This is a genomic window from Commensalibacter oyaizuii, from assembly GCF_029953265.1.
In the GTDB taxonomy this organism is placed as follows: Bacteria; Pseudomonadota; Alphaproteobacteria; order Acetobacterales; family Acetobacteraceae; genus Commensalibacter; species Commensalibacter oyaizuii.
Genome location: NZ_JASBAO010000001.1, coordinates 1,670,686 through 1,786,028, shown reverse-complemented (window position 1 = coordinate 1,786,028; position 115,343 = coordinate 1,670,686). Strand labels below are relative to the sequence as shown.

The 115,343-nt window shown below is 36.1% G+C and carries 109 protein-coding genes and 3 pseudogenes (2 of these 112 only partly in view); 46 read left to right on the top strand and 66 right to left on the bottom strand.

From position 1 onward, the window contains the following. The 5 genes from QJV27_RS08045 to QJV27_RS08025 form a co-directional block, all read right to left on the bottom strand. On the bottom strand, positions 1-1,075 hold the 5' portion of the coding sequence (locus QJV27_RS08045; protein ID WP_281448416.1) for a DEAD/DEAH box helicase. It extends 860 nt beyond the left edge of the window; 1,075 of the gene's 1,935 nt are visible here — the first part of the coding sequence; it begins with the start codon at positions 1,073-1,075; the stop codon falls past the left edge of the window. Then, the gene (locus QJV27_RS08040; protein ID WP_346771201.1) at positions 1,072-3,144 is read right to left on the bottom strand and encodes a DNA methyltransferase; all 2,073 of its coding nucleotides are present in this window, start codon (positions 3,142-3,144) and stop codon (positions 1,072-1,074) included. Before QJV27_RS08040 ends, QJV27_RS08045 begins: the two co-directional genes overlap by 4 nt. A 40-nt stretch (positions 3,145-3,184) precedes the next feature. Next, the gene (locus QJV27_RS08035) at positions 3,185-3,583 is read right to left on the bottom strand and encodes a type IIL restriction-modification enzyme MmeI (protein WP_346771200.1); all 399 of its coding nucleotides are present in this window, start codon (positions 3,581-3,583) and stop codon (positions 3,185-3,187) included. A 203-nt stretch (positions 3,584-3,786) separates the two neighbouring features. After that, entirely contained in the window at positions 3,787-4,182 is a 396-nt protein-coding gene (vapC, locus tag QJV27_RS08030; protein WP_281448413.1) for a type II toxin-antitoxin system tRNA(fMet)-specific endonuclease VapC, read from the bottom strand. Continuing rightward, the gene (locus QJV27_RS08025) at positions 4,179-4,409 is read right to left on the bottom strand and encodes an antitoxin (protein ID WP_281448412.1); all 231 of its coding nucleotides are present in this window, start codon (positions 4,407-4,409) and stop codon (positions 4,179-4,181) included. Before QJV27_RS08025 ends, vapC begins: the two co-directional genes overlap by 4 nt. A gap of 716 nt (positions 4,410-5,125) precedes the next feature. Between QJV27_RS08025 and QJV27_RS08020 the strand changes: the two genes are divergently transcribed. The 3 genes and pseudogenes from QJV27_RS08020 (at position 5,126) to QJV27_RS11165 (ending at position 6,688) form a co-directional block, all read left to right on the top strand. Then, entirely contained in the window at positions 5,126-5,536 is a 411-nt protein-coding gene (locus tag QJV27_RS08020; protein WP_281448411.1) for a hypothetical protein, read from the top strand. Between the two features lie 687 nt (positions 5,537-6,223). Further along, positions 6,224-6,424: pseudogene (locus QJV27_RS11170) on the top strand (RepB family plasmid replication initiator protein); the annotation flags it as partial. Next, the gene (locus QJV27_RS11165) at positions 6,416-6,688 is read left to right on the top strand and encodes a hypothetical protein (protein ID WP_456305223.1); all 273 of its coding nucleotides are present in this window, start codon (positions 6,416-6,418) and stop codon (positions 6,686-6,688) included. The pseudogene QJV27_RS11170 and the gene QJV27_RS11165, both read left to right, overlap by 9 nt. A gap of 107 nt (positions 6,689-6,795) precedes the next feature. Here QJV27_RS11165 and QJV27_RS08010 read toward each other — a convergent pair whose 3' ends face one another. The 3 genes and pseudogenes from QJV27_RS08010 to QJV27_RS08000 form a co-directional block, all read right to left on the bottom strand. Then, complete coding sequence (locus QJV27_RS08010; RefSeq protein WP_281448409.1) at positions 6,796-9,864, bottom strand: hypothetical protein; 3,069 nt, start codon at positions 9,862-9,864, stop codon at positions 6,796-6,798. Positions 9,865-10,409: 545 nt separating this feature from the next. Next, positions 10,410-11,123: pseudogene (locus QJV27_RS08005) on the bottom strand (IS6 family transposase). 131 nt (positions 11,124-11,254) lie between these two features. Beyond that, a complete protein-coding gene (locus QJV27_RS08000) occupies positions 11,255-13,375 on the bottom strand; it encodes a TonB-dependent receptor plug domain-containing protein (protein ID WP_281448408.1) in 2,121 nt (706 codons plus the stop codon). A gap of 151 nt (positions 13,376-13,526) precedes the next feature. On the opposite strand from QJV27_RS08000, the gene QJV27_RS07995 reads away from it, so the two are divergent. From QJV27_RS07995 to QJV27_RS07985, 3 genes are all read left to right on the top strand, one after another. Next, positions 13,527-14,051, top strand: coding sequence for a hypothetical protein (locus QJV27_RS07995; RefSeq protein ID WP_281448407.1), 525 nt, complete (start codon positions 13,527-13,529; stop codon positions 14,049-14,051). Positions 14,052-14,090: 39 nt separating this feature from the next. Continuing rightward, complete coding sequence (locus tag QJV27_RS07990) at positions 14,091-15,035, top strand: cytochrome-c peroxidase (RefSeq protein WP_281448406.1); 945 nt, start codon at positions 14,091-14,093, stop codon at positions 15,033-15,035. Positions 15,036-15,138: 103 nt separating this feature from the next. Beyond that, positions 15,139-15,312, top strand: coding sequence for a hypothetical protein (locus tag QJV27_RS07985; RefSeq protein WP_281448405.1), 174 nt, complete (start codon positions 15,139-15,141; stop codon positions 15,310-15,312). Positions 15,313-15,423: 111 nt separating this feature from the next. Here QJV27_RS07985 and QJV27_RS07980 read toward each other — a convergent pair whose 3' ends face one another. Together QJV27_RS07980 and moaC are read right to left on the bottom strand one after the other, a co-directional pair. Further along, positions 15,424-15,912 carry a hypothetical protein gene (locus QJV27_RS07980; protein ID WP_281448404.1) on the bottom strand — a complete coding sequence of 163 codons (489 nt, stop codon included), beginning with the start codon at positions 15,910-15,912 and terminating at the stop codon, positions 15,424-15,426. Positions 15,913-16,511: 599 nt separating this feature from the next. After that, the gene (gene moaC / locus QJV27_RS07975; protein ID WP_281448403.1) at positions 16,512-16,985 is read right to left on the bottom strand and encodes a cyclic pyranopterin monophosphate synthase MoaC; all 474 of its coding nucleotides are present in this window, start codon (positions 16,983-16,985) and stop codon (positions 16,512-16,514) included. 58 nt (positions 16,986-17,043) lie between these two features. Between moaC and QJV27_RS07970 the strand changes: the two genes are divergently transcribed. Genes QJV27_RS07970 through mog form a run of 5 tightly spaced genes read left to right on the top strand, consistent with a single transcriptional unit; the run spans position 17,044 to position 20,151 of the window. Then, a complete protein-coding gene (locus QJV27_RS07970) occupies positions 17,044-17,292 on the top strand; it encodes a MoaD/ThiS family protein (protein WP_281448402.1) in 249 nt (82 codons plus the stop codon). Position 17,293: 1 nt separating this feature from the next. Further along, entirely contained in the window at positions 17,294-17,755 is a 462-nt protein-coding gene (locus QJV27_RS07965) for a molybdenum cofactor biosynthesis protein MoaE (RefSeq protein WP_281448401.1), read from the top strand. After that, positions 17,752-18,345: a molybdenum cofactor guanylyltransferase MobA gene (mobA, locus tag QJV27_RS07960; protein ID WP_281448400.1), complete on the top strand. Its 594-nt coding sequence runs from the start codon at positions 17,752-17,754 to the stop codon at positions 18,343-18,345. Before QJV27_RS07965 ends, mobA begins: the two co-directional genes overlap by 4 nt. 9 nt (positions 18,346-18,354) lie before the next feature. Beyond that, entirely contained in the window at positions 18,355-19,566 is a 1,212-nt protein-coding gene (locus QJV27_RS07955; RefSeq protein WP_281448399.1) for a molybdopterin molybdotransferase MoeA, read from the top strand. Positions 19,567-19,584: 18 nt separating this feature from the next. After that, positions 19,585-20,151: a molybdopterin adenylyltransferase gene (gene mog / locus QJV27_RS07950; protein WP_281448398.1), complete on the top strand. Its 567-nt coding sequence runs from the start codon at positions 19,585-19,587 to the stop codon at positions 20,149-20,151. 1 nt (position 20,152) lies between these two features. On the opposite strand, the gene moaA is transcribed toward mog, so the two are convergent. From moaA to QJV27_RS07905, 9 genes are all read right to left on the bottom strand, one after another. After that, complete coding sequence (gene moaA, locus QJV27_RS07945) at positions 20,153-21,127, bottom strand: GTP 3',8-cyclase MoaA (protein ID WP_281448397.1); 975 nt, start codon at positions 21,125-21,127, stop codon at positions 20,153-20,155. A 105-nt stretch (positions 21,128-21,232) separates the two neighbouring features. Beyond that, the gene (locus QJV27_RS07940) at positions 21,233-21,904 is read right to left on the bottom strand and encodes an ATP-binding cassette domain-containing protein (RefSeq protein ID WP_281448396.1); all 672 of its coding nucleotides are present in this window, start codon (positions 21,902-21,904) and stop codon (positions 21,233-21,235) included. Between the two features lie 9 nt (positions 21,905-21,913). Further along, positions 21,914-22,585: a molybdate ABC transporter permease subunit gene (gene modB, locus QJV27_RS07935; RefSeq protein ID WP_281448395.1), complete on the bottom strand. Its 672-nt coding sequence runs from the start codon at positions 22,583-22,585 to the stop codon at positions 21,914-21,916. 15 nt (positions 22,586-22,600) lie between these two features. Next, on the bottom strand, positions 22,601-23,383 hold the full coding sequence (gene modA / locus QJV27_RS07930) for a molybdate ABC transporter substrate-binding protein (protein WP_281448394.1): 783 nt from the start codon (positions 23,381-23,383) through the stop codon (positions 22,601-22,603). A gap of 16 nt (positions 23,384-23,399) precedes the next feature. Continuing rightward, the gene (narI, locus tag QJV27_RS07925) at positions 23,400-24,086 is read right to left on the bottom strand and encodes a respiratory nitrate reductase subunit gamma (protein WP_281448393.1); all 687 of its coding nucleotides are present in this window, start codon (positions 24,084-24,086) and stop codon (positions 23,400-23,402) included. After that, positions 24,070-24,726, bottom strand: a complete 657-nt coding sequence (narJ, locus tag QJV27_RS07920; RefSeq protein ID WP_281448392.1) for a nitrate reductase molybdenum cofactor assembly chaperone — start codon at positions 24,724-24,726, stop codon at positions 24,070-24,072. The genes narI and narJ overlap by 17 nt, the downstream gene beginning before the upstream one ends. After that, positions 24,726-26,282 carry a nitrate reductase subunit beta gene (narH, locus tag QJV27_RS07915; protein WP_281448391.1) on the bottom strand — a complete coding sequence of 519 codons (1,557 nt, stop codon included), beginning with the start codon at positions 26,280-26,282 and terminating at the stop codon, positions 24,726-24,728. The genes narJ and narH overlap by 1 nt, the downstream gene beginning before the upstream one ends. A gap of 15 nt (positions 26,283-26,297) precedes the next feature. Next, on the bottom strand, positions 26,298-29,996 hold the full coding sequence (locus tag QJV27_RS07910; RefSeq protein WP_281448390.1) for a nitrate reductase subunit alpha: 3,699 nt from the start codon (positions 29,994-29,996) through the stop codon (positions 26,298-26,300). A gap of 29 nt (positions 29,997-30,025) precedes the next feature. Then, positions 30,026-31,396 carry a NarK family nitrate/nitrite MFS transporter gene (locus QJV27_RS07905; protein ID WP_281448389.1) on the bottom strand — a complete coding sequence of 457 codons (1,371 nt, stop codon included), beginning with the start codon at positions 31,394-31,396 and terminating at the stop codon, positions 30,026-30,028. A 425-nt stretch (positions 31,397-31,821) separates the two neighbouring features. Between QJV27_RS07905 and QJV27_RS07900 the strand changes: the two genes are divergently transcribed. Together QJV27_RS07900 and QJV27_RS07895 are read left to right on the top strand one after the other, a co-directional pair. Beyond that, the gene (locus tag QJV27_RS07900) at positions 31,822-33,720 is read left to right on the top strand and encodes a histidine kinase (RefSeq protein ID WP_281448388.1); all 1,899 of its coding nucleotides are present in this window, start codon (positions 31,822-31,824) and stop codon (positions 33,718-33,720) included. Positions 33,721-33,734: 14 nt separating this feature from the next. Further along, positions 33,735-34,397 (top strand): response regulator, encoded by a 663-nt coding sequence (locus tag QJV27_RS07895; RefSeq protein ID WP_281448387.1) that lies wholly within the window; start codon positions 33,735-33,737, stop codon positions 34,395-34,397. Between the two features lie 1,580 nt (positions 34,398-35,977). On the opposite strand, the gene QJV27_RS07890 is transcribed toward QJV27_RS07895, so the two are convergent. The 7 genes from QJV27_RS07890 to QJV27_RS07860 all read right to left on the bottom strand — a co-directional run bounded on the left by QJV27_RS07890 (position 35,978) and on the right by QJV27_RS07860 (position 38,604). After that, positions 35,978-36,958, bottom strand: a complete 981-nt coding sequence (locus QJV27_RS07890) for a hypothetical protein (RefSeq protein ID WP_281448386.1) — start codon at positions 36,956-36,958, stop codon at positions 35,978-35,980. Continuing rightward, positions 36,942-37,139 (bottom strand): hypothetical protein, encoded by a 198-nt coding sequence (locus QJV27_RS07885; protein ID WP_281448385.1) that lies wholly within the window; start codon positions 37,137-37,139, stop codon positions 36,942-36,944. The genes QJV27_RS07890 and QJV27_RS07885 overlap by 17 nt, the downstream gene beginning before the upstream one ends. Positions 37,140-37,234: 95 nt before the next feature. Further along, positions 37,235-37,381: a hypothetical protein gene (locus QJV27_RS07880; RefSeq protein WP_281448384.1), complete on the bottom strand. Its 147-nt coding sequence runs from the start codon at positions 37,379-37,381 to the stop codon at positions 37,235-37,237. Positions 37,382-37,442: 61 nt separating this feature from the next. Then, positions 37,443-37,592, bottom strand: coding sequence for a hypothetical protein (locus QJV27_RS07875; RefSeq protein WP_281448383.1), 150 nt, complete (start codon positions 37,590-37,592; stop codon positions 37,443-37,445). Next, entirely contained in the window at positions 37,592-37,924 is a 333-nt protein-coding gene (locus QJV27_RS07870; RefSeq protein ID WP_281448382.1) for a hypothetical protein, read from the bottom strand. The genes QJV27_RS07875 and QJV27_RS07870 overlap by 1 nt, the downstream gene beginning before the upstream one ends. Further along, positions 37,857-38,093: a hypothetical protein gene (locus QJV27_RS07865; RefSeq protein ID WP_281448381.1), complete on the bottom strand. Its 237-nt coding sequence runs from the start codon at positions 38,091-38,093 to the stop codon at positions 37,857-37,859. Before QJV27_RS07865 ends, QJV27_RS07870 begins: the two co-directional genes overlap by 68 nt. An 82-nt stretch (positions 38,094-38,175) precedes the next feature. Further along, positions 38,176-38,604 (bottom strand): hemagglutinin repeat-containing protein, encoded by a 429-nt coding sequence (locus QJV27_RS07860; RefSeq protein WP_281448380.1) that lies wholly within the window; start codon positions 38,602-38,604, stop codon positions 38,176-38,178. A 1,636-nt stretch (positions 38,605-40,240) separates the two neighbouring features. On the opposite strand from QJV27_RS07860, the gene QJV27_RS07855 reads away from it, so the two are divergent. Next, positions 40,241-40,417: a hypothetical protein gene (locus tag QJV27_RS07855; protein WP_281448379.1), complete on the top strand. Its 177-nt coding sequence runs from the start codon at positions 40,241-40,243 to the stop codon at positions 40,415-40,417. Positions 40,418-40,571: 154 nt separating this feature from the next. Here QJV27_RS07855 and QJV27_RS07850 read toward each other — a convergent pair whose 3' ends face one another. The 4 genes from QJV27_RS07850 to QJV27_RS07835 form a co-directional block, all read right to left on the bottom strand. After that, positions 40,572-41,060 carry a tetratricopeptide repeat protein gene (locus QJV27_RS07850; RefSeq protein ID WP_281448378.1) on the bottom strand — a complete coding sequence of 163 codons (489 nt, stop codon included), beginning with the start codon at positions 41,058-41,060 and terminating at the stop codon, positions 40,572-40,574. Between the two features lie 286 nt (positions 41,061-41,346). Then, positions 41,347-41,481 (bottom strand): hypothetical protein, encoded by a 135-nt coding sequence (locus QJV27_RS07845; RefSeq protein ID WP_281448377.1) that lies wholly within the window; start codon positions 41,479-41,481, stop codon positions 41,347-41,349. Between the two features lie 100 nt (positions 41,482-41,581). Further along, complete coding sequence (locus QJV27_RS07840) at positions 41,582-41,827, bottom strand: hypothetical protein (protein ID WP_281448376.1); 246 nt, start codon at positions 41,825-41,827, stop codon at positions 41,582-41,584. 3 nt (positions 41,828-41,830) lie between these two features. Beyond that, positions 41,831-42,328: a phage neck terminator protein gene (locus QJV27_RS07835; protein ID WP_281448375.1), complete on the bottom strand. Its 498-nt coding sequence runs from the start codon at positions 42,326-42,328 to the stop codon at positions 41,831-41,833. Positions 42,329-43,735: 1,407 nt separating this feature from the next. On the opposite strand from QJV27_RS07835, the gene metZ reads away from it, so the two are divergent. Genes metZ through folE form a run of 3 tightly spaced genes read left to right on the top strand, consistent with a single transcriptional unit; the run spans position 43,736 to position 46,041 of the window. Further along, positions 43,736-44,932, top strand: coding sequence for an O-succinylhomoserine sulfhydrylase (gene metZ / locus QJV27_RS07830; RefSeq protein ID WP_281448374.1), 1,197 nt, complete (start codon positions 43,736-43,738; stop codon positions 44,930-44,932). Positions 44,933-44,943: 11 nt separating this feature from the next. Then, a complete protein-coding gene (locus tag QJV27_RS07825) occupies positions 44,944-45,423 on the top strand; it encodes an ApaG domain-containing protein (RefSeq protein WP_281448373.1) in 480 nt (159 codons plus the stop codon). A gap of 15 nt (positions 45,424-45,438) precedes the next feature. Further along, positions 45,439-46,041 (top strand): GTP cyclohydrolase I FolE, encoded by a 603-nt coding sequence (gene folE, locus QJV27_RS07820; protein WP_281448372.1) that lies wholly within the window; start codon positions 45,439-45,441, stop codon positions 46,039-46,041. Here the strand turns inward: folE and QJV27_RS07815 are convergent. From QJV27_RS07815 to fabI, 5 genes are all read right to left on the bottom strand, one after another. After that, a complete protein-coding gene (locus QJV27_RS07815; RefSeq protein WP_281448371.1) occupies positions 46,036-46,383 on the bottom strand; it encodes a hypothetical protein in 348 nt (115 codons plus the stop codon). The two genes, folE and QJV27_RS07815, sit on opposite strands and share 6 nt — an antisense overlap. Before the next feature lie 30 nt (positions 46,384-46,413). After that, a complete protein-coding gene (locus QJV27_RS07810; protein ID WP_281448370.1) occupies positions 46,414-47,328 on the bottom strand; it encodes a DnaJ C-terminal domain-containing protein in 915 nt (304 codons plus the stop codon). Further along, entirely contained in the window at positions 47,325-47,510 is a 186-nt protein-coding gene (locus QJV27_RS07805; RefSeq protein ID WP_281448369.1) for a hypothetical protein, read from the bottom strand. Before QJV27_RS07805 ends, QJV27_RS07810 begins: the two co-directional genes overlap by 4 nt. Positions 47,511-47,694: 184 nt before the next feature. Then, complete coding sequence (aroC, locus tag QJV27_RS07800) at positions 47,695-48,792, bottom strand: chorismate synthase (RefSeq protein ID WP_281448368.1); 1,098 nt, start codon at positions 48,790-48,792, stop codon at positions 47,695-47,697. 30 nt (positions 48,793-48,822) lie between these two features. Then, the gene (gene fabI, locus QJV27_RS07795; RefSeq protein WP_281448367.1) at positions 48,823-49,665 is read right to left on the bottom strand and encodes an enoyl-ACP reductase FabI; all 843 of its coding nucleotides are present in this window, start codon (positions 49,663-49,665) and stop codon (positions 48,823-48,825) included. 330 nt (positions 49,666-49,995) lie between these two features. Between fabI and QJV27_RS07790 the strand changes: the two genes are divergently transcribed. The 7 genes from QJV27_RS07790 (at position 49,996) to lpxK (ending at position 56,666) form a co-directional block, all read left to right on the top strand. Next, positions 49,996-50,871, top strand: a complete 876-nt coding sequence (locus QJV27_RS07790; protein ID WP_281448366.1) for a universal stress protein — start codon at positions 49,996-49,998, stop codon at positions 50,869-50,871. Between the two features lie 173 nt (positions 50,872-51,044). Further along, the gene (locus QJV27_RS07785; protein ID WP_281448365.1) at positions 51,045-51,380 is read left to right on the top strand and encodes a DUF2849 domain-containing protein; all 336 of its coding nucleotides are present in this window, start codon (positions 51,045-51,047) and stop codon (positions 51,378-51,380) included. Further along, complete coding sequence (locus QJV27_RS07780; protein ID WP_281448364.1) at positions 51,373-53,076, top strand: nitrite/sulfite reductase; 1,704 nt, start codon at positions 51,373-51,375, stop codon at positions 53,074-53,076. Before QJV27_RS07785 ends, QJV27_RS07780 begins: the two co-directional genes overlap by 8 nt. Continuing rightward, on the top strand, positions 53,063-53,548 hold the full coding sequence (locus QJV27_RS07775; RefSeq protein ID WP_281448363.1) for a DUF934 domain-containing protein: 486 nt from the start codon (positions 53,063-53,065) through the stop codon (positions 53,546-53,548). Before QJV27_RS07780 ends, QJV27_RS07775 begins: the two co-directional genes overlap by 14 nt. Positions 53,549-53,692: 144 nt before the next feature. Continuing rightward, the gene (locus tag QJV27_RS07770) at positions 53,693-54,373 is read left to right on the top strand and encodes a lysophospholipid acyltransferase family protein (RefSeq protein WP_281448362.1); all 681 of its coding nucleotides are present in this window, start codon (positions 53,693-53,695) and stop codon (positions 54,371-54,373) included. Next, on the top strand, positions 54,373-55,665 hold the full coding sequence (locus QJV27_RS07765; RefSeq protein ID WP_281448361.1) for a 3-deoxy-D-manno-octulosonic acid transferase: 1,293 nt from the start codon (positions 54,373-54,375) through the stop codon (positions 55,663-55,665). Before QJV27_RS07770 ends, QJV27_RS07765 begins: the two co-directional genes overlap by 1 nt. Beyond that, a complete protein-coding gene (lpxK, locus tag QJV27_RS07760) occupies positions 55,662-56,666 on the top strand; it encodes a tetraacyldisaccharide 4'-kinase (protein ID WP_281448360.1) in 1,005 nt (334 codons plus the stop codon). The genes QJV27_RS07765 and lpxK overlap by 4 nt, the downstream gene beginning before the upstream one ends. Here lpxK and QJV27_RS07755 read toward each other — a convergent pair. Then, positions 56,566-57,615 (bottom strand): MBL fold metallo-hydrolase, encoded by a 1,050-nt coding sequence (locus tag QJV27_RS07755; RefSeq protein ID WP_281448359.1) that lies wholly within the window; start codon positions 57,613-57,615, stop codon positions 56,566-56,568. The genes lpxK and QJV27_RS07755 overlap by 101 nt on opposite strands. Positions 57,616-57,697: 82 nt before the next feature. On the opposite strand from QJV27_RS07755, the gene QJV27_RS07750 reads away from it, so the two are divergent. Beyond that, positions 57,698-58,633 carry a lysophospholipid acyltransferase family protein gene (locus tag QJV27_RS07750; protein WP_281448358.1) on the top strand — a complete coding sequence of 312 codons (936 nt, stop codon included), beginning with the start codon at positions 57,698-57,700 and terminating at the stop codon, positions 58,631-58,633. A gap of 85 nt (positions 58,634-58,718) precedes the next feature. Here the strand turns inward: QJV27_RS07750 and QJV27_RS07745 are convergent, their stop codons facing one another. After that, entirely contained in the window at positions 58,719-60,062 is a 1,344-nt protein-coding gene (locus tag QJV27_RS07745; RefSeq protein ID WP_281448357.1) for a penicillin-binding protein activator, read from the bottom strand. Between the two features lie 54 nt (positions 60,063-60,116). On the opposite strand from QJV27_RS07745, the gene rsmI reads away from it, so the two are divergent. Both rsmI and QJV27_RS07735 read left to right on the top strand, forming a co-directional pair. After that, entirely contained in the window at positions 60,117-61,043 is a 927-nt protein-coding gene (rsmI, locus tag QJV27_RS07740; protein WP_281448356.1) for a 16S rRNA (cytidine(1402)-2'-O)-methyltransferase, read from the top strand. Between the two features lie 39 nt (positions 61,044-61,082). Next, positions 61,083-61,652: a lipocalin family protein gene (locus QJV27_RS07735; protein WP_281448355.1), complete on the top strand. Its 570-nt coding sequence runs from the start codon at positions 61,083-61,085 to the stop codon at positions 61,650-61,652. A 79-nt stretch (positions 61,653-61,731) separates the two neighbouring features. Here the strand turns inward: QJV27_RS07735 and QJV27_RS07730 are convergent, their stop codons facing one another. The 5 genes from QJV27_RS07730 to QJV27_RS07710 form a co-directional block, all read right to left on the bottom strand. After that, entirely contained in the window at positions 61,732-62,394 is a 663-nt protein-coding gene (locus QJV27_RS07730) for a LolA family protein (RefSeq protein ID WP_281448354.1), read from the bottom strand. 50 nt (positions 62,395-62,444) lie between these two features. Further along, on the bottom strand, positions 62,445-63,608 hold the full coding sequence (locus QJV27_RS07725) for an iron-containing alcohol dehydrogenase (RefSeq protein ID WP_281448353.1): 1,164 nt from the start codon (positions 63,606-63,608) through the stop codon (positions 62,445-62,447). Between the two features lie 122 nt (positions 63,609-63,730). Beyond that, positions 63,731-65,419, bottom strand: a complete 1,689-nt coding sequence (locus QJV27_RS07720) for an ATP-dependent nuclease (protein ID WP_281448352.1) — start codon at positions 65,417-65,419, stop codon at positions 63,731-63,733. Positions 65,420-65,508: 89 nt separating this feature from the next. Continuing rightward, entirely contained in the window at positions 65,509-66,894 is a 1,386-nt protein-coding gene (locus QJV27_RS07715) for a glutamate--cysteine ligase (protein WP_281448351.1), read from the bottom strand. Between the two features lie 54 nt (positions 66,895-66,948). Beyond that, entirely contained in the window at positions 66,949-67,683 is a 735-nt protein-coding gene (locus QJV27_RS07710) for a 16S rRNA (uracil(1498)-N(3))-methyltransferase (protein WP_281448350.1), read from the bottom strand. A gap of 134 nt (positions 67,684-67,817) precedes the next feature. On the opposite strand from QJV27_RS07710, the gene ubiA reads away from it, so the two are divergent. Then, positions 67,818-68,735 (top strand): 4-hydroxybenzoate octaprenyltransferase, encoded by a 918-nt coding sequence (gene ubiA / locus QJV27_RS07705; RefSeq protein ID WP_281448349.1) that lies wholly within the window; start codon positions 67,818-67,820, stop codon positions 68,733-68,735. After that, entirely contained in the window at positions 68,732-69,385 is a 654-nt protein-coding gene (locus QJV27_RS07700) for a class I SAM-dependent methyltransferase (protein ID WP_281448348.1), read from the top strand. The genes ubiA and QJV27_RS07700 overlap by 4 nt, the downstream gene beginning before the upstream one ends. Here QJV27_RS07700 and QJV27_RS07695 read toward each other — a convergent pair. The 4 genes and pseudogenes from QJV27_RS07695 to QJV27_RS07680 form a co-directional block, all read right to left on the bottom strand. After that, complete coding sequence (locus QJV27_RS07695) at positions 69,374-69,907, bottom strand: 6-pyruvoyl trahydropterin synthase family protein (RefSeq protein ID WP_281448347.1); 534 nt, start codon at positions 69,905-69,907, stop codon at positions 69,374-69,376. The genes QJV27_RS07700 and QJV27_RS07695 overlap by 12 nt on opposite strands. Next, positions 69,908-70,633, bottom strand: a complete 726-nt coding sequence (queC, locus tag QJV27_RS07690) for a 7-cyano-7-deazaguanine synthase QueC (RefSeq protein WP_281448346.1) — start codon at positions 70,631-70,633, stop codon at positions 69,908-69,910. Further along, positions 70,634-71,269: a 7-carboxy-7-deazaguanine synthase gene (queE, locus tag QJV27_RS07685; protein WP_281448345.1), complete on the bottom strand. Its 636-nt coding sequence runs from the start codon at positions 71,267-71,269 to the stop codon at positions 70,634-70,636. Positions 71,270-71,371: 102 nt separating this feature from the next. Further along, a pseudogene (locus QJV27_RS07680) lies at positions 71,372-71,959 on the bottom strand (YebB family permuted papain-like enzyme). A gap of 363 nt (positions 71,960-72,322) precedes the next feature. Between QJV27_RS07680 and QJV27_RS07675 the strand changes: the two are divergent. Genes QJV27_RS07675 through QJV27_RS07665 form a run of 3 tightly spaced genes read left to right on the top strand, consistent with a single transcriptional unit; the run spans position 72,323 to position 74,518 of the window. Next, positions 72,323-73,606 (top strand): SDR family oxidoreductase, encoded by a 1,284-nt coding sequence (locus tag QJV27_RS07675; RefSeq protein ID WP_281448344.1) that lies wholly within the window; start codon positions 72,323-72,325, stop codon positions 73,604-73,606. Continuing rightward, positions 73,606-74,040, top strand: a complete 435-nt coding sequence (locus QJV27_RS07670; protein WP_281448343.1) for a DUF2269 family protein — start codon at positions 73,606-73,608, stop codon at positions 74,038-74,040. Before QJV27_RS07675 ends, QJV27_RS07670 begins: the two co-directional genes overlap by 1 nt. A 4-nt stretch (positions 74,041-74,044) precedes the next feature. Beyond that, complete coding sequence (locus QJV27_RS07665; RefSeq protein WP_281448342.1) at positions 74,045-74,518, top strand: DUF2269 domain-containing protein; 474 nt, start codon at positions 74,045-74,047, stop codon at positions 74,516-74,518. A 50-nt stretch (positions 74,519-74,568) separates the two neighbouring features. Here the strand turns inward: QJV27_RS07665 and QJV27_RS07660 are convergent, their stop codons facing one another. The 8 genes from QJV27_RS07660 to yiaK all read right to left on the bottom strand — a co-directional run bounded on the left by QJV27_RS07660 (position 74,569) and on the right by yiaK (position 82,385). Then, entirely contained in the window at positions 74,569-75,615 is a 1,047-nt protein-coding gene (locus QJV27_RS07660; protein WP_281448341.1) for an SMP-30/gluconolactonase/LRE family protein, read from the bottom strand. A 48-nt stretch (positions 75,616-75,663) separates the two neighbouring features. Beyond that, the gene (araD, locus tag QJV27_RS07655; RefSeq protein WP_281448340.1) at positions 75,664-76,362 is read right to left on the bottom strand and encodes an L-ribulose-5-phosphate 4-epimerase; all 699 of its coding nucleotides are present in this window, start codon (positions 76,360-76,362) and stop codon (positions 75,664-75,666) included. Next, a complete protein-coding gene (locus QJV27_RS07650) occupies positions 76,356-77,216 on the bottom strand; it encodes an L-ribulose-5-phosphate 3-epimerase (RefSeq protein ID WP_281448339.1) in 861 nt (286 codons plus the stop codon). Before QJV27_RS07650 ends, araD begins: the two co-directional genes overlap by 7 nt. Beyond that, positions 77,216-77,884 carry a 3-keto-L-gulonate-6-phosphate decarboxylase UlaD gene (gene ulaD, locus QJV27_RS07645; RefSeq protein ID WP_281448338.1) on the bottom strand — a complete coding sequence of 223 codons (669 nt, stop codon included), beginning with the start codon at positions 77,882-77,884 and terminating at the stop codon, positions 77,216-77,218. The genes QJV27_RS07650 and ulaD overlap by 1 nt, the downstream gene beginning before the upstream one ends. Beyond that, positions 77,881-79,377, bottom strand: a complete 1,497-nt coding sequence (locus QJV27_RS07640) for an FGGY-family carbohydrate kinase (protein ID WP_281448337.1) — start codon at positions 79,375-79,377, stop codon at positions 77,881-77,883. Before QJV27_RS07640 ends, ulaD begins: the two co-directional genes overlap by 4 nt. 40 nt (positions 79,378-79,417) lie before the next feature. After that, entirely contained in the window at positions 79,418-80,728 is a 1,311-nt protein-coding gene (locus QJV27_RS07635; RefSeq protein ID WP_281448336.1) for an MFS transporter, read from the bottom strand. A 175-nt stretch (positions 80,729-80,903) separates the two neighbouring features. Beyond that, positions 80,904-81,371 carry a YhcH/YjgK/YiaL family protein gene (locus QJV27_RS07630; RefSeq protein WP_281448335.1) on the bottom strand — a complete coding sequence of 156 codons (468 nt, stop codon included), beginning with the start codon at positions 81,369-81,371 and terminating at the stop codon, positions 80,904-80,906. A 15-nt stretch (positions 81,372-81,386) separates the two neighbouring features. Next, entirely contained in the window at positions 81,387-82,385 is a 999-nt protein-coding gene (yiaK, locus tag QJV27_RS07625; protein ID WP_281448334.1) for a 3-dehydro-L-gulonate 2-dehydrogenase, read from the bottom strand. Between the two features lie 166 nt (positions 82,386-82,551). Here yiaK and QJV27_RS07620 point away from each other — a divergent pair, with 166 nt between their 5' ends. Beyond that, on the top strand, positions 82,552-83,370 hold the full coding sequence (locus QJV27_RS07620; RefSeq protein ID WP_281448333.1) for an IclR family transcriptional regulator: 819 nt from the start codon (positions 82,552-82,554) through the stop codon (positions 83,368-83,370). A gap of 194 nt (positions 83,371-83,564) precedes the next feature. Further along, positions 83,565-84,878: a gluconate transporter gene (gntT, locus tag QJV27_RS07615; protein ID WP_281448332.1), complete on the top strand. Its 1,314-nt coding sequence runs from the start codon at positions 83,565-83,567 to the stop codon at positions 84,876-84,878. Between the two features lie 171 nt (positions 84,879-85,049). On the opposite strand, the gene QJV27_RS07610 is transcribed toward gntT, so the two are convergent. Further along, a complete protein-coding gene (locus QJV27_RS07610; RefSeq protein ID WP_281448331.1) occupies positions 85,050-86,591 on the bottom strand; it encodes a TerC family protein in 1,542 nt (513 codons plus the stop codon). A gap of 783 nt (positions 86,592-87,374) precedes the next feature. Between QJV27_RS07610 and proP the strand changes: the two genes are divergently transcribed. From proP to QJV27_RS07585, 5 genes are all read left to right on the top strand, one after another. Then, on the top strand, positions 87,375-88,877 hold the full coding sequence (gene proP, locus QJV27_RS07605) for a glycine betaine/L-proline transporter ProP (protein ID WP_281448330.1): 1,503 nt from the start codon (positions 87,375-87,377) through the stop codon (positions 88,875-88,877). A 1,002-nt stretch (positions 88,878-89,879) separates the two neighbouring features. After that, positions 89,880-92,162, top strand: coding sequence for a formate C-acetyltransferase (gene pflB, locus QJV27_RS07600; RefSeq protein WP_281448329.1), 2,283 nt, complete (start codon positions 89,880-89,882; stop codon positions 92,160-92,162). A 75-nt stretch (positions 92,163-92,237) separates the two neighbouring features. Next, a complete protein-coding gene (gene pflA, locus QJV27_RS07595) occupies positions 92,238-92,987 on the top strand; it encodes a pyruvate formate lyase 1-activating protein (protein WP_281448328.1) in 750 nt (249 codons plus the stop codon). A gap of 122 nt (positions 92,988-93,109) precedes the next feature. Beyond that, complete coding sequence (locus QJV27_RS07590) at positions 93,110-94,534, top strand: sulfatase family protein (protein WP_281448327.1); 1,425 nt, start codon at positions 93,110-93,112, stop codon at positions 94,532-94,534. A 128-nt stretch (positions 94,535-94,662) separates the two neighbouring features. Continuing rightward, the gene (locus tag QJV27_RS07585) at positions 94,663-95,304 is read left to right on the top strand and encodes an SGNH/GDSL hydrolase family protein (RefSeq protein ID WP_281448326.1); all 642 of its coding nucleotides are present in this window, start codon (positions 94,663-94,665) and stop codon (positions 95,302-95,304) included. A gap of 39 nt (positions 95,305-95,343) precedes the next feature. On the opposite strand, the gene QJV27_RS07580 is transcribed toward QJV27_RS07585, so the two are convergent. Then, positions 95,344-95,922, bottom strand: coding sequence for a TetR/AcrR family transcriptional regulator (locus QJV27_RS07580; RefSeq protein WP_281448325.1), 579 nt, complete (start codon positions 95,920-95,922; stop codon positions 95,344-95,346). 162 nt (positions 95,923-96,084) lie between these two features. Here QJV27_RS07580 and QJV27_RS07575 point away from each other — a divergent pair, with 162 nt between their 5' ends. Together QJV27_RS07575 and QJV27_RS07570 are read left to right on the top strand one after the other, a co-directional pair. Continuing rightward, entirely contained in the window at positions 96,085-96,306 is a 222-nt protein-coding gene (locus QJV27_RS07575; RefSeq protein WP_281448324.1) for a YiaA/YiaB family inner membrane protein, read from the top strand. Positions 96,307-96,339: 33 nt separating this feature from the next. Beyond that, positions 96,340-99,732, top strand: a complete 3,393-nt coding sequence (locus QJV27_RS07570) for an MFS transporter (protein WP_281448323.1) — start codon at positions 96,340-96,342, stop codon at positions 99,730-99,732. Between the two features lie 124 nt (positions 99,733-99,856). On the opposite strand, the gene QJV27_RS07565 is transcribed toward QJV27_RS07570, so the two are convergent. The 3 genes from QJV27_RS07565 to QJV27_RS07555 all read right to left on the bottom strand — a co-directional run bounded on the left by QJV27_RS07565 (position 99,857) and on the right by QJV27_RS07555 (position 102,185). Beyond that, entirely contained in the window at positions 99,857-100,447 is a 591-nt protein-coding gene (locus tag QJV27_RS07565) for a DUF3828 domain-containing protein (protein WP_281448322.1), read from the bottom strand. 92 nt (positions 100,448-100,539) lie between these two features. Further along, entirely contained in the window at positions 100,540-101,487 is a 948-nt protein-coding gene (locus tag QJV27_RS07560; protein WP_281448321.1) for a carbohydrate kinase family protein, read from the bottom strand. Between the two features lie 41 nt (positions 101,488-101,528). Then, entirely contained in the window at positions 101,529-102,185 is a 657-nt protein-coding gene (locus QJV27_RS07555) for a class II aldolase/adducin family protein (RefSeq protein ID WP_281448320.1), read from the bottom strand. A 398-nt stretch (positions 102,186-102,583) separates the two neighbouring features. On the opposite strand from QJV27_RS07555, the gene QJV27_RS07550 reads away from it, so the two are divergent. Then, the gene (locus tag QJV27_RS07550) at positions 102,584-103,408 is read left to right on the top strand and encodes a sugar phosphate isomerase/epimerase family protein (protein ID WP_281448319.1); all 825 of its coding nucleotides are present in this window, start codon (positions 102,584-102,586) and stop codon (positions 103,406-103,408) included. A 46-nt stretch (positions 103,409-103,454) separates the two neighbouring features. Continuing rightward, positions 103,455-104,027, top strand: coding sequence for an SIS domain-containing protein (locus tag QJV27_RS07545; RefSeq protein WP_281448318.1), 573 nt, complete (start codon positions 103,455-103,457; stop codon positions 104,025-104,027). A gap of 384 nt (positions 104,028-104,411) precedes the next feature. Here the strand turns inward: QJV27_RS07545 and QJV27_RS07540 are convergent, their stop codons facing one another. The 4 genes from QJV27_RS07540 to QJV27_RS07525 are packed head-to-tail and all read right to left on the bottom strand — an operon-like array spanning position 104,412 to position 109,789. Then, on the bottom strand, positions 104,412-105,113 hold the full coding sequence (locus QJV27_RS07540) for an L-ribulose-5-phosphate 4-epimerase (protein WP_281448317.1): 702 nt from the start codon (positions 105,111-105,113) through the stop codon (positions 104,412-104,414). A gap of 15 nt (positions 105,114-105,128) precedes the next feature. Next, positions 105,129-106,547 (bottom strand): sugar porter family MFS transporter, encoded by a 1,419-nt coding sequence (locus QJV27_RS07535; protein WP_281448316.1) that lies wholly within the window; start codon positions 106,545-106,547, stop codon positions 105,129-105,131. Positions 106,548-106,591: 44 nt separating this feature from the next. Further along, the gene (gene araA, locus QJV27_RS07530) at positions 106,592-108,094 is read right to left on the bottom strand and encodes an L-arabinose isomerase (protein WP_281448315.1); all 1,503 of its coding nucleotides are present in this window, start codon (positions 108,092-108,094) and stop codon (positions 106,592-106,594) included. A gap of 36 nt (positions 108,095-108,130) precedes the next feature. Beyond that, positions 108,131-109,789, bottom strand: coding sequence for a ribulokinase (locus QJV27_RS07525; protein WP_281448314.1), 1,659 nt, complete (start codon positions 109,787-109,789; stop codon positions 108,131-108,133). A 225-nt stretch (positions 109,790-110,014) separates the two neighbouring features. On the opposite strand from QJV27_RS07525, the gene araC reads away from it, so the two are divergent. Beyond that, positions 110,015-110,878, top strand: coding sequence for an arabinose operon transcriptional regulator AraC (gene araC, locus QJV27_RS07520; protein ID WP_281448313.1), 864 nt, complete (start codon positions 110,015-110,017; stop codon positions 110,876-110,878). A 356-nt stretch (positions 110,879-111,234) separates the two neighbouring features. On the opposite strand, the gene QJV27_RS07515 is transcribed toward araC, so the two are convergent. After that, positions 111,235-111,501 (bottom strand): hypothetical protein, encoded by a 267-nt coding sequence (locus tag QJV27_RS07515; protein ID WP_281448312.1) that lies wholly within the window; start codon positions 111,499-111,501, stop codon positions 111,235-111,237. A 384-nt stretch (positions 111,502-111,885) separates the two neighbouring features. On the opposite strand from QJV27_RS07515, the gene cueO reads away from it, so the two are divergent. Further along, on the top strand, positions 111,886-113,448 hold the full coding sequence (gene cueO / locus QJV27_RS07510) for a multicopper oxidase CueO (protein ID WP_281448311.1): 1,563 nt from the start codon (positions 111,886-111,888) through the stop codon (positions 113,446-113,448). Positions 113,449-113,454: 6 nt separating this feature from the next. Here cueO and QJV27_RS07505 read toward each other — a convergent pair whose 3' ends face one another. Then, positions 113,455-113,715 (bottom strand): putative hemolysin, encoded by a 261-nt coding sequence (locus QJV27_RS07505; RefSeq protein WP_281448310.1) that lies wholly within the window; start codon positions 113,713-113,715, stop codon positions 113,455-113,457. A 9-nt stretch (positions 113,716-113,724) separates the two neighbouring features. Then, positions 113,725-114,642 (bottom strand): glycosyltransferase family 2 protein, encoded by a 918-nt coding sequence (locus tag QJV27_RS07500; RefSeq protein ID WP_281448309.1) that lies wholly within the window; start codon positions 114,640-114,642, stop codon positions 113,725-113,727. 224 nt (positions 114,643-114,866) lie between these two features. On the opposite strand from QJV27_RS07500, the gene QJV27_RS07495 reads away from it, so the two are divergent. Then, positions 114,867-115,343, top strand: the 5' end (the start) of a protein-coding gene (locus QJV27_RS07495) for a hypothetical protein (protein ID WP_281448308.1). It continues 711 nt past the right edge of the window; the window shows 477 of its 1,188 coding nt (coding positions 1-477); its start codon is at positions 114,867-114,869; its stop codon lies off the right edge, out of view.

Here is a 115,343-nt window from a genome sequence, read left to right as displayed (position 1 = left end):
AAGCGTGTTCACAGAACTGCCAGTCAAATCCTTCTTTTGCCATTCCAAGAGCGATAATGAGGTCAAGATCATCTATATTTTGAATATTCCGTAGATATTCTAACACCTTATCACGCCCATCTTCTTCAACTAAGTCAGCTACTTTTAATAACTTTCCATCTGTTGTGCGTTTAACGGTAATAATTCCAGTATCTGGATCTTTAGCAATAAACTCACCAATAATTTCAAGAATGGCATCAACTTCATCATATTTATCTTTAGTCGATTCACCTGAATTTACATTTGGTATATGAATGATTGTCTTCTTATTCGTGTCCAATACCTGTTCAAGAGCGATATGCCCTTCATCATCTTTAGTAAAATAACGTCCTTTATAGAAATGATAACCAATACCTAAAGACTTTAAATAAGTATAGCCATTGAGTTGTTCGTAATAGTTGAAGGATACTTTATTAAACTTCGCTTCATATTCAGGAGTAATTACAGGAACACTATCTCCACGGAAATATGAACCAGTCATTGCGATAATATGGGCAGTAGTATTGTCCATCAAAGATTTAAGTACATTACCTAAAATATTATCTGCATCTGCTGAAATATGATGAAATTCATCAATTGCAATTAATGTGTTATTAAATACATGATCTTCAAGTTCTTCAAAAACAAATCTTAACGTAGCATGGGTACACACTAATATTTGATCTGAGCCTTCCATGAAGCGCTTAAAAGCTTTTACTTTACTTTTGTTGCCACTAGCAGCACACAGATTATTTTCTGGTTTGATATCCCAATCTGCAAAAAAACCATTCTCTGTTAGCTTATTGTTTGCAAATGAACTTCCAATAGATCGCTCTGGAACTGTAACAATAACTTTGCTCAATCCTTGATTATGTATCTTATCTAATCCCAAAAACATTAATGCACGAGACTTACCAGATGCAGGAGGAGCTTTTAAGAGTAAATACTGACTATTACGAGATTCGAAGGCACGAGCTTGCATAGCTCGCATTCCCATATTATTGATTGAGGTGCTTTCCCCAGTTTGTTGGTAATTTACTTCGATAATATTTTTCATTTTTTTACCATTTTTGAATATAAATCAAACATAGCTTCAATACGCTGATCATCATTTTGAAATTCTTGCTTGGCATATAGATTTTCGATTATTACATCATTTTTTAAATGTGCTTCTTTAAGTTCTATCGGCATAGTATCTGGATCGTATAAATCGGCTAATACTTGATGACTAAACTTTTCCCTTGCTTCTAGAATATTGAATGCAGCAATATTAAGGTTATCTACATCGACTGTAGTTAATTTTGGAATTGGAAAAGTATTATAAGTAAGCGTATTTGAATACCTAATACGACTTTCAAGTTTGCCTATTATACTTTTAGCCCATAGCATATGCATTTTGTAAGATAAAATTGAGAATATGTATGGTTCATAGTCATATATTACTAATACACCGTTACTTGGAATTATATTTTCTGAAATTAAACCTACAGGAAAATACTCTCTTCTCTCGGAGCTAGTCATAAGTAACACTATGGCAACCTTGTTTGGCTGAAATTTTCTATAAAAGAATCTATGTGGAATATTTATACCCTTTTGGGCATCTCTTCCTGCATGCATTCTCCAGTTTTTACATTCTTGTACACGTTGATTTATTGGAATTATGGATAGAGCATCTTCAATTTTATCATCGTCTATCCATATACAATATCTTTTAATACCATCTATAAAGTCAGCCCCACCAATAAATGGTTTTATGTAAGTAATTGATTCTTTATCAATATTTATTATATTTTCCTTTTCTTCTTCTGAAAGTGTCAAATAACCACCATCAATTGGACTACTTCCTAAAATCATTTCAGGTAAATTAGATATTGATTTTTTCTGCTTTACAATACTTACATTCTTATCAGGCTCCAAATAATGGTTAATATAATTAGCTTTGATAATAAGACCATCACTATTATAGATAAAACACTGATTAGCTTGCTTTTTTATTCCAATCACAACACATGAAACACCAGCTTTTGGTCTTGCATTATTAGTCCATTTAAAAGTTTGGTATGCGAAATTAATAATGCATTTTTTTTGGTCAAGATAAGGCCACAGAAGTTGTACTTGTTCACCTTGGCAAATTGAATTAGTTGATACAAATGCTAATAATGAGTCTTTAAAGCTTGATACAAAATCAATTCCTTTTTTAAACCAGCACGCTACATAATCTAATCTCATTACACTTCCTAGAGGGCTAAGAACATTCTCCATGTCCTCTTTTTGAGAAGAATTTCGGTCACTATAGTTAACAAAAGGAGGGTTGCCTAAAAGATATATATTTTCATTTTTTTGAATTTTAAATAACTCCTCCCAATCAATTCTCAGTGCATTAGCACATATGATGTTGCCTTTTTCCTTTAATGGTAATGATGCAGCGGTATAGCCAAACTCGAACTTAAATATCAAATTCATTTGGTGTTCTGCTAACCAAAGTGAAAGAATAGCCATTTCATGTGCAAAATCATCAATTTCAATTCCATAAAATTGAGAAACTTGAATCACTGAAAATGGCTTTGAAAATTGACCTGTTTTTTCGAGCTCTAACTCTTGAATACGTTTCAGAAGCTCCGTTTCAAATGTACGAAGCTCTTTATACGCAATAATAAGAAAGTTCCCTGAACCACATGCAGGGTCAAAAATTTTAATTTTCCCTAAACGTTGCTGTAATTTTAATAGCTTGTTAATACTGTCTTGGTTTTTTTCTAATTCTTCATAAAGATCATTTAAGAATAAAGGTTCTATCACCTTCATAATATTGGGTACTGAAGTATAATGCTGTCCCATCGTGCTACGCTGTTCAGTGTGAACAACCGCTTGGAACATAGAACCAAAAATATCAGGGTTAATATCAGACCAATCTAATTCCGCACCACACTCAATTAAAATCCTACGTGATTTACGAGTAAATTTTGGAACTTGAATATCATCTTTAAACAAACCACCATTTACATACGGAAATTCTGCTAGGTAGTCAGGTAAATCTGTTTCACGATCTTCAACAGATTGGTTTAACACTTTAAATAATCGACCAATTAAAGCTGATAAATCTGATCCGTCTTCATTGCTCTTTGATATTGCCGAAGTGAACTGTTTGTCCTTAAAAATTTCAGTATCATCAGCAAAATAACAGTCGAGATAAGAAAATATTAAGGCGATGTAATTTTTCTTTATTTTTTAAGTCATCTTCATTAAAATTATCAGATTTAATTTCGTCAAATAGCTTTGCTAATTTTTCTGCAGCTTTAACATCAGCAGGGTTTTCCCCTTGATATACAGCTTTTTCTATACCAGCCCAAGGTAAGAAAAAATCAAATTTCTTTGCTAAATCGACAAAATGAATATCCAATGTATCTTGTGTTTTGATATCTATAGCCAGAATGATTTTAAAATCAGTAACGATCAAAAAACGTATCTTATTGGTTTTTGTTCGTTTTTCTTGTTTCATTTGCTCAATAAGACTATGTAAGTCTTCTTGATTTGAAATCTTAAAATATAATTGTCGTTTCCAAAAAATTGAATTTTCTTTGTCTTCAGCTAAATTTCGTTCACCTGAACGTAAGCGTGTAATAGATTAATTACGATGCCCATAGGCCAGAAGAAAATCGTAAATAAAATCTTTTGATGATATAGTTTTATTCAAAACATTTTTTACCAAATGTTTAACTAAATCTTCAATCTGCACAATATTCATTATACATAAATTTTCATTTTAAAATATTAAACCCAATTTTCTACCATTAATCCTTTTACTCTATCGAACTCTTTAACATTATTGGTAACCAATGTTACCTTCAATGCTAGAGCGTGAGCAGCAATTAGCATATCTAAACTTCCAATAGGTTGTCCTGTCGATTGTAGTTGATGCCTTAACTGAGCATAATGCCAGATAGCTTGTTCGTCATAGGGAAAGATTTCCAAAGGTGCTAAAAATTTATTTAAGGCTTGTTTATTTCTTTGTGATCCAGACTTTTCAACACCAAAAGCAAGCTCTGAAGCTGTAATACTGGAAATCCCTAACTGTCCCAATTGATATTGTTTAAATTTTTCAAAAACATGAGGTGGTTTATTGTTAATGATATAAATACAAATATTCGTATCCAGTAAATAAATCACTTTATCTCCTCACGGGTTTGATCTGCTTGAGGTTCCCTTATCAATTGAAAGTCACCTTCAAACTCGTTGACAGCTTCTTGCATTAATAGCCACGGATTTTCTTTAGGTAATAATAATACACCATTTCCAAATGCTTTTACGATGACCTCATCTTCGTTAAAACGAAATTCTTTAGGTAGTCTAACAACTTGACTTCTGCCATTTTGAAATATTTTTGCTATTTGCATGTCAATAATCCCCTATAGTATATACTATAGATATATATCATAATTAACATTCTACTTACAGCTAATAAAAAATTCTCATTCGTAATGAGAGGATTTTGTTTATTTTGATTTTCTATTATTTTTTTAACACGTACATAAAGCCTTCAGAAGGCATCTCTTATGTGTTATAAGATTTTTAGGTAGGGTCCCGAGAAGTATTTAACAACGTTCTACGACAAACCTAGAGCTATTTAAATGGGTATTAATAGGTCAATCTTATTAAATAGTATTTAGAAATATTTTATGAAGATAATTAAATTAAAAGATTACACTTTATAAGTCATATCTATTACCACGAATAATGAATTTGTCAAGTTATTTTTTGTTATTTATTTTTAATAAGCTATTGATTTTTATATATTTTATTGACGTGATATACGAATATCAATAAGCTATAAATGTAGCTTGATTTAGTTATCTAAAATATAAATTAACTATGTTTAAGTTGTGATTATAGAGATTTAAAAATTACCCGTGCAATTTTATCAATAAATTAATCAGAACCCTGTGTTTACACTCGTTCTGTGTCTAATTTTTGTGATTTTGTGCGTTCGAAAGGAGATCAATTAACATTATCATAACAAAGGGATATAATTTATACGAAGACTACTGCTTATATTGGCAAGAAGGGTGCCCAAACACTTTATTACGCAGCTAAAGTTGCAGAGTATATTCATTTGCCTTTGAATTATTTTATAACCATTAATTTTAGTAAGACAGATATTCCAGTATTACAAATTAATGCTGCTTTTCTTAAACTTAAAAGGCAACTTACTCGGTGGTTATTATCATCATCCAAACATAAAGAAGCTATTGGACCTACCTTTGCTTGGGTTTTTGAGAACTGTATTGATGGAGAAGGTTGTGATGTTATTGATGGACAGCATAATATTCATGTTCACTTAGCGATTTATATTTCTGAGGGGTATGAAGATGAGATTGTTGCTGAAGTAAAATCACTATTAGAAAAAATGACAGTTATTAATGAGAGAACCGTTTATCTTGCAGATACTATAGAAAATCCAACGTTAAGTTATTTTTTAAGGGATGTCATCCAGATTATATCGATATTTACGGTAGAGGTATAGAATATATCTATTAAGGTATTATTCTTGGGGATAAAAGATCAGGCACCACAAGAAATATTGGTAAAAGAGCAAGGCAAAGGATGGATAAGGAATTGAGAATTAAGAGAGGACTTCCTAAGTATTAGATGGTTGGTTTGAATAATATTAGTTCATTGTATGGTGTTATTAGTTGTATGTTATTAAAGGGATATATAATACTAAATATGTTAGTATTATATGTCTTTTCACTATTATATTTTTAATGAATATAAAATGTCTCTGTTTTTTAATAGATTTTATATCGTTTTAGAAAAAAGTTATCAGCAATTTTTTTCTTTTATAATATGTTTTATAAATTTTTATTCTTGTTCTAAGGACATATTTATTGTTTTTTTCAATTGATTATTTATAGATAGGTATAGGCTTTGAGAGTAATACTAACAATCATAATGGAATTAAAAGTTTTAATTTCATAAGTATAGGGTTATAATAAAATTTATACTTTTCAGGGATATAATTGACTAATTTAATAGTTTACAAAGCTAACGCCTTAATTGAAGCAAGTTATAAGCTTACATTGTAAGAGCAGCTTACTATACTTATATGTATAGATAAATTAAATCCTAAAGATACAAACATAAACAAAACTTTCCAAATAACATCCCAAGAATTTCTTAATGCTTTTCCAAATATTGGAAAAAACATGCTGAAGAAATGTTACAAGAGGCTGTCGATAAATTAGCAGAAAGATGGATACAAGAAGGAGCTAAATATTTTAACGGTGAAGGTAAAGTAAAAATCGTTTTTTCAGACTCTATTATGCCTTACTTTACTCAATTAAAAGGGCAGTTTACTAGCATTATTTTGAAAAATATATCTTCATTAAAAAGTAGTTATAGTATAAGAGTTTATGAACTTCTTAGGCAATTTAAAATTATTGGATCACGTACAATTACTGTTACAAAATTACGCTCTATACTCGAAGTAGAAGACAAATATAAAACTTTTAAATCATTTAATCAGTGGGTAATACAACCATCCATAAAAGAGTTAAACGAAAAAAGTAATTTAACAATGATTACTCAAACAATCAAAGTTGGACGAAACGTCAAATCATTACAATTTGATTTTAAAGAAATTTGCGACAAGGCCATTAATATGTGTAAAATCTAATTTTAAAGCTCATACAATGCTTTTTAAATTCTTTTACATACAATTATATAAAAATGATCTAAATGCACTGTAGAGCAACTTAAGAGTATTTCAAATACTGTAATAGATTAGAAGTCTGACAGAGCAACACGCTTCCACTTATTAGTTGCTACGCAAACATAATGATAATTCATATCATCCTTAAATTCTCCAACATCACATGATTCTGATGATGATGACGGGGTTGATAATTGAAGTCTTATTTTTTTAGCACTAAGCGTATCGGTAATACCGACACTTCCATCAAATTTAAATTTATTTCCATATCGTAAATTCGTAAAATAAAAAGTATCCTGATCCAAAGTGTAATTATAACCAATTCGATTACTTTCACGTTCAGAAATTTCACGCTTTTTATCAGAACGAATAGGATTATAAAACATATAAACGATTTGATTGTTACCATCATAAGCAGCTGTTTCAAATGAAATAGGCAATGAAGATGAAATATTCATCCCTTTTCTCATAGTTGGTTTTACATCAAAAAAGGTTTCGATTTTACCAACACGAAATATGGGTTGAGTCTTTGAAAGATTATTAGATATTTCTAGGTCTTTAGTATTGATGACATCGCTTGTTCTCATATCATAAAAGTCAAATCCACCTCCAGAAGGAGCAATATTAGTAAATTCAGTATGAGCATTTCCAGGATAAAACATATTCCATGTTTGCATTGTGCCTTGGCCAGTTACTCTTTTTTCGTTTTCGATATATCCTGCTGATGATGTAAAAATTGGACTAATAATATGAGAATTCAAAGTAATATTATTGTCTTTATCGACAATAATCCCCAATTTTGTATTTTTACCTTGACCTATTCCCAAAGCAACACCCCCCTTAAATCCTAATGGATCAAAAATAACTTGCCCCAATACAGAACAATTATTTGCTCCAAAGTTTAACCCTTCACAAGTCGGAGATGTATTTTGTTCTAAAGTTATACCATCATCACCATTTGGATGCGCATCATCAATTTTCGCAATATTTAGTTTAGTTAAACCAAAATGTAATGAATTATTTGTAGGATCTATACCCGTATATTGATGATCTTGATCTGAATCATTGGACATATAAGATAACAATTGATACGAACCTGTTTTTGTTTTTGCTTGACCTAATGCTGCAATCGTTTGAGCCTTACCGGCTTTATCTAATTCTTGCATAGGGGCTGCCCATTTATACACGCCAAATCCAGCATCTGTTCTTATAGCTTGACCGCCATTACGCTGTAAGCCATTAATTAATAATCCTTGAGGCATTAAATCAGCACCTGATAAATTTAACATATAACTATCATTACTATATAGACCGTTATGTTCGTTTCCTCTCAATGAAACGCCCCATGACATGGTCAAACCGTGAGATGCAAGCATACCATCACGTGATGAATGTAGCATAAAATCCCATTCATTATCAAAATTACGCGTAATTGAATCTGGAGCGTTTACGTATGCTTGATCTGTATAAATATTAAAATTTTTGTCACTCAATCCTAAAAATAACGTCGGCTGACTATAATGATGATAGTTTGTATTGTGAATAAATATATTTTTGCTTCGATCTCCGTTTAAGTAATAAGTTAAACGATAGTCTAATTTGTCTCCTTCATTGTTACCCGGAGCAAGATCCACTTGTTTCGTTGAATAAGATCTCCAACCTGGTTGTGTAGCTGCCACACCTGGCAGAGCATCATCATCAATAGCTAGGATCGTTCCTATAGATTGATTATTAGAATCTTTTATGGTTGCTAAAGGATTACTACTACTATAACCATAATAATAATCTGGAACATCTACTTCAGAAGTCTTACTTCCCCCTCTCTCAGTATCTTGCATTTTTTTTGCATAATTCGTCCAAATAGCCATACGCAGATGAATCAAATTAGCTTCTTCTTTTGATAAAGCAGGATAAATAAGAGCCCTTGTTTTTTCAAACTTAACAGCATACGCATTTCCATCAGCAGAATAGAATTTAATATTTACATTATTCTTTGTTGTTAATTCATCTTTCAGTGTATAACCATCTGGAAGTTTAACCGTTGTTATTCCATCGTCCATAATTTCGCCGTTTGTGCTAATTTGGTTGGAAGGCACATATTCTTGGGGGATAACAACAATCGGATTTTCCTCTTGATTAATAAGATTCCCACTTCTATCAAGAACATTAATACCAGTTACGACGCATTTGCTTTTTCCAGAGCTATTCATTCCTGCTAAGCCACAACCGAAAATGCCTTTAACTTTAAAGCTGTTTGAACCCCTACTAACACTTTCTGCTAGAAAGAAATCATTTCCTTTTACAATATAAGATCCATCTTCATTCTTAACTAATTTATTTCCACCTATAACATCAACTGGTGAAGAATTTGATGAACGTATATCCATATTCACACCGTCAGTTCCTCCAGCACCGGAACGATGATCAATTTGTGGTCCGGACATATCGATAAACTGGTAACAAGAACCTCCTTCGTCTCCACTGGACGTATTTTGACAATTTGCTTTAATTCCAACAATCGCATTGCGATCATTGCCACCAATCATTAAAGTATTTCGTCTTACATTATTCCAATCATAACCAACAACATTCCCTTCTCCTTGTTTTGTAAGGGTAATTAGGTTAATTTTATCATTTTCCCTATTTGTAATATTGTATGGAGAAACAGCTTCGTAACCACCAGGCATAACAGGAGTATCAATAACAAATAATTCTTTAGCTGTTACTTTGCCATCGAACCTATAATTATTGCCATATCGTAAATTTGTAAAATAGAAAGTGTCTTGATCTAAAGTGTAATTATAACCAATTCGATTACTTTCACTTTCAGAAATTTCACGCTTTTTATTAGAACGAATGGGATTATAAAACATATAAACGGTTTGATTATTACCATCATAAGCAGCTGTTTTAAATAATATGCTTTTAGTAATTGTATTTGTATCGCTAACAATTGGTTTCGATAAAACCATACCTTCTTCTGCTATAACTCGTTTACTTGAATCTAATCCTGCGACACCATTCGCAGCGTTAATTTGATTTGCTTTAACATAATCTTCTGCTCTTACAAAAGACGGCATAAAACTGGCACAAGCTAATATTAAGCTTGTGCTGGCCCATAATATTCCTTTTAAATTCATTTAATTTAACCTAAAAATATATAAATTGATAAAATTTGTTGTGCAAAAAAAGGCAATACACTGAAAAAATTGAAGTTCCTATTTGCTTACAATAAGACAAGCTGCATACTGAACGACGTTAAGAAAAATGCGTATGTAATCTAAAAAATGATATAAATTACCTGTGATATGAATATTTCATCAATTAAAAACAAGCAATTTATCAGTTTAAAATTATTCAAGAATATTTATTGATAGAAATGGTGAGTTTTATGATTTTATGCGCTAAATATTTAGTCACCAAAACACCAATCTATTAACAATAATATCATAATTGTACAAAAAAGTCAATAATTACTTACGAACTAAAGTCTAGCTACTTCTTTATTATTTTACGAAGTTAAATATTATATACAAAATCAAAATATCGTAAAATTGAAAGTTTCACCAAGATTGAATTTCTAATAGGATCTCAGGGGGTCTTGTCGCGAATTTGAAATTAGGCTGTATTTTGGTATAGAAATGGTGAGTCAGCAAGGAAGTTGGCTATTTAGTCCAAAAATATTCTAGGTAAGATTAATTTGTTCATTGATGGTCCATTTTCCTTTAAAGCCAAATTCTTTTTTTTATCCAAAGAATAGCCTCATATCCTCTAAGCATTTTCATTGCCGTATGGAAAGACTGAAAACACCCATTTCTTGGGATAGATCTCTTTAATCTAAAATGATCATTTTCTATTCCCTGTTGTAAGAACTACTTTGTTTCATGAAAGCAGTGATTAAGGAGTATAGTCCCATTCTTCACGGTTTATATGGTTTTTGGAAAGATTGTTGCTTTGTCTGTTCCGATACGAGTTGGAGCGAACAGATCATCTTCTTTAAAGGCTTTTCTAAAGAAACGCTGAGCTGCTTTGATATTTCTCTTAGCAGTTAGCAAAAAGTCAATCGCAGAACCTGCTTTATCAATGGCTCTGTATAGATACTTCCACTGACCTTTTACTTTAACGTGAGTCTCATCAACCCTAACATCACCGCAATGAGGCTTTCTAAATCCTCTCAAGCATTTTTCTAAGAAGGGGGTATAACGAAAATCCAACGGTTTAACACGCTGTGATCAAATTTCACTCCACGCTCTGAAAACAGATCTTCTATATCTCGATAGCTTAGTGAGTAGCGTGAATACCAATTAATCGCTTAGGCAATCATTAATCCATTAAAATGACGTCTTTTAAAATCATTTCTTGTACGATGAAATAATTTATTCTTTGATCTTTCTAGCATCTATACCTCCCTAAAATAGGCAGGCATATTATCAGAATCTTGTATTTTTTACCTTAATACAGGTTACAAATAATATTCGCAACAAGGCCGAAAACAGTAGTAATACCCTACTTAAATATTACAACTATTACTTAATATATGAATCGTAATTTAATATAAAAATTTTGTCCTTGCTCGGGATATCCTGTGGCCAGTTGGTAGTTTTGATCAAGTAAGTTTTTTGCACCAGCTCCTAATTCCAATTGATCGGTAATTTGGTAGGTTGCATTCATAGATAAATTTAAATAATGGCCTGTTTTAAAATAATAAATTCCAGTACTATCTGTTGTCCAACGATTGGAAGAAATATCTAATGTTGGTATAAATTGCAGTTTTTTAACTGGTTTCCATGTAGTATAAATAAAGGCTTTATGTTTTGGTACGTCTGTAGGATGAAAATTTGGAATATTAGGATCGTGTAAATTACGATGAATATAGGTATAATTACCACCAATTGATAAGTTTTTTAGAAGCTTTATTTCGGTAGAAAGCTCAAATCCATAATAATCGCCATGCCCAATATTACGATTTTGACTAATAGATACCCCTTCATATAACATAGGAAAAGATACAATGGCATTTGTTAATTGAGAGTAAAAAAAAGCCCCTGTAGCGCTGATGTTATTAAAATTATAGTTCACTCCAATTTCATAGTTCTTTGCCCGCTCTGGCTTAAGGTTAGGATTGGAAACTGCACCGCCAAAACGCGTACTAAATCGTTCAAATAAAGATGGAAACCTTACACGATCGGAAAAACTGACGTAAGAACTGGTTTTATTACTCATTTGCCATGCTAATCGTGCCTGACCATTTAATGCACCTTTATTTTTCGTTTGATAAGAAATAATACTATTTGTATCTGAAGAGAAACCTTCTGCTTGATTTAATTTCCTCCAATCATAACTACCGCCTGTAATTAACTTCAATTCAGGCAGAATATAAAATATATTTTCAAGGGCAGCACTATAACTTTCTTCAATTGATTTTTGATTCGGTTGATTATAGCCACTAGGATTACCATCAGGATAATTTTGAGTATGCTCATTATGCTCATCTAAACGACCGTAAAAAGCAAAATTAATTGAATCCCGCTGATTAATGTCCCATGTTAATTGTGTATCTCCTCCATATCCAACATCATAATAATAACTATTAAAAGCCTTTTTCATAGTTTGAGAGGTTTGAGAAATATTATCGTAACTACGTAATATATTATCAAATGTATTACGATATAGACGAAATTTAAGAATTAAATTATCTCTTATTTGAGTGTCAGTCATTAGTGACAATGAATCAATATTCCACGTTGGCCATGACCAAACCTTTTGATAAGATGGTGGATCAATCGTGTTTAGTGGTGCATTTTTTTCGCCTTCTTGTCTTGTATAGCTAAGAACATATTCGTCTGTATCATTGGGGGTAATGCCAATCTTTGTATTTATTCTCCAATCTAAAGAATCAGAAAATAAACGTTTTCCCTTACCTTGAGAGATTGTTGGTTTAAATTTTGATGACAAAGTCAAATGATCAATATTATTCTCATCAAAACTAAACTGAGTGTACCATTTTTCTTGACGAGTACCAATAAAACCAAAAACGTTGTATCCGCCATAACCTCCATTATGATCTAGATTAATATTACTACGAACCTCGGCATCAATTTTTTTCTTAGGCTTACGGGTAACAAGATTAATTAACCCCCCCATTCCGTCGGGCCCGTCGATCACTGAAGCATAACCTTTACTAATCTGGATCTCACTAATATCAGGGGTGACAAAACGTCCAAAATCTAAACGATTGTCATAAGGCAAATAAATTCTAATTCCATCAAGTAATAATGGAACTTGTAGACGACTGAACCCTCGGACATAAATTGTGCGCTCGTTGCGTGAGTTTCCTATGGATCCAATATTAACACCTGGCAAAACATCAACAGCTTCATCCAATGTGTTTAAATTCAACTCATCCATAGCCTTATGCGTAATAACAGAGTTACCAATTAGTGCCTTTCCTTGTTTTCCATAAACTGTAATTTCTTCAGAGGAAGGTTGTGCAAAAACGTTGTTCGTTTTTTTATTGGATTGTTTAACGGATTGATTATCACTGGGCACAGAAATATTTTGAGCCATTACAACGGGAGGGATTAAAGTCAGTGATGAATATATTGAAAAAAGTGTAAAAGTTTTTTTAAAGTTATTACGTCGTATAGGCATTATGTCATTTTCCAATTGTAACCTAATGTATTTTTTTAAAATTACATATATGGTTCTTTGTCAATACTCCTAAAGTATTAGTCACGATGGTATATTTTCTATTTTTATAATTTATATAAAGTAGCTTTATATATTATTAAGGAGTTACTTTATGTTGTGTAATCGTAATTTATTTGTCGTTGTTGGTTCTATTATTTACTTATCTATGTCGTCGATGACAGTATATGGTCATGAACACTTATCTTGTGCGCCTCTGGCAAGTAATATGGTTTCTTGGAATAAACCTGTATCTATAAGATCTGCTCAAAATATTTCCAATATACAGCATGCTACTATTCAAGTTGGCCAAACAATAAATGCGACCTTATTTCCTACTCGTTCCGTACAATTTCCAGTCCCGACAGAAGAACGTGGTGGAAGCGTTAGTTTTGCAGGATCTCTACAGTTTAATATTACTAAAAAATCTACTTACCGCATTATTACAGATGGTCGGCCTTGGATTGAAATGGTTCAAAATGATAAAACTATTCCATCTATTAAACATCAGCATGGTGAGAAATGTTGGGGTATGGAAAAAGTAATTGATTTCTCTTTAACCCCTGGTCGCCATATTCTTGAATTAACTGGCAATGGTAAAGAAAATATCAAGTTTATTGTCATCCCAGTGGCTGAATAATTGATTAATTATTATTCAAAATAAATAGGTCAGCTTAAAATGAAGATCAAAGTGATAGTTGCAGCCTTATGTATTGGGACAAGTACGCTACATCTTACATTACCAGGAAACTCAAAAACACAATCTACAGAAAATTCAGCCTTACAAGAAAGAATTAAATTAGGCCGTTATCTTTTTTATGATGGGGACTTATCAAAAGATGGCAGTATGTCATGTGCCACCTGCCATCGACAAAAACATGCTTTTACCGATAACAATAAAACTCATCCTGGTGTTAATAGTGATGAAGGCATTTTCAATGTTCCAACACTTAGTAATATAGGGGAATTTAAACATTTAACATGGGAAAATCCTGATGTTACAACCCTAGAACAGCATGCTATTATTCCAATTACAGGAACTACTCCCGTTGAAATGGGGATGAAGCAACAAGAAAAAGAAATAGAACGTCGTATTGCTGCTAATCCGTGTTATGTAAAATTATTTGATAAAGCTTTCCCTGATATCAAAGAAAATACCCAAAGTAAGGTTACATTTAATCATATTATCCAAGCTATTGGTAGCTTTGAAAGAACTTTGGTTAGTAACCAAAGTATATGGGATACCAAAAAAGGATTTAATAAAAAAATGCAACAAGGGGAAAAATTATTCTTTGGCAAAGGACAATGTGCAACCTGCCATGCTCCACCACTTTTTACTGATCAGAAATTTTATAAATTAAATAACCATATAAAAATACGTACTCCTACTTTACGCAATATTGAATTAACCGCTCCTTATTTCCATGACGGTTCAATCCCAACATTACAAGAAGCTATTGTCAGTCATAATCAAAATGAAGTTTTAATTCCGAATTTAACTAAACAAGAAATTGATGAAATAACAGAATTTCTAAAATCTCTGACTGATCATCAGTTTATTACAAATCCAAAATTTTCACTTCCTCCTGATATTTGCCAACAAGAAAGCAAAACAATAAATTAAAGATTTTATAGATAGGCTCATAAATTGAGTAGAAAAGCATGTCTGATAGTTTTTAGATATACTTTCATCATACAGGATAATTATTCTAAGTTAAGAAAATGCAATGGTTATGATCCTTGGATCATTTACAAATCTTAAAGATGGTACAGGAGAAAAAACTTCTGCCTCTTTATTTACTGATGAGCTTTTTGATTGTAGTGCAAAATTACAATTACTGCTGCGGGTTGAAAATATTGGATTACTCTGTAAGGGGGAAACTAGAGAATATTTTCATTAACAGAATTTAAGACAGTATGATTGATGTGATTGCACACATCAATATGTGGCCTCGACCCTGAACCAACGATCAGGCAAATATGCAGACGACTCTTAAGTGCTACAAGTAGGCTCATGATTTAAATTTTTCTTTTTCATTCAAGCCACTATATTTTGCAAAGGCATCAAGCATATACTTTCTTCCTTGTTCAGATAACCCCGTATCATCGTCAAGTACTTCCATAAAAGATTCTTTCGAAACTATTTTGGGATCAATTTTATTTATAAATTGTAAATTTCCAAATAATACGAAAAATTCTCCTCCCTCGGGTTGCCATATATAAAAATTACTTTCTTTAATCTCAAATAAAATATTGTAAAAATATATCTCGTTATAACAGTCTGTAAAGGATTTGTAATCTAAATCACATTTCTTTTTAATATCATCTTTATTGAAATAATAGTATATATTCATATCTTTTATATTTAAATTAAAAGTATTAATTAATTTTATTAATTCATCTGTTCCTAAGTATTCTATAACTATACGAGATAAGTAATTATTTTTTATCAAAAATAATTTATCTAACATTCCATCTTCATCAAAATAATCTTGTACCATTTTCTTCTTTCCATTGATTATAACAAATCTCAACTCCGAAATCATTGTTTACATTTTTATTTCTAATGTTTTCCTATCATCATTATTAAATTTTCTTGGTGTAGTATTCTAACTATCTTCAGGAACGATAAAACGAAATTTATCAGCAGTCTGAACGATTTCTGAGAGTTCCTCTAAATTAAACTCATACCCAGCTTCTTTTAGCCTTTGGAACAAATTGTTTAATATCTGTCCAACCATTTTGATCTAAGGTAATTTCTGCATATTCAGGAGTATGACATAAAACCAGACCAAGTATTTTACTGATTTCTTTACCCTTAAAATGAAACTTTATTTTTATCCAACATTGAATAAAAATAAAGTCTACTTATTTAAAATTATCGATATTTAAATAATAGCAAATCATTACTTGTTGCAAAACTATTCTATTCTGCCATAAGCTTCCTTATTTTCTACCAGTTATCTTTGACGACGCATATTTTTGCATCTTAACGCAAGCCTTTTTTATATGCTTTAGATAAAGTGATTTTTTGGCTTGCCGTAGTATTTTATCCTTTATTTATAGATCTATAAATATACATAATTTGTGTTGAAATAAATTAAAAAGAAAAATCTCCACTTTTACCACCTTGTTTTTTGACAAGATGAATATTTTGAATAGTCATTCTTTTATCGACAGCCTTTAACATATCGTAAACTGTTAATAATCCAGAAGAAACGCCCATTAAAGCCTCCATTTCAACACCTGTTGCCCCAACTGTTTCAGTTGTAACCTCAATTTGTAAGCTTAAATTTTCTTCATTTTTGTAAAAGTCGACATGCACATGACTTAAGGATAAAGGATGGCATAAAGGAATAATAGATGAAGTCATTTTTGTTCCTTGAATCGCTGCAATACGGGCAATTCCTAAGACATCACCTTTGTGACTGGCATTAAATTCTAATAATTGGAATGCTTCTATAGACATTATAATTGATCCAATTGCAATAGCAGTTCGTTTTGTCGTTTTCTTATTTGCAATATCAACCATATGCGCTTGCCCTGAAGCATCAAAGTGAGATAATTTAGACATGTATTTTTCCTATTATAATTTACTTTAGCCATCATAAACATATGATATGAAGGAAACCATGATTAAAATTTATTACTTTGGTTTTTTAAAAGAAATTCTCAGTATTGAGGAAGAACAAATAGAGTGGTCTGAAGGTAATTCTGAAACTCTATTAACATTATTACGATCTCGTAGTTCTTTTTGGGCAGAAAGTCTTTCTGAACAAAATATTTTTCGCATTGCAATTAATAAAAAAATTATTTATCAAACCACCCCTATTATACCAGGAGACGAGGTCGCTATTCTTCCCCCTGTTACGGGAGGGTAAAATGTTTTGGGTAAAAATTCAAAAAGCTTCATTCGATGACGAAATTCCAAAATTAGACCAACAAATTCAACAGAATAATTGCGGTGCTTTGGTCAGTTTTAAAGGTATTGTACGCGGATACGACGAACAAGAACCTTTAAGTTATCTTTACCTTGAACATTTTCCAGAAGTTACAGAGCAAGAAATTAAACGTATCTTGCAAGGTGCACAAGAATATTGGACTATTCATAGTGCTATCGTCATTCACCGTATTGGGAAACTAAATGTAGGCGAAAATATTGTTCTTGTTATGGTTTCTGCTTCTCATCGTAAGGCTGCCTTTGAAGCTTCCCAATTTATTATGGATTATTTAAAAACAGAGGCTCCTTTTTGGAAAAAAGAGTTTTTTCAAGATGGTACTTCACGTTGGGTTAAAGCAAAAGAGACAGATATAGAACAAAAAAAACGCTGGCAAGTTTCATGATGAACAAAAAACATATTATATCTAGTGTCATTCTAGCAGGCGGAGAAGGCCAGCGTATGGGCAGAAAAAACAAAGGACTTATTTCTCTTAATAATATTCCTTTAATTCAACATGTAATTGAACGTCTACGTCCTCAGTCAGATCATATTTTAATTAGTGCCAATAAAGATATTGAAGCCTATCAAGAATTTGGTTTCCCTGTTATTTCAGATCAGACAGACTATCAAAATAAAGGGCCTCTTGCTGGTATTCTCAGCACAACTGCTTTTATTCCTAAAGATACAGATGCACTTCTTATAGTTCCTTGTGATACTCCTTTCCTACCCATCAATCTAGTATCGATATTCGTAAATAACTTATATAATCAAGTAGAAAACGAGATTGCGTATGCTGCAACCCACACCCAAATTCATCCTAGCATTTTTCTGTGTAAACCAAAGATTAATGATGGATTAGCAGCGCATCTCAACCAACAACAATTTAGCTTAAAATCTTGGATTTTTAAGCACAATTCGGTAAAAACCGTTTTTGAAGATGAACATGCATTTACAAATATAAATGATATGCAAATACTTCATCAAAACCAATAGGAACTGATTATGCTCGATTATTATCAAGCTTTACACAAATTATTAACCCAAACTATCCCTTCTTTAAACAAGAAAAGAGTTGCTTTGATAGAGGCTGACCATCTTATTTTAGCTGAAGATTTAACAGTTCAGTATGACACACCCTTTTTCAGTAATAGTGCAATGGATGGTTATGCTTTAGGGGGTGATATTGATGCTTGCCAAGAGTGGAAAATTATTCATCGCATTGCAGCAGGTGATACCGCACAATCAGTATTTTTAAAAACTGGCGAAGCAGCCAGAATATTTACAGGAGCCCCAATCCCAGAGGGAACCACCGCTATAATTCAACAAGAAAATACGCAAGTAAATGATAATATTTTAACCATTACTTCAGTAATTAAAAAAGGGCAGAATATTCGCTATAAAGCAGAAGAATTAAAAAAAGGTAATGTTTTTCTTTCTTCAGGTCAGTACATTACGCCTGCAGTCATTGCTTTATTGGCCAGTCAAGGTTACGCGACAATACCTGTGTTTAAACCATTAACCATTTACGTATTTTCGACAGGAAATGAACTGTTAAATCCAGGAGAACCGCTAACTGCTGGAAAAATTTACGATGCTAATCGTTATTTACTATTATCATGGTTAAAACAAACACCTCATCATATTATTGATGCTGGAACTTTACCAGATAATAAAGAAGCAACGGAACAAGCTCTCAACAACGCCAGTCAAAAAGCAGATATTATTATCACTTCTGGTGGTGTTTCTGTTGGTGAGGAAGATCATGTTCACACAGCAATTGCAAAATTAGGCAAGCTCACTTTATGGAAGCTTGCTATAAAACCAGGAAAACCTTTTGCATGGGGAGAAATTAATAACTCAACAGTCTTTATGCTTCCTGGAAATCCAGTTAGTACTTTTATTACGTTTCAACAACTCGTTGTTCCTGCTCTAAAAAGATTATCAGGAATTAAAATCGAACAGTGTGTGCCAAAAGCAATCATGGCAAAAGCAATGTTTTCAACCCACAAAAAACAAAATCGTAAAGAGTTCCTTAGAGTCCAATTACAACCAAGTGCTACTGGAATGGATGTGAAACTTCTTTCACATCAAGGATCTGCAATGTTATCTACTTTTACACAAGCTAATGCTTTGGCAGAAATACCAGAAGATACACTAGTACATGAAAATGACTATATCAAGGTCTATCCGCTTTCTTACAACTTTAACACTTAAAATCTTTGAGTATGTATTATGGAAAAAATTAAAATTGGTCTTATTTCTATTAGCGATAGAGCCAGCAAAGGAATTTATAAGGATAAAGGACTTCCTGCATTAAAGGATTGGCTTGATCTTGCTGTTTTAAACGACAAAGAATATATTGAACATTTAATCCCAGATGAACAAAATCTTATAGAAAAAACGTTAATTAAGCTGGTTGACCAAGATAAATGTCCTCTTGTTTTAACAACAGGCGGCACAGGCCCTTATATTCGTGATGTTACGCCAGATGCAACTTTAGCTGTTGCAGATAAAGTTATGCCAGGATTTGGTGAACAAATGCGCCAAGTAAGTTTGTATTATGTGCCGACAGCAATTCTGTCCAGACAAGTCGGAGTTATTCGTAAGCAAAGCTTAATCTTAAATCTTCCTGGTCGCCCAAATGCTATTAAAGAAACCTTAGAAGGCGTTAAAGATGACGATGGACATGTAAAGATACATGGTGTTTTTGCTTCTGTTCCAATGTGCATAGAAGTTATTGGAGGCCCCAGAGTAGAAACCAATGAAAAAATCGTCAAAGCCTTTTTACCTAAAATATAAATTAGCCACCTGTCATCGACATAATTCGGTTGATTCTTTTAGGTTGTTCTAAAAAATCATGTGATTGAGGTTTCAACTTAATGGCTTGCAATATAGCCTTTTGTAATTCCTCATCACTGCATTGATTACGAAGTAAAGGCTTTAATTGGAAGCTATTATCTTGCCCTAGACACATCAATAATGTGCCATCAACAGTCAATCGAACACGATTACACGTTGCGCAAAAATGCTGAGATAATGGAGTAATCAAACCTAGATTAACGAACCCATTTTCTGTTTCCCAGTACCGTGCAGGTCCATTTCCAATTTTCTTAGTTGTGGGCTGTAGATTAAACCTTTTTTCTAATTTTTTAACGGTTTCTTGCAAATATATAGAGGCTGTATTCCGTCCGCTTTCACCAATTGGCATGACTTCAATCAAACATAAAATATACTGTTGTTGAATACAAAATCGTAACATTTCTTCAACTTCATCAAAATTACGATCAGGCATTACTACCATATTGATACGAACTTTTTGAAAGCCTGCTTTTTTTGCAGCCGACAATCCAGATATAATATTATCTAGACAATTACTTCCGGTAATTTCTTCAATATGTTTGGAGTTTAGAGAATCAAGACTTATATTTAACCGATTCAAACCCGCTTCAAATAAGGGTTCTGCTTTATCCGCTAATAAAGTTGCATTGGTTGTCATAGACAAATCTTTAACTTGATCTATTGCTTTCATTTTACGAACCAATTCAACAATATCTTTTCTTAATAAGGGTTCCCCTCCTGTTAAGCGAAAATAATAAGTACCTAATACTGAAAAGTTATAAACCACTCGTAATATCTCTTCAGTAGATATCCAGTGATCTGGGGGCTCAAACCCCTTAAACCCTTTTGGAATGCAATAATTGCACCTTAAATTGCAACGATCTGTAATAGATATTCTTAAATAATCTACTGTTCTACCGAAATTATCTATAAGCATTATACAGACCGTTCTGAAAATAAGAATTGTTATTTAAATTACACTCTAATTTAGATGTATTATTTAGATAAAGATATAAATTTTGCATCTCTTAAATTCAATATTTTATGCTTTGTTTACTAATTTACCATTTTCCAATAACAAAACATCTTCGGCAAAGAAATTAATATCTTCAGAATCATGGGAAATTATCAATAACAAACAACCTATTTGCTGTTGAATAGACTTTACCTCAACACGTAACCGTTGGCGTAGTTGATGATCCAACATTGAAAACGGTTCATCTAATAATAAAAGCTTTGGTTTTGTTACTAAAACTCTTGCAAGGGCTACTCTTTGTTGTTGTCCGCCAGATAATTCATGAGGATAATGATAGGCTAAATTAGATAATTCAAAGCGTTCCAATAATTCAGAAATCTCAGTTTTATATTGATTTTTTGATGGATTGAAAATTCCTTTTTTCAGTGAGAATGCTATATTTTGTTGTACAGTCAAATGAGGAAACAAACTATAAAATTGGAAAAAATACGCCAAATTTCTCTGTTGTGGCTTTAAATTAATTTTTTGTATATTGTCGAAAAAAATACAGTCTTGAATTTTTATAAATCCTGTATCTGGCATTAATAATCCAGCAATTATTTTAATTAGCGTTGTTTTTCCTGATCCCGAAGAACCAAATATCGCGACAGATTGACAAGAAGAAGCATATTCAAGATTCAATTGAAAAGATCGTTGATCAGTTAATAACGTTTTTTGAATATTCCAATTAAAATTCATATTTTGCCACTAATAAAAATTTTTATAATGAGTCAATTTTTTTGCAGTAAATAAAACAAGAATACAAACAATTGATAAAATAATTACTGCTATATTTGCAGAATAATTATTACCTTCTTGAACAGCTTCATAAATCGCAATTGATAACGTTTCTGTTTTACCAGGAATACTGCCTGCAACCATCAAGGTTGCACCAAATTCCCCCAATGCTCTGGCAAATGATAATAACAAACCTGCCAAAATTCCCCGCCAAGCTAATGGAAGTGTAATACGAAAAAAAATTGAAAAATTAGAAATCCCTAAAACACTCGCAGCCTGTTCATAACATGGATTTACATTTTCAAAAGCTGTTCTAGCAGGTTTAAAAACTAAAGGAAATGTCACAATCGTTGCCGCAATCACAGCACCTTGCCATGTAAAAATTAAATCAATATCAAAACATTTTTTTAAAAACTGACCAACCCAACCATGTCGACCTAATAGAACTAATAAATAATATCCTAAAACAGTTGGGGGTATAACCATTGGCAACGTTAAAATCGTGTCTAAAAATTCTCTTCCTATAAATTTTTTACGTGCAAACAAAAAACCCATGGGAACAGAAATAAAAAGGTTAATAATTACAGAACATCCAGCTACTTTTAATGAAAGAAATAATGCATCCCAAGAAAACTGTGCCATATTCACTTCTAATCATTAATGAGGAACACTGGCAAAACCATATTTTACTAAAATTTTTTGCCCTTCAAAAGATAAGACAAAATCAATAAATTCTTGTGCATTTTTATTTTCAGTTTTTTGTTTAACCAATGCAATTGGATAACGAATTGAATGATTTAAAGAAAAATCTTGTATAATTTTAACTTTATCTGATAAAAGAACAGCATCGCTGTAATATACAAACCCAACATTTACCTCATCACGAGCCACGTAATTCAAAACCTGTCTGACATTTTGACCAATGATTAATTTTGTTTGGATTTTATCCCATAATTGACTTTTTTGTAATAAATTCTGAGCATATTTTCCTGCAGGCACAATTTTGGGTTGCCCTACCGCTATTTTTTGAATGGACGGTTGTAACAAATCGTCTAGATTTTGTATATGTAAAACACTGTGAATAGGTACGATTAATACAAGACTGTTATAGGCAAAATCTTTTCTGCTTTGCTTAACAATTAGACTTTTTTTTTCAGCCTGATCCATAGTCTCTTCATCTGCAGATGCAAAAATATCAACAGGTGCACCTTGTTCTATTTGTTGTAACAAACCGCCAGACGCACCAAAATTGAATAAAATTTTATCCGTAGGATGTTTTGTTTCATAGATTATAGCTATTTCTTTAAAAGCATTACTTAAACTGACTGCTGCTGAGATGATGATCTCTTTTGCATTGGCATTTTGTAATCCGCTAAAGAAAATAAACGCTGCCACTAAACAATTTAAAACACCTTTTCGAATAAAATTATATTCTTTCATCACTTGAATCTTTTTCTTATGAACGTGGTCTAACTAATTGCCACTTACGATTGATATAAGTTACCATACCAAATCCGCTAAAAATATGAACCAGCCGAGTAAATGGAAAAAGCCCAAACAAACTCATTCCCATAAATAAATGAATCTTAAAAATAATAGAAGCATTTGTAATATAATCTGAGGCATCGCCACGAAATGTAACCACATGTTGCGCCCATGTCATAAGATTAACCATTTCATGTCCATCAAGATGTTGAGCAGAAACGGCAATTGTGGATAGCCCTAAACATAAGGTAATAAATATCCATACTAACAGTAATTTGTCACGCCATGTACTATTTTGAGTTAAGCGATCTACAGTAAAACGTCTATGGATTAAAATAATCAGTCCAATGAAACAAAGGCCTCCCATTGCTCCACCAGCAGACATTGCCACTATTTGTTTCAAAGAATGGCTGACCCCTATTGTATCCCAAACAATTACTGGGGTTAATAACCCTACAAGATGACCAAAAAATAAACCTAATATTCCAATATGAAACAGAATGTTACCAATTCGTAATTGACCACGATACAATAATTGACTGGAATCACTTTTCCAAGAATATTGTTCACGTTCAAATCGAACAAGACAACCAACTATAAAAATAACCAATATAATATAAGGATAAATCCCAAAGATAAACTTATCTAGAAAGTCCATGGCTCTCTCCTTTATTCTGATCATATGCTGGACAAATTTTACAAGTATTTGGTTGTAGTAAAGGTTCAACACCTTCTATGTTGGGTCCAAATTTTTCTAATGCTTCATCCATATCTCGGATAGGGGGCGTTAGCAAAGGAACAGGTTTTTTCAGTGAATATTGTTCTAATAAAGCAAAAACACCACCATAGATAGAATTCACTTCCTGTAGTTTTTTTCCAATATGACCGATAACGTCAATCGCAGCTGTTAGCAGTTCGATCGCTTGCTCTTTTTCACAAACAGACAAAAATTCAAGAAATAACGGTAAATAATCAGGTAACTCATCGACTACGGATATTTCAAAGCCTTTACTCTGATATTCAGCCATCAAGTCAACCAAAGCTTGTCCACGAATACGATCCTCTCCGTGGATATGCTCAAACATATGCAAAGAATAATTCCGGCCTCGATCAAAAAGATTTACATATTCCTCTTGCAAAACAAGCAACTCTTTCTCGCGCAGATCCTTTAACAAAGGTAACAAGAATGCTGAATTAACTTGTAATTTTGCTAAACGGTCTTCTAACTCAGGAACAGCATCTATCAACTCTTGCTCTGGGTAACAAAGAAGCACTGAAAGGATTTTAAAAATTTCCATTAGCTATTACTTTCTTTTTCTTTGTTACAATTACGATCATTAATCATATCTGTGAAAATAATAGGAGATTGCTTTTTACCAAATAAACTTTCTTTGCTAACACCATCAGAACATCCATTACCAAAAGAAAACCCACAAGAAGCTTTATCTTTGAATGCATCCTCAACCATCTCTTTATGAGAGGAAGGAATAACAAAACGATCTTCATAATTAGCAATCGCCATTACTTGATACATTTCGTTAATCTGTTCTTCAGATACGTGAAGATTTTCTATTGTCGATAGGTCTGGTTGAGCATCGACAGATTTACTACGCATATAGCGGCGCATTGCAATCATTGTTTCCAATGCTTCGATAATTGGTTCTTCTTTGCCCGCAGTCAATAAATTAGCAAGATAGCGAACTGGAATACGTAAGTCCTTAATTCCAGGAATAATTCCCTTTTCTCCAATGACACCTTGTTCAACAGCAGATTGAATTGGAGATAAAGGAGGAATATACCAAACCATTGGCAATGTTCGATATTCTGGATGTAATGGGAAAGCAACCTTCCAATCAACTGCCATTTTATAAACAGGTGATTTTTGGGCCGCATCTAACCAGCTTTGTGGAATTCCTTGCTTCAATGCTTCAGCAATTATGTCTGAATCATTAGGATCTAAAAATAAATCTAATTGAGATTGATATAAATCTTTTGGATCTTGTGCAGAAGCTGCCTCTTCAATTTTATCGGCATCATATAATAAAACACCAAGATAACGAATACGCCCTACACAAGTTTCAGAACAAACTGTTGGTTGTCCCCCTTCAATCCTAGGATAACAAAAAATACATTTTTCAGATTTTCCTGAAACCCAATTATAATAAATTTTTTTATAAGGACATCCAGAAACACACATCCGCCAACCACGACATTTATCTTGATCAATTAAGACAATACCGTCATCTTCACGTTTATAAATGGATCCAGAAGGACAACTTGCAACACAAGCTGGATTTAAACAATGCTCACATAATCTGGGTAAATACATCATAAATGTATTTTCAAATGTGGACATCATTTCCTTTTGGATACCTTCAAACAAAGCATCTTTTGACCTTTTAGAAAATTCTCCTCCAAGATCATCTTCCCAGTTAGGTCCCCATTCAATTTTATCCATTTTCTTTCCGGTCAAAACAGAAATAGGACGTGCAGTAGGTGGAGTTTTCATATCAGGAGCATTTTGCAGATGTTCATAATCATACGTAAAAGGCTCGTAATACTCGTCGATCTGCGGCAAATCTGGATTGGCAAAGATATTTGCCATAATCTTTAACTTACCTCCTTGGCGAGGTTTTAATTTATTATTTTTTAAAACCCATCCACCATTATATTTATCTTGATTTTCCCATTCTTTTGGATAACCAATACCTGGTTTTGTTTCAACGTTATTAAACCAAGCATATTCAACACCATCACGGCTGGTCCAAACATTTTTACAAGTTACTGAACAAGTATGGCATCCAATACATTTGTCCAGATTTAACACCATGCCAATTTGTGCTCTGATTTTCATAATATAATCCTCTTATTACGCTTTAATACTTTGTTGAGCTAAATTGACGGTTTCTTGTAACCAATCAACGTTTTTCATTTTACGAATAACCACGAACTCATCACGATTAGAACCAACTGTTCCATAATAGTTAAAACCATAAGAAAGTTGAGCATATCCACCAATCATATGCGTTGGTTTTAATACCGCTCTCGTCACTGAATTATGAATACCACCGCGCTTTTTAGAAACTTCGGCTCCAGGAACATTTACAATTTTTTCTTGGGCATGATACATCAAGATCATTCCTTCTGGGATACGTTGACTGACCACAGCTCTTGCGGTTAACGTACCGTTAACGTTGAACGCCTCAATCCAATCATTATCAACAATCCCAGCTTTTTGAGCATCAATTTCAGAAACCCAAACATGAGGACCACCACGAGACAATGTCAGCATTCTAAGATTATCAGAATACGTACTATGAATACCCCATTTTTGGTGAGGAGTGAGGAAATTCAAAATAATTTCTGGATTACCATTACCGTGTTGCCCCAAAACCTTTTTGGTTGTTTTCAAATCAATCAAAGGTTTATACACGCATAACCCTTCACCAAATGCACGCATCCACTGATGATCTTGATAGAATTGTTGTCTGCCTGTAATCGTTCTCCAAGGAATCAGTTCGTGAACGTTCGTATAGCCTGCATTATAACTAACTGTTTCGCTTTCTAGACCAGACCAAGTAGGGGAAGAAATAATCTTACGAGGTTGAGCCTGAACATCCCGAAAACGAATTGTGTCATGTTCTCTAGGTAACGCCAACGGCGTATGATCAAGCCCAGTAATTTTGGATAATGCTCCCCAAGCTTTTACTGCAATATGACCATTCGTTTCTGGCGCTAATGTCAAAATCATTTCAGCAGCATCAATCGCAGTTTCAAGCCTTGGCTGTCCTTTTGCGACACCATCTTGAACAATTTTGTTTAACCCACGAAGTATATCCACTTCATGTTTTGTATCCCAGCTAATGCCTTTACCACCGTTCCCGATTTTTTCTAATAACGGGCCAACAGAAGTATATTTTTGATAGATTTCACCGTAATTTCTTTCAACAACCGTCATTGCAGGCATCGTTTTTCCTGGAATAGGATCACATTCACCTTTTTTCCAATCTTTTACATCAAAAGGCTGGCCCAACTCTTGAGGCGTATCATGCATTAGCGGCGTTAAGACTAAATCTTTTTGAACTCCTAAATAATCATCAGCAAGCTCTGAGAATTTTTTAGCAATACCTTTAAAAATTTCCCAATCGCTCTTACTTTGCCATAAAGGCTGCACTGCTTCACTTAGAGGGTGGATGAAAGGATGCATATCGGATGTATTAAGGTCATCTTTTTCATACCACGTTGCCGTCGGTAAAATAATGTCAGCATATAAACAAGTCGTTGACATGCGGAAATCAAGCACCACTAATAAATCTAATTTTCCTTCAGCAGCAGGCCTTACTTGAATTTCTTGTGGCGCAATACAATCAGCCTCATCACTTAACAAAGCATTTTGAGTACCTAATAAATATTTAAGGAAATACTCATGTCCTTTTCCTGATGACCCCAGAATATTAGAACGCCATACAAACATATTACGTGGAAAATTCTTTGGATTATCTGGATCATTACAAGACATATCCAATGATCCATCTTTTAAGCTTTCAACGGCATATGCAATTGGGTCTTTTGATGCTGCCATTGCTTGTTGTGTTACTTGCAATGGGTTTGTTGTTAATTGCGGTGCAGAAGGCAACCACCCCATACGCTCAGCTTTCGCATTACAATCAATCAAAGACAATCCATCAAAATGATTTAGTGCTGTAGAAGATGTAATTTCATCAAGATGTAATTTTTCATGACGCCATTGGCTGGTATGGTTATAAAAAAATGAAGTTCCATTCATTTGTCGTGAAGGACGGTGCCAATCAAGACCAAAAGCAAGTGGAGCCCAACCTGTTTGTGGTCTTAACTTCTCTTGTCCCACATAATGGCACCAACCACCACCACTTTGTCCAATACAACCACACATCATCAACATATTAATAATGCCACGATAAGTCATATCCATATGATACCAATGGTTTAACGCAGCACCCACAATAACCATACTCTTACCTTGAGTTTGATCTGCATTGTGCGCAAACTCACGAGCGACTTGAATTACAAGTTCTGGTTTTACGCCAGTATGTTTTTGTTGCCATCCTGGGGTATAAGGAACATCGTCTAAATAATCCTTTGCACCGTCGCCTAAACCGCGGTCAATACTGTAATTAGCTGCCATCAAATCAAAAACGGTCGTTATAAAGATTTCTGACCCATCAGCAACTTTTATTTTTTTAACAGGAACCTTACGAGTAAACTGCTCGTTATCACCTTCTCCTGCAAAATAATCAAAAGCAACATCTACAACTGCATCACATGTATCCAAAACAGAAAGTTGTGCTTCAATAGCCTGTCCTTGGCTATTTTGTTCTTGTAAATTCCATTTACCATTATCCCCCCATCTAAACCCAATAGATCCTTTCGGGACAACAATGTTTCCGCTTTTGCCATCAATAACCAGCGTTTTCCACTCAGGATTTTTTTCTTCATTTAAATTATCATCTAAATGACTTGCTCTTAAAAAATAATTTGGTAGATAATAATCTCCTTTATTATCTAACATAACCAACATAGGCATATCCGTATATTGGCGACAATAACGTGTGAAATAATCAGAAGGGTTATCTAAATGAAACTCTTTAAAGATAACATGTCCCATTGCCATTGCTAGTGCAGCATCTGTTCCTTGCTTTGGTGCTAGCCAGATGTCACCAAACTTAACCATCTCACCATAATCTGAAGAAACCGCAACTGTTTTAGTCCCCTTATATCGAACCTCTGTGTAAAAATGAGCATCAGGAGTTCTGGTCATAGGAACATTAGATCCCCAAACCATTAAATAGGTTGAATTATACCAGTCTGCGGACTCTGGAACGTCAGTTTGTTCCCCCCAAATTTGAGGGCTGGCAGGGGGTAAATCGCAATACCAATCATAAAAAGATAAAGGAACACCACCAATTAATGATAAATATCTCGAACCAGAGGCATAACTTATCATCGACATTGCAGGAATTGGTGAAAATCCAACAACTCGATCTGGACCAAATTTTTTAATTGTAAAGTTATTTGCTGCCGCAATAATTTCGTTTACTTCATCCCAAGATGAACGAACCATTCCCCCCAAACCACGACGAGATTTATAGGATTTAGCAATTTCTGGGGTTTGACTAATATATTCCCAAGCTGAAATAGGATCTTTATTTTTTCGAACCTCACGCCACAACTGAGCAAGTCTGCCTCTCAGCATTGGATATTTTACTCGTTGAGCTGAATAGACATACCAGCTATAAGATGCTCCACGAGGGCACCCTCTTGGCTCATGATTAGGTAAATCTGGGCGAGTACGAGGGTAATTCACTTGTTGTGTTTCCCACGTAATCAATCCACTTTTTACATAAATCTGCCAACTACAAGAACCTGTACAATTCACACCATGCGTAGAACGCACAATTTTGTCATGTTGCCAACGTTGACGATACGCATTTTCCCATTTTCTATCTTCTTCAACAACAGCGCCATGACCATTTGCAAAACTACTTTTAGTCCTTTTAAAGAATGATAAACGATCTAATAAGTGACTCATAATTTCAAACCTTTAAAATATAACATCAATTAACACGCACTCTTTGCGTTTTTGCGAAGATAAAACCACCAATTTACAACCAAACATGAGCCATAAAACACAATGAAACAATAAAAAGCCAACTTGAAAGATCCAGTATAAGCAACTGCTGTTCCACAAAGTTTTGGAATGATAAATCCGCCATAAGCACCAATTGCACCCATAAAACCAAGAACTGCTCCTGTTTCTTTGATGGAATTCTTGGCAGCTTCTGTAGCATTTTCACCAGATGCGGCAGCTAATCTACGATGGAAAATAGAAAAAATAATTGGAGTTTGAGCAAAAACAGATCCATTACCTAATCCAACGAAAACAAAAACCAACATAAAGCTAATAAAAAAGCCTAGAAAGTTACCGCCTTGCCCATGATCAGGTAAAAAATATAAAACAGCCAACGTAAAGATAACAACACCAATAAAAGCAGTTTGGGTCACAAGTGTCGGTCTAATTTTATCAGAAATCATACCACCAACTACTCTAAAGATAGACCCTAGTAATGGTCCTAAAAATGCATATTTTAGTGGATCAATATCGACAAACTCATGTTTAATTAACATAGGGAATACAGCAGAGTATCCAATAAACGATCCAAACATTCCCAAATATAGCCAACATAAAATCCAATTATCTTTACGTCCAAAAATAACGGACTGGTCTGAAAAAGATGCTTTGGCAGACGCAAGATCGTTCATCCCAAACCAAATAAATAATAAAATTAATAGAATAATTGGAACCCAAACGAAACCAATGTTTTGCAACCAAATGGTGGTCTCTTGCCCGTGTTGTACAATCGTTTTAGCATCACCACCAAAAATACTAATACCAATTACTAATGGAGCCGCAAATTGTAAAACAGAAACGCCTAGATTACCCAACCCAGCATTAACGCCTGTTGCATATCCTTTTTCGGTCTTAGGAAAAAAGTAACCAATATTCGCCATAGACGAACTAAAGTTTCCTCCACCAAAACCACACAACAAAGCAATAATTGCCATTGTTGTAAAACTTGTTTCTGGGTTTTGAACGCTAAAGCCAAACCAAACTAAAGGAATTAATAAAGTTGCAGTTGAAATAAATGTCCATTTTCTGCCACCAACAATGGGAACCATAAACGCATAGAAAATTCGTAATGTTGCACCTGATAATGCTGGTAAGGCTGTTAATAACATTAACTGATTGGCATCATATTTAAACCCAAGTTTGGGTAAATAAATTACAACCACACTCCACAGCGACCATACAACAAAAGCAAATAAAAGTGCAGGCACTGAAATCCATAAATTTCGTGTGGCTATTTTTTTTCCTTGTTCTTGCCAAAAGTCTTTATTTTCCGGCTCCCATTTTGTTAATAACCTGGACATATATATATTCCTACTTCAAGATAATTATATCTTTGGTTTGCCAAATAAAATATCAACTCATTTTAATATCTAGTTTTTGGCTCTATTCTCTTATGATTTTAATATATTTAAAATCTCTAACCAATTCATCGAAGAGGCAAAAAGTGCTATATACTTGACTAGGTCTAGTCTAATCCTTTTGGGTTATTTTCCTTGTAAAAGGGATTTCATAAAAATTTTAATATCAATTAAATCAAGTAACTAAGGTCAGAAAATGTAATTACTATTGATAAATACATTATTAACAGAGCAATTATAATACCTTGTTACAAGAATGTTGTTTTGAAAGTCTATTTTTAAATATAATGACTATCTTTTATGGTGAATTAAATGTAAATAACACATACTTTAAAAATCCAGTTATTCTAAATATATATAATAATGAAATGAATAAAAAAACTAGACAAAATAGTCTTTCGATTAAACTACTTATTTCTATTATCGTATGGGTAATTGGAGCTATTTTCTTTACAGGATATGCCCTTGCCTTACTTTGGCAGTTAGAGAATGCAGGGAAGGATATCAATTATGCTGGCAGTCTTCGTATGAAAATATATCATATGGCTGTTTTAATAACTCAACCTAATCATCAAGATGCTTTACAATCTGAACAAACCAAATTTTACTCTATTCTTAGCAATCTATCAAAATCTGATAGAAGCAACTTTCTTTTTCCAAATAACGCACAAATTGATAATCAAATAGATATTCTTGAGCAATCTTATAAAGAGAATATATTACCTATCCTTAATCAATCAACGACATACACTTTGTCTTCAAATGAACTACACACTATAGATCAGTTTATAAGTCATATTGATCGTATTGTAAAATTAATTGAAAATCAAAATACACAAAATATTATTTGGTTAAGATTTATACAAACCATTTTAATACTTATGGTTATTTTTACAGCTTTTTCTACTATTTATCTTTTATATCGGTTTGTAATTAGTCCATTAACACGTCTGCAAAATGCAATTCAAGAAGTAAGTATAGGAAATCTATCAGAACGTATTTCCATTACAAATGAAGACGAGTTTGGTATCGTCTCGGCTGGTTTTAATAGAATGGCGGATAATTTACAAGATTTATATAATAATCTTGAACAAAAAGTATCTCAAAAAACAATAGCTTTAGAAGAAAAAAATCACGAGCTTGCCATTTTATACGACATGACTACTTTTCTACATGAATGTCATATGCAAGATACTATTTTAGAAAATTTTTTAGATAAAATTATTCCTCTAGGATACGCAGATGGTGGATTTATAGGTGTTTTAAATAAAGCAAAAACAAGTCTTAATTTTTTATATAGTCAAGGCTTGCCCAAAGAATCAGAAGTTATTAAAAATTGCTATTTTTCAGCGCATTGTTTTTTCGATGTAACAGTTTTACCTGAAAATCCCAATCCTATTTACATTCAAACAAAAAATAAAAATAAATTTAATCTTTCTATTCCAAATTGTATTCAAACTGCTTTCGATTATTTTGTTATTTTTCCTATTTGGCATAATAATAATGAAATAGGAATGGTTGTCTTATATTTCAAAAATCCTAGAACTTTTTCAGAAAAAGAAAAACAGACACATTATTTAATAAAAACCCTTACTAAACAATTAGCGATTGCGATTGAAAATCAGCATCTAACATCAAAAGAGCAAGAGCTTGCTATTCTCGAAGAGAGAAATATGATTGCGCAGGGATTACATGATAGCATTGCGCAATCGCTTTCTTTTTTAAATTTACAAGCTCAAATGCTGAAAAAAGCAATTGATCAAAAGGATTATAATAGAATAGAGAAAAATATATGTTTTATACAACAAGGAATACAAGAATCTTATGATGATGTGAGAGAGCTACTTCTAAATTTTAGAACAAAAATCAATCATACTGAAAATTTTCAAGAGGTTGTTCAAAAAGTTTTAAACCGTTTTAAAGCACAAACTAATATCCCCATTGAAGTAAGCAATTTAAATCAGCAATTTTCTTTGACACAACAGCAGCAATTGCAAGTGATTTTTATTTTACAAGAAGCATTGTCAAATATACGTAAACATTCTCATTGCAGCCAATCTAAGCTTTCGTTTACGAATAATAAAAATTTTACTATGCGTATTGAAGACAATGGCGTTGGTTTTGATATAGAGGCTATAAAAGAAAAAAAATTAAATCATGTTGGATTATCAATTATGAAAGAAAGAACTAAAAAAGCTTTTGGAACAATTAATATAACATCTGTTTTACAGCACGGAACAACAATTGAACTTATTATTTCACAATAAAAACGGAACTCTTAATGACGGACACTAAAGTTAAAATTTTATTAATCGATGATCATGCTCTTTTTCGCTCAGGATTAAAATTCTTGTTAGAAATTGAAAAAGATTTTGAAATTGTTGGTGAAGCCCAAGATGGTTTGCAAGGCGTTAAATTAGCCAGTGCGCTTCACCCAGATATTATATTACTTGATTTAGATATGCCTGTTATGGCAGGAAAAGAAACATTACAACAATTATTAAATATAGATCCTACCTTAAATGTTTTAATTTTAACGGTTTCCGAAGATGATGATAATTTGTTGGAATGTATGAAACTTGGTGCTAAAGGTTATTTACTTAAAAATATTGACACTGATTTTTTGTTAAATAGTATTCGAAAAATATTAGAAGGGGATTATATTTTGTCTCCAGAAATGACAACAAAACTCATTGGACAATTTAAATCGTCAAAACAACATGATGATAAACCATATCAATTATACGAAACATTAACATCGCGAGAAAAAGAAATCTTAGCATGGTTAACGAAGGGTATAAGTAATAAAGAGATTGCTCGTTTCTTCAATTTATCTGAAAGTACAATTAAATTACATGTTCAAAATATCCTGCGTAAATTAAATATACGCAGTCGCATTCAGGCTGCTATTTTCGCATTAGAACATGGATTTAATAAATTATAGTGTATTAGTTATATAAGTAATATTTAGAGAATTTAACATTTATTGATTAGGTATTGAAAAGTTAAAGGGTTTTTTGCATTTTTCATTTTATAATAAAAATCTGGATACAAACGATATAATTTTTAAGCCTCAATATTTATCAATAAATATTATTACTTATTAGCATCATCTACCACTTTTTCTCCATACCAACTTTTTTAATGAAAAAGTTAATGAATTATATTCACTTATTTATAGTCATTGTATGAATGAAAGCACTTGCCGATTTTTATCGTAAATTCAGAAATATATCGAACAAGGTTGTCTTTAAATTGAGGGAAAAGAATATTATCAATAAACCGATACTTCTAAATAAGAATCATCTTTATGAATGCCTTGATATTCAAAATATTATAAAAGAGCTGGAAACGCCTGATTATGAATTATATACATAAATCTGTATTAATTATTAATAAAAATCATAAAATAGAAATGTGAAAGATTACAACAGCTCAAAATATGATTTAATTTTTATAGATACATTTCCTTAACTCTCCAATTCTTTAGTCTATTAATAATTGCAGTTGATGCACTTATTATCTTAGTTGTACCACGCGGGTATGACAGTATGACTTTGTGTCTACTGCAAACTATATTAACTCTGTCTGAACAATTACCTTCAAAGGGGAAAAATAACCAATAAATAAAATTTTAATTGTTAATACTAATGATAAAAGTCAGCATGAAATAAGAGTTTCGATAAAATTAGTTAGAGCATTACAGGATAAGTTCTTAACGATGAATATAAAACATTCTGAGGTATAGTAGCGTCTGAAAAAGATAGAACCGTTTTAGATATAAAAAATCAGAAGAATACTGTTTAATAACAATTTATTAATGCAACTAAAACAATAGCATTAATAAGAAAAAATAATTATGGCTTAAATAAATAGGACTTTTAATAAATATATTTATTTACATGATAAAAAAAGAACAAGTCTTGAACAAAAGATTAATTTGCCACCCGTTAATATACCTGCCAAAGTCCCCCATGTCATCAATATTACCATACTTAAAATCTTAGTAAATACTTCATTTGCACTAATATTTTATTAAGCTATGCTTTCTGATAGTTTAGGAAAAGTTTCTGTTGTTCTTTGACCTGCTGCATGCTTAAAAAGAGCTCTTGCTCCAGAAGCCATTCCCTCTTTATTGATAGGCTTGTTTGCTATACCTGACAAATCTTAATTACCTAAACCTTCCCAATCCAAAAATCCATAGCTTCATTTATCAACCTATCACCAGAACCACCATTTGGTGTTTTTTACCTGTAATTGCATCTTTTGTTTTATCAGCAGCTTTGGTTTCTGCACCTAAAATAGTATCATTGATACCCTATATTTTTTTACCAACGACACTATGTTCAACACTCTCTACAACATCAATCTCGTTAATATCTTTCGTTAAATTAATAAGGGTTTTATTCCCCGATAATTGCGTTGCTTTATGAGCAGCTTTTAGTGCTGCAGAAACGAGTTTTTCTACAATCTTACCATCCGCAGCATTATATTGCTGAAGATTTCAGACAATAATAGAATCACTTAAAGCACCAGAATTCCACTCATTGCAGCTTCTGCTGCTACACCTGTTCCACTGGCAGCAATATCCATACCAATATTGGTCAGTAAAATAGCGAGGTCTTTGTCTCCTTTTGCTAAAGATAAAGCATTATCAGCAAAAAAATGCACTGTTGCTACTGCTGTTGCAGTGCCTACAGCTAAACTGGCAGCCGCACTGCCGACGTTTCCCCCGAAAGCGCCTTTAATGGCGGCACTACCTGTGGCTTCGAGGATGATGCATCCCCAGTCGTTGGAGAGCTTGGTTTCATCAAAGCCTAGGACACCATCACTATTTAACGCGTCAGAGATTTGTCTCATGATTTCGCCGACCAGCTGCATGCCCAGTTGGCTGTTTTGCAATTGGTTTGCCAGTTTATTGGCGTTAAAATTATTGTCTAGATGCCCATCGGCACTGTTGACATCTGTGGTGTGCCTGCCCCACGTACTGCCAGCATTAACTGTGACGTTCCCACTAATCGCCGACTGACTGGTGTTAGTTTCATCATATTTACGGTTCCCACTACTAATCAGGTCAGAATTCGCAGCCAAGTTCCCGGCAACAACACCCAACGGCCCAAGGGTGCCACCCAAAGCATCTATCCCTAAGCTGAACCCTCCGCCTGTTGAGGTCACATTCCATTTAGAGTGGTTCTCTTGGCTTTTAGCAATTAATTTGCCTGTATTTAAATGACTATCCCTGCCTGTGTCGCTGATCACACCGCCTTTTAAATACGTGGTGTCATTAACATCCACCTGAACCCCATCATTGCCAGCATACAATCCAGAAAACTGGCCAGTGCTTTGATAATCATTCATAATCTTTTGATTCGAATAATTACCATTAATACTCCAACCACCTCCCAAACCAGGAACAGAAACCGTCGTATTTGCAACAACCCTAATACCGTTGCTGCCAACCTCAATTACGTCGCCAAAACTGCTACCCTTACTGGCAAAATGCATCTTGTCCTATTCTGGTTGTAATGTGACATCGTTTCCTGGTAAAGCCACGTATTTGGCCAGATAAATCACCAGCTGTTACCGTCAAATCGCCATTATGCGCATCATTAACATTATCCCCACATACAACAATGTTCAGATCATGCCCAGCCGTGGCTGAAAAATCGACAATCGTATTTTGCAAATATTCAATCTTCGATTTGCTGGTGCTAAATCCAGCCTGAACGCCACCAGAAATAATCCCACCACCATATTTATCAGGGTTCGCAATTGCATTGCCTACCGCATACCCCCCTGCTTCGCATTTAATGTCTTACCCACAGCACTGCCAGAACCATTCATATCCGCAGCAATCGCCTGACCATATCGAACAGCCTGTCCAGCTACAGAAATAAACGATAAACCAGTCTTTATGCCACCAAACACAAAGGATTATTTATGGGTTTCATCAACTCCGTTATGAACCTAACCGAAGAACTACTGATATTTAAATCGTTCCCCGCACCAAGGTTCGTTCCCGTAAATTTCGACTATTCCCTCCAACAGCACCAAGGCCTGTGGAAATCTTATGACCCGTATCTTTCCAATCCGCTATCACTTCTGGGTTATGTTTATCAATTGATACCATAATGTCCATCAATATATCCCAATCTTCGTTAATTTTTGGATCAGCTTGCTTTGTTTATCAAAATTAACCTGCATCTTGCCCGCATCAAACTGATCCTTGATATACCTGACAACATCAGCATCATTATTAATTTTACCCGTCATGGATCCCGCATTCATGGTAATATTGCCACCAATCACTAAACCCGTTGTCGTATGGTCATTATTCACCAAAATTTCACCCCCAATCCCAAGACCAGAGGCACTGTTTAAAACATCCCCTGATAGTAGATGGTTATCCTTGGCATCTGATGCTGTTCCCGCAACCGCTTCTTGGCTGGTCAGCCGTGCCACCAGAAACATTTAAACCACTCCACACCGAATGATTATCCAATGAATTTCCAATCAATCTGCCTATCGTAATTTGGTTTGTATCCGCATCGGCATTACTGATAATCGCACCCCCTGTTAACGTCGTCGTGTCAGATATATTTACGTCCAACCCACCTTTGCCCGCATATAGCCCAGACACCGTTTTTTCAGTTGATTGATAATCATTGTGAATATCCGTAATACCCCTTTGTTAACGTTCCTTGGGTAAAAGGAATAAGAGGTCATGTACTATTCCCAAAACCTGCAGAAACCAAAGGTAAAGAACCAGATACCTCAACCTGGTAACGATCACTATCATATTTAGCCGTGTTTTGTGGTGTAGTAATAATCGTGATAGAGCCATCACCAACCGTTCTATCAGAATTCTTGTTCGTAATTTGCGCACTGTTCAAGTTCAAACTGCCACCTTTATTGTTTATCGTAACAGAATTCTTACCATTAACAACCGTATCAATCGTAGTCTTGCTGGAGGATTTGGAATTCCCCCAACTCATAGATCCTGCAACTGTTAAGCCAACGCTGCCCCCCGCAATTCCTACAGATGCACTGGCACCCACTCTGATCCTATTACTCGAAGATGAGCTTTTGGTATTTTCAGTTTTATATCCTGCATTCAGGTTAACATCCCCCTGCATTAAAAACCACATCATTCCCACTGACAGTTAAACCTGTCGCATTAATGTCGTGTGGAGCTGGATCTATACTAGTGACTTTGTAAGGGGCTATATACAGGCTATTTTATGCGTACGTAGGGGCGATTACAGGCAGTTTTTAAACTATCTATCTAACTGATTCTTATGTTACATTGTGACCTGAATCTATATTAGAGCAGAATAATACCATATAATCTGTTCAAAATCACTAAACTACGTTAGATTCATTTAAATCTAAATTATTTACCAGTCGAATCTAGATGAATGGATATCACAGTCAATATACACTCTATAGAAAATGCTTAGAAAAAGTTACCCAAATTTATTCTTACTATTTACTCTTTGTTTCTATAATACCCTTACGGGCAGGGTTTAGAAAACTCTATAGAAGCTCGCCATATTCATTTAATCACTCCACTAGGTAAATTTTTAAGCCTTGGCACATAAACCCAAAGTAAACAACAAACTTTGGAAGTGATATCTACCTAGGCTAGTGGGGATACCAAGAGGTATATTATGAATATTTAGAAAGTTTTCACCTTATTCGCCTCGATAAAATTACTTTTATATTTGGCTTCAATACTTACAATATCGAAGTTTCCGAAAAAAATTGTTTTTCATGGTTCGTCGAGTTTTCAATAAGATGTTATATAAAAGAACTTAGAAAATATTATGAATTTATTGACCGCAATCCCTCTAGATTTTGGAACTGTTCAGAGCTTGACATTATTAAGAGTTAAACAAGTAATTAAAAAAGATTGCTATACTCTATCTCTAAACTAATTTACTGATCGTGCTAATGAATAAACTTTAGTTATGATGATTTATTAATATATTTAATTGATTATATCCGTAAAAGCTTCAATTTATCATTTATTAAGCTCACGTTGTTTAAGGCATAACAGAAAAGTGTAAGCAAAAGAAAGTATTTATGCCATTAAGTTGGCAAAACAGCGGTAACAACAGGATAGAGAGTTGAGAGGTTATGGAATCAAAAATTTTTAATTGGATATACAGGTTTTGATGTCTCAAAACTGACTAGTCACCTCTTTCTATTATCTAGTCGTGCTTATATAGATGGGTGACCAATTTATAAAGAAATTCGTATCCATGGCCAGTTCTAAACAATAGGAAGAGCTGGTGCATTCAACCCACTATGCTCAATGTATGATTCACGTGTTCTGGAAAAAAATTAGTCCAGTTTAAATTTAACGGAGAAAAAATTCTGGAACCTAGATATAGTAACGAGCTTTTTATAGCTTGTATTCCAGATACATAACTATAAAACTGCTTTTACAACGAATAAAAACATACTATTAACAGCCTTGGTTACATAAAAACCATATTCCAATGATAGTATCATTCAGAAGAATTCCTTAAAAATTTGAGAAACTGCAAAAAACTTAACAATCAATTTCATATTATGAAACCTATTTTTAAGATACGCACTGATCATGTCAACGCAAATTAAATGTCTTGCAACATAGCCCCAACAAGAAACTCTCGAACGAATTAGACAGCTAGAGTCGTTTCTTTCTCAACATCCAGAAATTAGAGATAATAAAAAACCTCTATATGGTGGAAATTAAAGAAAACTACTAATTTACAAGAAAAAAATACATGGACATTTATTATGATTGACCCGACACAAAACAATTTAATTGTAGAATGGTTACTGAGCAATAGCAAACGTCCCACGTTGGCTTTTCAGTTATGGACAAAACTGTTTAAAGCAGTTGATATTCAAACGGATCAAATTATGCTTGCCCGTCAAGAACTTGCTCAAGAAGTGAATAATAAAATTATGTAATGTAAGTTCTGTTATGTCTGAACTTAAAAGTATTAGAGCAATTATCAAAAAGAAAGAAGGACGAGGTGTCATTTACTATATAAACCCACATGTTGGCACTCATCTACCTCATGAAATTAGAGAAAAAGCTCAACAAATCACTCCAAAGTTAAAACTACTTTAAAATCTCTTCATAAGTCACATCATCTAAATATACTTGAGCTTCCATTTCATAGGAAGTTTTTTGCTTCTTTGTTAGAGTTTTAAGAAGATTTCTATACTCTGTAATCGCTATTTTGTCTCCACTTAAAATTCTGGCAAGTAAAAAACTAGAATTTTTAGTAGATATTTTTTGTTTATAAAACAGGTCAACAGCTTTGACATAGCAAGGCTGCAAATTGGAAGAGTTACCCTGTTCTTGTTTAAAATGACAAATTAATAATTGAAGCGATGCAACAGGATCATATTGAATAGATTCTTGATAATCACTAATTGCTTTACTTTTTTCACCCAACATCATGTAAGCATCTGCTCTAGAACGTAAAACCTTAGCAACAAGTTTCTTGTTCGAATGATCTTTATTGTTTTGTAGCCAATTTGAAAACTTATCTTTTGCCTGATGTGTTAAATTTTCATCATGAGTTCGGGTTGCTTTTAAAAGCAAATCATTTGCTTGTTGTAAAACCTCGGAATAACTTTGTGCAAATACAGAGGTCTTAAAAAACAGTAAAAACCCTACGATTATAAATAGTTTTAGCAGCTGCAGCAAATGATTTAAATAAAAAAACTTGGTGAAGCCATTAAGTAAACCTTTCTATTTCTTAAGATTGTTTTATAACATCGAACTTATATTTCTTTTCCGCTGCTCTTGGCGTTGGTTGAATAAGACCATTTCCCGTATCAATTGTATATCCCCCTTCTATAATTAAAAATACTTTGTCAAGAACAGATTAAGGAGGCGGTAATTTAAAATCTGCATCCCCTATTGTAGCAAAACCATCTAGAGGTAATAAGCGAGGTATCTTTGGATCATTTTCAACACGTTTTTTTTGAAAAACCCTATCATTTACTTTAATTATTACCATCACGTACCATTCAACAGTCGTTTAAGAAACTAGTTCGATAGGTACTCAAGCTCGGACAAAAACAGAAAGTGTGCCATCTTTTTTCAAAGAAATAAGACCCTTAAAAAAAACTACCAGCCCACCAAGTTGCTTTCTCCACAAATATAATAGCAGCTTGTTTAATATAATAATTTTCATTAATGGGTTTATAAACATACTTTGTTGAGTGATTAAACTTTTCGCTCCATGTTCTTGTATCTTGTTGCCAAACGGGCTTTTTAAACCTATTCTGCCATGTCTGGGAATTATCTTGAGATGAAGTCTTGTTGAATTTCTTTTGCCATTCAGATTCAGGAATAACGGACATAATTTAATACTTTTTTTCTATATTTGTATTTGTATCCGCTACAAGAACACTCATAATCACCTCTTTAGAACTTTCTTCACAGATGCCAAACTCTGGGTGGTACTCAAAATATGCTGTCACAGAACATGCATCATCATATTGATCTTCAGAGTTGATTGAGAACTTTTCAACTTTTACATCATCACAATAAAGAGGAAATAAAATATCACTATATTGTTCAAATTGTTCACTTGCCCAAGCATCATTAAACCTTACGGTAAAAGCTTTGGCGATCTCTAAAGCTGCAATATTGCCCGAACCTACAAACTTCATCTCCATTGTCACTTCTGATCGCGCCCATAAAATTTTATGTTTGTCCGTATAACGGGTCTCAGTCGTTGAAAGTTGATTTTCATTTATAACCTGCAAAGCGATATAAAGATGCTTAGAAGTTGAAATTCGGTCGTTTTTTACTCTAATAGGGATCGCTTTTTGTAAGAACTTCCCTATTAAATTATACATTTCTCTATAAGTTAGTTTTTCAGCCCTGGGAATCCTCCATCTTCTGGGGCTTTAGTGGTTACTTATGCTGGTTGATCATCATTTGTTTGTTTGATTATTTCATCAATCATTTTTACTTACCTTATGGAGTTAGATTTAAAACACAAGAAAAAGCGCAATGATTAAATCTCTGATTTAGTAATTACTATTTAATTTTTTCTAAAGGAATTTTGAATGATTTTACTATTTCAGCAATATTATCAAAAAATTAGTAGGTTTAGTTTCATTATCTTTTCCAAACATAAACTAACTCCTTAATCAATTAAACGTCTGTTATATATTTTATCTATTATTTGCTCTATAAAAGCTAATGAACCAGAATCTATAGTATTATAACGAAGCGTGAATTCACTCACATATCGATGTAAATGTTTGAAACTTATATGATGAAATATTCCGCAATAACTACGGTTTACCGTTTTTACACTCACCTACGCAGTGATTAACTGTTGACACGGCAATCTTTGCAATAACAAAGCATAGGATTGTTGTTTTACACTCAACTGTAGAAATACTTCCGCAGTAAGAACAAAGTCCACCATCACTTTTCCATCTATCATCTCCAAAAAAACACGCAAAATCTTCGTTTAAAAAACATCGAAAAAATCTTATAAACTTAATATCTCTGTATTTTGCATCATAAAAAACCCTTCAACTAACTATCCCCATTCATAATAAAATAACATTTGGCTAGTTAAATGTATGATCCTCTTAATTTTGATCTACTAAGCGCGTTAATTAATCTTAAATCAGCAGTTTCTTTTTATCAAACTAAATATCATAACAAAAATAATGAAATAATTTGTATTTTAACCAATCATACGATGTAGATTATATTACGTCTCTAAAATTATATCGATAACATTAACTATAACCACATGAAAACAAAAAAATAATAGTAGCAAAGCTTGCAAATAAGGAATCTTGGGAAAATGATGCATTTATTGTTAATTATTTTCAGCAATATCTATTTTAAAAATAAGGTAAATCAAAGGTTAAAAATTATTAATATAAATAAATAATTAAAATCTGAATGTAAAAAATATAAACACTAAATAACTATATAATATAAGCTGGAATTTAAAATGGATTATTTTTCTTTATATATCTTTACTTTTATTTATAGACACCTTATCTAAACTACAAAAATAATTTAACAGTATAAGTATAGATTAAATAAATCTTGATTAATTGCGTAAACACTTCATCTCAATGCAAAGAATAAAATAAATAATCCATAATTTCTCTTGCAATATCGACAAAAATTATAGAGTATGATGAAATTTAATTTCTTACATTGGCAAATTAATTATTTTTTATGCGTTAGTTTTGTTAATTGAATATTTAATTTGTAAAAAGGGTAATTGTATGACAAAAAAACAGCATTATCGTCCTGCAACTCAACTTATTCACGGGGAAGTTGAACGTACCTTATTTGCAGAAACCAGCGAAGCACTTTTTTTAACCTCTGGTTTCGTATATGAAAACGCAGAGCAAGCCGAACGAACCTTTAAAGGGGAGGAAACGCACTATCAATATAGTCGTTTCAACAATCCCACAACAAAGGCATTAGAAAACCGTCTTGCTGCACTTGAACAAGCAGAAGCATGCGTTACAACGTCAACAGGAATGAGCGCGATTTTTGCAAGCCTTCTACCTTTATTAAAATCTGGCGACCGTGTCGTTGCATCTCTTGCCCTCTTTGGTTCGAGCTACTGGATTGTACAAAATCTTTTACCACAAATGGGAATTGAGGGGATATTCATTGATGGTACTGACTTACAACAATGGCAAGAGGCCCTTAGCAAACCTACCAAAGCTGTTCTTATCGAGACACCTTCAAATCCAATGTTGGATATTTTAGATATTCAAGCCATCGCCGACCTCACCCACAAAGCAGGGGGGACATTGATTGTCGATAACGTATTTGCAACACCCCTTTATCAAAAACCATTACAATTTGGGGCCGACCTAGTCACTTATTCTTGTACAAAACATATTGATGGTCAGGGTAGAGTGCTGGGTGGTGCGATATTGGGCAGCAAAAAGCTCTTAGATGATCATATTGTCCCTTTCACTCGTAACACAGGGTTAAGTCTATCTCCTTTTAATGCATGGGTGTTTTTAAAGGGATTGGAAACTCTACCTGTACGTATCGAAAAAATGACAAATAACGCCTTGCATTGTGCAAAATTTCTAGAAAAATCCTCCTATATAAAGCGCGTTTTATATCCTGGGTTAAAATCGCACCCACAATATACTCTTGGGCAAAAGCAGATGTCTGCACCAAGCACGATGATTGCTTTTGAAGTAAAAGGCGGCAAAAAAGCAGCCTTCACATTTATGAATGCTTTAAAATTAATCTTAATCTCTAATAATTTAGGGGATAGTCGTTGTATGATGACACACCCTGCGACAACAACTCATATGAAAGTCAGCCAAGAGGATCGTTTACGCCTTGGCATAACAGATGGTTCTATTCGTTTTTCTGTTGGTTTAGAGGATCCACAGGATTTGATTGAAGATTTACAATGTGGACTAGACGCAATTGCTGCGTTGACATAAAGAATACTATTATGAATAATGAATATACTCCTCTACTCTTTTCACCCATTTCCCATGCTTCAACAGAACAATATCAAAAACTGCATGGAACAAAACAATTTTTTGAAGTCACAACACACGATGTTCGCATTGCTATTTATCCATTTTGGCTAAGTGATTTTTCTTATCCTCAACGTTCTTTATATAGCTGGGGATATCATGTTCGTGTCGAAAATCACCGAAGAGAAACTATACATATCTTAAAAAAAGATTGGTTTGTTATCAAAAGTAATGGATCTAAAGAACCACTGGATAATGCGCTGCGTATTAAGCACCGCCCATTCATCAAATCTGGAGAGGCATGTGATTTTACAACCAGTCTGACACTAGATACCCCATCTAACATCATTAAAGGATCTTATACTTTTACCAACGATAAAAAAGCTGAGCTTTTAATACCCATCCCAACGTTTAATTTAGATAATCCTAACGACTTCTCCCCTATTCACTAAGGATGAAACTGTTTTATGAATATTGAAAACCCTACTTCACCCCCCACACGCGAAGAAGCAGAAGAAGCCATTCGCACTTTAATTCGTTGGGCAGGGGATAACCCTGATCGCGAAGGATTAATAGACACTCCAAAACGCGTTGTTAAATCCTTTGACGAATTTTTTGCAGGATATAAAGAAGACCCTGTTGAAATACTCTCCCGTACTTTTGAAGAAGTTGGCGGGTATAAAGAAATAGTTCTATTAAAAGATATCCGCTTTGAAAGCCACTGCGAGCATCATATGGTTCCTATTATTGGAAAAGTTCATATTGCTTATCTACCGCGCCTTCACGTCGTTGGAATATCAAAATTGGCGCGTATTGTCGAAGTTTTTGCCAAACGTTTACAAATCCAAGAGCGCATGACTTCAGAAATAGCCAATACAATTCAGGAAGCTTTAGAGCCCCAAGGTGTCGCCGTCATCATAGAAGCGACGCACGAATGTATGACAACTCGTGGTGTCCATAATACGGGCGTTTCTATGGTTACTTCTAAAATGCTGGGGGTCTTTAGAGACAATCCAGAACAAAGAGCTGAATTGTTAACCATGTTAAATCGTCCAGCCAACGGACTATGACTTTATATCCGTTGTAATTATAATTTCATCCATCATACGACGTAACTTTTGGCGACTGTCAGGATAATGATCTGTTGCGATAATTTCACATAAATATCGCATCTGACGTCGCGTCGTATATAACTGATCAATCAATTGTAGAACTAAGGGCATTGCATCTTCTGTTACCCCCAAGTGATCACGCAATTCTAAAATCAGTCGAATACGAGCTTCATCAATTTCATGAAAGCAGTAATGACCTTCTTTTGTCTCTGGTTTTACCCATTGATTGCGGATCCAAATCTCAATTTCAGCAGATGATACTTGTGGAAGATTAAGACAAAGTGTTTCAAGTGTTATCATCTCTTCTTCTCCCCGATTTTTAATATAATGCTATTTGTCAGAATTAGCTGGTAAGTTCTTAAAAAAATCTTCCAAAGCTTTGTCAACCTTACCGATGGTTACTTGTAAGGTAACATACAAATCTCCAGCTTCATCTTGTCCTTTGGCTGGTAACCCTCTTCCACGCAAACGCAAGACATTACCTGTGTCTGAATGAGCTGGAATATTCAAAGCAACATCGCCTTTGGGGGTTGGGACGGTGATTTTTCCCCCTAAAACTGCCGTTTTTAAATCTACAGGCCAATTCAAACGAATATTTCTGCCTTCACGTTTAAAATGAGGATGGGGACGAATATGAATGGTAATTAAAGCGTCACCTGCAGGCCCGTTTTGAAAACCTGGTTCACCTTTACCACGTAAGCGTAAGACTTTACCATCTTCAATACCCGCTGGAATGGAAACATCCAACATTCCACCATTAGGTAACGTTACCCTAGATTTGGTTCCATTGACCGCTTCTAGAAAGTCAATATCTAAGTTATACCTGCGATCCTGCCCCCGCTGTGCGCGAAAACCGCCCCCTTGCTGAAAAGGTCCCCTACCTGCACCGCCAAACATTCCAAAGATATCTTGTAAATCTTCTTCGGAAAACTGGGCACCATTCCCTGCATGACTATAACGAAACCCTTGATTACCATCAGCATAATGACGATAACCACCCCCTCTAGCGAAACCTTGTTCTTGACCATTAATATCGATTTCGCCACGGTCATAGCGTGCTCGCTTTTCTGGATCAGATAAAAGTTCGTTTGCAATCCCAATCAATTTAAACTGTTCTTCAGCATTTTTATCGCCAGGATTTAAATCAGGATGATGCTTTTTTGCTAAATTACGATATGCTTTGCGAATTTCATCCTGACTGGCGGTTTTAGAAACACCTAATATTTTGTAAGGGTCTTTACTCACTGCGAGATTTCCTTTGAAACTGACATGATTTTTTCGAAATCTAACTCTTCAGCCAACGCAATTACTAATGCTTCAAAAACATCCGCAGGTATACCAGCATGCGCAGCATCTTTAGCCATTTTCGACAATTGATCTTGAATGAAATCTCTTTCAAAACCTGGTTGTTTTCTGATATTTTCCATAAGGATGCTCTGTTTGTTTAAGAAATTTATGATAAATTGAAGCTCTGTCTATACTATCATAATAAGTTTAATGTATGCCAACAAAAGATATTTTTTAATATTAAGGGACACGACCTATAAAGAGAATAAATTTTATTATTCTTATGTCAAGCAAACAAAATATAAGCTCTTATCTTTAAAACTTTTACTTGTCTAAAATGGTAGAACGAAATTGCCCGACTTGTCCGCGATGACGTAACCAGTGGTCTGCTAATACACACGCTAGCATGGCTTCGCCAACTGGTACTGCCCGAATGCCAACGCACGGATCATGACGTCCCTTGGTAATAACTTCAGTTGCATTTCCTTCCGAGTCAATTGAAGGCTGCGGAATTAAAATAGAACTCGTTGGTTTAACTGCAAAACGTACAGTAATTGGTTGTCCTGTGGAAATACCCCCCAAAATACCCCCAGCATGGTTAGAAGAAAAAGAAAGCTTTCCATCAGCCAAATATATAGGATCAGCATTTTCCTCTCCACGTAAGGTGGCAGCAGAAAATCCATCACCAATTTCAACCCCTTTAACTGCATTGATACTCATCATTGCTTGGGCAATATCAGCGTCTAATTTTCCATAAATAGGCGCACCTAAGCCCGCCGGTACCCCTTCAGCAACCAATTCAATCACTGCCCCAATAGACGACCCCGCTTTACGAATAGAAGCCAGATAATCCTGCCATTTTGGCACCATTTTTGCATCTGGACAGAAAAATTCATTATTAGTAACCTCGTCCCAAGACCAGTTACGGCGGTCAATAGTCTGATCGCCAATTTGTACCAAGGCTCCACGGATTTTAACCTTATCCCCCAAGATTAATCGTGCGATTGCCCCCGCAGCAACCCGCATTGCTGTTTCACGAGCCGAAGATCGTCCACCCCCACGATAATCACGAGTACCATACTTCAAGTCGTAGGCAATATCGGCATGTCCTGGACGGTAAGATTGAGCAATATTAGAGTAATCCTTGGAACGTTGATTCGTATTTTCAATAAGCAAAGAAATCGGGGTGCCTGTTGTTTTTCCCTCGAAAACCCCTGATAAGATTTTTACCTGATCAGGTTCGTTACGTGTTGTAGTAAAAGCAGATTTTCCAGGTCTGCGCAAATCCAACCAAGGTTGAATTAATGCCTCAGACAAAGGAATTTGAGGGGGGCATCCATCAACAACACATCCAATAGAAGGCCCGTGACTTTCCCCCCATGTCGTAACCCGAAATAATGTGCCAAAACTATTATACGACATGGTATCTTGTACTCACTATGGAAAATAATATTATTCTTCTGAAGCTAATGCTATATCTGGAGCTGTTGGATTTTTCATTCCAACAATATGGTATCCACAATCAACGTGATGGACTTCACCAGTTACCCCACGGGACAGATCAGAAAGAAGATAAACTCCTGCGCCCCCAACTTCGTCAATTGAGACATTACGCTGCAAAGGTGAATTTAATTGATTCCATTTTAAAATATAGCGGAAATCACCAATACCACTGGCAGCCAATGTCTTAATAGGACCAGCAGAGATTCCATTGACACGGATATTATCCACGCCCAAATCTGCCGCCATATATTTAACAGAGGTTTCCAATGCAGATTTTGCAATACCCATCACATTATAATGTGGCATTACACGTTCTGCACCCAAATATGTTAGTGTTAACAAAGATCCACCTTCTGGCATCAGTTTTGCAGCTTCCTTAGCAACAGCTGTGAAAGAAAAGCAAGAAATATCCATAGCCGTTAAAAACGCTTCTCTAGGTGTATCAACGTAACGACCACGTAAATATTGCTTATCAGCCCAACCAATTGCATGCACAACAAAATCCAGTGTGCCCCATTTATCAGCAATATTTTGAAATGCTTTGGTAATATCTTCATCGCTACCAACATCACATGGAATAAGATAATCAGATCCCAAGCTTTCAGCTAAGGGTTTTACCCTTTTTTCTAAAGCTTCCCCTTGATAAGCAAAAGCAAGCTCTGCCCCTTGTAATGCACAAGCACGAGCAATTCCCCAAGCAATAGAATGATTATTGGCCATACCCATAATCAGTCCACGTTTACCTCGCATTAATGACCCTTCGACTGGAAGTACAGCACCCTCTTTTGACATGATAATCCCTAAGATATTTTGATGGTTTACACGACTTATGATATATACTCAGAAAAAACAGAAAAATCTGCATTTTATTGTTCATACATGATTTATAGTAGAAAGAAAAGAGTATCCTGCCCTTTCATTTCCTTTGCAAGATAATTTATGTCACAAAAACTTCACTTGCTTTCAAAAACGGCATTCAAATACTTTTTGATCAAATTTTAAAAGCCTGCCATAATCAACTTATAAAGAATTGTATATTAATAGAACAACATTCTTATTAATATACTGATTAGCAGGTTTATTTAGCTTAATATGTCCTGATTATGCACAAGGAATATTCAAATGCTTCATATCAAAAAAATATTAATTCCCATCCAAGGTACTTCCTTATCCCACTCAACCTTAACGACAGCATACTTATTATCACAAAGCTATGATGCACATTTGGCTGTTTTACACGTTCATCCAGATAAAAAGGACATTATACCCTTAACGGGAGAAGGGCTATCTGGAACAATGATAGAAGAGGTCATGAATATCGCAGAACACGAAAGCATAAAACGACTAAAATTCACTCGTAAAATTTTTGATGATTTCATTGATGCACACGGCATAGAGCAAACCTCCTTGGCTCCTAGCGATGAAATGAATGGAAAAATAACTGCAAGTTTTACAACATTGACGGGTCGTGAAAACAGCATCATTACCTATTGCTCCCGTTTGTCAGATATTACCGTTCTTTCTCATCCAAACTCGGACGAACATGTGTCCTCTTCTGAAATATTACACACATTACTTTTCGAAAGCGGTCGTCCAGTTGTTATCGCCCCCAAAGAAAACCCAACCAGTGTTGCGAAAAGAATCTGTATTGCTTGGAATGGCAGCGCTGAATCAGCAGCGGCCTTGCACGCCAGCCTAAGATGGATTCATTCTGCTGAAAAGGTTGGGATTTTATATAGTGCTGATTACGAAGATCAGGGTAATACAATTAACGATGTTTCAGATTATCTTAAATTCTATGGTATTGATGTTGATTTATTAAAATTTAATGCCGACAAAAACACGGGCGAAAATATGTTAGCCACCTGCACAGACTATGGTTGTGATCTGCTATGTATGGGGGCGTATTCCCACCCACGCTGGAAACAACTGATTCTTGGTGGGGTTACCAGCTATATGCTAGAGCATGCCAATTTGGCTGTTTTAATGTATCGTTGATCATTGTAATCTTTTCTATTTCCTTAATCTTATAGTGAAAGAGGAATCTCTTTCACTATTTTTTTTCGTATTATAAATGAAACATCAATAATTCTTTGTATATTATAAAAATATTCGATATATTATTAAAAATTACTTGATTTATTACCCCTATCTAATAAGGATACCATATTGTGGCCCCCACGAATAAAAATGCAAATGCAGAAGGAAGTTTTGTGCTAACCGCAAATCGCTTTTCTGATGGGCGCGTTGTTTGGTTTACCCCCCAGGGATACTGGAGCGTTATCCTTGAAGAGGCAGAAATCTTCCCTTCGAAAGAGGCTCTTGACTTGGCACAAGAAATTGCCAGCAAAGATGTTGCAACACAATATATTGTTGATCTCTATTCCGTAGAATTGAATTCAAATCGCATTCCACGCACAACCCGCGAACAGATACGTGCTTTTGGCCCAAGCACCCATCCCGAATTTAATCCCCGCTCTATACAAGAAACAACACTCAATGAATAATCATCCTACATCCTCCCCTACCTCTTTGGCTGTTGGTCGTTATAACTATGATCAACTGGATCACAATTTTCTAAAAGAACGTATCAATCAATTTCGTTCCCAAATCCAACGCCGTCTTAGTGGTGAACTATCTGAAGATGAATTTAAGCCCTTACGTTTGATGAACGGGGTTTATTTGCAATTGCATTCCTATATGTTACGAGTAGCCATCCCTTACGGAATTTTATCGTCGACCATGTTACGGGGATTGGCGTATGTTTCGCAATATTACGATCGTGGGTATGGACATTTTACAACCCGTCAAAATATACAATTCCATTGGACCAAGTTAGAAGAAGTTCCTGATATCCTAACCCATCTGGCATCTGTTGAAATGCATGCTTTACAAACCAGTGGAAACTGTATTCGTAACATTACTAGCGATGAATTTGCAGGTTTGGCCGAAGACGAAATTTTAGATCCACGCATCTATGCTGAAGTCATGCGTCAGTGGTCAACCTTGCATCCTGAATTCACATTCTTACCACGTAAATTTAAAATCGCCATCAGTGGATCATCTAACGATCGCGTTGCCGCCTGTTTTTATGATATCGGTATTTTAACACGCCTAAATGAACAAAACAAACCTGTATTTGAAGTATGGGTAGGCGGTGGGTTAGGGCGAATCCCCTATCAAGGCAAAGTCATTCGTGATGATTTGCCCCCAGAACATTTACTTGCCTATATCGAAGCAATCATTCGCGTATATAATCTGCATGGTATCCGCAATAATTTGTACAAAGCACGTATTAAAATCCTAGTTGAAAATTTAGGAATTGATGCCTATCGTGAGCAAGTAGAAAAAGAATTCGCTAGTATGGATTTGGATCAATATCGTCTGTCTGATGATATTATGAGCCAGATTCAAAAACGCTTTGGCCGTCCCACCTTAGCAGATTACCCCAATGCCTCTGCAACGTTAGAAAATCAACGTAAGCAAGATAAAGCATTTGATCGTTGGGTTAAAAATAATACACATCCTCATTTCCACAAAGATTATATTGCGGCTGTTATCGCCCTTAAAGAAGTGGGTAAAACCCCAGGGGATATAACTACGGAACAAATGTATGCTTTGGCTGATCTAGCTGATCAATTTGCTTTTGGCGAAATCCGCGTCACCCATCTACAAAACGTTGTTTTGGGACATATTCGTAAAGATCAGCTTTACGCTTTATGGCAAGAACTAAAAAAATACAAACTGGCCACACCAAATATTGGATTAATTACAGATATTGTATGCTGTCCTGGAATGGATTATTGTGCTTTGGCCAACGCACGTTCTATTCCTGTTGCTAAACAAATTGCTGCCTTATTTGAAGACATCGAACTACAAGAAAAAATTGGCCCTATTAATATCGGTGTCGATGGTTGTATTAATTCATGCGCGCATCATCATATTATGAATATCGGCGTGCTAGGTGTTGATAAAAAAGGCGAAGAATTCTATCAAATTAAATTAGGCGGTTCTTCCTATAAAGAAGGGGCATCTATTGGATCAATTTTAGGTGCATCCGTTACAGCAGACGAAGCAATCGCCGCCGTTAAAAAGCTGATTGACTTTTATTTAGAACAACGTCAAGACAACGAACATTTTATTGATACCTATCGTCGCCTTGGCACCGCCCCCTTTAAGGAGATCGTTTATGCCACTGCTTAAAAACGGAGAGATCATTTCTGATCCTTGGACATTGATCGAAGGGGAATTACCCAATCCATTATCCCCAAATACAATCGTACCTTTTGCATCTTTATCAGAGATGGACATCGATGCAGCTTCTCAGCCATTGGGTGTCTTATTCCCCTGTGATCAGGATATTGATGCACTAAAACCGTTCTTATCAAAACTGGCACTCATTGCCCTAAACTTTCCCGCGTTTAAAGATGGCAGAGCATTTTCTCAAGCTCGTAAAATTCGTGAACAATTAAAATTCACAGGCGAGTTAAGAGCCACAGGTAGAATGTTATCTGATCAATATCAATTTCTAATCCGTACGGGATTTACAACCGTAGCCTTACCCGAAACTGCCAATATTCACAGTTGGCAACAAGCAATGAATGATTTCACCGAAGCCTATCAACCTTCGATCCTTAATGAAAAACGCCTTTCTGGGTTACGCTGGAAAGTGTAATAAAGAACAAAAGGATAAAACAGCAATCAATATGCTTGCTGTTTTACCGCATTTAACTATCTAAAACGAATTTACATTTTCATTTTAAATAAGATACTTATATTAAGAAACCGATAAGATTTTTATTAACACAGTGTAAAACTCATGAGTTCTGCTTTCTCTAAGCATAATATCTTTCAAGAGCTTCTGATTATTCTTTTCAGAGCCTATTTAAAGCTAGCGCTAAAAACAACGCGTTGGCATTTTGATGTTGAAGCAGAAGCACAAACACTTCTAACCTGTCAAAATGGCCAACCTGCTTTAGTAGCTTGTTGGCATGAGTGCCTGGCTCTCAGTCCACGACTGTGGTGGTGGGCCTTACCTCAAAACCCAAATTTACAGCTTTACGTTTTAATCAGTCGTAACAATGATGGACGGTTAATCAGCAAAGTCGTCGATCCGTGGCGTATATGGGCCGTGCAAGGATCATCCAATAAAAATGGTCAAGACAAAGGAGGGGCAAAAGCATTCCGTGAATTATTGGCCCATACCAAAGCAGGCCATCTGGTAGCCATCACCCCAGATGGCCCCAGAGGCCCCAGACATCATCTGCACGAAGGCCTGTTAAAACTAGCTTTACTTTCCAAAACTAAGATTGTTCCCGTGGGGGCGTATTGTCGGTGTCTGCGATTAAAAAGCTGGGATCAATTAATCATCCCCTTACCCTTTGGCAAAGGCAAAATGGTCTGTGGATCACCTATAGCTGTAACCAAAGATAATTATAACCATATTGGGGAAACCATCATCACCGCTCTTCACAATGCCACCAACAAAGCCCAACAATAATGGTATCAAAATCCCCGTCTTCCTTTTTGCTAATAATTTGGGCTGGTGTTGCCACCTTAATATCCCCATTATTAAAGCTCTATTTAAAGCGTCGTTGTTACAAAGGCAAAGAAATTAAGGAACGTCTTGGGGAACGTATGGGATATGCAACTTTGGCGCGTCCAGATGGTGAAATCATTCATTTTCATGCCGCCAGTGTGGGTGAAGTCATTTCTATCTTCCCAATCATTCATGCTATTTATACATGCAAATCTGATCACTATTTTTTAATCACAACGGGAACAGTTACGTCTTATCACATTGTTCAACAACAGTTCAAAAACCATCCAACTTTGTCCAAGCGTATTCTTCATCAATTTGTGCCTTTAGATATACCCAAATGGATTAAACGTTTCGTGCAATATTGGCACCCTTCAATCAGTATCATTGTGGAAAGTGAATTATGGCCCAATCTTATTACTCAACTTCATCATCATACTCCTGTTGTGTTAATCAATGCACGCCTATCGGATAAATCTTTTTCCACGTGGTGCCGTTTTCCTAAAACAGCACAAGCCTTATTAACACAATTCACGTGGATTGCTGCACGCTCTGCACACGATCAACATAATTTACAAAAACTGGGGATAAAGGCTGATTTTTGGGGGGATTTAAAACAAATCGCACCAAAATTACCCTATGATTCAGATGAACTACAAAAATTAAAACTTAGCATAAATGCCCATCCTGTATGGCTTGCTGCCTCCACTCATACCACTGAAGAATTATTTATTGCTAAAGTTCATCAGCAACTAAAACAACAATGGCCAGATCTGATTACCATCATTGTTCCTCGCCATCCAGAACGCAGAAATGAAATCGTCACCACATTAGGTGCTGTTCCTCAACGTAGTTTAAACCAACCACTAATGGCTGGATCATTATATCTATGGGATACATTGGGTGAATTGGGGTTACTATATCGACTGTGTGACATCGTCTTTATTGGCAACAGTATTAATACCACCCCCAAAGGTGGCGGGCACAACCCCTTCGAACCCGCCCGCCTTCATTGTGCAATGGCAACGGGCACAAAAATCCATAACTTTAAACAAGCATACGACTTATTTGGAAACAGCATTGCCCATATTACCACCGTCGATCATTTAACTGCTTGGGTTGGGGATATGATCATGCATCCAGAAAAAAGGAGTGACCGTGCTAATCAAGCTTTGCAAATCATCACCCAACAAAGCAAACTTGCTGCAGATATTGCAGACAATCTTTTAATCCTGAAAATGACAAAACCATGAAAGCCCCCGCATTTTGGCAAATTTATCCGCCAACATTCATGGCAAAATTACTGCATCCTTTATCTTACATCACCCATAACATAACGCGATATAGATTATCGAAACCTCGCTGGAAAGCTTCCGTTCCTGTAATTTGCTGTGGTAATTTAAGTGTTGGGGGAACGGGTAAGACAACCCTAGCCCTTGATTTAGGACAATATTATCAGCAACAGGGGATAAAAATTGCTTTCTTAACCCGAGGCTATAAACGGAAAAAAACCTGTTCCAATCCGATCCTAGTCGACCCCAATTACCATACTGTTCATGATGTGGGCGACGAAGCATTATTACTGGCACAAATTGCCCCCACATGGGTTGCCAGCAACCGCGCTTTGTCCGCACAAACAGCAATTAAACACGGGGCACAGATGTTAATTATGGATGATGGATTTCAAAATCCCAGCCTATATCAAGATCTGCCTTTACTCATTATTGATGGCGGGGCGGGTCTAGGTAATCATATGGCCATGCCGGCAGGTCCCTTGCGTGAAGCTTTGCAAGATGGCCTATTGCGTGCAAAAGCATGCATTTTGATCGGAGACGATCAATATCAAATTCGTTCAATATTGCCGCAGTCTCTACCCGTTTTTCAGGCATATTTAGAAATGAATCCTGAAATTCATACGCTAGCAGGACAACAAGTCATCGCATTTGCTGGAATAGGCAGACCTGATAAATTCTTTCAAAGTTTACAAGACAATAAACTCAGGCTCTTTAAAACATTTTCTTTCCCTGACCATTATCACTACCAAGACAAAGATATTTATATTCTAAACAATCTTCGTAACCGTTACAACGATATCTCTATCGTCACCACGCCAAAAGATTACGTAAAATTACCTAAAACACTACAAAGCAATGTCATTCCTTTGGGAGTACATCTACGGTGGGAGGATCCAATGGCACTTCAGCGATTGCAGGCTCTTTTAAACACCACACTTGTCCAGGACGCAGGGGGATAAACTGATCAACTGCCAGCAAATGATTTCTGAGTACCCCATATAATGTATGCACAGGTTCATAGGCCTCCTCACTGCTTAACTGAAACGTTCCCCAATGAATACCAAGAGCTTGCTTTGCACCACAATCTAAAAAAATATCTACAGCTTCTTTTGGATCATTATGATGATTTTTTAACAAAGAGCGAGGGGCATAGGCCCCTATATTAATAACAGCCACATCCAGATTCGGAAATTGCGTTTTCAATTGTTTAAAAATTGCCCCATCTCCATAACTAGTATCCCCTGTGAAATAAACAGTGTATTTATCAGACGCAACCACAAATCCACCCCACAAAGCATGGTTACGATCGCAAATTCCCCGAGCTGACCAATGATAAGATGGCCATAAAGTAATCTTTAAGCCTTCTTTTAGGACATATTTATCAAACCAATCCATCGCATGGATCATCATTTTTGATGAAATATGGCGCTTTAGAATATTGTCGTTACCAAGGGGTGTAAAAAATATAGGTTTGTGACGAACGTAAAGACGGCGTAACGTGCGTATGTCCATATGATCATAATGGTTATGTGTAATTAACACCGCATCAATATGAGGCAAGTGAAACAAAGGCACCCCTGGCGGATTTACCCTTTTTTTACCAATAAAAGGCAATGGCCCAACCCGTGGTGACCAAACGGGATCAACCAAAATATTATAGCCCTGTATTTGCAATAAAACGCTGGCATGACCGATCATAATCACTTTTAACCCTGCCTCTGTTTTATTGGGATGGGATTGCACAACGTGGGGTGTAAGACCTGACCATGTGTTGGTAATCATATGAAAGTACCATTTAATCCCGTCCCATGCATTAAGATAACGCTGTTTGGGCATTCGAATTAAATTGGTAAAAACTTTACCATCGAAATGATCGGTTATTGGCCCTTGATAATATTTTTGCTTCACATAACCCTCTCTTAAACTGCTTGCACTATTCCTGTAAAACCACATAGAATAATGCATTCATCACTTTTCATAACTGTTCATTATGCCAATTTTTAATCTTAAAAAAGCATCGCAATCTTTTCATCACTTTTTACAATATAATGAATATATATTGGCAAAAGGATGTCTTTCTTTATTACGCTGCCTGTCCCCTGAACAATCTTCGAATCTAGGGGGTATTCTATGTAAAATTATTGGCACAAAACTGCCCGTTTCCCGTATCGCAGATAGAAATTTACAATTAGCAATTCCTGAACTTACTAAAGCACAGCGTCAACATATCATCAGCAAGGTATGGGAAAATCTGGGCAGAACTGTGGGGGAATTTCCACATCTTGCAACCCTAACCCTAAATCCCCCAAAAGGTCCAGGATGGGAAGTAGTAGGTAGTGAATATTTAATTGAGCAGTCAAAAAAATCGGGACCTGTTTTATTTGTATCAGGACATATAGGTAATTGGGAAATGTTACCCCCTGCGGTTGCAAAATTTGGTGTGCCTTTTTCCTCTTTTTTCAGGGCTGCCAGCAATCCTTATGTTAATGACTTGATTTTACAATTACGTTACGAAACAATGGGATATGAAGTCCCTATGTTCCCCAAAGGGGCAAAAGGGGCAAGGCAAGCCTTAAAACATTTACTATCGGGACAACGTCTAGGAGTATTAAGCGACCAAAAAATGAATGATGGTATTAAAGTTCAATTTTTTGGTAAGCCTGCTATGACTGCCTCTGCTGTGGCCAGCCTTGCCTTAAAATTGCAATGCCCTATTATTCCTGGTTATGTAAAACGTATTGGTCCAGCCCGATTACGTATGATTGTCGAGCCACCAATTGATTATTCAGAATTTAGCCAAAATACCCCAGAAAATATTCAAAAACTAACTCAAATTATTAATGATATTTTGGAAAAATGGATCAGACAACAACCTGAACAATGGCTATGGCTTCATAAACGTTGGCCAAAAGAATTATATAGCTAAAAATAATCTTTACCAACCTATCATAATCAAAAAGTCAATTTTAATAAAATTGACTTTTTGATTTCATGACCCATTGATATAAAAATTAACTGTTTGTTTTAGTTCCTGTAGACATAACCGTTGATGGTGTCGTTATCATTTTACCGCCACCAGTGGGTTGAATTTGGAAAATTTGAAGATCACGTTGAACATGGCCATCAGGTTTAAGAACAAATAATCCGTCAACCCCATCAAAACCATCTGCACGCGTTAAATTAGAAGAAGTATATCCTCCAACCTTACTTAGCGAGTTCGCTAATGCAGCTGTGTCATAGGTTAAATCAGCCAAAGGTTTAGGGGCTTGACCATATTTTGCCGTGTATTGTCTGACAAATCCCTGACGTTTAGTAGGATTAGGTGCTGCGTACCAAGCGCCCTGCAATTTTCCCAATTTTGATGCAAAAGCACCCCATAATCCTGGTCCCATAATTTGTACTTGTGGTGATGCAATTTGTGTTTCCCCCAAAGCATTAATCACCGATTGTAATTGCAATCCTGTATCCGCTAGAACCAAAGCATCAAATGGGGGCGCCCCTAATACTAGTTTTTGAGAAGATTTCTTTGCAGTATTTCCAGAAGGTGCTAGTTCATCTAATAAATTATCATCATTAGTATTTTCTTGAGCTGTAGTCGCTGTATTATCTGCTTTACTAATAGCCTCAGGATTATTTTTTGCATCTTGTAAACGTGCGTCATAATTTGATAATGCTTTTAATTTTTGAACAATATCATTAGAATCAGCACTGTGATAAACGATTGTTGGCTGCATCAATCCCAAATCTGCGCAGGCTTTGGTCAACCCCCCTGCCATTGCACGTCCCATAGGGTTATCAGGCAATAATGCTGCAAATTTGGTTTTCCCTTGATTTTTAGCTGCACGCACCATTGTCAAAACCTGTTGTTCTGGGGTAATCCCAAAAGCCCAGACATTTGGACCAGATGCAGCAACATCACTGGTATACGCTATAACAGGAATATTAGAGGATGTCGTTACCGAGGCAACCTCTGACGTTTGCCGTGCTGTTAATGGTCCTAAAATAATCCCATCTTTAGCAGCAACTGCTCTACGTGCAGCTTCTGCTGCACCACCGACTTGTTCTGTATCGTATATATTTAAAGGAGGGGCCGAAGGATCGCTCAGTGCTAATTGCGCAGCTTTAAGCATATTATTGCCTAAATTTCCATTTCTGCCGCTAAGAGGTAATAATAATCCAACCTGTTTATTTGGATTGGTTTGTGTTGTATCAGATACTAAAAGACCGTGATTTTCACTACCAGAATTACAAGCTGCTAGTAAAAGAACAGGAACACAAACACCGACTTTTAATAAATTCGCCATTATAGTACTATGGCATGAAATCATTTGCTTTACAGGATTTGGCTTTTTCATCACCTTACTTAACTCCTTTGATACACCTAACATATAAATTAATCTATTAATGTCATGAAACTAAAAAAACCCATATATTCAAATACGTCGTTAACCAAGTCAAATCAATCTAATTCTACAGCTTCTGGCCCAGATTTTGGATCCTTGGTTTTAATTGCCACACCAATTGGAAATCTAAATGATTTTAGCCTGCGCGCAAAACAGGCCATTCAAGAGGCTGATATTTTATTATGCGAAGATACACGAGTTACAGCAAAATTACTGGCCGCATATGGCCTGTCTGTAAAGATGGAAAGTTTACACGAACATAATGAAACCCAACGCACAGAACAAATTATATCTTGGTTAAATCAAGGGAAAAAGATCGCTTTGGTTTCAGATGCGGGGACACCGTTGCTTTCTGATCCAGGATATCGATTAAGCAAGGCGGTTATTGATGCCGATATTCCAATTTCTGCCATCCCTGGCCCCAATGCAGCCTTAATGGCGTTAACCTTGTCTGGATTACCCCCCCACCCTTATATGTTTGTTGGGTTCCCCCCCCCTAAATCCACAGCACGGCAAAGCAGCTTTGCCATTTTAAAAGCTGCCGAACGTGCGGGATTACAATCCACGCTGATATGGCATGAAGCCCCGCACCGATTGGTAGATATGCTACAAGATCTTGCCTTAATTTTTGGTCAAGATCGCCCTGCTGCAGTTGCTAGGGAATTAACCAAAAAATTTGAAGAGATACAACGCAATACCCTGCAAGGTCTGATAGAGCATTTTACCAGTATCCCCCCCCGTGGTGAAATTACCGTTTTAATTGGCCCCAAACCCCAAAAAGAAACCCTTTCTGACGATGATTTGGACCAACATCTTTTGGAAGCCTTAAAAACCATGTCTGTTAAGGACGCAGCTGCCACGATTTCCACAGCCGTTCATCTGCCAAAAAAAATTATTTATCAACGGGCTTTGGAATTAAGCAAAATAAGATAGTATTGATATAATTGACTTTTTTAACAAAGGATAAATGCTATGCTGCACAAAATTCCAAAAATAAATAAACCTTTGCTCTATGTTGGTCTGGCATCTATTTTATGTCTATTTGTCAGTGCGTGCAGCAAAAAATATGCCATTCCCGTTGTCGATAAAATCGAAACAAAAGATATCTTAGGGACCTGGTACGAAATCACAAGAAAGCCAGCTTTCTTTCAAAAAAATTGTGCTCAAGATACCAGTGCACATTATTCCTTGGACAAAAATCAAGCAATTATTGTCGAAAATACGTGCTACAGCAAGGAAGGAAAACGTAGACAAGTCACAGGAATAGCCGTTGTTCAAAATCCACCTTTTAATACAAAATTAAAAGTAAGCTTTTTGCCCAAAATTATTCGCTGGTTACCCATTGGGAAAGGCGATTATTGGATTTTAAAAACAGATCCCAATCACCAAATCATGCTGATTGGGGAACCAAGGAAAAAATATTTATGGCTGCTATCCAGATCCCCACAATTAAATCAAAATGTTATCGATGAATATATTACTCATGCCAAAAATATCGGATATAATATAAATGACTTAATCTATACTAAACAAACCCAATAAAACTAATATTTATACATTTAAAAGTGGCCGTTCGTAATTAAACGGCCAAATCGTATCAAACATCGAAGCATATTATCTTTTAATCGCCAAAATCCATTTTGAATAATTTGTTTGAAACAGAAACTCCAAGTTTTAAATCATACAAATCTACCTGTGTACTTTGTCCTTGGGCATCTATCACACGCCAAGCCCGTAACATCATTGGATTTTCATTAAAAAATAACGTTAAACTTCCATCCGAAGGGGATGCTGTCCGTACAACGGTAATCTGAAATAAACCATTATTAATGGGCATATAATTTGTAATGGTTACATCCCCCGTAAAACTTAACTCTGGTTTCAAAAGTAAACCGAGGGGACTTTGATCCAATGGAATTGTCGTTGTTTGATCAACCTCTCCATCATGAAAAACCATTTTCCCATCATTGGCAACCAATAATAACTGGCTAGGTTTGTTGTATTCAAACCGAATACGACCTGGACGTTTAATCCACACCGTACCTGTACTTCGCTTACCATCGGGGGCAATTTGCTGAAATTTTGCCTTTAATGTTGTTAATCCATTAATCCAACGTTGTGCCTGATCAACATTGGCCTGTTCTTGGGTGGATAATCGCACTCCAGAAGAGTTGGCAGAAGATACAACAATATCTTGGGCCAATGCTGTGTGTACGGAACCTGCATTTAAACATAATATTCCCACCAGGACGACACAGCCAGAAACAAGACGCATATAATTCATTCACAGGTTCCTTTCTCTATAAAGACATCCCTTTATAAAGAAATTTACAATTAAAGGCTAGCCTCTACAATACGCCGACTGACCTCAGGTGTAATATTTTTTCTTTCTCCTAAAGCCGTTAAATTATGCCTTTGTAATTGTTCAACGACTTTGTCGACTGCACTATCATCAACACCATAATCACGTAAATGCGTTTTAATCCCTAAACTTTCAAAGAAAGCGCGTGTTTTTGCAATCGCTTCGTCAATAATTTTTTCTTCGTCCTGATGCTCAATCCCCCAAACTCTGCGCCCGTATTGCAATAATTTACTGCGTTTATCATTACGCATTTCATTTAATAAAGAAGGCAGGATTATAGCCAGGGTTTGACCGTGATCGATCCCATATAAGATTGTCAGTTCATGACCAATCATGTGTGTAGCCCAATCACTTGGAACCCCTGTTGAAATCAATCCATTCAACGCCATTGTTGCAGCCCATATGAAATTGGCACGTGCCTCGTAATCCTCTGGGTTTTCTAACGTTTTGGGGCCTTCTTCAATCAACGTTAACAATAACCCTTCAGCAAAACGATCCTGAACACAAGCATTAACAGAGTAGGTAATATATTGTTCCACTGTGTGAATGAATGCGTCAACAATCCCATTGGCAACCTGACGTTTTGGTAAACTATATGTTTTCGTTGGGTCCCAAATCGAAAATAACGGGAATAGCAAAGAACTATGGATTGGTAATTTATCAAATGTTGATTTACGTGAAATCACCCCCCCTGAATTCATTTCTGAACCCGTTGCAGGCAATGTTGGAACAAATCCAAAAGGGATCACTTGGGTTATTTTTTCCCCACCACTGAGGACAATATCCCATGTATCCCCTTGGTATTTAACAGCCCCTGCAATAAATTTACAGGCATCCATAACAGAGCCACCGCCAACCCCCAGTACAAAGTCAAAATTTTCTTTGCGGATTTTTTCAACAGCCAACATAGCAGTTTCAAAGGTTGGATTGGGTTCAATCCCTTCGAAAACAGCAAAAGAACGCTTGCCTAATGCCTGTTCTACCTCATCCAATGTTCCGTTTTTACGGACGCTGCCCCCACCAATAACGATCAATATTTTGGACGCTTCTGGGATTAGTTTATCCAATTGTTGTATTGTTTGTTTTCCAAAAACAATGCGGGTTGGATTACAAAACTCAAAATTTTGAAGTGCCATAACTGATCCTTAATATAAATATAAAATGATGTTTCTTAAAACAATTATACATATTATAGCGATATAATCAAAAAAAAGTGATGAATAATATTCATTATATTTATTAACTTAATTAAAAAAAATCATTTAAATGGTGCACAGCTACCTCCATACACCGTTTCAACAAAGGATCGTAAACCCATTAACCGATCATCCCCAAGAGATACTTCTTCTAATAACTTTGTTACATATTTGGGGCCATGCCCACCTATGCCTCGGCAAAAATTCTCGATTTCACCAACAGGAATCAAATAAATACCAATCTGTTCTAACTTGTTGTTAAGAGCTTCATAATCTTTCCAGGATTGACCTTTTGAAATTCCAGTCGACCCATGTTTTTTTATTTCATGCCAAGGATTATCAATTTTCATCGCTTTTTTAATCTCGGACACTGGTATTTCTGGCGACTGTGCGCTACATGCTGTTTGACATAACGATATGATTTCTTTCAAAATGACATTATTATCTTTATTTTTGTTCTCGTTTTTTATAGCCTTATCAAGACGTATCCATAGATCTTTAAAATCATCCCAATCCCCACCAAAGGCCTGAATTGTTTTTTTTAATAATCCTTCATCATTTAAAAAATCTAAATCAAAAACAGCTTTGATTGGCACACCGATTTGACGCAATACCCCAGCAATCTTTGGAATAGCATGTTTACCCCCTGTGGGAACATAAAACGTATCTTCATATCTTTCTTCTGACCCTTTGGCCAAAAAATCAGCCACAGCATTAATTAATCTGCAATCACTATCATCTTCACAAATAATTGTTTGTTCATGAAAAATACTGTCCAACGCATTGGAATAACGCAACTCTGGCTTTTGCCAAAGTTCCCTTACTATGTCTGGTGAAACATCATGAATTAAGATGGTATTATTGTTTCTTTGGATACGAAGAATACGTAACTTTCCACTGGTTTCTTGCAAAAATCCCCGCATAATATCACTGCTGTGCGTTGCAACAACCAATTGCTGTTGTACCTCTGCGGCCAAAGTTTCCCCTAAACGCCGCATTTGTGGGGGATGTAAAAAAGCCTCTGGTTCATCAATTAAAGTAATATCTGTTTCGGCCGTGATGGCCTCAAACAAGATCCCTGCATAACTGCGCATTCCGTCGCCTTGCTGATCTAGTAAAGGGTTCTTACGCACTAAATCAATATACTCATCACTAACTCTATCGGGAATTGACGGAACATCCCCTACATGGAATGGGATGACCGAACCACCTCGAAAATCAATCATCAGATCTTTACCAAACGCCTGCTTAAATAAAGTGCTAATTCTGCACATTAATTGATCATTGTCATAAAGAATATGCTGTGAATATAGCTTTTGCTCGGATGGGGCAACGGTTTTTTTCTGATCGCAAATATCCAACCTGCCCTTTGTAAAGATCTTTTGAATAAATATATCAGCTATGCCCATTAAATATTGTTTATCCCAATTGGGAATATAGCTGGCATAAATATGATACATTTTGTATTCATAACGATCATACTGCATATTCATTATAGCATTTCGATTAAGAAAATCCGTTAAATCTTGCTGTGTGCCCTGCTTACACAGCTCAATATCACCAATGACTTTGAACGAAAATTTGTCTTTTTCATTACAAGCTGCATAGATCTCTTTTAATAGCTGTGACTTACCACTGTTATTGGGTCCCGCAATAATAATTTTGTCACTTTTTTCAAAAGCTATTTCTTTTCCATTCAAAAATTTTATTTTTTGAATGAATACACTTGGCCTTGCAACTTCCTCGGACATTTTCGTAGATCCTTTTATAATGTTATTTTGCAAAATAACATTATAAAAAAATAAAATCTATTTTAATGAATAAGTTATAATTCGATACGTTAAATTTTAGCTTCTTCTAAAATCTGTTTTACGTCGCCCTGCCAAACCGTTTCATAACGGTTTAACCAGTATTCAGCTTGGTTGGGTGCACCATCAGCGATTTCTTGTAATGGGGTCAGATAAATACTTTCATCATGACCTTGGGCGTTTGAAATATTTCGTTTTTTTAATCCATCTGCTGCCAAAGCGATAACACGACCTGCCAACTGGCGTAAATTTTCGTTACCAATTTTGGTCGATAATCCCTGCTTAATCACCTGGGATCGTAAATCAATATACGTTTGCCAAGGCAATTCTTTCACCAACGCATCTGCCGCTATCAAGGTTGCATCATCGTATAGTAGCCCCGTCCATAATGCAGACATCGCCATCATCATTTCAGGCGATCCAGCATCCGCACCACGCATTTCCAAATATTGTTTTAAACGCACATCTGGAAAGGCAACAGTAATATGATTTTTAAAGTCGCCCATAGTAGGTTGTTGATTTTCCAATCCCTTGGGTGCATTCCCTCGCAGCCATGCCCGAAAAGAGGCCCCCGCCACATCAATCATTTTTCCATCACGGATAATAAAATACATGGGAACATCCAATAACCATTCGACATAGGTTTCAAAACCAAAAGAAGGTTCGAAAAAGGATAAAGGCATTCCCGCGCGATCATTGTCCGTGTCCGTCCAAATACGTGCCCGTGTTGAATAATATCCGCTGGGCTTCCCCTCGTAGAAAGGAGAGTTAGCAAATAAGGCCGTTGCCAAAGGTTGCAAAGCCAATGAAACCCGCATTTTACGGGCCATATCCTGTTCAGAAGCAAAATCCAAATTTACCTGTACTGTGCAGGTTCTGGTCATCATATCTAAACCAAGTGTGCCAACTTTTGGCATATAGGCTTTCATAATATCGTATCGCTTTTTGGGCATCCACAACATATCATTGCGCGTTGCAAAGGGATGAAATCCCAACAAAGCAAAACCAATATTAAAGGGATCAGCAGCCTTGTGCACATCTTTGAAATGCAATTCCATTTCCGCCTTGGTCATATGCAAATCTTGAACGGGTGCGCCTGACAATTCAAACTGTCCCGCAGGTTCAAGCGAAATTGCACCCCGATCTGTATCAAATCCAATTAAATGATCACCATCATACACCCCGTCCCAGTTCGGGTTATGATGTTGCATATTCAACAAAATTTCTTCGATCCCATTTGGGCGATATCCAGGGGGCAATAAATAGCGATCATTATCTTTATTTTGAATAAATCCAAATTTCTCGTGCTCGGTGCCAATACGCCATTGTGAAACGGGCTTGCATCCTTGGGCCAGATGTTCGGCAAGCTGAGATACAGAGGTAATAGGAGTTTGGTCTTGATCTAAAATACTGGACATTTAAAAATCTATTTATACTTTGGTCAATAAGAAAACTAAGAAAAGAGGACGATATCAAGCTTTTACATATTGGGAAAAGCGTGCAAGCCCTGCGACGACCGCAGTTTCCGCTTTTAATATTAAATTTCCCAAGGATAAAGGTTGCACAAAATCGTAAAGAAGTAAATTTTTTATTTCAATTTTATCAAACCCGCCTTCTGGACCAATTAAAATTCCATCATCCCCTCTAAAGCGATGGTCTTTAGCCAAAGGGATTTGTTTTTCGTAACATCGTTCAACAGCCACCCATAACGTTTTATCTTTGGGCCATTTTTCACAAAAATCAAACAAAGATAGAATGGGTTTAATCTTTGGAATAGTTAACCGATTGCTTTGCTCGGCGGCTTCGACAACAATGGATTGAAGCCGTTCTTCTTTAATACGATGTGTATTTGTATAGGCAGTTTTTACAGGCTGGATCGTATGCACCCCAAGCTCTGTTGCCATACGCACCGCCAAATCCGTTGCATCGCGCTTTAAAGGCGCAAAAACCAAGGTTGGGCCAAAGGGAACAATTGGTAAACGCAACTGATGTTGGGCACAAAGACTGCCTTTTCCCTTGCCGATCTTTTCAATCACGCATTGCCATTCACCATCGCGCTCGTTAAACAAAACAACTGGGTCTTTAGCAGTTAATCGCAAGACATTACCTAGATAATGAGCAATATCCTCAGATACCTGATAAATTTTTTGCTCCTGAATCCCTTCACACTGATCTGGGTTCAGATAAATACGTGGCACAAAAGACATTTTGGCAATCCATTACGTCATCACAAAAACAATTAAAAAGCTTTTACTTAGCCCAACAATTCTGTATTAATACATTAAAGTAAAGCATTTTATTTTACATTCCAACATAATATAGTATTATTTTAGGTCTTGTTGTGAATCAATTCTCCCCACACTCTGATATAAATTTGTCCAGCTGGATCCGCTACCTGCCCGCATCTTTGCAACCTTATGCCCTGTTATGTCGCATTGACCGCCCTATTGGCACGTGGTTATTATTTATTCCTGGCATTTGGGGGATATTGCTTCCCCATCATACCCCTATCCTTATTCGAATTAAACTGATTATTTTATTTGGTATTGGCAGTATCGTTATGCGCAGTGCTGGGTGCGTTATAAACGATATTTGGGATCGTGATTTTGATCGACAAGTTGCCCGTACTCAACATCGCCCCTTAGCCAGTGGTGCGATTTCATTAAAACAAGCTATCTTCTTCTTATTCATCTTATTAATGATTGGATTGGGAATTCTTATACAACTGAACCCATTATCGTGGGTTTTAGGGGCATCTTCTTTAATCTTGGTAGCCCTGTATCCTGGTGCAAAGCGTGTTACTTGGTTTCCCCAGTTAGTATTAGGATTTACCTTTGGATTTGGTGCCCCCCTTGGTTATGCAGCGGCGGCAGGGCATTTATCATGGTCACAGGCGGCACTCTATGCTGCAACCATTTTTTGGCAAATTGGCTTTGATACTATATATGGATATCAGGATATTGAGGACGATCAACGGGTGGGTGTCAAATCAACCGCAAGATGGGCGGGGGATAAAGGAAAATTATTTGTTTCGATTAATTACGGATTGTGCATTCTCTTTTTGGTTATAGCGTCAATTGTTAATCACAATCATTGGATATGCATAATAGCGTTGGGATTACCAACCATACATTTTATTTGGCAAATGGCCAAATTTGATTTACATAATCCTAAAATCTGCCTAACTTTATTTAAATCGAACAGAGATGCAGGGTTATTAATTGCATTGGCACTTCTTATAGGTAATATCATTTCATGAATAATTTTTCAGCTTTTGAAAATGTCATTACACGATTTACTGCTTTAACCAAAACTGATTTTGTTCCCGAAATACAACTTTATCAAGCCAATGAAATAACCCCCATTTGGCAAGCAACCGAATCATGGTTAACCCACCAAAATATCGATCCCCCTTTTTGGGCGTTTGCATGGCCTGGGGGGAAGGCATTGGCACGATATATTCTGGATAACCCGAAATTTGTTAGAGATAAAAAAATCCTCGATTTTGCAGCAGGATGTGGTATTGCTGCTATTGCTGCAGCTAAATGTCGAGCTGGTTACGTCGAAGTTGCCGATATTGATCCATTGGCGCAAAATGCTTGTGCTTTAAATGCCAAGGCCAATCACATCATTTTGGACAAAAACTCAAATGACGTAGTTGGACAACCTTGCGAGTGGGATATTGTTTTTTGTGGCGATGTATGCTACGAAGCCCCTATGACCCAGCATATCTGGCCATGGTTAAAAACATGCGCACAAAAGGGAGCAACGGTTATCATTGCCGATCCTGGGCGCAGTTATTTGCCTAAAAAAGAGCTTACCCCTATCTGCACTTACGACATCCCAACAACAACAGAGTTGGAAGACTGCACAATACGGTCAACCGTTTTATATCAATTAAAAATGTAAATCCGAAATACTCATATCCGCGCGGTGCCACCAACAGTCTTTATCCTTTCGATTCTTGGGAATAAAATCAGATGGATTACCCGTAAATCGCACTGTATTGGTTGGAGTTTCTGCGATCTCGATTTGGTCGCAATAAAGACCCGATCGTTCAATCGATAAAAAGCTATTTAATTTTGCCATAAATAAACACGCTGTTAATTCCGTTGTAGGATCACCAGGGGTTAATAATAAACGGGACAAACGTTGAGGTTCATGCTGCTTAAACCATTCCACCAATGGATCATTTTCAGACAACTGAAATGCATGATCAACCGATCCATCAATGAAACGATGCCAGGTAGATTTCGCTTTTTCAAACGGAGTAAGCACATTCATTTTCCCGTCCAAAGATCCAGGGTCTAAAGCTTTTAAATAAACAGTGACTTCTTCATTATGACCATGAGGGGTGGCACAGATTTCACTTGATCCGTGGATTAACCGATGCGCCATGGAAAAACGACGGGTAAAAACCAATTCGAACACTTATTTCCCCTTTTGTTGTAGATATGTTTCCCATCCCGATTGCCGCAATTTACAAGCAGGACAATGACCACACCCATATCCCCATGCATGATATTGGGATCTATCCCCCAAATAACAACTATGTGTTTCTTTATTGATCAAATCAATTAATGCCTGCCCCCCCAGATCTTGGGCCATGCGCCATTCATCAGCCTTGTCCATCCACATTAATGGGGTATGCAAAACGAAACGGTTGTCCATTCCTAAATTAATTGCAACCTGTAATGCCTTAATCGTATCATCCCGACAATCAGGATACCCAGAATAATCTGTTTCACACATTCCACCGATAATATGGCGCAAATGTCTACGATCGGCAATAATGGAACCATAAGTTAAAAATAATAAATTACGTCCAGGAACAAAGGTTGAGGGCAATCCTTGTTTATCCCATTTAATTTCTGTTTCACGGGTTAAAGCTGTTTCTGAAATCGCCCCCAAATCAGACAAATTCAAAATATGATCTTTACCCAAACGTGCCTGCCATTTTGGGTCAATACGGGTTATTTTTTCGCGAATAATGCCACGACATTCCATCTCTACACTGTGGCGTTGACCATAATGAAACCCCAATGTTTCGACACGTTCAAAATGATGTAATGCCCACGCCAAACAAGTCGTTGAATCTTGCCCCCCTGAAAATAAAACCAAGGCACCCTTTGAAAAGTCTGTTTGATCTGTCGACATTTATGGAATCCCAATTAATTTATGCGTTTGAAGAGATAAATGCCATTTTGGATTTTTTTGACAATATTCAATCGCTTTTTGTAGATGTTCATGCTTATTTTTATCATCTTTAGGCTGTAATCGGAAAACCGCGAAATCCAACCCAACAAAATCTTGTGGATCGAGGCCATCTTGGGGATAAACTAATTTTAATTCTTTCCCTGATCGTTGTAACAGGGTCGATCCCGCCTTTGGACTGACACAAATCCAATCTATCCCTTGGGGTGCAACCAATGTTCCGTTTGTCTCTACAGCAATAAAAAACCCTTTTTTCTTCAAAAGATCAATCAATTCACCATCTAGTTGCAACAAAGGCTCCCCGCCTGTAAATACAACAAACCGACAACTGGGATCAATATCTCCCCAACATTGCTCAATAGCATCAGCCAACTGATCGGCCTCTGTAAAACGACCACCGCCAATGCCGTCCACACCTACGAAATCAGTATCACAAAACTGACAAATCGCCTTTGTCCTGTCTGCTTCTTGACCTGACCACAAATTACACCCTGCAAAACGACAAAATACCGCCGTGCGGCCGATTTGACCACCTTCGCCTTGAAGGGTTAGAAAGATTTCTTTTACTGCATAACTCATAGGATATGATTTCCAAGAAAATACTAAAAAAGACAAGCCTTATTTTAAAAATTATCGATAGATTAGACAATCTACAGTATATTCTTTGTAAAATCGTTAGTTTTATCTGTCGTCCTGGTAACGAAAATCATAGATTAAATCTAGTAATGGACTATTAAACTGACTGGCTGGCGTTATGGTAACACGTTGCCAAGGAATAAATCCTAAAAACCACAAGCGCCAAAAACCCAACTTATAGTCTGGATTTTTACGAAGTAATGTTTTAAAATTTTCAACTTCGCCCACCTCAATACCCTCTGTTGCCTCCTTAATCACTTCATAAACAAATCTGGAACAAAATTGACGGCGAGAATAAAGGTTAAAACCTGTATCATAGCAGATTCCCATTCACTTTTTAGTTTCTTGCACAATTCTTTTTTGTTGCAATGGACTAAGAGAACATTTCAATCGAGCAATGACAAAAGACTGGTCCTGAGAACGCGCAATAAATTTAGACAAGGGCGTAATACACGAAAACGGAATAGTACTTTCAGCTACCCAATATTCGTCATCCTTAAAGCCCACGATAATTCCAACATGATTTGTCCACGAGCAAGTAGCCACCGCGACGTTGGTAAAAACGATATTAGCAATACGGGTAAAAACAATATCCCCAATTTGCAAATCAGTAGGATAATGAACACAAGGCATTATAAACGGTTTTTGCAATATCATGAAAGAACTATTCCTATCATTATTTAAACCATGACCATATTTGTTTTTATTATAAAATATAAAGTCATGGTTACGACACTTTAATTTCCTAACAAGATTGTTCAACATACCGTTAGAAAACAAAAAATGTCAAAAATACTTCTTACCTTATCAATTATAGGTAAAATGATCTTATTTACCTTATCACAGACTCAACCTAGACGGTTTTTATTTACAAACGTTGAGTAACCTATACAATATTCATAGCTCCCTACTGTAAACTAGCAGATGAATCACTGTTATTGATATTGGACTCCCGTAAATATAGTAAGTAGACAACCTCTTATTTAGGAAATAATCATGAAGATTTGTGTATTAGGTGGCACGGGTTTTATTGGTTCCCATATTGTCAGCACATGTATAGCCAACGGTCATAACGTTACTATTGGCTGTCGAGACACACATCGAGCCCAACAAATTTTTCCTAATACTCGTGTTGTTCGCATTCTTGCCGATGATCCCGATCCAACAGCTATGGCTGATGCTTTGCACGATTGCGATGCTGTCATTAACACTATTGGTGTTATCGGTAAACCTGGCACCCCAATTGCTCATCATGCCCACATTCAATTAATTCACACTTTGGTCCAAGCGTGTCAGCAAACCAATAAACGTATCGTTCATATTTCAGCATTATCGTTAGAAGAAAATATCGATAACGAGTACTGTTCGACAAAGATGGATGGCGAAAATATTCTACGTCATTCAAATCTTGAAACCATCATTTTACGAGCCTCTTTTATCTACTCCTCTGGCAGTTACGGTGGCAGCAGTGCCCTGCGCGGCCTATGTGCAATGCCTTTTGCCGTAATTTTACCCAATGGTGGACAACAGAAATTCCAACCTATATGGGCATATGATTTGGCTGAAATTGCACTTAAAGCTTGTAATTACACCATAGCTAATGGCGAACGTTCTCAAACTGTAACTATTGGGGGGCCGGAAACGCTCAGCTTTGCAGAGATTGTTCAAAAAACCCGCCTGTGGATGGGGATGAAAGCAGCAAAAATATTCTCTATCCCTCTGCCCATTATAAAAATAATGGGGAAAATTGGGGACCATTTTCCTTTATGGGGATTTTCAACTGGAGTTGTGAACCAAATGACCACTGACTTTGTGACATCAACCCCCAACAGCCTTGGGATAAAAATGAAATCTATGGATGAAGCTCTGCAAACTCACCCTGCTTTTGTCCAAGATCGTTGGCATGCAAAACTATTTTTGCTGCGTCCCTTTTTGGCATTGATCCTTGCTGCCATATGGTTGGGTTCTGCTATTTCTGGATTTCTTGCCAAGGCTGACGGAATTACCCATATTTTACCCTCCTATCTTACCGCATCGTCATTAATGTCTTTTCTAATCCCTGTGGGATCACTCGTTGACTTTTGTTTTGCTGTTATGATCTTGTTTGGCAAATGGTCGAAAAATTTGTGGTTTGCACAAATTGCGGTCGTCCTTGTTTATACGCTTGGCCTGACCATATTCGCTCCATCCTTATGGCTGGATCTTTATGGCGCGTTATTAAAAAATTTATCTGTTATTACTTTGGTCATTATCTTATTTTGTATTACGGATGATCGATAATGTGGGGCATATTGACCTTAAAAACATTACATGTTTTATGTGCCATCATGGTAACGGGTATGGGATTTGGTATTTTTGTACATACTTGTTTACTCCTTAATCGTCCTATAAAACAAGAAAGCCTATACTTACAAGTTGTCTCTTTACTTTCTGGGTTTATACTATTTGTACCTGCTATAATAAGCCTGCTCATTTCAGGTTTTTTCCTGGCTAGTTTTGAAAAAATCAACCTTACCGAGCCTTGGATAGTTTCTGCATCTTTATACGGGGGGTTGGGAGGGACGATATTCCTTTGTGTTGCTTATTTCTGCCTTGCAATGCCTTTTCAGCATCACTTAATTTGGCTAAAGATTGGGCGTTTGTGCAGTTTTATCGGATGGGGGGGATTTATGGTGGCTTTGCTAAATATGATATTAAAACGCTCGTGGATATAGATTAATGAGCTGGTTTAATATCCTGCTTTGTTTTCATATCTTTAGTGCCACGATTTTATTTGCATCAGGAATCATTACCGCCATTGTCATGGTCGAAGCATTTATTCGTCGTCATCCCCATGATATGGCACATAGTGCGCAAAGGGTGGTAAAGGCAGATTGGTATATGACTCTTCCCTGTAGTATTATTCAATCAATCACAGGAATATGGCTGGTTCATCTAATGGGTATTCCTTTCTCGACCTGTTGGGTATTATGGGCAATTATTTTATATAGTATATCCATGATATTATGGGTTATTGTCGTTCAGCTACAAATTCATATTGCCAGTTTAACGCAACGCTGTTGGAATAATAAAACCCCTTTATCCCCCGTTGTTTGGAAATATTTTTGGTGGTGGGTTGCCCTAGGATGGCCAACTTTACTTTGTTTTATGGCTATTTTTTGGTTAATGGTTGCAAGACCTGTATCCTTATAAAACGAATACAGATCTGCGTTCATGTTGTGCTTTATTTATAACGACTATTGTTATTGCGGCATCACTGCCCCTCTTACACCGACATCCATGCGATAAACATTATGATGCGAAGTAATAAATAGAACAGGTTTTTGTGTTTTAGGATTTATCCCAAAACTCATATTACTAACAGTTTGTGGGAAAATTACTTTACCCAATAATTTACCTTCAGCGTTAAAAATTTGCAGCCCTGTTTTACTGCTAGACCAGATATTTCCTTTTTCATCAACCTTGATACCATCGGGAATTCCAGGATCAACCTTTGTTAAAATACGACCGTTTGTTAAGGTTTTGTCTGAATTAACATCGTAAACATCAATCTGATGATTGGTATGAACACCTGTTAATGCAGGATCAATCATACTATAGGCAAGATCAGTATCAGTAATATATAACTTCTTTTCATCAGGACTGAACGCCAATCCATTGGGGGCCTTGACCAACGATGTATCTAGACGAAAAATTTTGTTGGTTGTTGGGCTATATCGATATACATGATTACCCCCCTGAACAGAATTTCCGCCATAACCTTCTGCGGGTTGAATAATCCCAAAGTTGGGATCTGTAAACCAAATATCGCCACTTTTATCGACAATAATATCATTAGGACTATTTAATTTTTGTTCATTATATAGATCCACCAATACATGCCATGATCCATCCGAACTTTGTCGTTCAATGGCACGCTTACCGTGAGAGGCTGCAACAAGCTGACCATCTTTACCCAAGGCATGACCATTTTGATGTTGAGAGGGCTTTAATAAAACCTGCTCACCTTTCTCTTCGTCCCAGTGTAAAACCTTATTCCCTTTAATATCACTCCAAATTACCCCACCGTCAGGCATGGCCTGGGGCCCTTCTGTCCAAATGTTATCTTGACTGATTAATTGTAATTGCGGATGTTCGCCAACCAAATTTACGAAACTTGGATCTGCTGCAATAATTTGGGCAGGTTTGCTCTCAATAATTGGCTTAGCATCTGTCTTGTTTATTGAAAATGCCAATACGCCAAAACCTATGATAAAACTGTAGGTGCAACACTGTAATTTATTTTTCATCTTTATAAATCCTAGATTAACCAACGTGGTTAACGAAAACACAAATATTCAGGATTGGCCGTAATAGGCATCTGCACCATGTTTGCGTAAATAATGCTTGTCGAGTAATTTTTTTTGCATTGGCGATAAATGGGTAACCAATCCATAAGAACAATACGCCATATATGCGCACTCCTCTAACACCACAGCATTATGCACCGCGTCTTTGGCATTTTTCCCCCATGTAAATGGACCGTGTGAATGAACTAAAACCGCAGGAACTTGCATGGGATCAATATTTCTTTGTCTAAAAGTTTCAATGATCACATTGCCTGTTTCATATTCATATTCTTGGGCAATCTCTTGATCCGTCATTAATCGTGTACAAGGAATATTACCATAGAAATAATCCGCATGTGTCGTGCCAAAAGCTTGTAAATCCAACCCAGCCTGTGACCAGATCGTGGCGTGACGTGAATGGGTATGCACCACCCCACCAATTTCTTTGAAATGACGGTATAATGCCAAATGTGTTGGGGTATCAGACGATGGCTTTTTGTCACCCTCGACAACTTGACCCGTATTAATATCAACGACAACCATATCGTTAATGGCCATTAAATCATATTCAACCCCCGAAGGCTTGATCACCATCAATCCCTTATCGCGATCAATCCCACTAACATTTCCCCACGTGAAGGTAACTAATTGATGTTTTGGCAACGCTAAATTAGCCAAAAAAACATCTTCTTTTAATTGTTCTAGCATGGCAGGCCTCCTTCTTTCATCTTGGCTTCGATCCAACGGCGTGCTTCTATAATTTCAGTAATGGGTTCAGCAGATTTTTCAGTCCACATTTCAATTAAAAATGTACCACGATAATTTAGACGATTAAGCGTTTGAAACGCTTTAGCAAAATCGACGCATCCTTGACCAAATGGCACATCTCTAAACTGCCCTTTGCTGGTTTTTGTAACAGGATAAGTATCTTTTAAATGAATGGCTGAAATACGATTTATACCCAATGCTAATTCAGCATCAACATCGTTTCCCCAGGCCGTTAAATTGCCCAAATCGGGATAAACTGTAAACCAAGAAGACGCGATTTCTTGATCCCATTTTTTCCATTTGGTAATGGAGTTGATAAAATCCGTGTCCATAATTTCAACAGATAGCGTAACCTGTGCCCCTGCTGCTTGTTGCACAGCCCATTTTAGCCCCTCGGCAAAACGTTCCTCTGTGCCTTGGTCATGATCTTCGTAATACACATCATATCCAGCCAACTGTATTGTGCGAATACCAACATCCCTAGCAAGGTGAATGGCTTTGCTCATAATATCTCGGGCTTGGTTACGAACAGCGACGTCCCGACTGCCAAATGGAAAACGACGATGGGCTGATAAACACATAGACGGAATAGCAATCCCATAATTCAGCATTGTTTCGACCAAAGATAAACGCTGTTGTTTATCCCAGTCCAATCGACTTAATCGTTCGTCGGTTTCATCAATTGAAATCTCGACAAAATCAAAACCACAACTTTTTGCTAATGCTAATCGTTCTGGCCATGTTAACTGTTTAGGTAACGCTTTTTCATAAATACCCAAAGGATGTAAACGCATTATACATTCCCCCATATTGTTTGAATGTGATGGTGAAAAGCATTAGCTACATCATGGGGATTTTTGGCATTTGACAAGGCACGACCTGCAATAAAAGCTTTTACCGATATATCTTTAAACAAATGCAAATCATCGGGGGTAATACCCCCAGTAATAGATAATTGCAAACCAAGATCAGATAATTTTTTCATCTTATCCAAATCTTCTTTTCCCCATTGCTGACCACTGGCTTGGGCATCACGACCGCGATGGTAAATTGCCTGACCAATGCCTGACTTCACCCATGCCCTAGCATCATCGAAAGACCAATGACCAAACAGTTCTATTTGAATTTCGGCATGATGATGTTGATATTCCTGCGCTACGCGATGAGCGGTTTGAATAGTAGCCAAAGGGGCTGCACAAATTACTGTCATCCAATTTGCCCCACTTTTAAAAGCTTGATGTGCCAAAATTTCTGCTGCGTCTGCAACTTTCCAATCTGCCACCACAATTTTGGTGGGGCATTGTTGACGCAATTCACGAACGGCATGGATCCCTTCTGCCAAACATAAAATTGTTCCTGCTTCAACAATATCAACATGATCTTTTAAGATCGTCACATCTCGTTGTGCCAAGGTCAGATCGGTATGATCTAAAGCCAACTGTAACAAAGGTTTACTCATCATCGTTTTTCCTGATTTATACGTGTGTGATAGAACTGCAAAGCCTCAATAAGATATTGATAATGCCTGTATTTCTTCTGATATGCGGTATAAGCACTGCGATCAGGCTCCAATACATTAATAGGGTATGTTAATTGTGCTTGGGCCTCTTGAATTGTTGCCCATATTCCTGTTCCAACTTGCGCCACCAAAGCCGCACCAAGACAGGCCGTTTCCTCGACCTTGGGCATTTCAAGGGTTAATCCGCTGACATCGGCCAAAATTTGCATCCATATTTTAGAGTGTGCAGGGCCACCTGTTACCCGCAATTTTTTTACCCCCGTAAACCGCTCTAAAATACGGGTAATATGAGTCATATGACTAAATACGACCCCCTCATAAACCGCTTGTAACATATGGGCTTTGGTATGAATGGATTGCAATCCATAAAATCCACCCGTCATATCCAACCCTGCGTTACTGCCATATAAAAAAGGTAAGAAAATCACATCGCTGGACACTTTAGGCAAAGCTTCTATTGCCTGATTAATTTCATCAAATCCCATCTTGCCAAACTGAGCAGTCACCCACTCTAAGTTTGCCGATGACGTTGGGCTTGCCTCATGAACAATATATTGTCCATCTTGCACATAGCACCCATAAACATACGGATGGGCCTCATGATCTTTGATTTGATTAGCCAACCCCGTTGTTACCGCCCATGTTCCCATAACGGCATTTATCGTATGTTCATCACGTAAACCCGCACAAATAGCTGTCGAAACAACGTCAAATACTCCACCAACAACGGGTGTTCCCTCTGCAAGTCCAGTTAATTTTGCAACTGCGTTGGTAATGGTTCCACAAATTTCGGTCGATCCCACTACTGGGGGTAAAGCGTGCTCGATCTCTGCAACACCCAATAATTTCATCAGTTGCGGATCATAATGTTCTGCGACGATGTTATATAAATTCGATTCAGAAATATTACTTTTCTCGCAACCTTTTTGCTCTGTTAAACGCCAGCGTAAATAATCATGTGCCATCATGACGCATCCAATGTCATCATAACGTCGACGATCATTTTTCTTTAACCATCGTAAAATAGATGCTGGATGTCCTGTCCATACCGTTTGACGTGTTATAGGATAAATCTTCTCTGGAATTTTTTCTTCTTGCCAACGCTTTACAATTGTTAATGCACGGCGATCTGAGGATAAAATTGCATTGCCTAAAGGTTGATCTTGTTTATCTAATAAAAATAAACCTTTCCCCTGTGCGGAAATACCAATACCTTGAATTTGAGTTGAACGAATACGGGTATTTTTTAACAACGCTTTGATTGTTTGCACACAAGAACACCATAAATCGTTCATGTCGCGTTCAGCATATCCTGGGCTTGTACTAAGCGTTTGCAAAGCATGACGTTCAATATGATATTCTTGACCTGTATCATCATATAATCCTGCTTTTAAATATGTGCCGCCGCAATCAATAGCCAACCAAAATTTTTGCATTTTAAAACCTAAAATTATTATTTTATTGATCTACAAAAAGCTAAGTTGTTTTTTCACGCATGGATAAAACTGGCTTTTCTTTATGCGGGTCACAACTGACAGGTAACAACCATGCAAAAATTGCCGATATTGCCAATGCTACTGCTAGGCTGTAAACTCCGACATCTTGGTTATATAAAGAGATTAAAATACCGACCGCATAAGGGCCACAAAACCCGCCAATATTACTGATGGCATTAATGATTCCTCTGGCACCCCCAGCAATTTCAGCACTAAAAATATGGGAGGGAATAGTCCAAAAAATTCCAGCAGCAGCCTGTAAGAAAAAGCCACAACCAATCAATGCGATATAAGATAAAAAAACATCATTTTTTAAATAAACAGAAAGAAACATACAAATCGCAAATCCCATCAATGGAATATAAATAAAAACCCGACGTTTCCCGGTGCGATCTGATAAAAAAGAAAAAAGCAACATTCCAGCCATAGTACCAACGTAAGGTAATATTGCTAAAACACCGACTTTACCCATACTGGAATTTGTTAGTTCTTTTAAAATGGTAGGCAACCACAATGTATAACCATAAATCCCCGCCTGATAGAAAAAATTCAAAGCCGTTAAATGCCACATTGTTTTGTTATTGATAACACTCATCAAAGAAGACTTACGCCCAGATTGATCGGATGAAATTTCAGCTTGTTCTTTGCTTAAAGCGTCCAACAACCATTGTTTTTCTTTGTTGGAAATCCATTTGGCTTCTTGGGGGCGGTCACAGATGGTAAAATACCATACAGCCAATAAAACCAGACATAAAACCCCTTGCGTTACAAATAACCACCGCCATGAAGCAACAGATAGTAACCATCCGCAAATAGGAGCGCTGATCATTCCAGCAATCGGTACAAACATAATTACAACTGCGTTTGCCCGACCACGCTCTGAATCAGGGAACCAATTACTAATCATGGTTAATACAACGGGAAGCATGCCCCCCTCGGCAACCCCTAATAAAAAACGCAATCCCAGTAATTGATAGTAATTGGTAACTATACTGCTGAGGATGGAAATAATAATCCAGGCAACTAATGACCAACCAATGAATTTTTTACCGCTGCCATGAACAGCAATTTTGCCCCCTGGCACCTGTAAAAAAATATAACCGATAAAGAAAATACCCGATAGCATTCCCTCCATACTAACTGAAATCATTAATTCTTTACTCATTCCCCCTGGCATAGCAAAGGCGACGTTCAAGCGATCCATATAAGAAATAATACAAGTAATTAAGATGGGGGGTAAAATCCTTAGCCAACGCTGGCGTGGAATATTATTAATAGATAAACTGGTCATAATCATTCTCACTTTAAATGAGACAGACAATTCATATCTGTTATGAACGAACGCCAAAAAGATAGACTTTACACTTAAAGAATTGAATTTAGATCATTAATTCTCTCATAGCTTTTGCAAATCCTATTGTCTTTCTCAGCAAATTAATCTGGGTTGTAAAATGATAAAACACCTTTTATTGAATCGAGCTTACGGCGATTTTCACGACAACCTTACGAATGGCAGTCTCTGTATTTTTGCAACTGCAAGGGCGATGTACATCTTGTGGAAATAAAACGACATAACTACCTGGAAACATTTCTATGAAGGTTTCATGAGATACATTTTCATAAAAAGTAATATCTCGTTTTGGCATCATCGTTTCGAAAACTTTATTTTCACCCAAATCAGGTACGACCCCGATATATTCAGTGCCAAATACTAAATAGTGAATATCTAAATATTTTTCATGTATTTCTGGCTTGGAATCATTTATGTTACGCGTCGTTGTATCAATAACTTCGGCAAACATAATATCCCCGTCCAAAGGGATTTTTCCTGGCTGATATTGACTGAAATCGGTATTACGTAAAAAATCCAATCCTTTTTGTAATATGTGTGGCAAGGGAAAAGGATAATCACAAGAAATATGCCCAAAAATCATTATTTTATTCCCTATTTACAACGCTTTAATCGCATTCCAAACCGCATCGTCAACAGGGATACCGTTACGACGATTTTCCTCTTGCAATCTGGGGAATTTATGACCTGGCAAACGAATTTTCACATCAGGTTCTGAACGCTGAGCATCCGTTACATAATCCATAATTCGTCGTAATTTTTTTTCCTTGGTTTCTCCGTCAATCAATTTATCAACTTCAATCGCCATAAAAATTTGAGAGACGCCATATTCATCACGATTATCTTCGGTAACTTCAGCAACAGAAGATCCATTCGATAACAAGGTAGCAATCATATCCAAAACGACTGATAATCCTGATCCTTTCCAATATCCCATGGGTAAAACACGGCGATTTTTTTCAATAGTACCAGGATCACGTGTTGGATTTCCATTATCATCAAAACCACCATCAACAGGCAATTGACGCCCTGCCAAACGATTGACCTCTAACATGCCATAGGAAAACATGGACATGGACATATCAATCATGGTGATCGGATTACTGGGAATGGCAACAATTAATGGATTTGTTCCAATGCGACATTCTTTGGCCCCCCAAGGTGGCATAACAGCAATAGAATTAGTCCAACAAATACCAATATATCCTTTTTCAGCAGCCTGCCAACCGTAACTGCCCCCGCGCATCCAATGATTGGCATTTCGTAACGCAACAACGCCAATACCATGTAAGGAAGCAAGTTCAGTAGCACGATCCATCATTTTCGTGGCTGTTAAATTACCAATAGAACGATGCGCATCCCACTGTTCAATAGCGCCCAAAGACAGTATCTTTTCTGGCTGTGCATCTGGAATAATATCCCCAGCGTCCAGTTGCTTTATAAAACGAGGAAAGCGATTTACGCCATGTGAATAAACACCCGTTTCTGTGGTTTTAGCAAACATTTCTGCACAATCTGATGCTGTTTTAGGATCCATCTTACGGGATAATAAAACCCGTTCGAATTCATGTTTTAATTGTTCGAAAGTCATCCTCATTGCTTATCCTCCTCTCAATAGACGAATTTTTAATTTATATCGTTTCGTAATAAGCATTTCATAATATGAAATTAGATTCCATATTATGAAAATTCAAGTCACTTTGACGTGATTTTTTTTCTAAAATGCATTATGAAAGAATAAAAAGCAGGTACGAGGAATGAAAATGACCACAAAAAAAAAGGATACTACCCACGACAAGACCTTCCCCGCGGGTAGTCAAAGTCTATTTCGAGGGCTGCAAATTCTAGAAATTCTCAGCAACTATCCCAATGGTTGCCCTTTGGCGTATTTGTCAGAACAAGCTGAATTGAATAAAAGTACTGTGCATCGTCTATTACAAGGGCTACAATCTTGTGGATATGTGACCCCAGCCCCTACAGCAGGCAGTTATCGCTTGACTACAAAATTGGTGGCTATTGGACAAAAAACACTTTCCTCTTTGAATATTATCCATATTGCAGCCCCCCATCTGGCAGAATTAAATATTGTCACAAGGGAAACCATTAATTTCTCGATGCGGGAAAAGGACTATGCTGTTTTAATTTACAAGCTAGAACCCACCATGGGCATGCTACGGACCAGAGCATATATTGGTCAGCATCTGACACTGTACTGCTCTGCAATGGGAAAAATTTATTTAGCTTTTGGCCCGTCTGACTATGTCAAATCCTATTGGCAACAACACCAACATAAGATCCAAAAATTAACCCCTAATACCATCACAAACCTTGATAAAATGTATGAAGAGCTTGATCAAATTCGCCAACTAAAAATGGCAAGGGATCAAGAAGAAAATGAATTAGGAGTTTCTTGTATTGCCGTCCCTGTTTTCAACATTCAAAACAAAGTTTTATATTCTATTTCCATTTCTCTTTCCACTTCTCGCCTACGACAGATCGGTGAAAAATGGCTTTTAAATAAATTAAAGCACACTGCAGATATAATTTCCCAAGAACTGGGTTACAGTCCAAACCAACAATGACAAAATATCGTCTTCGAAATAATAATCAGGCTCATATAATTAACTTTTGATGAGGGAAAAACCTATATTACGATAGCAACATTATTCACATTATCGAGTAAAGCTATCAATTTACTTCATCATATTCCAAAATAATATTATCTTAAATCTATAAAAAGTTACGTTTCAATCGATATTAGACGAGGGATATACTAATGCCTTTATTAATTGTTGCTGTTGGTATTTTCCTTCTTCTGATTTTAATGATTCGCTGCAAGTTGAACGGGTTTATTGCACTTATATTAGTATCTTTATTCGTTGGAATATTAGAGGGTATGCCCATTACCAACGTTCTAACTTCTATTGAAATGGGTATTGGTAATACATTGGGGCAGCTGGCCCTTATTATTGGCTTTGGTGCCATATTAGGAAAGTTGTTATCAGATTGTGGAGGGGCACAACGAATTTCTACCACTCTGATTAATTTGTTTGGTCCCAAATATATCCAATGGGCTGTAGTTTTAACAGGGTTTACCTTGGGCTTTTCCCTGTTTTATGAGGTCGGTTTTGTCTTGCTCTTTCCTCTTGTTTGCACCATCGCCGTTACAGCTAGGGTTCCAATTTTATATCTTGGTACGCCTATGGCTGCTGCCTTATCTATTACTCATGGTTTTTTGCCCCCACACCCTGGGCCAACAGCACTTGCAACAATTTTTCATGCTGATATGGGGAAAACACTTTTATATGGAACTTTGCTAGGCATTCCAACGGTTATTTTAGCAGGACCTGTTTATGCGCATTTTCTTAAAAAAATTGATAAGCCTGTTCTTCAAAATTTATATAATTCCAAAAAATTTACTAATGACGAAATGCCAAGCTTTGCCGTCAGTGTATGGACTGCTTTAACCCCTGTTATATTAATGAGCTTACGCGCAATTACAGAAATGGTAGCTCCTAAAAACTATATTTTGCTACCCTATATTGAATTTTTAGGTAATCCAATTATTGCCACCCTAATTGCAGTATTGATTGCTATTTTTACCTTTGGTTTGAATCGTCATAAAACTATGGACGAGATTTCACAGACCATAACAGACGCGATCAAAGTTATTGCGATGATTTTACTTATTATTGGCGGGGGTGGAGCATTCAAGCAAATTTTGATAGACAGCCACGTTGATCACTATATCACCAATATTATTCATGAAAGCAACATGCCCCCTATTTTTACCGCGTGGTCCATTGCGGCACTATTACGTATTGCTTTGGGATCCGCAACCGTATCTGCGATCACAGCTGGGGGCATCGTTGCCCCTCTTATAACAACAATGGGGGCTAGTCCTGAATTAATGGTCATTGCTGTAGGATCAGGGAGTCTTATATTCTCTCATGTTAATGACCCTGGGTTTTGGCTTTTCAAAGAATATTTTAACTTGACCATCGCAGAAACCTTTTATTCATGGTCTATCATTGAAACCATTATCTCGGTCTGTGGTCTTATTGGATGCCTTATTTTGTCATCTTTATAAAGTAAATACCATCATTCTTAATCATTTATATAAAAAATATCTAAGGATTATCAAAAATTACGCATCAATCATTGCATATTAACCCCACCCACGATGCACGAAAACAAAAATCCAGTAAATTACACATCGTGGATTAGATATAAATTAATCAATAACGGTCTTATAATTTATTTATTCCTCGTCTTGAGGCTCTACCTTAGTAATACGTACTAGATCAATTCTGTGATCTTTTATTTCAACAATTTCAAATCTTAGGTTTTTAATCGTGATTACATCCCCCACCATTGCGATTTTCTTATGATGGGCAAATATAAAACCTGCCAAAGAAACATATTGTTCGTCATGATCAAAAAAAGCATCTTCATTGATCGTAATCATTACAGAATGGATATCAGCGGTTCCTTTGACCAACCAGCTGTTTTCTTCCCGAATAATTTTGGAAGTTTCATCTTCGTCAGGAAATTCACCTGCAATTGCTTCTAAAACATCTAGAGGAGTAACAATACCTTGCACGGTATCAAATTCATTTGTGATAACGATTAATCTGCCTTTTGATTTTTTTAAAATGGGCAATAAATTAATAACATCAATCATATCGGGAATGACAATTGGTGGGCTTTTTTCTGCAAAAGCAGCAACATCTTCATTATTATTTAAAACCATTAATAAATCTTTGGCACGAACCACCCCAATGACTCTATCCAACTCTCCTCTACACACTGGAAAAAGATTATGAGGAGTATTTAAAATTTGTTTTTTTATAGTATCGGGTGATTGCTCACAATCGACCCATGAGACTTCTAAACGGGGAGTCATAATACTGCGCAAAGAACGCGATGCCAATGTCAGCACGCCATTAATCATATATCGTTCTTCTTCTGCAAACCCTTCCTGATATACAACGCTATCATCCTGCAACGAGGCTTTATTTTGATGACCTTGACCAATTAATCGCATAATCGCTTCAGAAGCTCTCTCACGCATGGGGCGTCTGGACTGATGTTTAATAAAATTTCGTTGTGCCACTTGGTTAAAGAATTCAATAAGTAAAGAAAAGGCAATTGCAGCATACATATATCCCTTTGGAATATGAAATCCTATTCCCTCAGCAATCAAGCCAAATCCAATCATCATCAAGAAACTTAAACATAATACCACCACTGTTGGGTGGGCATTAACGAAATTTGTTAAATGTTTTGATGCCGCAATCATAATAATCATTGAAATAATGACCGCTGATATCATAATGGGCAAATCATTAACCATGCCCACAGCAGTAATGACAGAATCTAGTGAAAAAATAGCGTCTAAAATAACGATCTGAAAAATAACAATCCAAAATTTAGCGTATCCCTGATTGCCTTTTTCTTCCTCAGTTATTCCTTCTAAACGTTCATGTAATTCCACAGTTGCCTTAAATAAAAGGAAAAAACCTCCAACAATAAGAATTAAATCCCGAATAGATAAATGAAATGATCCATATTTTACTATGGGCGTTGTTAAAGTAACAATCCACGAAATAATAGACAATAATCCAAGACGGATTATCATCGCCAAAGTCAGCCCAACAATGCGTGCTTTATCCCTTTGTGCAGGGGGCAGTTTATCTGCAATAATGGCGATAAATACGAGGTTATCAATGCCAAGGACAATTTCTAAAATAATCAGGGTAATTAAACCAGCCCAAACTGAAAAATCTAACAAAAATTCCATGTATATTTCTCAAATAAAAAATTATTCGGCAAGTTTAGAAGAAACATAATAAAAAGTTAAATAAAAAATTAATTAATATCTATCTCAAAATACCAATAATTTATGCCTTTTTTTTGCCTAAAAAATTACCAATAAATTCAGATTATTGTAGCTAAATAATACAAAAAAAATTTGTATTTTTATATTTATCAATTAAAAAATACTTGACGATATTAGAAAAATTATGCCATTTAATAGTGGCAAACTATAACACTTTAGCTTTAGAAATTGATAGAATATAAATAATTGCATCTCTATTATTTTCTTTTTCAGGAATGTTCTAAATACAAAAAATACAATGATGAGTTCTCGTAAAAAGAATACTATTATTACTTGGTTAGTTCCCCATAACAAAGGGCATATATTATGATGCAAATTTGGAACTTTCTATTTAACTTAAATTGTCAAAGAAACTTCTCAATAATTGTCAAACTAAGATAATTGTTTTTTTTTTAAACGATAATCGTTGGTTGTATCCGAGCTAACTGTTTAAATGACTTAGGCCTAAAATAAAGGATAAGGAGTTATTTGTATAAATAACATAGATGCAAAACCTAATAAGCGTTTCTGTGTCAAAATGATTATTTCTAAATGCAATCAATCTACCTTTATTACATTTAGATATAAACATATTCTATTTAAAATTTCTGCTAGAGCGCTTTAAAAAAAATTCTTAAAAAAGTAAATATTTCAGTAAATTACTATTAACAACCATCATGATCATAATGACCTAAAGGATTTTTTATGAAACTTAGACGAAAAAAACATAAACCACTGCATATTAACGACATTACAATTGTTGATGACGATAAACTGAAAAAAGCGATTACCGCCGCAGCATTGGGTAATGCGATGGAATGGTTTGATTTTGGCGTTTATGGGTTCTTAGCCATTACTTTGGGAAAAATATTTTTCCCTGGCGCCAGTGCCAGCGTCCAAATTATAGCATCGCTAGCAACATTTGCTGTACCTTTTCTGGTCAGACCTTTGGGCGGTATTTTCTTTGGGATTTTAGGGGATAAATACGGCCGACAAAAAATACTATCAATAACAATCGTGATCATGTCTATTAGCACCTTTGCCATCGGATTAATCCCAGGATATGGCAGTATAGGCATACTCGCCCCAATCTTGTTATTAATTTGTAAGTTGGCGCAAGGTTTTTCCGTAGGTGGGGAATATTCGGGGGCGGCGATTTTTGTAGCAGAATATGCGCCCGACCGTAAACGTGGTTTTTTAGGCAGCTGGCTTGATTTTGGTTCGATTGCTGGTTTTGTTTTAGGGGCTGGTGTTGTTGTTACTATTTCAAGTATTATTGGAAACGAACAACTAGTTTCTTGGGGATGGAGGTTACCATTCTTTCTAGCATTACCCCTTGGGTTTATTGGTATTTATTTAAGAAACCAATTAGAAGAAACACCTGCTTTCCAAAAACATATTGAATCCATGGAAAGCGACAGCAAAAAAGAATTACAACAACCCCCTAAATTATCATTTAAGGAAGTCGCAACCAAATATTCCAAAAGTTTCATCATTTGTATTGGTCTGGTCCTAGCAATGAACATTACCTATTATGTTTTGCTGACCTATATGCCAAACTATTTGTCTGGGAGATTGGGGTATTCAGAAGATCATGGTTTGTTAATTATCATTGCAATCATGGCTGGGATGCTGTTTGTACAACCGTTTATCGGGTTAACTAGTGATAAGATCGGTAGACGCCCCTTTATTTTTGCAGGTAGCATTGGTCTGTTCTTTTTATCCTATCCAGCATTTTGGTTAATTCAAAGTGACACCGTGGGATTGATATTTGTTGGATTATTGATATTAACGGTCTCTTTAAACTGCTTTGTTGGGGTCACAGCATCTGTTTTACCAGCATTATTCCCAACACATGTGCGGTATAGTGCCCTTGCCATTTCTTTCAATGTTTCTATTATCATTGCAGGTTTTACCCCCGCATTTGTTGCATGGTTGGTCAGTGCCACAAACAATTCGTATATGCCAGCATATTATTTAATGATCGTTTCTCTTATAGGGTTGGCGACAGCCTTTTCCATGCCAGAAACTGCTAATAAGCCATTACGCGGTGCAACCCCGACCGCCTCTGATAAAGAAGAAGCCAAAGAAATACTTTCTCAACATTTCGAAACTATCGAACAAAAGGTCGAGAAAATTGACGAAACAATTGCAGAACTTGAAAGAAAACGTCAGACTTTAATTGATCAGCACCCTAAACTGGATTAATCAGATAAAAGATAAATATTAAAGTCTTTGATATTCATTGCTATCACTAAAAACTCTTGAATTAAATTCAGGAGTTTTTTTGTTACAAACTCCCAAAATATCAAATTAATTTATAAGTATTTATTAAATAAATACTTTCTTTAATCATCTATATATTACTATATTAATAAGTTGTTATCATTTTTTGAACAGACAAAGATGATAACAGCTTTATATTTTAAAAATTTATACCCTGCATCTGTAAGTTATTTCATAAAAATGACAATTTACGAGGTCATGAATACATAACTCTACAAATTATTGTAGGCACTCACGCAATAGTTGTATGCAAAATGTCCCCCAATATGACCTTTTCATAAAATAACAGAATTACACTTTCACTGGTATAAATTACCGTTAAGCTCCCAAATTTTATTTAAAACTTTTCCTTTTAACCATCATCATAGATCTTCCTTAAGTCAATCTCACACATAAAACATAAGGTTTTCGATAAATCAAAAACTATTTAGACCCTTTGAATGGTCTTTTACCTCTTATCGATAATTCAGTTCCAAATTTTTGTAGAGCTAAGAAATATCCTTAATGATTAAGTAACGTCTCGTCAGAAATAGTTCGAGTGTCAGGGCATAAAAATCAAGTTTAGCAAAAAAAAACGATATTTCATAGTAAATTATTGTAAATAATATGGTAAATATTACTTGAAAGTAGAAATATAAGATCTTACTATATAAATATAACAGGTATTAATAAGTAGAATTAATAGCAATGAAAAGAAATTTCATTGTTGAAAGTAAGTAAATGGCATTAATAGGTATAAAAAATACATTTTATACACTTATTTATATTTTATATAATAAGATTTATTTATATATTTATTTCAAATTAAACTCTTTTTCATTTCATTTGTTTCCTGACCAACATTCATATCTGAAATATAATTTTTGTTGCTGCCAACTATAAATAATACCCCATGACTTGCCCCTTGCAATTAAGGAGATAACCATGTCCAATTATATCGAACAACAATCCACAGCCTGGAAAGGTTTCAAAGGAGATCAGTGGCAAAAGGAAGTCGATGTTCGTGACTTTATTCAAGCAAACTATACCCCATATGAAGGGGACGAATCTTTTCTAGCCTCTGCTACAGATGCCACGACTAAGTTGTGGGCAGAAGTCATGGAAGGTATTAAAATTGAAAACGCAACTAAGGCACCTCTTGATTTTGATACAAGCATCATTTCAACCATCACCTCTCACGATGCAGGATATATTAATAAGGATCTTGAAACCATCGTTGGTTTGCAAACAGATAAACCTTTAAAACGTGCTATTATGCCTAATGGTGGCATAAAAATGATCTTGAATTCCTGCAAGGCTTATGATCGCACTTTAGATCCTGCTGTGACAGAAATATTCACCAAATATCGTAAAAGCCATAACCAAGGCGTATTTGATGTTTATACTCCTGAAATTATGGCCTGTCGTAAGTCAGGCGTCATTACTGGCCTGCCTGATGCTTATGGACGTGGCCGCATCATTGGCGATTATCGCCGTGTAGCCCTGTATGGTATTGATTTCTTAATGGCTGATAAGCGTAAGCAGTTTGACTCCTTACAACCAGACTTAGAAAGCGGTAAAAACTTAGAGGAAATCATTCGTTTACGCGAAGAAATTACCGAACAGTATAAAGCTTTAAATGATATGAAAACAATGGCAACCTCCTATGGTTACGACATATCAGGGCCTGCCACCAATGCCAAAGAAGCCATTCAGTGGACTTATTTTGCTTATCTTGCTGCGGTTAAATCTCAAAATGGTGCAGCAATGTCGTTGGGACGAACCTCAACATTCCTTGATATTTATATCCAACGCGACCTAGATAACGGCGTTATTACAGAAGAACAAGCCCAAGAATATATTGACCATTTTGTAATGAAATTACGTATGGTACGTTTCTTGCGCACCCCCGAATATGACGAACTATTTTCTGGGGATCCAATCTGGGCAACCGAATCTGTGGGGGGCATGGGACTTGATGGTCGCACATTGGTAACAAAAAACTCTTTTCGTTTCTTAAACACTCTATATACAATGGGACCATCTCCAGAGCCTAATATTACGATTTTATGGTCTGAAAAACTTCCAAAAAGCTTTAAAGAATTCACCAGTAAAGTTTCTATCGACACATCATCTTTACAATATGAAAATGACGACTTAATGCGTCCGGACTTTAACAGTGATGATTATGCTATTGCTTGCTGCGTCAGCCCAATGGTCATTGGTAAACAGATGCAATTCTTTGGTGCACGGGCTAATCTTGCCAAAACCTTACTTTATGTCATTAATGGTGGCATAGATGAAAAGTCCAAAGTTCAGGTTGGACCAAAAACTGCACCTATGATGGATGAAATCCTTGACTTTGATAAAGTCATGACAGGCATGGATCATTTCATGGATTGGCTAGCAAAACAATATATCACTGCCTTAAACTGTATCCATTATATGCACGACAAGTACAGCTATGAAGCTGCTTTGATGGCCTTACATGACCGTGATGTTGTGCGCACTATGGCTTGTGGTATTGCTGGACTTTCCGTTGCTGCAGATTCTTTATCAGCCATTAAACACGCCAAAGTACGTCCAATTCGTGATGAAAATGGGGTAGCTGTAGATTTCAAAATAGAGGGGGAATACCCACAATTTGGCAACAATGACCCACGCGTTGATGATATAGCCTGTGATCTTGTTGAACGCTTTATGAAAAAAATCAGCAAACTGCCTACATATCGCAACGCCCTGCCTACACAATCTGTTTTAACCATTACATCCAATGTTGTATACGGTAAAAAAACAGGAAGTACCCCCGATGGTCGTCGTGCTGGTGCACCTTTTGGGCCAGGTGCCAATCCAATGCACGGACGCGATAAGAAAGGTGCCGTTGCGTCATTGACCTCTGTTGCGAAACTGCCCTATGCTTATGCAAAAGATGGTATTTCTTATACATTTTCAATTATCCCCAACGCATTGGGTAAAGATGATTGCATGCGTAAGGCAAATCTAGCAGGTATGATGGACGGATATTTCCACCACAATGATAATCGCGAAGGTGGACAACATCTGAACGTTAATGTTTTTAATCGTGAAACGCTGGTTGATGCCCAACAACATCCCGAAAAATATCCAAGCCTAACCATCCGTGTTTCGGGATATGCTGTAAGATTTAACTCTTTAACTACAGAACAGCAAAACGATGTGATCAATCGTACCTTTACTGCGAATATGTAGTGATTTTCTCCTTTAGAAAGATCCTTATTTTGGGATCTTTCTTTTTTTAATGTTTAAATATCAGAAAGATTATATATGCCATCAAATTCTATCACTGGACGTATTCATTCAATCGAATCTTTTGGTACTGTTGATGGTTGTGGAATCCGATATATTGTCTTTTTTCAAGGATGTTTAATGCAGTGTTTATACTGCCACAATCCAGATTCTTGGGATATGAAAGCGGGAAGATTAGTTACCGTACCTGAATTAATGCAAGAAATTATTTCCTATAAACCCTTTTTACGTCCCAACGAAGGTGGGGTCACTGCATCAGGTGGAGAGGCCATTTTACAAGCTGAATTTGTCACAGAATGGTTTAAAGCCTGCCATCAAGAAGATTTAACAACCTGTCTAGACACAAATGGATATGTAAAAAGCTATACCTCTGAAATAGAAAAATTGGTTCAGGAAACCGATTTGGTAATGTTGGACTTGAAACAACTAAATAACGATGTTCATAAAGAACTCACTGGTATCTCTAATGAATATGCCATAGATTTTGCCAAATACTTACAAAAAAACAATAAACGCACCTGGATACGCTACGTTATTGTTCCTGGATGGACAGACGATATTCCATCAGCCCATTTATTAGGTCAATTCACACAATATATGGACAATATTGAGAAAATTGAACTCTTACCCTTTCATCAAATGGGGGAACATAAATGGCACGAATTGAAACGTGAATATAGATTAAGTGATGTAGCTCCCCCCTCAAGGGAGACAATGCAGAGGCTACAAAAAATCATCAGCAGCTATGGACACAAAGTTATCTATTAATTTTAGAAGACTTAAAATACAAAATAAAATAGTTGTTTATTAAAAATACTATAAAATATAGTTGCATTATCAATATATTTCATAATAACGTAGATTAAAATCTAATCTTAAAGGTGTTTATTATGAAATCTCCATTAATTAAAAGGCGAAACTTCTTAACTGGGGCCACAGGATTTGGTATCAGTACCGCATTTTACGCCAAAGCAACTCCGACTGTTTCCTCTTATAAAAAGCCTAATATCATTTTTATTTTGGCCGATGATCTTGGATATGCTGATGTCAGTTGTTTTGGTAATCCTGGGTATACAACACCCGCCATAGATCGTATCGCCAGTGAAGGTATTAAAATAAATCGCGCTTATGCAAACTCTGCCGTTTGTTCAGCAACGCGCACAGCCTTGATTACAGGCCGATATCAAGACAGAATTGAATGTGGTTTGGATGAACCCATCACTGGACAAAATAAACGCATTGGTTTACCCTCTGGTCTGCCAACATTGCCCGCACAATTAAAAAAAGCAGGGTATCAAACTGCTTTGGTTGGGAAATGGCATTTAGGAGACCCACCAAAATTCAGCCCTCTTAAAAGCGGTTATGATCATTTTTATGGGATTTCTGGTGGGGCTGCTGATTATTTTACCCACCAAGCCCATATAGGCAAAGATCAATTTTACAGAGATAACCAACTGATTCATGAACATGGATATTTAACAGAGTTACTAGGGAAAGAATCTGTTCGGTTGATCGATAATTATGCAAAATCAGACCAACCCTTTTTCCTGAGTGTTCATTTTAACGCCCCCCATTGGCCATGGGAGGGACCAAATGATGAGGCAGAATCCAAACGACTCAACGGTAAAATATTTGATTATGACGGTGGCACGCAAAAAACTTATGGTAAAATGGTTCAAGCCATGGACACACAAATCGGCTATATATTGCAAGCCCTAGATCAACATAATCTTGCAGATAATACCATTATCGTTTTTACCAGTGATAATGGCGGTGAACGATTTTCTGATATCTGGCCCTTTACAGGTATGAAGGGCGAATTATTAGAAGGGGGATTGCGTGTTCCCGCTGTTTTACGATGGCCTTCCCATATTCGGGCAGGAACAAAAACTCAGCAAACGATGATAACTATGGATTGGCTGCCAACATTTCTTAGCGCTGCAAATGTAAATCCTGATCCCAGCTTTCCCACAGATGGTATTAACATTATCCCATTTTTACAAAACCCAAATAGAATTCAAGAACGCTCTTTATCGTGGCGATATAATCTTCAAGACCAACATGCACATTTGAAAGGAGATTACAAATATTTAAAAATTGGATCCAATGAATTTTTATTTAATGTCATTGATGACCCACGCGAGCGCGCCAACCTAAAAGAACGTAGACCTGAACTATTTGCCAGTCTTAAACAGGAATGGGAAAAATGGAACGCTCAAATGTTGCCCTATAATAAAGATAATTATAGTTGGGGTGCAGATGGCAAACATTTTGCCGACCATTATGGTGTTCCAGCACCATCTGAAGATGATTAATTTCTGCAAGCACATGAGTATGAATAAGTAATACTCTTCTTAAATCAATCATACGTTATTTTTATTTACGTATTAAACATCTTAGTATTATCAATAGACCTCTAAAAATACTGCAAAGGCTTTATACGATGGCAAAAAAAACAATTCTCTTTTACGGTGACAGCAATACCCACGGTACAAAACCCATGCCTTCGGCAGACAGTACAGAACGTTTTCAATTAGATGAGCGATGGCCTGGTATTTTACACCAACAACTGAAACAAGATTACCATATTATCGAAGAAGGATTGCCAGGTCGAACGACCGTGCACAATGATCCTATTGAAGGATCTCATAAAAATGGGTTGGCTTATCTACGGCCTTGCTTAGAAAGCCATCGGCCAATCGACATCATTGTATTAATGCTAGGTACAAACGATTTAAAAGCCCGATTTTCTGTCACACCTGCAGATATTGCTCATTCTATTCATCACTTAATTATAGAAATCAAATCATGCCAAACAAACCCACAAAGCGATCACCCCAAAATCCTTTTATTATGCCCTGCACCCATTCTGGAGATTGGAGAATTAGGCGAAATTTTTGCAGGGGGTGAAGAAAAATCCAAACATTTAGCTAGATATTATAAAAAAATAGCTGATAATCATAAAATTAGCTTTTTCGATATTGGCTCTGTTGTCCATGTCAGTAAAATAGATGGTGTTCATTTTGACAGCGACCAGCACCAGATTTTGGCGGAAAATTTACAAAAAATTATTACAATACTATAAAATTCTATATGACTGTTCATAAACAGTCATATCCCTCTTTTATTTAATCATCATGGAAACCAATAAACGAATACGGGCTTCAACATCAGCATATTCCCCCCCTAACCGACGATCCAATCCCAACACAACTATTCCATGTACTGCTTCGTACATTGTACGAGCCAGAACTAATTTTTGTTCCTGATCTTGCTCGTTATTTGTAAACAGAGTTGTAATTTTAAAAATAAGATGAGTCCTGATTTCTAAATAATCTTGAGGCAGCTTACTTTGAGAAAAACGTAACGCAAACAGTGCCTCCCATTGATTAAAATAATCACGAGCATAGGTAAAATAAGCTACAGCTAGTGCTGTTAAACGCTCTACGGGGGAATCATTTTGAACAGCCTTGGCCTGATCGAACATATACGCACCCATTTCAATTAAGGTTCTTGTATTTACGGCCAGTATTACATCTTCGAGTCCTGTGAATAAATATCCCAACGAACCTAGGGCACACCCTGCTTTTTTGGTAACAGCACGCACAGTACACTTACGAATACCCTCTGTCATAATAATGTGTTGGGCAACATCAATAATTTTTTTACGCAACTCTTCAGGATCTTTTCCCTTACGCCCCATTGACCTTTTCCCTTTATTTTGTCTTTGTCCCTTTTATGCCCGTATTTTTTTTAAAATGAAAGAATTAAAATATTTATTGAACATAGTTCAAAAAAATACTTGATTTTAATTTTAAATTGTATTTAATGAACATTGTTCAATAAATATGAAAAGGATATTAAAATGGCTAATTCATCTAATACAACAACCAGCAGCTGGGTTCTTTTTACTTGGGTTTGTTTTATCGTTGCCATCTTGTCTATGGCTTTTGCAGTCATCTATATGCCTATGGATAATTGGTTACGTGCTTATTTAGGATTATCAGGGTTATTCCTAATTCAATCATCAATTTCCTTATCAAAAACCCTGCGTGATCAAGCAGAACATCAAGAACCAAACGAATAATAATTTATCCCTATACTGAACAGAGTATAATAAATGCAAAAATCATCCGCTCTATCCCTTAAATCACTGTGGTTTTTATGTTTTGCACAATCTTGCGGTGTTCTTAGCGAAAATATGATTAAGAATGCAATGTTGGTTATGGCATTATTTGTCATGGGATATCAAAACACTGGATTAACCGCAATTGCTGGGGGATTATTTATCCTGCCTTATGCCTGTTTTTCTGCCACCGCAGGACAATTAGCTGATAAATTTTCCAAGCATCGTGTAATGATTGCTGTAAAAACTATTCAGCTTTTGTTTATCCCAGTTGTTACTGTCGGGTTTGTATATCAAAATATCACTTTACTACTGATTTGTTTATTTTTTCTGGGCACTGCCGAAGCTTTTTATTGTCCATTAAAATATAGTATTATTCCAGAAATCGTAGACCAAAAACGAATCCTATTTGGAAACAGTGTTATCGAAACCTCTACTTTTATCGCTATCCTTATCGGTATGATTGCTGGAGGGTCAGTAATATTATTTTCACACGGCATTTATTGGGTTTGCGGATCAGCATTTATTCTTTCATTACTGGGATTGGGATCAATTTTCAAAATTATGCATGTTGCTCCTGCAGATCCTTCTTTGAAAATTAACTGGAATATTGCCAAAGAAACTTTAAACACGATTGCAATGACCCGCAAAAACCGTAAGATTTGGCTATGCGTTTTGGGTATCTCTTGGTTTTGGACTGTCGGGGCTGTTATTAGTGCTGGCATTTTTGATTTATCATCAGCCATTATTCATCATAACGGCCAATTTTTAACAACAATTTTCCTGTCTTGTTTTTCAATTGGCATTGCAATTGGGTCCATTATTTGTGCACGTTTATTAAAAGGGCGTATTTCTGGACAATATGTTCCATTTGCTGCTATTGGAATTTCTATTTTTTGCCTTGATTTTGGCTTGGCCAGTCTTTCCATCCGTACATTTACCTCTTTACACGTTTTTTTGACCTCGTTTACAGGCATTCGGATCTTTGCAGACTTGATTTTCCTGTCGATCTGTAGTGGTATTTTTTCGGTTCCTCTTTATGCCATGATTCAGGATCAATCTCCAAAAAGCAGCAAGGCCAGAATTGTTGCTGGAAACAATATCATTAATGCCATCATGATGGTTATTGGGTCTTTCATCTGGGCAAAAGCAACGGCTTATACATCTAACATTGCTTATTTATTCATCGGTCTTTCTGTCATTAACTTTGGTATTGCGATTTATATTATGCGTTTACTTCCTGCTGAAATTTTAAAAACATTCTTCAAAGCGTATTTCAATCTCTTTCATGGTGTAAAAATCACTGGCATGGAAAATTTTCATCAAGCAGGTGAAAAGGTTGTCATCATTTCCAACCATACCTCTTTTATGGATGCAACATTGCTTTCCTGTTATTTACCCCAAAAACCTGCTTTTGCAATTTATACGAAAACAGCAGAAAAATGGTGGGCTCGTCCATTTTTGGCCACGGTTAATATTTTCAAAGTAGATATCCAATCCCCTTATGCCATCAAAGATATGATATATGCGGTACGTAATAACAAAGAAAAATTGGTCATTTTTCCCGAAGGTCGATTAACCAAAACAGGTAATTTAATGAAAATCTATGAAGGTGCGGGCATTGTTGCCAGTAGTTCTGGTGCACGTATTTTACCTGTGCATATCGATGGATTGCAATTTACCCCGTGGGGCAGAATGAGAGGTAAATTACGGATGCGATGGTTTCCACGTCTGTCCATTACCATCCTGCCTTCTTTTAATATTCAAGATTATACCGATCATAATGCAACGCCTCGGCAAAATCGGGCCAATATCGGCAAAATTCTACAACGTACTTTGATCGACAGTGCTTTCAAAGCTAAAAACACCGATAAAACTCTCTTTCAAACCCTGTTAGATGCCAAAGATATATATGGAAAAAAAACAGAAATTATCGAAGATATACGTCGTGATCCCTTAACCTATGACAGATTAACATTGGGGGCTGTTTTATTGGGTCGACAATTTACCAATTATACTGACATTGGGGAATGTGTTGGATTAATGTTACCAACATCTTGTGGGGGGCTGGTTGCCTTAATGGGATTATCGGCTTTTGGTCGGGTTCTCCATCCAGTGAATGTATCAACTGGGGCTGAAAATATTAAAAATATTAGCTCTACAGCCGCCATTAAAACCATCATTACCAGCCGTCTCTTTATCGAAAAAGCCAAATTACACGATACGATTGACTATCTAAAACCCTTTGTACAGTTTGTCTATTTAGAAGATATTAAGAACGCTATTGGTTTATCAGAGAAAATTAGAGCCAAATTGGATATTTTATATCCAAAATCTTTGCCTGGTGTTAAAGCTAATGCTAATGACCCTGCTATTATTTTGGCCACTTCTGGATCAGAAGGTCAACCCAAAGCTGTTGTCTTAAGCCACAAAAATATTCTGACCAATTGTAACCAGCTGGCTTGTAGCGTTGATTTCAGCAGCGCGGATCGTGTTTTTAATGCAATGCCAATCTTTCACTCGTTTGGATTAACCGGGGCTATTTTGCTGCCTCTGCTCTATGGGGTGCGCACCTTTCATTATCCCAATCCTTTACACTATAAAAATATTTCATCCCTGATTTACGATACTGATGCAACTATTTGCTTTGGCACAGATACTTTTTTAAATGGCTGGGCGAAATATGCCCACCCTTATGATTTTTATGCCATGCGCTATATTTTTGCAGGCGGAGAAAAAGTTAAAGAAGAAACCCGCCGCTTATATGCAGATACCTTTGGGGTACGCGTTTTCGAAGGTTATGGTGCCACCGAAACCGCACCCGTTATGGCAATTAACACTCCAATGAATTCACGTGGTGGGACAGTGGGAAAATTTTTACCAGGTATTGATTATAAACTGGAACCCGTTCCTGGCATCGATAAAGGCGGTAAACTGATTGTTAAAGGTGATAATATTATGATTGGATATATGCTGCATACCAATCCTGGCAAGATTCAACCGCCCCAAGATGGATGGTATGATACGGGGGATATTGTTGAAATTGATCAAGATGGATTTGTCATCATTTGTGGGCGTATAAAACGTTTTGCTAAAATTGCTGGGGAAATGATTTCTATGACAGCTGCGGAAACCTTAGCCACCACATTATGGCCAACAGCCCTGCATGCAGTGGTCAGTTTGCCAGACCCTAAAAAAGGGGAAAGGTTGTCGCTGATTACCACGCAACAAAATGCTAGTGTCAGTCAATTATTAACCTACGCTAAGGAACGTAATATTGCTGAGATCATGATTCCCAGAAGTATCAAAATCGTTCAAGATATTCCGTTATTTGCAACAGGAAAAGTAAATTATCCAGAATTACAAAAATACATACAAAATTTATAATATTATTTAAATCTATTCTAAACTCTATTTATAAATACTTAATAAATAGAGTTTTTCTGGTAAACTACAATTACATATTAAACAATTATCCTTAACACAAACCTTTATCTTATAAAAACGCATGTTATTGAATAGAGTTAGGATAATATTGTCGAAGTTCTTGTTGCCATTGTTTTTTTAACCCTTCATTTTTATCGCCTAGAACATCATCAATGTACCAACGATGATTTATTCGAATCAGATTGAAGGAATTGGTCTGCTCTGGCATAGAATTATCAGCAAATGGACTGCTTTGGTTATTATCGATAATAAAATTATAATAAACTTTAACTACGGCCTTATTATTACTTTGACTAAGCACATCAATATTTGTAACAACGATACCATCGAAAAAATCCTGACAATTACAAATAAAATCATAATCTATCAAGCTACCATCTTGATGCGCTGAAGTAATTTTTTCATCAGCTTCTATAATTTTTAAGAAATCAGGGGAAAATAATAATTTTTCTTCTTTTCCATTACGATCAAATCCCAATTCGTCGTTATTACCATCGGGTTTAGGCGTATAAAAGGAATATACTTTTTGTATCAAAGAAACAGGCGTATCCTGAGCATAAGCTTCACCAGCATAAAGAAAAAATAAACTGCTTAAAATACACAAGCAATAGTAACGGTTAACTGTGGCACATAAGAAGGTGAGTATTTTTACCATTATAATCCTTACTATTTTATTGAATAAGAAATTAATATATAATTTTTATTTAATAAGGATTATAATAGGTAATACAATCAATAATTTGTAAATTATTTTTTAAAGTTCAATGTATTCATAGCCTCTATTGTGTCTTCAAACGAAACCAGTTTTCCATCTGAACCCAAGCCCATGGCAACTTTTGCTGCCACCGCAGACGCAAACAAGGCAGATTTTTTCAAATCCCATCCTTTGGTTAAACCGACAATAATACCAGCACTAAAACTGTCCCCACACCCTGTTGTATCAACCACAGAGATATCAAATGCAGGCAATGTAAAATCATCGCCCATTTGTGGGGAAACATACACACCATCCCCACCCATTGTTAATACCGCATTTTTAACCCCTCGCTCTTTATAAAATTGAGCAACCTGTTTAGGATCGGTCAGGCCTGACATTTCACTGGCCTCTTCAATACTAGGAATAAAATAGTCAATATAAGGCAAGCAAGGTTCAACCACAGTAAAGGTTTGAGCGCTGGCACCAATCAAATCAAAAGTTGTAGTGCGACCCAAAGCTTTGGCTTTTTTCAATAATTGAACTGTGGGTTCCCCATCAAATGCTTTTAACAATCCTGTACCACCAACATGAATAATATTGGCATCCAAAACCGCATCCATATCTTTATCATCAATTGTAAATACGGCAGAGGCCCCCAAAACATGCAAAGCTGGCCGTTCGCCTTTGGCATTAATGGGTAAAATCGTTGAAGCTGTCTGTGTTTTATCGGTACGTTTGACCAAAGAGCAATCTACACCAAAACTAGATAGTTTCGAACAAATATAATCCCCCATGTCATCTTGCCCAACGGTAATAACAGCTTGCGCAGAAAGGCCTAAAATACCACAATCCATCGCCGTTGCCCCCGCAGTACCCGCAACGGTCATACGAATTTCGTCAATCAGTTCCAACTTTCCCCCTTCTGGAATACGATGAACAACCCTGCCCAATAAATCTACAACACATAATCCAATCGAAGTTACATCAAAACGTGCCATTACTTTTTTCCCTAGTTAATATTACACTGCTTAAATACTATCTAATCTGCATGACCATAATTACTGATCTGATCGCTAATTTTTGCCATTTCTTCTTTGGGCAACGTTCTAACTTTTCCCAACTGCAAAATACCATGATATTGTCTTGCCAGCGTTTCTACCTCGACAGCCAACCACAATGCTTTGGATAGGTTTGCACCTACTGCAATCATCCCATGATGTTCCAATAGGCAGGCTTTACGCCCTTTTAATGCCTCAACCGCATTTTTAGATAATGCCTCACTGCCAAAAGTTGCATAAGGAGCACAACGGATATTATCCCCACCTGCAACCCCAACCATATAATGAATAGCTGGAATTTCCATTCCCAAGATAGATATAATCGTTGAATATATTGCATGCGTGTGCACCACTGCATTTACCTCGGGTCTGGATTTCATAATATCCAAGTGAAAACGCCATTCGCTGGAGGGTTTAAACAATCCTTTGGATGTACCATCCATTTCAAGACGTACGATAGACTCTGGTTTTAATTGATTATAGGGAATACTAGTTGGCGTAATTAACAAATAATTTTCATGCCGAATACTGATATTTCCCGATGTTCCCTGATTAATACCCAGTCGATTCATTTCAAGGCATGCCTCTATAATGGCAAAGCGTTTTTCTAATTCAACAGGGGAAAAGTTATAATTCATAAAAGCAACTCGCACCGTTATCTTGTATATTTAAAAAGCCAGATATAACTTATCCCAATTCGTTTATTATATTCATTAACATCAATATAAAAATATAAACTACAGACAAGATATATTTTTCTTTTCTAATATAGTTTTTCTTTACTTATAATTAAAATGACAATTAATTTACCCTATCATTCTTTACTTAAAATATACATAAGGCTTGATAATTATATTTGAGAATCAACGAGATAGATTGTTTATTATAAAAATAAATCTTTTAATCTATCACGAACACAAAAATGTGTTTTCAAGAAAAATACAAAGGACTGTTATCGTTATATCCCATGAAATTTAGTCTTTGATCTGCAAAGACAAAAGAACATACATCAACATCTTTAAATAAGGAAATCATCATGCGTAAAATTGGATGTTGTACATGGATTTTTAATAACGAACCATTGGAAGTAACCACTCAACGTCTGCATCAATGTGGATTACATGGGGCGGAACTGCACGGCGATATTAATCGTATTAATCCAGTTCAGGCAGGGCAATTATTTAGTGACAAAGGATTAGAAATATTTTCTATTACCCCTGGGGATGCAGATATTGCACATCCTGACCGTAAAATCAGGCAAGAAGGCTTAACCTATTATGAAAAATTAATCGAATGGGTTTTGAAACTAGATCAAAAATTAACAGCACCAATTATCTCTTGTCATGGTTTAGTACAACGCATTCGTCCCATTTCCACACAAGAGGAAGAAAACGATTTATTAGTAGATAGTACTCAAAAAATATGCGAAATGGCCAAAAGTGCCAGTTTAAATATTGTGTTTGAAATTCTTAACCGCTATGAAAGTCATCAAATCCGTACGGTTACAGAAGGTTTGGACTTTTTAAAACGAGTCAACGCTCCTAATCTTAAATTATTACCTGATGCTTATCACATGAATATTGAAGAGGCTAATCCAGCAGAGGCTTTACGCTTGGGACATCATCATATTGGTTTATACCATGCCGCTGACTCAAACAGGGGTGCCATTGGTGAAGGTCATACAGATTTTGCTGCCCAATTCGGTGCGTTAAATGATATTCAATATAGTGGCCCTATTATTTTAGAAGTTGCAGCACCTGGACCCGATCCATTTAACACCAACAAAGGTGAAGGTTTCAAAGAGGTCTTACAAAAACAACTGGTAAAATCAGTACAGGCTATCCGTGCACTGGGCAGCTGATATAACTTTATAACCCAGCAATATTATATTTAATAAGGAGTTTGTCGTGTCAACTTATCAAGATTTTGTTAATAAAATTATTCAGGAAAATCGTGAAACACTAATGGCGATTGACGAAAAACAAATTCAAAGTCTTATCGACGAAATTCGAAAAGCAAAAACCATTCAATTATATGCTATGGGCAGAATGCAATTATCCGTGCGTGGATTTGCGATGCGGTTAAAGCATATGGGATTTGATAGTTATGTGGTATATGACACCACTACCCCATGTATTGGTAAGGGGGATTTATTAATTGTCCATTGTGCTGTCACCAACGTAGAGTTAAATATTATAAAACTAGCCAAAGAGGCAGGTGCTAGAATTGTATTATTAACTGCCCACCCCGAAAACGAACATGGACAATATGCAGACCTAGCAGTTAGAGTTCCAGGGCAAATTTTTGGCACGGAAAATGAAATACCTTCCATACAACCCATGTCCACATTACTAGAGCAATCACTCTTTCTTTTTACAGATATCGTTACCATGATGATTATGGATCAGTGCGACATTGCTTTGGATAAGATGAAAAACAGACATACCAATCTAGAAGGGTTATGTGGTGACTTTGCTTGATCTTGTACGATACGAAATATCGTTCAAGATCATCATTTCCACAAAAATATCTGAAACATAAAAAGAATAATATAGCTTCTATCCACACATTTATTTGATAATCGTATTATTCTTCTTTTTTCCTTACACGGCACCAACCACAATTCTAATAACAATAAAAGAAATCAAAGCATCACTATAGTATTCACCAGACGAGCGAGTCTACTATCGTGTTTTATTATGCTTTCTCTATCTGAAAACTATATTTATGAATCTAAATTTAATAAAGTCTAGTTTGAATTTTAACGAAATTTAAACTAGACTTTAAATCTTTTGTATCAACGATTTATAAATATACACAACGCATTAAGAAATAAACTGAATATTCTTGATATGCGCCTAATCTTAACCTTTTTGACCGTAATAAGCATTCACACCATGCTTGCGTAAATAATGTTTATCAAGCAAATCTTTTTGCATATTTCCAAGGTTTGACACAAGCATACAGGAAAACATTTGCATATAACAAATTTCTTCTAAAATAATAGCATGATCAACAGCTTGCATTACGTCCTTCCCCCAAGTAAATGGACCATGAGAATGTACTAGAGCTGCTGGCATATCCAAAGGATTTAAATTCAGTTTTTTAAAAGTTTCAATTATAACTTTACCTGTTTGTAATTCATAATTCGTTTCTATTTCTTCCCTAGTCATTAATCGGGTGCAAGGAACAGCCCCATAAAAATAATCAGCATGCGTCGTTCCTAAGGGATTAATGGATTTTCCAGCTTGTGCCCATATCGTAGCATGTCTAGAATGTGTATGAACGATACCACCAACATCTTTGAATTGTTGATATAAAATCCGATGTGTTTCCGTATCTGACGATGGATTTAGATATCCGTCAACAACTTTGCTTGTATCAACGTTAACCACAACCATATCACTGGGTTTCATATCTTGATACTGTACACCAGAAGGCTTAATAACCATTAAATCTCGATCATCATTGATAGCACTGGCATTTCCCCAAGTTAACACAACCAAATGATGTTTTGTTAAAGCTATATTCGCTTCAAAAACCTGTTCTTTTAATGCTTTAAGCATTTTTTGTTCCTTAAACTAATTTCCGATTTCGCGCAAAGGCCTGTTATTCATGAGATTTTTTTCGATGTGCTCTAAAGTGACGTTTTTGGTTTCTGGAATAAAAAAGATTACAATAAAAATGAATGCAATATTTAAAGTTGTATAAATCCAAAATGTCCAACTGATTCCAAATGTTTGAATTAAGGTCAGGAATGTTGCTCCGATAATCATATTGCTGACCCAATTGGTTGTGGTTGAACAGGCAATCCCAAAGTCACGACTTTTTAAAGGTTGTATTTCTGAACAAAGGATCCAGACAACAGGGGCTGCACTCATTGCATAGCCACCAATACACATAATTGCCATACCAACAGAAGCATATGAAATCAGGGCAGAAGTGTTGCCATTATCAATAAGGTGTAAACAAAATCCAAGAACCAACGTGCCAAATGCAATAACCCCAAATCCCACTTTCAAAATGGGTTTACGTCCCAACTTATCGACTGTAAAAATTGCGATAAAAGTTGCAAAGACAAAGGTCAAACCTACGATGATTGTTGCAATCATTTGTTGATGATTAGTTTGGAAACCTGCACGTTTAAAGATTTCAGGCGCATAATACATAATAATATTCATGCCGGTAAATTGCTGCATGGCTTGTAATACCATTCCCAAATATACTGCACGGCGAACGTTAGAATTTGCTTTGAAAAGAGACCAGCCTTCTTGTTTAATTTTTAGACTTTCCTTAATTTCATCAAACTCTTTTTTCACTTTTTCATCATCATTTCGAATATGAGAAAGTACCTTTAATGCTTCTTCTTCTCGACCTTTTGCAGCAAGCCAGCGCGGTGTATTAGGCAATGAAAAAATCATCAACAACAGTATAAATGCAGGAAAACATAATACCCCAAGCATCATGCGCCAGTTTCCTGTTGAGGTAAAATAAGTATCAGAAAGAAAAGCAACCAAAATACCCAACGTAACCATCAATTGGTACCCAGAAATCATTTTTCCACGGACTTCTGGGGGGGCCATCTCAGACAAATATAATGGAGCAGTATAAGAGGCAACCCCCACAGCAAACCCAAGAATAATTCGCCAAAAAATCATGATCTCCACATTATTAGCCAAAGCAGAGCCAATTGAGCCTGCTATAAACAGGCATGAGGCAATCAATAAGCTATATTTCCGACCCAGTTTAAAAGAAAACCATCCATTAGAAATAGCCCCCAATGCAGCACCCAACATCATTGAACTGACAACCCATTCTTGTAAATGATTGGTCAATTGAAAATCTTTAGTAATAAAAGGAAGCGCACCTGAAATAACGCCAATATCCAAACCAAATAATAATCCTGCCATTGCTGCTGCAAGACCGATAAGAAAAGTTGCCCTTTTTGCAGAAGCTTCTCTTTTTTCATCGTATTTTTCTAATAATACGGATTGCTGCATTATCTTTACTCACTTTATTAGAGTTTTACATCGATAGTCTTCTCTTATTTTGCTTTGTTGGAATAAAGAATATCGTTCCACAAAAGCTCTTTTTCGAACTGATGAATATTTGTATCTTCATCGATAACAGCAATTTCGATATTCTTCAGCTTTGCATAAAGGCGGAAATATTCCATATCCAATGCCTGTGTATAAACAGAATGGTGGGCTGCCCCCGTTGCAATCCATGCTTGAGTCGAGATATCCAAAGAAGGTTTTGGTTTCCACACTGCACAAGCAACAGGAAGCTTAGGAAGAGGATGAGGCTGTTCAATCGTTTCTAAAGCGTTTGTAACCAATCTAAAGCGATTACCCAAATCAATTAAACTGGCATTAATTGCTGGCCCAGGGCGGGATCTAAAAATCAAACGAACCGGATCATCTTTGCCCCCAATCCCTAAATATTGGGCATCTACTAGGGGTTTTTCATCAGCAATAGATGGACAGACTTCCAACATATGAGAACCAATGACCAACTCTTGTCCTTTGGTAAAGTCATAGGTGTAATCTTCCATAAAAGAAGTTCCACGATCAATACCGCTGGCCATAACTTTAATTGTTCTTAGAAATGCGGATGTTTTCCAGTCCCCTTCGGCACTAAATCCATATCCTTGTTGCATCAACCGTTGTGAAGCAATACCAGGAAGCTGTTTAATACCGTATAAATCTTCAAATGTATTAGTATAAGCAGAATACCCACCCTGTTCTAGGAATTTTTTAATTCCCAATTCAATTTGGGCTGCATCAATTACGTTTTGACGTTTTTCACCATTTTTTTGTGTCACAGGACTAAAACGATATAAGGTTTCATACTCATCTACCAAGGCATCAATATCACCTCGCGAAATACCATTTATCACTTGAACCAAGTCACCAACAGCATGGGTATTTACAGAATACCCAAACTTCATTTGTGCAGAAACTTTGTTGCCTTCTGTTACACCAACTTCACGCATATTATCGCCAAAGCGTACAACTTTTAACGATTGCTCTGCTAGAATTGCTGCGGATACACGCATCCATCTGGTAATTTTTTCATGAACTTTTGAATCTTTCCAATAACCAATTGCAACTGTCGTTGGTATTTTCATACGTGCACACATAAAACCAAACTCTCTGCCACCATGTGCAGTTTGGTTTAAATTCATGAAATCCATATCCATTGTACTCCATGGAACGGTTTCATTATATTGAGTATCTAATTGAAAGAGTGGTTTTGTTAAAATGTTTAAGCCATTGATCCACATTTTTGTTGGAGAAAATGTATGTAACCAGGTCATGATGCCGATACAATTTTGGCTATAATTTGCCTCGCGACATAAGGCTGTAATCTCTTCTGGGCGTGTAACAATAGGTTTGTAAACGATCTTTACAGGAAAGTTAACTTGCTCGTTAAAATATTTTGCAACTTCCTTGGCGTTTGCCTCAACGTCTTGTAATGTTTTTGGGCCGTATAAATGTTGACTGCCAGCAACAAACCAAACTTCGTATTCCTTGAAATAAGACATTTTTATTCTCTTTTATTTTAAAATTTATACTATTGATTAACTATATTGAGGCTCACAAACTTCAGACCATTGAATGTATTGTTCATATATGGCTTGATACTGTTTTGATTTGTGAGGATCTGGCGTGAATGTTGTGCTAATTGGACTTGCCATATATTGTTGAGCCTCTGAAATACTGCTATAAATCCCAGCAGCAACAGCAGAAACAATCGCAGCACCCAGGGCACAACATTGATCTGACTGGCAAATATCGATGGGACGCCCCATCACATCAGCACAAGTTTGCATAATAATTGGCGATTTTTTAGAAATCCCTCCGATCGCCACGATCGAATGAACTGGAACATTTTGATCAATAAAACATTCCATAATAGCTCTAGCCCCACACGCGGTGGAAACGATTAAACTGCCAAATAATGTGGCCGTATCCGTAGCCAAAGTAATTCCAGTAAAGGTGCCTTTTAATCGTTGATTAGCATTTGGGGTTCTTCGACCATTTAACCAATCCAAAACAATGGGCAAATGATCCAGATCCATATTTTTTTCCCAATGCTCAGCAAGAGAATTGAGTAAATTTTTTTCTATTTTTTTGATAACATCTTGATTATCAGGCAATTCTTTTTTTAGTTGTTCCAACGGCCAAGAAACGAGCCGCTGATACCAAGCATAGGCATCACCAAATGCAGATTGACCCGCTTCCAGCCCGATATAATCTGGAATAACGCTACCATCGACCTGACCACAAATACCTTGAACAATATTTTCTTGAATACAGTCCTTTTCTGCAACCAAAATAACACATGTTGAAGTACCAATTACTTCAACAAGAGAATACGGTTTTGCGCCAGCACCAATTGCCCCCATATGACAATCAAAAGCACCCCCAGAAATAACAACATCTTCAGAAAGATGCAGTCTTGATGCCCATTCGGCAGTTATTTTACCAACGGGAATGTCCGCTGTGTATGTATCGGTAAATAAAGGATATGGAAGATACTCAACCAAGTTTGAATCTAGATCTTTGAAAAATTCATATGGTGGCAGCCCCCCCCATTTTTCACTCCACAAGCTTTTATGACCCGCAGCGCAACGACCCCTCTTGATATTTTGCGGTGCGTTGGTTCCAGATAATAAAGAAGGCACCCAATCACACAATTCAACCCAAGAGGCCGTTGCGCGTTTGACCTTTTCATCCTCTTTAAAAACATGCATAATCTTTGCCCAGAACCATTCAGAAGAATAAATTCCACCGCAAGTGCCTAGATAGCGCGCATATTTTTCTTGCTGACAATGCTGATTAATTTTTTCTGCTTGCTTAATAGAGCTATGGTCTTTCCATAAGACAAACATTGCATTTGGATTATCTGCAAATTCAGGTCTTAATGCTAATACGTTTCCATCTTGATCAATAGGGGCTGGTGTTGATGCGGTACTATCAACCCCAATTGATACGATATATTGTGAATCCTGACCTAATTTTTGAACTACGGCTAAAATAGCTTTCTCCATAGATTCAATATAATCAAGGGGATGATGACGAAATATATTTTTAACGGAATCGCAATAAAGATTCTTTTTCCATCTTGGATAATCTATAACTTCGTTAGCTATTTCTTGTCCTGTTTGGCAATTTACGGCAATTGCACGAACTGAGTCACTGCCAAAATCTAAGCCTATTGAGATATTATCTTTCATACTAAAGAATACCTTATCAACGTACTGAAATGTAACTTAAGACTATTCTTTAACAACCCAAAACAATATGCACTAAATCGTTGAAAATATGTAGAATTGTGCAGTTTTGTCTGGAGTAAGACAAAAGTGATAATAAATAGACGATAATTCTATAAAAAATGTATTTTTCTGCTAAAAAATATGTATAATTATATTGAATAATACTATCAAATAAACGTGATTATCATGACTGTCGAACAAAACAATGATCCACTTTTGCCGGGATATTCCTTTAACGCTTATCTAGTTGCAGGATTAACACCCATAGATAAGGGAGGCATTTATGATTTTTATGTTGATCGACCCAAAGGTATGGAAGGATTTATCATTAATTTAACCATCTTGGGAGAAGGCGCTATTTATTGCGATGATAAGTCATTTATTAGTAAACCTGGTGATTTTTTAATTTTCCCTCCAAATACACCACACTATTATGGTCGCAGGGCAAATGTAGAACAATGGTACCATTATTGGGTCTATTTTAAACCCAGAGCTATATGGACAAAATGGTTATTATGGCCACTGCAAATTGGTCAGATAGGTTATTTTCGGCCTGAGCATCAATTAAGTGAAGATTTAAAAGCATTATTTTTAAAAATTGTCAAAACTGCACAATCATCAAATACATATTCTGAAATGCTTGCGATGAATTTATTAGAAAATTTTCTAATACAAAGAATGCAAACCATATCTGTAGAAAATGAAAAAAACTATGATTACCGTGTCACCCTAGCATGTAATTTCATATCTGAAAATCTTAATACCCTTGCACAAGACAAATCATTTATTGAGCAAATTGCTCAACATGTTCACTTATCCCCTTCACGTATTTCCCATTTATTCAAAGAATATACAGGGGTCAGTATTATTTCATGGAGAGAAGATCAAAGAATAAATAAAGCTAAATTTTTATTGCAAACAACCCCGTTATCCATATATCAAATTGCACAACATGTAGGGTATACGGATCAATTTTATTTTTCTCGAGTTTTTAAAAGTAAAACGGGATTAAGCCCAAAAAAATTTCGTTATGTATTTTATAATAATTAATCGTTTTTTAAATAAATGCTTGAATTAATGAAATAATGTTTATTCTATTCAATGAGTTTTTATTATTTCATTAATTCATGTATAATATCAGTGTACCCAAGAAGAAAAATTATCAAGTTATTAGCACGAGTTATCAAAAAAATACTCAATATTTCAAAGAAATATAAATCGATTTATTAACTAGCAAAACAAAATAAAACACTCAACTTGGTAATATTTTTTGAATCGGAGCCCAATCAAAATTAAAATGTACTTCATTTAACTAGAAAGTAACTTAAATAAAAGAAGTTTAAATGTGTAACTTAATAGTCTATTGGGTGTGATAATCAAAATAATATTTAGTAAGAAAACTACGTTTAAAACGCTGTAAAAAATGCAATAGCCCCAAACAAAATACCGGGTGCATTTGCAGCAGCCACCGGCCAATCTTTGACTTTTATCCCATACCATACCCACAGTAAACAGTTTATTGTTGCAGCTGCAGGTTGTAATGGATTAGTAACATGCCCATGTAAATTATCTAAAATTTGCGGGATATAAAATATATACATACAACATGCTGTAAATGTTCCAATCCAGCCAATAACATAAACATACTTAGGCAATTCATCTAGATTACTCATTATTCATCTCCTCTTAATTTATAGTAAAATATTAAATTAATTCGGCATTCTTAATTATTAGATATAAATTATAACTATTTTAAAAGTTAAATATTTTGTATTTTATAAGGTAGATAAAATATAACAAAATAAAGGAATTTACTCAAATTTCTACTGAGATAAAGTTATAATTAATGATGTTCTTATATAATTTAATTCATTAAAAGTATACTTAATCCAGATAAATTCTTAACAACGCTGATTGGTTTCTCGACCGTCTAATAATTCTGCCTTTCCAATGCATTTTTTAATTCAAAAAGACCTTTATTCTGACAAAATATGATTGGATATTTTATTTAATATTAACATCTAATTTTTAATATAGTACGTACAAAAGAAAATACGATGACAATACAACGCCGTGATTTTATTAAACTCTCTTCACTTTTCGCTTTAACTGGGACTTCCCTATTATGGTCTAAAACTACTTATGCAAAAGAAAGGACCCCTCTACCCATCCCGTCCCTTCTACTGCCTGACGCTGATGGAAAAATTAACCTTACTTTACAAGAAGGTTTCACCCAATGGGTACCAGGAATAAACACAAAAACGTGGGGTATTAATCAATCCTTTCTTGGCCCTGCAATCCAATTAAAAACTGGGCAACAGGTCACGGTTGCTATTCACAATCAATTACCAGAAGAATCAACATTGCACTGGCATGGATTAATTATTCCTGGGGCAGCGGACGGTGGACCGCAAGATTTAATCCCTGCAAAAACAACAAAAACAACGCAATTTACCGTTACTCAACCTGCTGCTACATGTTGGGTGCATCCGCACACCCACGGCAAAACAGGCAAACAAGTCATGATGGGTTTGGCTGGGCTCGTTTTAATTCAAGACGAAAAATCAAAACAGCTGCCAATTCCAAAAACATGGGGGGTGGATGATATCCCTATTATTTTACAAGATAAAACTTTTGATCAAAAAGGACAAATTACCTATAAATTAGATATTATGAGTGCTGCTTTAGGGTGGTTTGGTAATCGTATTTTCACCAACGGTGTTGAACATCCACGCCACGTTACCCCCAGAGGATGGGTTCGTCTACGATTATTAAATGGATGTAATGCCCGTACCCTTAATCTAACGACCAGTGATGGGCGACCTTTTTATGTTATTGCTAGCGACGGTGGTTTTTTAAAAGAGCCCGTTACTTGTTCGCATTTACCAATTTGGATGGGTGAACGTTTCGAAATACTAATTAATACCTCGGACGGGAAAGCTTTTGATTTGATCACAGAACCTGTTCATCAGATGGGAATGAGCTTACCACCCTTTAATCACTCTGTTCCTTTATTAACCATTCAACCTTCAACTACAAAAAATACTCAAACATTACCTGATTATTTGGTTGATATTCCTGACATATCCCCCATTTCAAACATTAAAACACGCTTATTGCATCTTACTATGGATCCAAAGTTAGATCAGATGGGTATGCAAGCTTTTCAAGATCAATATGGGGAGCAATCTGCATCTCATATGCATACGAATCATAAAATGCCAATGTCTTATCACAATATGCAGCAACATGGGTCCAACGCATCTTTTGATTTTCACAATGCTAATAAAATCAATAACCAAGCATATGACATTAATCACCCTTTATTTGATATCAAACAAGGGCGATATGAAAAATGGATTATCTCAGGAGAAGGTGATATGATGATTCACCCATTTCATATTCATGGTACTCAATTTCGTATTTTATCTGAAAATAATGAAAAACCAGCACACCACCGTACAGGGTGGAAAGATATTGTCCACGTAGAAGGCAAACGCAGCGAAGTATTAGTACGTTTTGATTACCTAGCCAGTAAAGAAAAAAGTTATATGGCCCATTGCCATCTTTTAGAACATGAAGATACAGGAATGATGTGTGGTTTTACCGTTCACGCTTAACTTTGATTAAGTATGGTCTTTACGGTATAATTTCCATTCTTCTATCCGCTCACCACTAGGTAAAAGACAATCACCATATTGCCCCTCTTTAGTATTTACCATAATCAATTTTCCCCGTTTCTGTAAGCAATATACAGAAGCAGGGTTAGCCATACCTAATTTTCCTACGGATGTCTTTGATTTTTGAAATTTTTGATGATTTTGACATCCTGTCAAAACCAACAATCCTAACATAATCGCATAATTGAAAAACTTCGAACACTGCATAGAACTTATTTACTCATCACCAGTTGGATCGGGTTTATTTTTTCTATTTTCATGGCGACCATATAAATAATAATGCTTAACAGGATCAATACCTGATGCTCTTACATCTGGATAGGTTGCTAAATAAAATTCCCTATCGAAATCACGCAGTATATCCCATTCTGGTATAGTAATCTTATATCCAATATCTTTAAATTCAGACAAAAAAGCTTGCTGTTGTTGATCATTAAACCAAGGCTGACGAAAAAGAGGTTCATTACTTAACCTATGTAAAATAGGTTCATTTCTGTTAGCCTCTTCTGTACTACCATTGGATACAATTGGGATTAATTCTAAACCGCTATCAACAACAGCATATAAAATAGATTTGTCATTTTTTATCAAACCACCAAACCCAGCTTTTACATAGCGCGTAGAGTAATCTGTGTGCTCGTGACCATAACGTCCAAATCGATTATCCATATACCCAACAAAAGGGAATGCCTCACGACTAAAAGCGATAGAAGAACCTGCAATTATTGGCGTTAAACCTGGATTACACGCTGTACAATTTCCAAAAGCCAAATGTTTTTTCCATTCTGGAATAATGAAAGTAACACTACCATGTAATTGAGCAGCTTTACCCCACTCAATATCCCAGCCGTACATAGTTGGATATATATCATCATCTAGTAAAATAAATGCATCTACAGAAGTATAATTAGTAAGATAATAAATACCTCTATTTTTATTCCAAGCTATGCCCTTATTTTCACTTGAGATATAAGAAATATTCTCTTTTTCTAATAAGTCAATTGTATTATCAGATGATCCATCATCACAAACAATTAGTTCGTATTCAGATACAGAGAATTTTTGAATCATTCGAATTTGTTCTAGTAAACACTCAGCACGATTCAATGTTGTTATTGCGATACCAAGTTTCATATTCTTAACAATTTATCATAAGTTTTAAATTTTTCATAAAAGCAGCATATAAAGGTTTTGCAATATAATCCATTAATTTTTAAGTTGTTGAACTCTTCTTAGAATAACGATAATGAGTAAAGCATTCATATCATTTATTGATGAATAGTTTTCGGGACATTATGTTTGCTTTTTTTAAAAATAAATCTCTACAAACAATCCTATTGATTTTATTATTCATATTTATGGAATGTCTTCGTTCCCCTGATATTTTAATTTATGGACGGTTTTGGGAAGATGAGGCAGTTCTTTTCCAAGATGCTTGGACACATTCTGATATTGATACAATCTTTCGAGTTTATGGCGGTTACCTCAATTTAGCTGCGAATTTTTCAATTTGGATAGCAAAGACATTTGTCCCTTTGCAATATGCCCCATTTTTTACCAGTATATATGGACTAATATTTCAAATAATACCCCTTTTTTTGCTTTTGACTGCTTCAGATCAGTGGCTGTCTTGTTTTAAAACACGATTATTATTAACATTACTTTTAATATTCGTTCCAGAACACGTAGAGCTCTCAATGGAGAGCTTACATACTCAATTTACGTTAATTATCGCTATCGTCGTTATTATTTTATTAAAAGCACAGTACCACCAACGTTATTTCAAACTTTTTATCCTAGTTTTAGCCTCTTTATCCAGTATGATAGCGGTCTTA

What these genes read in the sequence shown, in the direction of transcription:
- QJV27_RS08025 (WP_281448412.1), bottom strand. Translation starts at nt 4,409, where the DNA reads ATGCAAATAGCAAAAATATTTCAAAATGGCAGAAGTCAAGTTGTTAGA.
- QJV27_RS08010 (WP_281448409.1), bottom strand. Translation starts at nt 9,864, where the DNA reads ATGAATTTAAAAGGAATATTATGGGCCAGCACAAGCTTAATATTAGCT.
- QJV27_RS08000 (WP_281448408.1), bottom strand. Translation starts at nt 13,375, where the DNA reads ATGCCTATACGACGTAATAACTTTAAAAAAACTTTTACACTTTTTTCA.
- QJV27_RS07995 (WP_281448407.1), top strand. Translation starts at nt 13,527, where the DNA reads ATGTTGTGTAATCGTAATTTATTTGTCGTTGTTGGTTCTATTATTTAC.
- QJV27_RS07990 (WP_281448406.1), top strand. Translation starts at nt 14,091, where the DNA reads ATGAAGATCAAAGTGATAGTTGCAGCCTTATGTATTGGGACAAGTACG.
- QJV27_RS07985 (WP_281448405.1), top strand. Translation starts at nt 15,139, where the DNA reads ATGGTTATGATCCTTGGATCATTTACAAATCTTAAAGATGGTACAGGA.
- QJV27_RS07980 (WP_281448404.1), bottom strand. Translation starts at nt 15,912, where the DNA reads ATGGTACAAGATTATTTTGATGAAGATGGAATGTTAGATAAATTATTT.
- moaC (WP_281448403.1), bottom strand. Translation starts at nt 16,985, where the DNA reads ATGTCTAAATTATCTCACTTTGATGCTTCAGGGCAAGCGCATATGGTT.
- QJV27_RS07970 (WP_281448402.1), top strand. Translation starts at nt 17,044, where the DNA reads ATGATTAAAATTTATTACTTTGGTTTTTTAAAAGAAATTCTCAGTATT.
- QJV27_RS07965 (WP_281448401.1), top strand. Translation starts at nt 17,294, where the DNA reads ATGTTTTGGGTAAAAATTCAAAAAGCTTCATTCGATGACGAAATTCCA.
- mobA (WP_281448400.1), top strand. Translation starts at nt 17,752, where the DNA reads ATGATGAACAAAAAACATATTATATCTAGTGTCATTCTAGCAGGCGGA.
- QJV27_RS07955 (WP_281448399.1), top strand. Translation starts at nt 18,355, where the DNA reads ATGCTCGATTATTATCAAGCTTTACACAAATTATTAACCCAAACTATC.
- mog (WP_281448398.1), top strand. Translation starts at nt 19,585, where the DNA reads ATGGAAAAAATTAAAATTGGTCTTATTTCTATTAGCGATAGAGCCAGC.
- moaA (WP_281448397.1), bottom strand. Translation starts at nt 21,127, where the DNA reads ATGCTTATAGATAATTTCGGTAGAACAGTAGATTATTTAAGAATATCT.
- QJV27_RS07940 (WP_281448396.1), bottom strand. Translation starts at nt 21,904, where the DNA reads ATGAATTTTAATTGGAATATTCAAAAAACGTTATTAACTGATCAACGA.
- modB (WP_281448395.1), bottom strand. Translation starts at nt 22,585, where the DNA reads ATGGCACAGTTTTCTTGGGATGCATTATTTCTTTCATTAAAAGTAGCT.
- modA (WP_281448394.1), bottom strand. Translation starts at nt 23,383, where the DNA reads ATGAAAGAATATAATTTTATTCGAAAAGGTGTTTTAAATTGTTTAGTG.
- narI (WP_281448393.1), bottom strand. Translation starts at nt 24,086, where the DNA reads ATGGACTTTCTAGATAAGTTTATCTTTGGGATTTATCCTTATATTATA.
- narJ (WP_281448392.1), bottom strand. Translation starts at nt 24,726, where the DNA reads ATGGAAATTTTTAAAATCCTTTCAGTGCTTCTTTGTTACCCAGAGCAA.
- narH (WP_281448391.1), bottom strand. Translation starts at nt 26,282, where the DNA reads ATGAAAATCAGAGCACAAATTGGCATGGTGTTAAATCTGGACAAATGT.
- QJV27_RS07910 (WP_281448390.1), bottom strand. Translation starts at nt 29,996, where the DNA reads ATGAGTCACTTATTAGATCGTTTATCATTCTTTAAAAGGACTAAAAGT.
- QJV27_RS07905 (WP_281448389.1), bottom strand. Translation starts at nt 31,396, where the DNA reads ATGTCCAGGTTATTAACAAAATGGGAGCCGGAAAATAAAGACTTTTGG.
- QJV27_RS07900 (WP_281448388.1), top strand. Translation starts at nt 31,822, where the DNA reads ATGAATAAAAAAACTAGACAAAATAGTCTTTCGATTAAACTACTTATT.
- QJV27_RS07895 (WP_281448387.1), top strand. Translation starts at nt 33,735, where the DNA reads ATGACGGACACTAAAGTTAAAATTTTATTAATCGATGATCATGCTCTT.
- QJV27_RS07890 (WP_281448386.1), bottom strand. Translation starts at nt 36,958, where the DNA reads ATGCATTTTGCCAGTAAGGGTAGCAGTTTTGGCGACGTAATTGAGGTT.
- QJV27_RS07875 (WP_281448383.1), bottom strand. Translation starts at nt 37,592, where the DNA reads ATGGACATTATGGTATCAATTGATAAACATAACCCAGAAGTGATAGCG.
- QJV27_RS07870 (WP_281448382.1), bottom strand. Translation starts at nt 37,924, where the DNA reads ATGTTTCTGGTGGCACGGCTGACCAGCCAAGAAGCGGTTGCGGGAACA.
- QJV27_RS07860 (WP_281448380.1), bottom strand. Translation starts at nt 38,604, where the DNA reads ATGATGTGGTTTTTAATGCAGGGGGATGTTAACCTGAATGCAGGATAT.
- QJV27_RS07855 (WP_281448379.1), top strand. Translation starts at nt 40,241, where the DNA reads ATGATTGACCCGACACAAAACAATTTAATTGTAGAATGGTTACTGAGC.
- QJV27_RS07845 (WP_281448377.1), bottom strand. Translation starts at nt 41,481, where the DNA reads ATGGTAATAATTAAAGTAAATGATAGGGTTTTTCAAAAAAAACGTGTT.
- QJV27_RS07840 (WP_281448376.1), bottom strand. Translation starts at nt 41,827, where the DNA reads ATGTCCGTTATTCCTGAATCTGAATGGCAAAAGAAATTCAACAAGACT.
- QJV27_RS07835 (WP_281448375.1), bottom strand. Translation starts at nt 42,328, where the DNA reads ATGTATAATTTAATAGGGAAGTTCTTACAAAAAGCGATCCCTATTAGA.
- metZ (WP_281448374.1), top strand. Translation starts at nt 43,736, where the DNA reads ATGACAAAAAAACAGCATTATCGTCCTGCAACTCAACTTATTCACGGG.
- QJV27_RS07825 (WP_281448373.1), top strand. Translation starts at nt 44,944, where the DNA reads ATGAATAATGAATATACTCCTCTACTCTTTTCACCCATTTCCCATGCT.
- folE (WP_281448372.1), top strand. Translation starts at nt 45,439, where the DNA reads ATGAATATTGAAAACCCTACTTCACCCCCCACACGCGAAGAAGCAGAA.
- QJV27_RS07815 (WP_281448371.1), bottom strand. Translation starts at nt 46,383, where the DNA reads ATGATAACACTTGAAACACTTTGTCTTAATCTTCCACAAGTATCATCT.
- QJV27_RS07805 (WP_281448369.1), bottom strand. Translation starts at nt 47,510, where the DNA reads ATGGAAAATATCAGAAAACAACCAGGTTTTGAAAGAGATTTCATTCAA.
- aroC (WP_281448368.1), bottom strand. Translation starts at nt 48,792, where the DNA reads ATGTCGTATAATAGTTTTGGCACATTATTTCGGGTTACGACATGGGGG.
- fabI (WP_281448367.1), bottom strand. Translation starts at nt 49,665, where the DNA reads ATGTCAAAAGAGGGTGCTGTACTTCCAGTCGAAGGGTCATTAATGCGA.
- QJV27_RS07790 (WP_281448366.1), top strand. Translation starts at nt 49,996, where the DNA reads ATGCTTCATATCAAAAAAATATTAATTCCCATCCAAGGTACTTCCTTA.
- QJV27_RS07780 (WP_281448364.1), top strand. Translation starts at nt 51,373, where the DNA reads ATGAATAATCATCCTACATCCTCCCCTACCTCTTTGGCTGTTGGTCGT.
- QJV27_RS07775 (WP_281448363.1), top strand. Translation starts at nt 53,063, where the DNA reads ATGCCACTGCTTAAAAACGGAGAGATCATTTCTGATCCTTGGACATTG.
- QJV27_RS07770 (WP_281448362.1), top strand. Translation starts at nt 53,693, where the DNA reads ATGAGTTCTGCTTTCTCTAAGCATAATATCTTTCAAGAGCTTCTGATT.
- QJV27_RS07765 (WP_281448361.1), top strand. Translation starts at nt 54,373, where the DNA reads ATGGTATCAAAATCCCCGTCTTCCTTTTTGCTAATAATTTGGGCTGGT.
- lpxK (WP_281448360.1), top strand. Translation starts at nt 55,662, where the DNA reads ATGAAAGCCCCCGCATTTTGGCAAATTTATCCGCCAACATTCATGGCA.
- QJV27_RS07750 (WP_281448358.1), top strand. Translation starts at nt 57,698, where the DNA reads ATGCCAATTTTTAATCTTAAAAAAGCATCGCAATCTTTTCATCACTTT.
- QJV27_RS07745 (WP_281448357.1), bottom strand. Translation starts at nt 60,062, where the DNA reads ATGAAAAAGCCAAATCCTGTAAAGCAAATGATTTCATGCCATAGTACT.
- rsmI (WP_281448356.1), top strand. Translation starts at nt 60,117, where the DNA reads ATGAAACTAAAAAAACCCATATATTCAAATACGTCGTTAACCAAGTCA.
- QJV27_RS07735 (WP_281448355.1), top strand. Translation starts at nt 61,083, where the DNA reads ATGCTGCACAAAATTCCAAAAATAAATAAACCTTTGCTCTATGTTGGT.
- QJV27_RS07730 (WP_281448354.1), bottom strand. Translation starts at nt 62,394, where the DNA reads ATGAATTATATGCGTCTTGTTTCTGGCTGTGTCGTCCTGGTGGGAATA.
- QJV27_RS07725 (WP_281448353.1), bottom strand. Translation starts at nt 63,608, where the DNA reads ATGGCACTTCAAAATTTTGAGTTTTGTAATCCAACCCGCATTGTTTTT.
- QJV27_RS07720 (WP_281448352.1), bottom strand. Translation starts at nt 65,419, where the DNA reads ATGTCCGAGGAAGTTGCAAGGCCAAGTGTATTCATTCAAAAAATAAAA.
- QJV27_RS07715 (WP_281448351.1), bottom strand. Translation starts at nt 66,894, where the DNA reads ATGTCCAGTATTTTAGATCAAGACCAAACTCCTATTACCTCTGTATCT.
- QJV27_RS07710 (WP_281448350.1), bottom strand. Translation starts at nt 67,683, where the DNA reads ATGTCTTTTGTGCCACGTATTTATCTGAACCCAGATCAGTGTGAAGGG.
- QJV27_RS07700 (WP_281448348.1), top strand. Translation starts at nt 68,732, where the DNA reads ATGAATAATTTTTCAGCTTTTGAAAATGTCATTACACGATTTACTGCT.
- queC (WP_281448346.1), bottom strand. Translation starts at nt 70,633, where the DNA reads ATGTCGACAGATCAAACAGACTTTTCAAAGGGTGCCTTGGTTTTATTT.
- queE (WP_281448345.1), bottom strand. Translation starts at nt 71,269, where the DNA reads ATGAGTTATGCAGTAAAAGAAATCTTTCTAACCCTTCAAGGCGAAGGT.
- QJV27_RS07675 (WP_281448344.1), top strand. Translation starts at nt 72,323, where the DNA reads ATGAAGATTTGTGTATTAGGTGGCACGGGTTTTATTGGTTCCCATATT.
- QJV27_RS07670 (WP_281448343.1), top strand. Translation starts at nt 73,606, where the DNA reads ATGTGGGGCATATTGACCTTAAAAACATTACATGTTTTATGTGCCATC.
- QJV27_RS07665 (WP_281448342.1), top strand. Translation starts at nt 74,045, where the DNA reads ATGAGCTGGTTTAATATCCTGCTTTGTTTTCATATCTTTAGTGCCACG.
- QJV27_RS07660 (WP_281448341.1), bottom strand. Translation starts at nt 75,615, where the DNA reads ATGAAAAATAAATTACAGTGTTGCACCTACAGTTTTATCATAGGTTTT.
- araD (WP_281448340.1), bottom strand. Translation starts at nt 76,362, where the DNA reads ATGCTAGAACAATTAAAAGAAGATGTTTTTTTGGCTAATTTAGCGTTG.
- QJV27_RS07650 (WP_281448339.1), bottom strand. Translation starts at nt 77,216, where the DNA reads ATGCGTTTACATCCTTTGGGTATTTATGAAAAAGCGTTACCTAAACAG.
- ulaD (WP_281448338.1), bottom strand. Translation starts at nt 77,884, where the DNA reads ATGATGAGTAAACCTTTGTTACAGTTGGCTTTAGATCATACCGATCTG.
- QJV27_RS07640 (WP_281448337.1), bottom strand. Translation starts at nt 79,377, where the DNA reads ATGCAAAAATTTTGGTTGGCTATTGATTGCGGCGGCACATATTTAAAA.
- QJV27_RS07635 (WP_281448336.1), bottom strand. Translation starts at nt 80,728, where the DNA reads ATGACCAGTTTATCTATTAATAATATTCCACGCCAGCGTTGGCTAAGG.
- QJV27_RS07630 (WP_281448335.1), bottom strand. Translation starts at nt 81,371, where the DNA reads ATGATTTTTGGGCATATTTCTTGTGATTATCCTTTTCCCTTGCCACAC.
- yiaK (WP_281448334.1), bottom strand. Translation starts at nt 82,385, where the DNA reads ATGAGGATGACTTTCGAACAATTAAAACATGAATTCGAACGGGTTTTA.
- QJV27_RS07620 (WP_281448333.1), top strand. Translation starts at nt 82,552, where the DNA reads ATGACCACAAAAAAAAAGGATACTACCCACGACAAGACCTTCCCCGCG.
- gntT (WP_281448332.1), top strand. Translation starts at nt 83,565, where the DNA reads ATGCCTTTATTAATTGTTGCTGTTGGTATTTTCCTTCTTCTGATTTTA.
- QJV27_RS07610 (WP_281448331.1), bottom strand. Translation starts at nt 86,591, where the DNA reads ATGGAATTTTTGTTAGATTTTTCAGTTTGGGCTGGTTTAATTACCCTG.
- proP (WP_281448330.1), top strand. Translation starts at nt 87,375, where the DNA reads ATGAAACTTAGACGAAAAAAACATAAACCACTGCATATTAACGACATT.
- pflB (WP_281448329.1), top strand. Translation starts at nt 89,880, where the DNA reads ATGTCCAATTATATCGAACAACAATCCACAGCCTGGAAAGGTTTCAAA.
- pflA (WP_281448328.1), top strand. Translation starts at nt 92,238, where the DNA reads ATGCCATCAAATTCTATCACTGGACGTATTCATTCAATCGAATCTTTT.
- QJV27_RS07590 (WP_281448327.1), top strand. Translation starts at nt 93,110, where the DNA reads ATGAAATCTCCATTAATTAAAAGGCGAAACTTCTTAACTGGGGCCACA.
- QJV27_RS07585 (WP_281448326.1), top strand. Translation starts at nt 94,663, where the DNA reads ATGGCAAAAAAAACAATTCTCTTTTACGGTGACAGCAATACCCACGGT.
- QJV27_RS07580 (WP_281448325.1), bottom strand. Translation starts at nt 95,922, where the DNA reads ATGGGGCGTAAGGGAAAAGATCCTGAAGAGTTGCGTAAAAAAATTATT.
- QJV27_RS07575 (WP_281448324.1), top strand. Translation starts at nt 96,085, where the DNA reads ATGGCTAATTCATCTAATACAACAACCAGCAGCTGGGTTCTTTTTACT.
- QJV27_RS07570 (WP_281448323.1), top strand. Translation starts at nt 96,340, where the DNA reads ATGCAAAAATCATCCGCTCTATCCCTTAAATCACTGTGGTTTTTATGT.
- QJV27_RS07565 (WP_281448322.1), bottom strand. Translation starts at nt 100,447, where the DNA reads ATGGTAAAAATACTCACCTTCTTATGTGCCACAGTTAACCGTTACTAT.
- QJV27_RS07560 (WP_281448321.1), bottom strand. Translation starts at nt 101,487, where the DNA reads ATGGCACGTTTTGATGTAACTTCGATTGGATTATGTGTTGTAGATTTA.
- QJV27_RS07555 (WP_281448320.1), bottom strand. Translation starts at nt 102,185, where the DNA reads ATGAATTATAACTTTTCCCCTGTTGAATTAGAAAAACGCTTTGCCATT.
- QJV27_RS07550 (WP_281448319.1), top strand. Translation starts at nt 102,584, where the DNA reads ATGCGTAAAATTGGATGTTGTACATGGATTTTTAATAACGAACCATTG.
- QJV27_RS07540 (WP_281448317.1), bottom strand. Translation starts at nt 105,113, where the DNA reads ATGCTTAAAGCATTAAAAGAACAGGTTTTTGAAGCGAATATAGCTTTA.
- QJV27_RS07535 (WP_281448316.1), bottom strand. Translation starts at nt 106,547, where the DNA reads ATGCAGCAATCCGTATTATTAGAAAAATACGATGAAAAAAGAGAAGCT.
- araA (WP_281448315.1), bottom strand. Translation starts at nt 108,094, where the DNA reads ATGTCTTATTTCAAGGAATACGAAGTTTGGTTTGTTGCTGGCAGTCAA.
- QJV27_RS07525 (WP_281448314.1), bottom strand. Translation starts at nt 109,789, where the DNA reads ATGAAAGATAATATCTCAATAGGCTTAGATTTTGGCAGTGACTCAGTT.
- araC (WP_281448313.1), top strand. Translation starts at nt 110,015, where the DNA reads ATGACTGTCGAACAAAACAATGATCCACTTTTGCCGGGATATTCCTTT.
- QJV27_RS07515 (WP_281448312.1), bottom strand. Translation starts at nt 111,501, where the DNA reads ATGAGTAATCTAGATGAATTGCCTAAGTATGTTTATGTTATTGGCTGG.
- cueO (WP_281448311.1), top strand. Translation starts at nt 111,886, where the DNA reads ATGACAATACAACGCCGTGATTTTATTAAACTCTCTTCACTTTTCGCT.
- QJV27_RS07505 (WP_281448310.1), bottom strand. Translation starts at nt 113,715, where the DNA reads ATGCAGTGTTCGAAGTTTTTCAATTATGCGATTATGTTAGGATTGTTG.
- QJV27_RS07500 (WP_281448309.1), bottom strand. Translation starts at nt 114,642, where the DNA reads ATGAAACTTGGTATCGCAATAACAACATTGAATCGTGCTGAGTGTTTA.